We start from the raw sequence: 115,343 nt of genomic DNA on the forward strand, positions 1-115,343 counted from the left end.
CGTAGCGTGGCTCGTTCAGGCGCAGGTCGGTGGTGACGATGGCTGGCAGTTTCAGATCAACGGTCTGCAGACCGCCGTCGATTTCACGGGTGACCTTGACGCTCTCGCCTTCAACGTTGACGGCAGAAGCGAAGGTGCCCTGGGCATAGCCGCTCAGCGCAGCCAGCATCTGGCCGGTCTGGTTGTTGTCGGAGTCGATGGCCTGCTTGCCGAGGATGACCAGCTGGGGCTGTTCTTTATCGACTACCGCCTTGAGCAGCTTGGCGATGGCCAGGGAGTTCAGCTCATCAGCGGACTCGACCAGAATGGCACGGTCGGCGCCCAGTGCCAGGGCAGTACGCAGCTGCTCCTGGGCAGCGGTCGGGCCGACGGTGACGGCAACAATCTCAGTGGCGACACCTTTTTCCTTCAGGCGTACGGCTTCTTCCACGGCGATTTCGCAGAAGGGGTTCATGGACATCTTGACGTTGGCCAGATCGACGCCGGAGTTGTCCGCTTTGACGCGAACCTTGACGTTGTAGTCAACGACCCGCTTAACCGCTACTAGTACCTTCATGGTTACCTCATTCTTCTCGCGTGGTTGTCGCGTAACTGCAGGCAAAGCCTGTCTTGAAATGTGACCACGTATTAACTTATAGTCACAAAGAGACTAAATGCGGTCTTTCGTAAAGCCCCTTATCATGCCGAGGCTCTTTTGGTGGGTCAATAGCCATGCAGCAAAAGTAGTATTGAAAAGTGGCAACTTTACATCTTTACACTGGTTTGCAGAGGCGCGATTGATATAATGCGCGGCAATGTATTCACGGAAGATCTCAAAATAAAGCGATTTTCGATTCGGCCGAAGAGTTAGGAGATAAAAATAGTGGAACGCGAATTCATGGAGTTCGATGTTGTCATCGTGGGAGCGGGCCCTGCTGGTCTGTCTGCCGCCTGCCGCATCAAGCAACAAGCAGCCGACGCCGGTCAAGAGGTCAGCGTCTGCGTAGTTGAAAAAGGTTCTGAAGTCGGCGCCCACATCCTGTCCGGTGCCGTCTTCGAACCCCGCGCCCTGGAAGAGCTGTTTCCTGATTGGAAAGAGCTGGGTGCTCCGCTGAACACCCCGGTCAAGCGTGATGACATCTATATGCTGACCAGCGAGGAAAAATCCACCAAGCTGCCCGACCTCTTTGTGCCGAAAACCATGCACAACGAAGGCAACTACATCATTTCGCTGGGCAACCTGTGCCGCTGGCTGGCGGAACAGGCTGAAAACCTCGGTGTTGAAGTCTACCCGGGCTTTGCTGCCCAGGAAGCGCTGATCGATGAGAACGGCGTGGTTCACGGCATTCTGACCGGCGACCTGGGTGTTGACCGTGAAGGCAACCCGAAGGACGGCATGTACACCCCAGGCATGGAACTGCGCGCCAAGTACACACTGTTCGCCGAAGGCTGCCGCGGACATATCGGCAAGCAACTGATCAAGCGCTACAATCTGGCTTCCGACGCTGATGCCCAGCATTACGGTATCGGCATCAAGGAAATCTGGGACATCGACCCAAGCAAGCACGAACAGGGTCTGGTGGTTCATACCGCTGGTTGGCCGCTGGACATCACCGGCAGCGAAAATACCGGTGGCTCCTTCCTGTACCACATCGAGAACAACCAGGTGGTTGTTGGCCTGATCGTTGATCTGTCCTACAGCAACCCGCACCTGTCGCCCTTCGATGAATTCCAGCGCTACAAGCATCACCCGGTGATCAAGCAGTACCTGGAAGGCGGCAAGCGCGTTTCCTATGGTGCCCGCGCGATCTGCAAGGGTGGCCTGAACTCCCTGCCGAAGATGGTCTTCCCCGGCGGCGCGCTGATCGGTTGCGACCTGGGCACCCTGAACTTTGCCAAGATCAAGGGCAGCCACACCGCCATGAAATCGGGCATGCTGGCCGCGGACGCCGTGGTCGAGGCGTTGAAAGCCGGCAGCGAAGGTGGTGATGAGCTGACAGGTTACGTCGACAGCTTCAAGTCCAGCTGGCTGTATGACGAGCTGTTCCGTTCACGCAACTTCGGTCCGGCCATCCACAAGTTCGGTGTTCTGGCAGGTGGCGCGTTCAACTACATCGACCAGAACTGGTTCGGTGGCAAGATTCCGGTCACTCTGCGCGACACCACGCCGGATCACGAGCGACTGAAGAAAGCATCCGAAGCAAAGAAAATCGCCTATCCAAAGCCGGACGGCGTGCTCAGCTTCGACAAGCTGTCGTCGGTATTCATATCCAATACCAACCACGAAGAAGTGCAGCCGGTTCACCTGAAGCTGACTGATCCGAGCATTCCGATCGAGTACAACCTGCCAATGTATGATGAGCCAGCTCAGCGTTACTGCCCGGCTGGTGTGTATGAGGTTGTGAGCAACGATGATGGTAGCAAACGCTTCCAGATCAACGCGCAAAACTGTGTGCACTGCAAAACCTGCGACATCAAGGATCCAGCCCAGAACATCAATTGGGTTGCTCCTGAAGGTGGTGGCGGACCGAACTACCCGAATATGTAAGCTCAAACCGTCACTGCACTACCAAAAAGCCCCGGCAGAGTAATTTGCCGGGGCTTTTTATTGGAGGTCATCGAATCAGGCGGCTACCGGCGGCTCCTGCCCTGGCCCATGGGGATTGGACGGCAGCGGCGGCAGGCCGTGCAAGGCCCGGGCGCGCTGACAGTCAGGGCTGTCCTGACCACCTTCCCCGTGAAAGGGGAATTCGCGGCAGGTGCTTGATCGTTTTTCATAGATACTGCAGCGTACTCCATCCCCTACCTTGCCCATCAACGCGACACAGCGCGGCGATGGCTGATTGGTCCCCTGCATGCAGCTCAAATGGGGAGTCACCTGTTCGGTCAGTCGTTGCGGAACCAGTCCCCCGGGCACTTCATCACTTTCGCCCCAGTAGAAGGAAACCCTGAAAGTGGCACAACAAGCGCCACAATTCAGACAGGGTGAGTCGCTCATTTCATCGCAGTCCTCAGTCGTTTTGGAGTGCGATTTTTACGCCTGCTACTCCTGTTGCGCAAGTGCCTCGGAGAAAAAAGATTTCCCTGGCTATACCTATCCTGCCCTGCCCTTTGCAGACGTTTTCGCGATACTATCCAGTGACCTTTGCCCAGATTGCCATGGATACTCCGATGTCAGATTCTTCCCTTCTTGCCGGTATGGACCTGCACCGGCTCAGTCACATTGCCGACCATCTTGAAAACAACTACCTGAACCCCGGCAAACTGCCCTGCGCCGCCACCCTGGTGGCACGACGTGGCCAGATTGTCTGGCAGAAGGCCCAGGGTCTGATGGATGTCGAGCGTGCGATTCCAGCAACCAGTGATACCTTGTTCCGCATCTACTCGATGACCAAGCCCGTCACCTCTATCGCCCTGATGCAACTCTACGAACAGGGGCGCTTTCTGCTTGATGATCCAGTACACAAATACATTCCCTCCTGGCGCGACCTTCAGGTCTACCAGTCGGGTATCCATCCCAACTTCGTGACCAGGGCGCCGGTCCGTGCCATGACCATCCGGGATCTGCTTACCCATCAAGCCGGATTGAGCTATGGATTTTCCTGCCGTACCAATATCGACGCAGCCTATCGCCAGCTCAAGCTGGACGGCCACTCGGGACTGACCCTGGAAAGCCTGATCGACGAGCTGTCGCGTCTGCCTCTGGAGTTCTCGCCCGGCAGCGCCTGGAACTACTCCCTGGCAACCGACGTATGTGGTTACCTGGTGCAGGTGTTGTCCGGTATGCCGCTGGATGACTATTTTGCCAAGAATATCTTCCGGCCGCTGGGCATGCAGGACACCTTCTTCACCGTACCGACTGACAAGCTGCCGCGCTTCGCGGCCTGTTATCAATATCAGGCGGGTGACACCTTCAGTCTGCAGGATGATCCGCAATCGTCGCACTTCGCCAAACGTCATGGCTATTTGTCCGGGGGCGGCGGGTTGATTTCCACCATCGGCGATTATTATCGTTTTGCCCAGGCACTGGCCAATGGAGGTGAGCTGGACGGCGCACGCATTATCGGTCACAAGACTCTGGAGTTCATGCGCCTGAATCATTTGCCCAACGGCACCGACCTTCCCAGCGTGTCAGTCGGCGGTTTCAGTGAGACGCCCTACGATGGCTCCGGTTTCGGGTTGGGGTTTGCGGTGAAGACCGATATCGCCAAATCTCAGACCATCGGCTCCGTTGGCGAATACGGCTGGGGTGGCATGGCCGGCACCACTTTCTTCATTGATCCCGAGGAGGATCTACTGGTTATTTTCATGACCCAGCTGATCCCCTCCTCCAGTTATCTGATTCGCCAGGAATTGCGGGCTCTGGTGTATGCGGCGCTGGTCGACTGAAAAGCCCAAGGGGATTATAAATTGAAGCAAATCAGGGTATAAGGTCGCTATGAAAATACCCTCACGCATTCAGCCTCTGGTCGACGATGGATTGGTCGACGAAGTCATTCGGCCTTTGATGAGCGGCAAGGAAGCCGCTGTCTATGTCGTCCGCTGCGGTAATGAAATCCGCTGCGCCAAAGTCTACAAGGAAGCCGACAAGCGCAGCTTCAAGCAGGCCGTGCTGTATCAGGAGGGCCGCAAGGTGCGTAGCAGTCGCCGCGCCCGCGCCATGGAGAAGGGTTCGCGCTTCGGCCGCGAACAGCAGGAGAGCGCCTGGCAGAACGCCGAGGTCGATGCGCTCTACCGTCTGGCCGCCGCAGGTGTACGCGTACCCACACCCTATGGCTGTTTTGATGGCGTGTTGCTCATGGAGCTGGTCACCGACGACGAAGGTCTGGTCGCTCCCCGCCTGAATGATGTCTCGATGTCCGCCGAACAAGCCGAGGAAGACCACGCGGTGGTCATGGAATACGTCAAGCGCATGCTCTGCGTCGGTCTGGTGCATGGCGATCTATCAGAATTCAACGTTCTGGTGGATGCCTGGGGCCCGGTCATCATTGATCTGCCGCAGGCTGTCGATGCCGCGGCCAACAACAATGCCTTCAGCATGCTGCGCCGGGATGTGGGCAACATGACTGCCTACTATGGCCAGTATGCCCCGGCGCTGCTGAGCACTCGCTACGCTGAAGAAATGTGGTCTCTGTACGAGGCTGGCGAATTGGATGCGGATACCGCGCTTACCGGTGAGTTCGCCGAGGAGGAAGGTGAAGCGGATATTGATGCCGTGGTGGAAGAGATAAAAGCGGTCCAGGCCGAGGAACAGGCTCGGCGCGAACGTCTGCTGCAGGCCGAACAGGACGACTGAGCTGTCAGTCCTCCACCCGGCCGCGCAGTGACTTGGTCTTGCCGCGCTGAGTCTTGCTGTCCACACGGCGCTTTTGCGAAGCCTTGGTCGGCCTGGTTGGCCGCCGTGCTTTCTCCACCACTGTGGCCGCCTGAATCAACTGTACCAACCGCGTGATCGCGTCCTCCCGATTCTTTTCCTGGGTACGGTATTGCTGTGCCTTGATCACCACGACGCCGTCCTTGTTGATACGCGCATCGCGAAACTGCAGCAGCCGCTCCTTGTAGAAGTCCGGCAGACTTGAGGCCTGGATGTCAAAGCGCAGATGAATTGCGCTGGATACCTTGTTGACGTTCTGCCCACCCGCTCCCTGGGAGCGGATGGCACTGATATCCAATTCGTTTTCATCCAGTTCAACGGTATTCGACAGGTTGATCACCTTGCTCCTGCCTCCTGCAGGAAGCGAACAATCCATCGCATCATCAACAGACTGTCTGATTCAGCGCTGAGCGAAGCCATGCCGGCACGCAGGCGAGCCGGCGGCAGGGTCTGTTGGCGCATGATCATCAGATCTCGACAGTACCCCTCGCAGAACTCCGGGTGCCCCTGCACACTGAGGAAACAATTCCCGTATTGAACCAGGTAGTACGGACAGAAATCGCTGCTCGCCAGCACCTCGGCCTGGGGCGGCAGGATTGACACCTGGTCCTGATGGCTGACCAGCAGATCCAGATGGGGCTGGAAGGGTTCCATCCAGGGCTTGCGCTCGATCACCTGATTGAACGACATGCCGATGCCCCACCCCTTCTCCGACTTCTGTACCGCACCGCCCAGCGCCTTGGCTATCACTTGATGGCCGAAGCACACACCGATCAGCGGGGCATCGTGCTCCCAAAGTGTGCGCACGAATTCACATAGCGCTTCAATCCAGGGCAGATCATCATTGACGCCGAATTTGCTGCCGGTGATCAACCAGGCATCGCAAGCATCGATCGAGTCAGGCAACTCCCCGTCCAGAACCCGGAAAACCGGTAATTCACAGTCAGGAACCAGCTCCTGCAACAATACCGAAAACATCTCCGGATAATTGCCATAGCTGACCTGCAGACTGCTTTTCACATCATCACACTGAAGGATACCGATCTTCATGCTTCACCTCACTACAGTTGCACTTTCATAAAACTTCAATCCCAGCCCGGCACGCCCTGACGAATCAGCGCCGAGAAGGCCGGATCATCGGCGGCGTCGCGGGCGCGCTGGGTGATTTCCCCTCGGCGTTGCAGCTCCGGCAAGGACAGACCGGGCATCATGCCGCCCACCTCGTGGACATAGGATGGCAGATAACCGGTCAGCAATAATCGGTGATCCAGGGGCAGGCCATCGACTATCTTCTTCATCATGGAAAACACGATGGTCGTGCAGTTGCCAGTCACCGTGTGATAAAACCGCGGATGCTCGGCGAGCTCATTAGCCTGGATGACGAAGGAGCGAAACAGCTCGCGCGCATCCGCCGGACTGAGATTGATTCGGTACAGCTCAAGGTCTTCATGGCGCACATTACTGCGCACCTGCACCACATCACGCTCGTCGGACGCGATGATGCTCAGCTCGAACTGTTTGAAAAAACCACCCAGCTCGGAAAAGGTTTCATGCTTCTCCCGACGGATCTCCACTGAAAACGCCACATGCTCACCGCCCTCAAAACCAAAAGACACCAGCACATGAGAGATGGCAGGAAATCCCCAGTTGGAGGTGATCATGTCCACTGAGCGCAGCCGGGACAGGTCATATTCCCGACTTTCCCAACGCACATCGTAATCTTCCTGGCTACGCCAGTGGAAGTTGCGCACATGCTGCAGTGTGACACGTCGCGCCTCCACCGAGCCCGTGGTGATGTGGGTCAGATCATCAGCCCAGTCACGCTGGTTGCTCGGTTTTATGCTCCCCCACCACACTGCCAACACGGCAAACATAAAGATATATGCCAGGATGCTCTGCCACCAGGAGCCTCCCACCCATCCCCAATACAACAGGGCAAACAGACCGCACAACCACAGCATCGACAACCCATAACGGCCAAGCCCGCCTCCCGGAGCCTGAAACCACAGCGCCAGCAGAGCCCATACACTGCTGAGTAGCATGACGAGCGTGGTCAGAGAGAGCAGAAAGGTACGCAGCATGTCAGAGTTGTCCTTCGATCGGCAGCCAACCCAGCATCCACGCCGCAGCTCTGCGGAAGCGGCTGGCATGGGGCTCACTGGTCCAGGTCTTTTCGGCTGTCGTCCAGCGAATTTCGTCGTTGTCGCTGAGCTGTAATTCGAAGGCGAAGTCGTTGGAAGTCCAATGGATGAACAGGTTGGCGAGTTCGACCGCGAGTTCGGGCTGATGCACCAGCACGCCAGCCTCGGTATTGAGCACTATCGAGCGTGGATCGAGATTCACCGAGCCGACAAAGACTTTCTGGCGATCAAATACGAACGCCTTGGCGTGCAGGCTCGCCAGGGATTCCCCGAGAAAGGCACTGGTCCGCTCCTGCTGAGCAGCCTGGACACGCAGCTCCCATATACGTACACCGCCCTTGAGCAGCGGCTTGCGGTAACTGGCATAGCCACTGTGCACGGCGAGTACATCAGTGGTCGCCAATGAGTTGGTCAGAACGCCGACGTCCACCCCATGCTCGACCATATCGAGCAGGAATACCTGACCGCTGGAGCCGGGAATGAAATAAGCCGACATCAGCAGCAGCTCTTCCTCACTTTTACGTGCATGCATGGCCAGTTTGCGCGCGAGGATAGGCATCTGGTTGGTGGCATGCCCCGGGTCGGCCTTGGTGGGTGGGTCGGTCAACCATTCGGCGGTGCCCCAGTGCCAATTGATCCGGTCGTCATGCAGGGCCTGGGTGAACGGCGACTCGGCCACCGCCTGGAGGTAATCACTGCCGGCATGTCGCTCCCTGAGAGTCTCAAGCTGCGCGCGCAGGCGGGCACCGGCTTGTTTTCCCGTACGGCGGAACATGCTTTCCACAGGCACCGACTCATTGGCATTCCAGTAATCATCGAAACTGCGCACCACCTCCCGGGTGATCCGCCCCATCCCGAGAATATCGATATCCTGAAAGTCCATGGTGCTGAGGGAGAAATACTCATCACCGATATTGCGGCCGCCGGTAATGAACATCTGGCTATCCACCACCATCAGCTTGTTGTGCATGCGGTAGTTGATACGCCCGAACTCACCGATCTTGCTGAAATACTTCAGCACCTTGCCACGCAGCGTGACCGGGTTGAAGAGCTTCACCTGGATGCCTGGGTGGTGATTGAGCGTAGCGACGTCAAAGTCACGCAGGCCGCTGCCGATATCGTCCAGCAGCAGCCGAACGCGAACACCCCGGTCCGCAGCGTCAAGCAAGCGCTCGGCGATCAGGCCACCGGTGACATCACCACGATAGATGTAGTACTGCAGATCCAAACTGTGTTCGGCCCGGTCGATCATGGCCAGGCGTGCGGCAAGGGCATCGGTTCCCCTCTGCACCAAGGTGAAGCCGGACAGCTCGCTGCTATTCTCCGGTTGATGAGCCTGAACGTAGCGGCCGATTTCCGAATCGAGATTCGGCGCCTTGGCAAAGCTGGGCGGCAGGTTCTGCTGCGGCAACGAGATCGCACATCCGGCCAGCATCACCAGCGCACAGATCACCGCCCCCATCTTCCAGATAGCTGTCTTCACCCTGCTCCGCCATGTCTGACTTGAATAGCGGTCATTCTAGCAGCGGCTGGGTTGCAGCGTTAATCCGTCACAACCAGCTGATACTCGGTGGCTCGTCGACCGCGGGTATGCAGCACTATGTACCCTTGGTTGCCTGGCACCAGATTCTGCGCCTGGGCGGCGACATACAGTGCGCGCCAAGTGCCGGCAACGTCATTGCGCTCGCTGTCGAAAATGACACTCAGTACAGTGGCCGCAGGCTGGTTGAGCAGCGCGTATCCGCTTACGTACCCGCCATTGGCCGAGACCGGGAAACCGACGTTCAACCTCAACGAACTGGCCGAATTACCCGCCAGATCGGCAACATGCAGCGTCAGCGGCCCGGTCAGCTGCATGCCACCGCGTCGCACCGCCACGGTGCCGATCTTTATGGCCAACGAGCGCAGCTGCTTGTCGAGATCAGTGGGTCTGGTTTCCAGTGGCCGACTGAATAACATCGCCGCCGGACGCTCCTTGAGGCTGATGCGGTATTCCGCCCCATCGACTTGATGTTGCAGAACATCGCCCTGGCGTACATCAACCGGCTGCCGCTCAGCGGCTGGCAATGCAGCGTAGCCGCCGCACAGGCTATCGCGAAGGCGGTCCCGTTCGGTGGTGTCCAAGGTGTCGTTGCCCTGCATCGCCTGACACACCTGCCGGTCGTAGTCATCCCAAGCCAGGATCGTCGCACCGGCGGCGATCAGTTGCTCGATAACCCTCCGATCCGCTCTAGCGGCAGCCAACAGCAGAGCGGTCTGCCGGCCCTGTCCGGCCTCGCGCCGCTCCGGGCCGCCGACGCCCATGGTTGGGCGCAGCTGGGTTTGCCCATGCACATTGGCGCCATGGTCCAGCAACAGTCTCACGCTCTCGGCTTGGTTGTGCTCGGCAGCGCTCATGAGCGCGGTCTTGCCCGAGCGGTTGCGTTGATCGGCGTCGAAACCGGCAGTCAGCAACAACTGCAGATTATCCGGACGCAGAACCGCCGCCATTATCGCCGGCGAATCGTCGGGCCCGAGACCGCGGCGCAGGCCGAGGGTATTCGATTCGTAGCCGATGAAATCCCGCACCACTGGCGCCGGTGCGTTGTTCAGCAGCACGCTGTGCAGCGTGGCAAACTGGCGCCCGCGCTCAAGATCACCCGGAGCGGGCGCCATGGCGTAGCGCGGGTTATAGCTTGCATGGGCAGCCAGCGGCAGCGCCACCGGCTGGGTCGGTGGAGCAAGGCTCTCCATGGCACGGGCCAGAGTTTCATGCAACAGCAGATCCGCTGCAATGCGCGCCTGCGCTTCGCTCAGCCCCTGGCCGAGGAACATCTGCTGCAGCACCTGCCAGGCCGGCTGGATCATCGGCATCACCCGCCGATAGATCTGCTTGTTGGTCAGGTTGCGCTCGGACCAATCGAACAACGCCTCCAGCGCCTGGTCCTGGCGTTGGTGCAGCGCCGCTTCCCGGCCGTATCGCTGCAGGGCGTCGGTTCCCAGCAATGGCAGATTCAGCAGCGTCCACTGCACCTCCTTCCAAGCCTGAAAGGCGTCGCGGCGTTCATGCTGGGCCATGGCCGGTAGTGGATCGCCGGCGATGTCGTTGAGCTCGGCTTCCAGGCTGGAATAGGCTGCCAACCCGGCCATGGTATTGGTCCGCGGCGGCGTAAGATAGGTCTGGTACAGGCACAGCGGTTGCAGGGTAGCGCCATCGAGTCGATACAACCCGGCGTAGGCCGACTCACCCCGCGCTGCCGGCGAATAGAAGCCCCAGGTTTCGTTGACCAGCACGTAGGCCTGCCCGCCCCGGCGAAATACATCGATGGTCCCGTAATCGCCGGTCTGCGATGAGGCCGCATGAGCACGCCCTCCGTAGTTGGGCTGCTCGGCGATCCAGAACGGCAGAGTCGCATCGTCCAACAGCGGCTGGCCATCCACGCTGAGGCCGCGGGCGCGGGTCTGGTAGCCGGCGTAGAGCCCGGCGTTATAAAGCTCAACCCTGATCTGGTGCCCGTCGACACTCGCCTGCGGCACCTGAGCGTGGCTGCCGGCGATCAGCGTTACGTTATCCAGGCGCGCCGGTGACGGCAGGCCATGGCGGCGCAGATCCCGGTTCAGTTCGGCACCGGTCTGCTCGCACACGCCGGTGTCTCGATTGTCCACCAGACGGTATTCGGCGTAGCTGGCCAGGGCATGGGAGTCACTACCGGAAGTGGGGCTGGCCGGCGGCCAGCTATCCAGTGCGCGGCGCCGCTGCTGGTACAACCCGGTCAGACAATGGCGCAGTTGCTCGTTGGTCTCGGTATCCATTGTAACCGCGCATTGCTCGCCTCGGCTCAGCAGCCATTGTCGATGATTTGCCGCCAGCAGCAGGCTGCCTACCGGGTCCAGCTCATGTTGCAGACGGTGCTGCTTCTGGACCAACGCCTTGTCCATCTGGGCCAGAGCATCGTCGGCACAGATCTGCCGATGCACCGCCGGCAAGGCCCCGGTACAAGCAAAGCTGGCTCGGGTCTGCTGCACTGCCGGGCGGGCCTTGGGAGTGGTATCGATGGGTGGCTTCGGCGGCACTGGGGCGGCACAGCCTCCCAGCAACGCTGCGGCAATCAGGGTGCAAGAAAAACGGGTTGTTACCGGCATGTTCTCAGTCCTTCCCTGCAACGATGTTATTTGATGAAGATGGCGGTGCCATAGATGACATATTTCTCGGCTCCCTGATTGGGTGGCGGCGGAAACGGCCCCGCGCCGCGTACGGCCTGCTCGGCCGCAGCGTCGAGCAACTCATCACCACAGCGATCAATTTCGTAACTCAACATCCGGCCACTGGCGTCGACGGTAATTTCATAGGGGATATAACATTGGCGCTTAAAGTCATTGGGATCGCCCTTGTACCCCGGTGGCGGTTTGTATACCGATCCTTCCGGACGCTGGAGACGTGCGGTGACCCGCCCCTTGACCGTATCGGCATAGCCGGAGGGGACCGGCCGCCCTCGGGCCGCAACCAGGCTTTCCATGGGCGTGGGGGCCGGCGCTGCCCAGTCCTGGTTATCGCCGAAGGAATGCACTGGCGGCCCGCTGCGCTGCGGGGTTGCCGGCCGTGCCGGCGCCGGTTCTCGCGCTACAGCCTGGGGCTGAGGTTGGGGTGCTGGTTCCGGCTCAGCTATTGGCTCAGGCTCAGGCTCAGGCTCTGGTTCGGGTTCGGGCTCAGGGGCCGGTTCGGGCTTTACCGGAGATACCAGTTCGATAGCGACCACCTGCGACTGCGGCACTATCGGATGACTGAATCGGCTGCCCATCAACCAGACCACCAGGGCCGCATGCAGCCCAATGGATAGCCCGATTACCAGCAAGCGTATCGGCCAGGCCCGCTGCGGGTTTGCGCGGTGAGCCTGCATCAGGGCACCAGCTCTTCCATGGCCACCAGGCTGATGCGTGGGTAGCCGGATTTCTGCAACTGGTTCATTACCCGCATCAGGGTGCCGTAATCCACTGCCTGGTCGCCGCGCAGGAATAGCCGGGTATCCAGCCGTTGCCCCGTTGCACCATGGGTCGCAGCACCCAGCTCTTCGAATGCCACCAACCGTTCCTGCACGAACAGACGGCCATCGGCCTGGACGCTGATATAGACGGGATCGGTCGGCGGCACATTCGACGCTGCGTCATTGCTGGGCAGGTCCACCGGCACATCCACAGTAGCCAGCGGCGCCGCCACCATGAAGATGATCAGCAGCACCAGCATCACATCGACAAACGGGGTGATGTTCATCTCGGCGTTCTGCTGGTAGCTGTGGCGCTTCACCGTCGGTCCGGAATCAAGATGGATGGCCATGGTCAGCGAGCCTCATCCATCTGCCGGGACACCGTGGCCAGCAATTCGGCGCAGAAGTTGTCCAGCGTGCCAACGAAGCCGTTGATGTCGCGGGCAAACTTGTTGAAGATCATCACCGCCGGTATAGCGGCGAACAGGCCCAGTGCCGTTGCCAATAGCGCCTCGGCAATTCCCGGGGCGACCACCGCCAGGCTCGCGGTCTTCATGGTGGCGATACCCGCGAAACTGTTGAGAATCCCCCAGACCGTACCGAACAGACCAATGAAAGGCGCCGTCGCCCCGATGGTCGCCAACACGCCCATCATGGCCCCAAGCCGGGACAGGTCCCCTTCCTGCACCACGCTCGCGCTCAGCGACATGCGTTGCAGCAAGCGATTGATCTGATCAGCCGTGACGTTGCTGCCCCGGTGATGATCGAAATGCTTCAGCTCAGCCTGTGCTGCCTGCCAGATGCGACCGACCGCACTGCAGCTGGCCTGCTCGGTCAGCTGGGCGGTATCCCGGTGGCGGAAGGCATTAATGAATGCCCGGTTACGTCGTCTGGCGGTAGAGAAGGCCCAGAGCTTCTCGAACAGAATCGCCCAGGTCAGCAGCGAACAGAACACCAGAAATAGCATGACCGACTTCACGACCAGGTCGGCCTGAACGAACATCTCGCGCACACCAAAGCGCTCAACAACGGTCCCCGCGAAGGGCTCGGCGGCAGCGATGTCCGCAGGAGCGACACTATCGCCGGATTGTTGTACCGCTGGGTTGACGGTAGCGGCAGGTGTCTGGGCCAATGCCAGACCGCCGGTCAGGCCAGCTATACCCAGTAGCGTCAATAGACTCATCAGCCGCAGCCTTGCCTGCCAGCTACCCGCCCGCGATCGAAGTTTATTGATTTCCATGTGAACCTCGTTTGTTGTTATTGGTTGTTGTCGAAGCCAGAGGCATCCGGATTCAGGGGAGCGAGAATGGCCTGCAGCGCCATGACATAACGGCTGAAGGCAGTACGACCTTGGGCGCTGAGACATACCCGGGTGCGGGGCTTGCGGCCGGCGAAATCCTTTTTGACCAGCACGTAACCCGCATTCTCCAGCGTAGTGAGATGCGCGCCGAGGTTGCCATCGGTAGCCTCGACGATGGCGCGCAGCGCCACGAACTCGAGCCACTTCCCCGCATCCAGCGTGTTCAGCGCGGCCATGACCTTCAGCCGGACCGGCTGGTGAATGATTTCATCCGGTGTCTGCATCACAACGCCCTGAGCCAGAGGCCGGAGACGATCAGAGTGCCCCCGCAGGCGAGCGTCATCCAGGGCCAGAACACCGGGAGTAACAAGAGATAGCCACCCAGGCACAGGATGCCGAGCAGCAAACCGATGACCATATAGCGCGGCCGCAACTGGATACCGCGCAGAATGTACAGGGTCGCCAGCAACATGGGCGCAAGCATGGTGCCCTGCTCCGGCGTGAGGGGCCAGAAGATGATATTGAGGGCGAGGCAGAACAGCAGAAAGGTCCCGATGACGGCCAGATAACGCCAGGCGACGCGGGCTCCGTCGGCACCGGTACGGCTGGCCATCCAGGTGCCGACGCCTATGGTGACGAAAACGACCACTATCCAGATTGGGATCAGGTAATCGCGGAAGCAGGCGGTGAGGGCAAATCCGACGACATAGGCCAGCCCCCATAGTAGCAGTTGTCCGGATTCGGCCTGATAATCCTGGAAGCCGGCGGCGCGATGCCGGATCAAATCAATTTCACGCAGCGCCTGGGCGGCCTCTTCAACGGTAGTGGTCATACCGGATCTCTTTGTTGTTATTTTGTAAAGTACTCTATGCGACAGAGAGATCAAAATCAACAACTGTCTCGGAATGGATTAATTAAATATTGTGACCCACCTCACAACTACGCGCGATTTCTGTCAGCCAGGCGGCACTCTGGATATCGAACCGGAAGCCGGTGATACTCTCGGTTCCAAGCTCGTAAAGGGGCTGCCGCCTTTTCTCCGCTTCTGCTGCGTCTTGCTCAGCAGTACGGTGAGAATGGGGAAGTGATTAAACCTTGAACTCTGCCGCAGCCTGCTGCACCTGAACGGCGAGCTGTTGCTGGGTCTGGGCACTGGTGGTCAATTCGGTCATGGCTTCGGCGGTCTTCTGCGACTGCACATGGATACCCGCGAGCTTGTCGCCCATACGCTGCGCCCGGTGACTTTCTTCCATGATGGCAGTGTCGATCTCGCCACTGGCGCGGGTAATGTCCGCCACCTGATCGCGGATGGCTACCAGCAGGCACTCCGCCTGGGAGGCGCCCCGCAAGCATTGCGCGGCCGTATCCTGCTCCTGGGCCAGGCCCAACGCGGCTTCACTGACGGTGCTGCGAAGCCGGTCCAACATGGCCTGAATCTGCCCGGTGGCGTCCTGGGTGCTGCGCGACAGGCGCCGCACCTCATCGGCCACCACCGCGAACCCGCGTCCCTGGTCCCCTGCCCTGGCCGCCTCGATAGCGGCATTCAATGCCAGCAGGTTGGTCTGTTCGGCTACGCCTTCGATGGTATCCAGCACCGAAACAATATCGCCCGCGGCCTGCTGCAATTGCTCCATGCTGTCGCAGGAACTGGTCACCTCGCCGGCCAGTTGCTGAATCATGCGGCTGACTCCGGAGACCGAGTCGTAACCCTGCTCGGCGCTCTGATCGGCCTGCCGCGCCTTGCTTGCCGACTCGCCGACCAGCCGCGCCACATCACGAATGGACTCCTGCAGCGCGGTAGATTCGGCATCCAGTTCGGTCAGCGCCTTACGCTGCTGCAGCGCGACATCCCGACATTGCTGACTGGTGCTGACGTTGCGGGTGGCCGCGTCGGCAGTCTGCTGCGAGGTCGAACGGATGCGGGTGATCAGGCCAGCGAAGGTTTCGAACAGTTGATTCAGGGCCTGGGAGATGGCGCCGATCTCATCATTGCCGCGATCGGGCATGCGTCCAGTCATGTCGCGCTGATGCACGATGGCGGTGATCGAAGCCGACAGCCGGCCCAGCGGGTTGGCCACCATTCGCGTCAACAGCCAGGATGCTCCTGCGGCGATCAAGCCCATAACCAACACTGCCAGCAGGATACTCAGCATGATCTCGCTGCGCATGGCACCCACGGCTCCGTAACTTTCCTCCAGCGACTGCTCGGTGATCAGCGCGAAGGTGGTGTCGCCAACCTGCAGGGGCTGCCAGCTCATCAGCACGGTCGTGCCGAAGGGATTGGTCATCTGTCCCAGACCGGATTCGCCGGCAACGGCGCGCTGTACCGCCGGGCTGTCGAAGCGATAGCGGCCGCTCAGCGCCTGATGCCGCTGCATATCCGCCTGCATGTCGGGTTGCTGGGCGGAAAGGTCCAGCTTGCCGAGCGTCTGTTCGGGCTGGGTCAGCACCGGCCGCGGCTCGGTAATCAGACGCCCGTCCGGTGCAACCAGATAGGCATCGCCGGTGACACCCAGGCCGATATCCTGCCAGTTACCGTCGGCGGTCATCAGCGCCGTGAAGCGTTCGGCGGGCAGTTGCACCACCAGATAACCGAGGGGCTTGTCCGGACTGTAGACCGGATGCTGCACCGGCACCCCGAAAAACACGACCTGCTCGTCGAAATGGCCGGCAAACAAGGAAAAGCGCGACACGCTGAACTGATCAGGCCAGGGAGCAGCAGCCATCTCCGCAACCAGCTCACCCAGCGCAGTCTGGGCGAAAGGTCCGTCCTTCAGCGAGCTGGCGAATACCGGCCCCTTGTTGACGCTGTAGATCACGTCATGGCTGGCCGCGTCGACCAACATCAGATCGTGGTAACCATAGCGAGTGGCGATTTCCCGGAAGCTGGCCTGATAGCGCAGGTGCTGCTGGCCGTAGATGGTCGCGTCCTGCGGATCGATCATTTCACCCAACTGCTCGGCCCCGTTGGGATTGTTTGCCATATAGGCCTGCTGTAACAGCAATCCTTCCAGCCGGATGGCCGCCAGCCAATCAGCGACAGGTGCCGTTTCGCCCCGGGTCCGCTCGTGGTAGATCGGCTGGTAATGTTCCGAGTACCAGTCGCCCATGCTCTGCTGCAACTGCTCCAGCTTCGGCGAGGTGACCTCGTAGCGGTAGGAAACGAAAGGGCGAACGAAGCCGTAGATGGCTTCCTGGGTCATACGACTGTTGGCCACCGATAGAAGCAGATCATGATGGCTCTGCAGCTGACTGCTGACGCTGCCCTGGCGACCGGCCGCCACCGCCATGAACTGCTGCTCGACGGTGCGCCCTACCGCCTCGCTGCTGCGATCGAGCGCCAGCCATCCGGTAATGCCGGAAGAAACGACAACAGCCAGGATCGTCAACAAGGACGAGCCCAGCATCAAGCGGGTGGATATCTTCATGGGGGGCAACACACCAAGTACCGAATGTGCGTTGCATGCTAGGGAAAATGGGTTGCAATTTGATGACAAACCGGCAACTGGCCATCACGCCATTGCCGGTCTGCAGGGCGCTTCAGCGGGCCGACACCAGCATATTGCTGTCATCAGTGACCGGGCAATTGATGAACGACGAAGTGGCCAACCAATGATCATCCGGATACCAGGAAAACATGAACTGGCCGCCCTTCAGACTATCCACCACCATGCTCGCCACTTCCGGGCGTACCGCCGGGCAACCATGGCTGCGACCGATGCGGCCATGGCGCTCGATCCAGCTGGGATCAACATAATCGGCGGGATGAATGACGATCGCCCGCTGGCGGGCCAGGTCATTGATGCCCGGCTCCAGGCCATCCATGCGCAGGGAATAGCCGTGCTTGCCGAAGTAGCTTTCCTGGGTGCGGAACAGGCCGATGCTCGACTGATGGCTGCCCTCGATATTGGAGAAGTTGCTCGCCAGGTTATCGCCCGAGCCCTGGCCGTGGGCGACCAAATCCTGCAGCACCAACGTCCTGGCCTGCAGATCGAAGATCCACATGCGCTGCTCGGTAGACGGCAGAGAAAAATCGATGACAGCCAGACGCTTGGCAGGCTCGGCGCCGCTGTTGACAGCACACTGCATGGCCGAGACGGCCGTCAGCAGCACCTGCGGATTCAGCTCGGGTGCCTGGGTAGCCAGCGTGCTGGCCAGGGTGGTCTGCGTATAAGGTTGCGCAGGTGGATGGGTGATGGCGGTTTCCATGGCGGCACCGGGGCCGCCCACAAGTGCAAGACAGGCAGCAGTCAATACGCCAACGCGGCGTAGACAATCGAACATCAAATAACCCCTCGACTCAAAGAAACTGAGCCAACAAAAAAGCTGGAAAAACAGGTCGCTACCCGGCTTCTTTGAAAAACCACGCGTGGCGTTGCCTATACTGCATCAAGGCCGGATGAATGGAAGCGCCCCCCAAATTGTGAGTGGGAGATTACCTGTTGCTCAAAAAATGTACAGTGCTATTCGTCAGTTGCCTTTGCTGGACCGCGGTACCCGCCAAGGCAGAATTCACCGTCAAGGTTGCATTGACGCCCATCCAGGAGAGCTTGATGCACGGCACTGCCCTGCAGTGCGAAGGGTTGCCGGAACTGCGCAGCATGCCAACCGGCGAGGCCCTGGAGCAGCTCTACGAGGTCAATGGCTACATTTCCATCTGGCAACAAGAAGAGCGGTTGCAAAGCCTGCAAGAGGAGTTGCTCGAGCTGGCGACCGATGGGCTGAAGCCGCGGGAATATGCTCTTGCCTTTACCGACCCGCCCGAAGATGTCTGTGCAGAACTGCGGGTGACCGGCGCTTATCTGCAAGCATTGGAGCATCTGAGCCGCGGCCGTCTGGATCCCGAAGACCATGAACCCATGTGGCACCCGAAGGATTATCCGCCACCAGTGGAGCCGACCGTTGCAGAACTGGGCCGCTATGGGCTAGCAGATATCTCCCGCGCATTCGATCATGCTCGCCCCACTCTGCCCCAATACGTGGAACTACGCCGCGCCTACCGACAGATGGACCGCGAACCGGTGATCTTTACTGCCTTTCCCGAGGGCCCGTCGATCAAGCCGGGAGCGACTGATCAGCGTCTGCCCCAACTGGCCCAGCGGCTCATGCTGGAAGGTTTTCTGCCATGGGAAGACCCTTCTGCCGGCCCACTCACCGACCCGATCAGCTCGGTTGCTGAACCGGTACGCGCTCAGCCGCTGAGCTACGATAGTCCACTGCAACAAGCAGTCCGGGCATTCCAGGTCGCCCATGGTTTGCAAAGCGACGGCATTGTCGGTCGGCAGACGGTGGCAGCGCTGAACGTTACCCCCCAAGAGCGTCGGCTACAGGTACTCATCAACCTGGAACGCCTGCGCTGGTTGGAGGCCAGGCGGGATCAACATGTGTTGCTGGTCAACTCGGCCGGCAGCACCGCGGTCGTACTCCAGGGCAACGATGTTCGCTGGGTGTCCCGGGTGCAATCGGGCACCGCCGACCGAGCCACCCCGCTGATGGTATCGCGCATCAACCGGGTTACCCTCAATCCCAGCTGGACCATTCCGCCAACCATTTTCCGCAAGGATAAACTGCCACAGATCCGCAGCAATCCGGCCTACTTTGCCGAGCGCAATCTGCAGGTGCTGGATTACCAGGGCAACCGGTTGAATCCGGCGGATATCGACTGGTACAACCCCCAGGGTGTGCTGTTGCGTCAACCACCGGGGCCAGAGAACCCGCTCGGGGCCATGGTATTCCGCTTCGAAAATCCCTTTGCCGTATTCCTCCACGATACGCCCAGCCGGTCGCTGTTCGAACGGGCTGCGCGGAATGTCAGCTCCGGCTGTGTGCGGGTGGAGCAGGCAACGGAACTGGCGGATTATCTATTCGATAACCTGGACGCCAGCGAGCGGGAACGCATCCGCAAACTGCAAGCCACCGGAAAAACCCATGAGATCCGGGTCAGGAATGGCCCGCAGGTGATCCTCGGCTACTGGACCGTGCAGGTGATGGAGGACGGCAGCCTGCGCTATCTGCCTGACCCCTATCACATGGATGAGGCACTGGGGAAAGCCCTGAGCGCCGCCCTTCGGGAGGATTGAACTCAGAAGCCCAGCGCCGCCAGACGCTGGGCGATCGACTGCAGTATTTCCAGCCCCTGGACATCGGTTTCCAGCCAGGGCAAGCGCGGACGGGGCAGTTGGCTCAGTTCGGTATCAATGCGCTGCAGATACACTGCTTCCTGCTCGCGGCGGCGGCGCAGAAAGTCGCCATCGGCCTGCTCGGGAATGACCCGATTGACCAGTGTCGCAACGACGGGAATGCCCACTTCCGCGAGCGTAGCAACTGCCCGTACGGTTTCCAGAATGGGCAGCCGCTCGGGCGTCATTACGAACAAAAAACCACTGATCGCAGGATCTTCCAGCTTGCGCCGCGCCTGGTGAAACAGCCGACGACGGTTCATCAGGGTTCTGGCGACATCCCGTGATCGCCGGTCCACGGTACTCAGCGAATCCTGCTCCGGATCGTCAAAGGGCGTGGCGATATCGCGCCCCGCTTTTGGCGTCAGGTGCTGCAATACCTTGCCCAGCTCGGCAGATTTGCGATTGTGTGACAGCAGGCCATCGGTCCAAGCGGCCATGGCTTCGGGCAATGACAACAGGCGCAGTGTATGACCGATGGGCGCGGTGTCGAAAATGATCAGGTCATATGCGCTGTCCGGGTCATTGATCAACCGGGCAATGCGCTCCAGCAATGCCGCTTCCTGAGTACCCGGGGACTGCCGCGTTAATTGCATCTGCCGCTTGAGTTCGCCGAGCATTTCCGGGGCGGCAAAGCCCTTCATCTGCTCCATTACCCGCTTGAGGTGGCTATCGACCTCGGCATCCGGATCGATTTCCATGGCGTCCAGATTCGGCAGTATGCGGCGTGGCTTGTCGTCCAGTTCACGGGCGAAGACGTCACCGAGGCTGTGGGCCGGGTCGGTGGACACCACCAGGCAACGCCGACCGCGCTCGGCGGCGAGTACCGCCAGCGCAGCCGACACCGTGGTCTTGCCCACGCCACCCTTGCCGCCGACCCAGACCAGCCTACGGCTCAACAGATCAAACATGGGATTCTCTCAACAGCAACGAAAGTGATCCAGCGGCGAATGTTCCATGCCCATGCGCCGGTGCCAGTCGTGGAAGCGTTCCAGCAAGAATGGCTGCAGCTCCAGTGTGTAATAGGCGGCCGGGTTCGGCACACCCATCATCTCGGCAAAGACCAGCAGCATGAACAGGTCATCCTCATCGCGTCGAGCCCGGGCAATCGCGCCCCGATAGCGGCTGCTGTAGGCCTCCTCGAGGAAGAAGCGGGCCTGGTCAAGCCAGCCCCGCTGCTTCGGCTCCCGGCCTGTGGTCACGGCTGCTCCTGCGCCGCAATGGCGCGGTGCCGCTTGAGCGCCGAGACGCATTCCATGGCGACCAGGATCGACGCGACCAGCACCACCAGGTCCAGGGCCAGCAGGAAGTAGTTGCCCTGCTCGTAGAAGGTCCGCACCTGGAGCACCAGCGCGATGACCGTCATTACCAACACGAAGCACAGGGGCACCAGGGTATACCTGATCGGTCGACGCAGGTGGACCAGCATCACGGTGATGACTAACAGCGTCAGGCCCGCCAGTAACTGGTTGGTGGTGCCGAACAGGGGCCAGATCAGCATGCCGCCGGAGCCATCTGCGCCACCGGCGCCAAAGGCCAGCAACAGGCAGGAAGCAATCGCCAGGATGGTCGCCGGCAGCCCCTTCTTCATCCACTCGATATTGTAGATATCACCCCACTCCTGGAATATGTAGCGCTGCAGGCGCAGGCCAGTATCCATGGTAGTGCCGGCGAACAGCGCAGCCATCACTGTCAGCATGGTGGCCGCCAGCACATCGGATACCCCCATGGCGTTGGAGATAATATAGGCACCGCCCTGCACGAATGCAGTCACCCCGCCCTGGCCGAACGCGGAATACATGGCCTCCCAGTCTGCCAGCGAGGCAAATCCGGCCGAAGCCACCAGAATCGCCGCCAGGGCCAGCATGCCCTCGCCCACCGCACCGAAATAACCAACGAAACGAGCATCGGTCTCGCGGTTAAGCTGCTTGGAGGTAGTGCCTGACGAAACCAGACCGTGGAAGCCGGAGATGGCACCACAGGCAATGGTCACAAACAGCAGCGGAAGAATGGATGGCGTACCGGCCGGCACGTTGTCGTTGAACATCGGCGCGATCATGCTCGGGTTGAGCAGCACGATAGCGGCATACAGAATCAGCAGCCCGACGAACAGTTGCAGGCCGTTAATGTAGTCTCGGGGTTGCAGCAGCATCCACACTGGCAATACCGAGGCGACACCGGCATAGAGGAACAGCAGCAGGATCCAGACGGCGTTACCAGACATGCCAGCGACCTCAGCTGGCATCTGAACCGGCACTGACGGCCCGAGCAGAATCAGACCATACAAGGCCGCCACGCCGACGACCGATACCGTGATCAGACCAATCTTGCGCCGATAGATCAGTTGTCCGATAACCAGCGCCACGATAATCGCGCCCCACACCGGCACGACTGCCGAAGGGAAGGACATCATCAGGTTGGCGATCACCACGGCGAATACCGCGTTAACCATCAGCAGCAACAGGAAGATGACGATCATGAATATGCTGCGTGCCCGCTTGCCGACCACATCACCGGTCAGCGATCCGACGGAGCGGGCCTTGTTGCGGACACTCGCCCAGATGGCCCCGGCATCGTGCACGCCAGCGAAGAAGATGGTACCGAAGACCACCCAGAGAAACGCCGGCGCCCACCCCCAGATGACCGCGATGGCCGGCCCGACAATGGGCGCAGCCCCCGCCACCGAGGTGAAATGATGGCCCCAGAGAACGTACTTGTTGGTGGGCACAAAATCGACGCCGTCTTCCAGCTCATGAGCAGGCGTACGAAAGTTCGGATCCAGACGGAATATCTTCTCGGCGATGAATTTGGAATAGATGAAATATCCCAACGCCATCAGAATCAGTCCTACCGCCAATACCAATACTGCGCTCATCCCATGCTCCTTGTTTTTATTTGTTCATGGCCAATGCAATATAGCCCATGATTAGAAGCGAAGCTGCATATCAGGTGCAATCCTGAATCGGACGCTGGGGTCGCCTGGTGCAACTGTCTCGCGTCAGATCCAGCGTCGCCTGCGAAAGAATACCAGCAGACCGACAACGATCACCAGCATCAAGGCCATCACCGCTGGGTAGCCCCAACGCCAGCGTAATTCCGGCATTACATCGAAATTCATGCCGTATACCCCGACGATGAAGGTCAGTGGCATGAACAGGGTGGCGAAGATCGTCAGCACCTTCATGATTTCGTTCATGCGTTTGCTGATACTGGATAGATACAGATCGAGCATGCTGACCAGTAGTTCGCGAATGGTGTCGATGCTGTCCATAACATGGATGGCATGGTCATAGACATCGCGCAGGTAGAGCCGGGTTTCTTCGGAAATCAGCGTGCCTTCGTCTCTGCTCAACCGGCTGAGCACTTCGCGCAATGGCCAGATCGACTTGCGCAACAACAGCATCTCCCGTTTGTAGTGATGGATGCGCGCCAGGGTGTCGGGGCCGGGTGCGTCGATCAACTGGTCTTCCAGCGCCTCGACCTGCTCGCCGATGTATTCCAGCATTTCGAAATAATGATCCACCACTGCATCCAGCAGCGCGTAGGCGAGATAATCGGTGCGCATGAAACGGATACGCCGGCCGGCCCGCAGCCGTTCGCGCACTCCCTCGAATACATCGCCCGGGCGCTCCTGGAATGACAGAACAAAATTCGGCCCCAGCACCAGGCTCAGCTGCTCGGAATGAATCTGCTGCCGCCCCTGGTCGGACTGCAGCATGCGCAGCACGATATAGAGATAGCCCTGATAATCTTCCACCTTGGGCCGCTGGTCGGTATTGAGGATGTCTTCCATCACCAATGGATGCAGTTCGAACAGCGCCCCGAGCTTTTCCACTATTACGGCGTCGCTGACACCATCGACATTGAGCCAGAGGATGCGCTCGGCGTCTGTCTCCCTGGCATAGCTATCCAAATCCTCGATGACCGATTCGGACAGCTCGTCAGGGGTATAGCCGATCAGGCGGATGGCCGCGCTGTCCGGCTTGTGCTTGCCGATATGCACCAGTGTCCCGGGCGGTGCCCCGACCTTGGCCCCGCGCCTGACTACCAACTTGCGTGCCATATGCTCTCCGGATCAGCCTTGTTCTGGTGTGTCGAACCATTTCAACTTGTCGCGCAGACTCACCACCTCACCAACGATCAGCAGGGTCGGCGGCTTGATTTCAGTCTGCTCGACCAATGCCGGCATACTGGCCAGTGTACCGGTCAGCACCATCTGGCTGGATGTGGTGCCCTGCTGGATCAGTGCGATGGGCGTGGTTGGAGCCCGGCCATGCTGGATCAATTGCTCGCAGATCACCGGCAGCCCAACCAGCCCCATGTAGAACACCACCGTCTGCCCCGGTACCACCAGCTCCTGCCAGGGCAGATTGGTGCTGCCGTCCTTGAGGTGGCCGGTAACAAAGCGCACCGATTGGGCGTGGTCGCGGTGGGTCAGCGGTATACCGGCATAGGCGGAACAGCCGTTGGCGGCGGTGATACCCGGTACCACCTGAAAGGGAATGTCATTGGCGGCCAGCTCTTCTATCTCCTCGCCACCCCGGCCGAAGATGAAGGGATCGCCGCCCTTCAGCCGCAGCACCCGCTTGCCCTCCTTAGCCAACCTTACCAGTAACTGGTTGATCTGCTCCTGGGGTACCGCATGATCGGCGCGGGCCTTGCCCACATAGATACGGTCCGCGTCACGCCGGCACAGATCGATGATGGTATCCGGCACCAGCCGATCATGCAGCACCACATCGGCCTGCTGCATCAGACGCAGTGCGCGGAAGGTCAACAGGTCCGGATCACCCGGCCCGGCACCGACCAGATAGACCTCGCCCCGGTAGGATTGGCCCTTCTGCTCCTGCAGACGCTCGATCAGCAGTTGCTCGGCTTCGGCATCACGCCCAGCGAAGACCCGCTCGGCGATATCGCCCTGAAAGGCATCTTCCCAGAATACCCGGCGTTGATTGATGGTCGGGAAAGCGGCCTTGACCTGGGCCCGAAAACGTTGGGCCAACTGCGCCAGACGTCCCCAGGAATGGGGGAACAGCGTTTCGATACGCGCCCGGGTCAGACGCGCCAATACCGGTGCGTGACCGCCACTGGAGATTGCCACCACCAAGGGTGAGCGATCGACAATGGCAGGAAAGATGACAGTACAGTGTTCGGGGGCATCAACCGCATTCACCGGCAGGCTGCGCGCCTGGGCATCACGGGACACTTGAGCGTTGAGCGCGTCATCATCGGTGGCAGCGATGACCAGTTGTACGCCATCGAGGTACGCTGGCTGATAGCCCTGCAACACCCCTTCGCCGGCCTGCTGTTCGAGCAGCTCAAGCAGTTGCGGCTCGATCTCCGGTGCAACCACGCGCAACCGTGCGCCGGCTTCATTCAACAGTCGAGCCTTACGCAGTGCTATGTCACCCCCGCCGACCACCAGTACCAGGCGTCCACGCAGGTTATGAAACAGTGGCAGAAAATCCATATTTACCCCTCTGGGTAGCGACACGCGAGATTCTCGACGAACTACGAACACGCTCACATATTCTTCGGGAGCGGCCCGTGTGGAGAGGCCATAACCGCTCCCACAAAAACCATATCCGGCATCAGGCGGGTCAAAGGCTCTTGCAAAAGGCCGTTCTGCTACCGCCCTCAGCCGATCCGCTCAAGCCCACCCATATAGCCACGCAGCACTTCCGGCACGATCACGCTGCCGTCAGCCTGCTGGTAGTTTTCCAGCACGGCAACCAGTGTGCGGCCAACTGCCAGCCCGGAACCATTCAAGGTGTGTGCCAGTTCTGGCTTGCCGGTTTCCGGGTTGCGCCAACGGGTCTGCATGCGCCGCGCCTGGAAGTCGCCACAGCTGGAACAGGAGGAAATCTCGCGGTATTTGTTCTGGCTGGGAATCCATACTTCCAGGTCGTAGGTCTTCACTGCACCAAACCCCATATCCCCAGTGCACAATGCCAGTGCACGGTACGGCAGACCGAGACGTTGCAGCACGTCTTCAGCATGACCGGTAAGCTCTTCCAGAGCGCGCATGGAATCATCCGGACGCACGATCTGCACCATCTCTACCTTGTCGAACTGGTGCTGACGAATCATGCCGCGGGTGTCACGTCCGGCAGAGCCGGCTTCACTGCGAAAACACGGCGTATGCGCGGTCATCTTCACTGGCAGGCTGCTGGCATCGAGGATACTCTGACTGACGATATTGGTCAGTGACACTTCTGCAGTAGGAATCAGATAGAGATCGCGCTGGTCGCCGCCGCGCGGCACCTTGAACAGGTCTTCTTCGAACTTGGGTAGCTGACCGGTACCCAGCAGTGCGTCGGCCTGCACCAGGTAAGGTGTGTAGAACTCTTCATAACCATGTTCATTGATGTGCAGATCCAGCATGAACTGGGCTAACGCACGATGCAGTCGGGCGACAGGCCCGCGCATCAGCGCAAAACGCGCGCCGGACAACTTGGCAGCAGTCTCGAAATCCAGATACCCGTGCAGCTCACCGATGGCGACGTGGTCTTTGACCTCGAAGTCGAACTGTTGCGGCGTGCCCCATTTGCGCACCTCGACGTTATCCTCTTCGCTCAGACCGACCGGTACGCTGTCATCCGGCAGGTTGGGGATGTTCAGCAAGATGTTATCGAGTTCGGTCTGAATGCCGTCCAACTCCTGCTTGGCGGCGTTCAGTTCCTCGCCCATACGATCGACATCCGCCAGCAGCGGCTGGATATCCTCACCACGGGCCTTGGCCTGCCCGATCGACTTGGAGCGGCTGTTGCGTTCGGCCTGCAGACTTTCAGTGCGGGTCTGCACCGACTTGCGGCGTGCCTCCAGGGACTCGAGCAGACTCACGTCCAGTTCAAATCCGCGAGTGGCAAGACGTTCAGCAATCAGTTGGGGTTGGCTACGGACCAGTTTTGGATCAAGCATCGGGCATCATCTTATGGTTGCGGGTGGCAGCCTGGCGACTATCGAGTCAGCATCAGGCCGGCCCAGGTGGCGATCAGACAAAGACACACACTGAGCAGGACATATCCCAGAGCCAACAGGCTCTGGCCATTCTCCAGCAGACGCCAGGCGTCCAGAGAGAAGGTGGAAAAGGTGGTGAAAGCGCCAAGGAAGCCGATCATCAGACCTTGTTGCAACAGCGGCGACAGCTCCGGGCGGTTCAGCCACAGGCCATATAGTATACCTATCGCCAGGCATCCGAGCAGGTTGATGATGAAGGTCGCCAGCGGGAATGTGCCAGGCCACAGCAATTGCACGCCCGATGCCAGGCCAACTCGGGACAGTGCGCCCAGCGCACCACCCAGGGCAATGACCAGCACTGTCTGCATCATGGTTGCTTTCTGCGCTTGTTCGAGCTGGCGGCATCCAGCCCGCGCAGGTACTCCAGCTTCTGGCCGATCTTCAGTTCCAGCCCGCGCTTGACCGGCTGGTAATAGCGGCGCGGTTGCAGTTCTTCAGGGAAATAATCCTCGCCGGCGGCATACGCCTCTGGCTCATCGTGGGCATAACGGTAAGCCTGGCCGTAGCCCAGCTCCTTCATCAGTTTGGTCGGTGCGTTGCGCAGGTGCAGCGGCGGCTCCAGCGATGGCTGTCCTGCGACATCCTGCAGGGCCATCTTGAAGCCTTTGTAGACCGCATTACTCTTCGGCGCGCAGGCCAGGTAGGCAAGGGCCTGTGCAATCGCCAGTTCCCCTTCCGGACTGCCGAGGCGCTCCTGTACATCCCAGGCACTGAGACACAGTGTCAACGCACGGGGGTCGGCGTTGCCGATATCCTCACTGGCCATACGCACCACGCGCCGGGCGATATACAGCGGATCACAGCCGCCATCGATCATGCGCGCAAACCAGTACAGCGATGCATCCGGGTCAGACCCGCGTACGGACTTGTGCAAGGCCGACATCTGGTCGTAAAAGGCTTCTCCACCCTTGTCGAAACGCCGGCGGTTGTCATTCAGCAGGTCACCGACCAGCTCAATATCGATGGTTCCACCGTCCGCCACCAGGTCAGCGGCGATCTCCAGCAAGTTAAGCACTCGGCGCGCATCGCCATCGGCGGCGCCAATCAGCACGGTGCGCGCCTCCGGAGTGATATCGAGACGATGGGCTCCCAGACCGCGTTCGACATCCGTCAGCGCCCGGTCGAGCAAGGCGCCCAGCGCCTGTTCATCCAGCGATTTGAGCACGTAAACGCGTGCCCGGGACAACAGGGCGTTATTCAACTCGAAGGAAGGGTTCTCGGTGGTGGCGCCGATGAACAGCAAGGTGCCATCTTCGACGAACGGCAGGAAGGCATCCTGCTGCGCCTTATTGAAGCGGTGCACTTCGTCGACGAAGAGTATGGTCTGACGGCCGTTCTGCGCGGCATGTTGACGGGCCTGATCCACGGCCAGACGGATATCCTTGACCCCAGCCAGCACCGCCGAGATAGTCACGAAGTGCGCATCGGCAAGTGTTGCCAGCAGCTTCGCCAAGGTGGTCTTGCCCACGCCCGGCGGCCCCCAGAAAATCATCGAATGCAGTGCGCCCTGCTCCAGCGCAACCCGCAAAGGGCGGCCCTGACCAAGCAGATGTTGCTGGCCGGCATACTCATCGAGACTCGCAGGCCGCATGCGCGCCGCCAGCGGTTGATGGCGCGCGGGATTGGCAAACAGGTCCATATCACTCACTGATGACATCGACCCCGGACGGCACAACGAAGGTAAACTGCTTCTCATCCAGCGGTTGGTTCAGTTCGATATTGCGGAACAGGATGTTGGTGCGCTGACCGATAGGGTCATTCATCTGCATATCGTTGATCATGCCATCGGTGAAGGAGATCCGCAGGTGATCGAACATGGAATCAGGTTCTCTGGGTGTCAGAGTGAAATCCTGCACGTTGCCGCCCTCGGTCCATTCGATAGTGAAATTCTGCTGCAGCTGGCTGACGTCACCTGACAACAACAGCGCTGGGGTATGGCTGAGGCGCTTGTCCATCTTCTGGATGGTGACCTGCTCAAGGTCCGGGTCATACAGCCACATCTGCTCGCCATCGGAGATCAGCAGCTGCTCCAGCGGCGGGTCAGTATGCCAGCGAAACATGCCGGGGCGCTTGAGCGCCAGGGTACCGGTGGTTTCCTGCAAGTTGGCGCCGTTGGAACTGAGCGTCATCTGCGAGAAGCCACCGGTCATGGTACGGGTCTGGGACAGCAGTTCGTTCAGTCGTTCGGCCGCGCGAGCCTGGTCGTCCGCCATGACGGCCAGGGGCAGCGCAGCGAGGCATACGGCAGCCAGGGTGGAACGCAGTAGTTTGCTGATCATTTTCGAGCCATTACTCCACTAGTCACGTACGGGAGGCGGCGCGAGCACTTCGCGCGAGCCATTGGTATTCATCGATGTTACGACACCGGCCATTTCCATGGATTCAATCATGCGCGCTGCTCGGTTGTAACCAATCTTGAGCTTGCGCTGAACTGCCGAGATGGACGCACGACGACTTTCGGTGACGAATCGCACTGCCTCATCGTACAGTGCGTCTTCCTCTTCACCATCGCTACCCATGCTGCCACCGTCAAAGCTTCCCGCGCCGCCGTCATCGGCACCGTCAAGAATGTCCTGAATGTAATCCGGTTCACCACGCAGCTTCCATTCATCCACCAGACGGTGCACCTCTTCATCGGAAACGAAGGCGCCGTGCACCCGTACCGGCAAACTGGTGCCCGGCGGCATGTAGAGCATATCGCCATGACCAAGCAGCTGCTCGGCGCCGCCCTGGTCCAGAATGGTTCGCGAGTCGATTTTGCTGGATACCTGGAACGCCATACGCGTAGGAATGTTGGCCTTGATCAGACCGGTGATCACATCCACCGACGGGCGCTGAGTTGCCAGAATGAGGTGAATACCGGCGGCACGGGCTTTCTGTGCGATACGGGCAATCAGCTCTTCGACCTTCTTGCCGACGATCATCATCATGTCGGCGAACTCATCGATCACCACCACAATCACCGGCAGAGTCTGCAACTCTGGTGGTATGTCATCCATACTTTCACGCCGGAACAGCGGATCAGTCAGCGGCTCGCCGGCCTTCTGGGCGTCCTTGACCTTGCGATTGAAGCCGGCCAGGTTGCGCACGCCCATGGCCGCCATCAGCTTGTAGCGGCGCTCCATCTCGGCCACGCACCAGCGCAGCGAATTGGCAGCCTCCTTCATGTCGGTAACCACCGGACACAACAGATGCGGAATACCTTCGTAGATCGACAATTCCAACATCTTCGGGTCGATCATGATCAAGCGCACCTCTTCAGGGTGGGACTTGAACAGAATGCTCAACAGCATGGCGTTGACCCCAACCGACTTACCCGAGCCGGTAGTACCGGCCACCAGCAAATGCGGCATCTTGGCCAGGTCGGCGAGCACAGGCTTGCCGCCGATATCGTGCCCCAGCGCCAGAGTGACCGGCGATTGCGCCTCATCGAACTCGCGGGTCTGCAATACTTCCGACAACCGGACAATCTCGCGATCCTCGTTGGGGATCTCGATACCGACGGTGGTCTTGCCAGGGATGACCTCTACCACCCGTACGCTGATCACGGCCAGAGAACGCGCCAGATCCTTGGCCAGGTTGGAAATCTTGCTGACCTTGACCCCAGGCGCAGGCTGAATTTCGAAACGGGTAATGACCGGGCCCGGCTGAACCTTCTCCACTTCAGCCTCAACACCGAAATCCTTGAGCTTGATCTCCAGCAGACGGGACATCCCTTCCAGAGATTCAGGCGAGAAGCCCTTGCTGATCTTGCTCGGCGGGTCGAGCAGCGCGATGGGCGGCAACGAGCCAGGCACCACAGGCTCAAAGCTCAAGGGCGTCTGTCGCTCCTTCTGGGTGCGTACGCTGGCTTGTACCGGCTTGGTATCCAGCGGCTCTATTACCGGCGGCTGACGCTTCTCCTGAGCGGCGACATGTTTGGTCAGTGACTCCTGACGCCGGCTTCGCGAGGCCTCGGCCTGGCGCTTCTCTTCCGCAGCAACGCTCGGCTCACGCCGCGCCGCCGGCTCCGGGCGTAATGACGCAGAGCGATTTTCCGCTCTGCGCACGCGCCATCCAGCCCACGCCTGCCTGAACAGATCGAACAGATCCAGAGTGATGCGGCCCGCAAGGTCCATGACCCTGAACCAGGACAGATTGGTGAATACGGTCAGGCCGAACAGAAACAGCGTCAGGAACACCAACGTGCTGCCCTGCATGTTCAATACCGGATAGGCCATCTCGCGCAACAATTGACCCAGCGCCCCGCCCGCACCAGCCCCCTCCGGGAAACCCTCGGGGGCTGTCCCGTGCAGAGCAGCCAGTGCCGTGCCAGCCAGCAAGGTGAGTACAAAACCGATCAGTCGCCAGGAAAACAGCCAGCCATTCCAGACAAACGGCAAGTGTCGCCGACGGAACATCTGCCATACCTTGACGGCTACAATCAGGGGGAACAGATAGGCCAGGTAACCCAGCATGAACAGCAGCACGTCGGCGATCCAGGCGCCCATCCGCCCACCGGCATTCTCCACAGCCAGCTCACCGCTGCTGCGGGTCCAGCCGGGGTCGCCAACGTTGTGGGTAAACAGCGCCATGCACAGATACAGGCATAGCGCGATCATGCCCAGCAGCGCTCCTTCGCGCAGGCGCAGGCTGAGTTGCTCTTGCCAGGCAAAGTGCTGGCCTTTGTGAGATCGGGTATCCTTCAACGCTCTGGCTTCCGTCATGATTCAGCTGCCTATTGTACAGGTTCTGCAAAGTTCAGTTGAATTGACCTGTAAAGATGGGTTGCGTTCCTCCAATAACGGGAACTATCTTGATTAGAGACAATAACTTAACGCTTCTTCTTGATAAACCTTTTAACAGATCCATTGATCTGAAAATGAGAACCGCACAGGATTTGGAATGACCGAACTGATGTGGCTGGATCCGGACAGCCTGGATTTCCCCCCATCCAACGAAGCGCTCGCCAACCCCAATGGCTTGCTTGCCGTGGGCGGAGATCTGGCTCCCGCTCGACTGATGGCAGCCTACCGACAGGGTATCTTCCCCTGGTACGAAGAGGGACAGCCGTTGCTCTGGTGGTCTCCCGATCCGCGAACGGTGCTTCTCCCCTCCTCGCTGCATGTCTCGCGCAGCATGGGTAAGTTTTTGCGCAAGACCGATTACATCGTCACCTTCGACCGAGACTTTGCCGCCGTGATCCGCGCCTGCGCCGAACCACGCGATTACACCGATGCCACCTGGATCACCCCCGAGATGCAACATGCCTATATGCAATTACATCAATGGGATGTAGCCCACTCGGTAGAGGTATGGGATGGCGATGAACTGGTTGGCGGGCTGTATGGCGTTGCCCTCGGTAAGGTGTTTTTCGGCGAGTCCATGTTCAGCCGCCGCGACAATGCCTCGAAAACCGGCTTTATCGCCTTGGCTCGTCACCTTCAGGAACGCGGCTGCGAGTTGATTGACTGTCAGATGCCGACCGATCACCTTGAAAGCTTCGGCGCCCATGCAATTTCCCGAAATGACTTTGTCGCCGCATTGAGCGAGCTCTGCAATGAACAGGTTCCGACCTGCTGGCGGGCAATGCCCAGGCAGTCAGAGCATTGATGCTGCCGGCGCAGCTTCTATACTGGGGGGCGTACCTTCCAGAGCGATCCCCATGACTGATCTGGCGCACCTGAAATTCTATGCAACGCAGCCGCACCCCTGCAGCTACCTGCCCGGCGAACAGGCGGTGACACTGTTTCTCGACCCGCATCAGGCTATTGATATAGCCACCTACGGCAAGCTGTCCGAGCTGGGCTTTCGCCGCAGCGGGGAGCACCTGTACCGACCACACTGCGCCCAGTGCGGGGCCTGCATTCCTGCACGTATCCCGGTGGCTGTTTTCACGCCAAGCTCGCAGCAGAAACGCATTCTCAAGCGTAACCGGGATCTCCAGATGCGCACTACCCGGCCAGCAATAAGTGATGAAATCTACCAACTGTATGCCCGCTACATAACCGCCCGCCACAGTGACGGCGACATGTACCCGCCGAGCCGAGAACAGTTTCGTTCGTTCCTGGTGAGTGAGGATGCGTTCTGCGAGTTCAACGAATTCCGCCTGGACGGCCGTCTGCTGGCTGTCGCAGTCACCGACCGCATGCACAACGGGCTGTCCGCCGTGTACACCTTCTTTGATCCGGACGAAGCCCGTCGCAGCCTGGGTCGTTACGCTATTCTATGGCAGGTGGAACAGGCTCGGCAGGCGAATCTGCCGGCAGTCTATCTCGGGTACTGGATCAGAAACTGCCAGAAGATGAACTACAAAACCGAGTATCGTCCGCTGGAAATGTTGGTCAACCAGCGCTGGATCCCGGTTACGTAACCAGACCCAGGTAAAAATACCAGTCATAACTTGGCTGTTGCCGGCTTTTAAGGCACAATTGCTCACCTTTTTTGCGAGCCCTCATCCTGACGGCCCGCTTTGCAACAAATTGAGAGGCCTTTGCTTAATGGCGAAAGAAGACAGTATTGAAATGGAAGGCACCATCGTGGACACCCTGCCCAACACCATGTTCCGTGTTGAGTTGGAAAACGGCCACGTAGTGACTGCCCACATTTCAGGCAAGATGCGCAAAAACTACATCCGCATCCTGACCGGTGACAAGGTGCGCGTTGAATTGACGCCTTACGACCTGACCAAAGGCCGTATCACCTACCGCGCCCGTTAATCACGGACGCCCATCCGCAACGCCCCGACTTTCTTGTCAGGGGCGCCGGTTGACCCGGCAGAGCCTTCCAGCAGCCCCAGAACGCAAAAACCGTGTGCAAACACGGCAGCTTGCACACGGCTGTCTATGGAAGAGCGGCTGAATCAGCGCGCCATGTAACGACCCAGCTCAATCTTGCCGATCGATGCGCGGTGCACCTCATCCGGACCATCCGCCAGACGCAACGTTCTCTGCATGGCATACATGTGTGCCAACGGCGTATCCTCCGACACCCCAGCCCCTCCATGCATCTGGATCGCCCGATCGATTACTCGCAAAGCCACGTTAGGTGCCGCGACCTTGATCTGTGCGATTTCGCTCTTGGCGATCTTGTTACCCACGGTATCCATCATGTAGGCAGCGTTCAACGTCAGCAGACGCGCCTGGTTGATCTCGATGCGCGACTCGGCAATCAAATCGATATTACCGCCCAACTGAGCCAGGCGACGACCGAAGGCTTCACGCTCCACTGAACGCCGACACATCAGTTCCAGCGCACGCTCTGCCGCGCCAATCGAGCGCATGCAGTGGTGAATACGGCCCGGCCCAAGGCGCCCTTGAGCAATCTCGAACCCCCTGCCCTCACCCAGCAGTACATTGCTGTAAGGTACGCGGACATTCTCCAGCAGCACTTCGGCGTGGCCGTGGGGTGCGTCGTCATAACCGAAAACCGGCAGCGGGCGCAGGACTTTCAGGCCCGGCGCATCCATCGGCACCAGTATCATCGAGTGCTGCTGATGGCGCGGCGCGTCAGGATTGGTCAGCCCCATGAAAATCATGACCTTGCATCGCGGATCACAGGCGCCGGAGGTCCACCATTTACGCCCATTGATGACCCACTCATCCCCTTCTCGGCGTGCATTGGCCTGCATATTGGTCGCATCAGAAGACGCCACGCCCGGCTCGGTCATACCGAAACACGAGCGAATTTCACCGGCCAGCAGTGGCTCCAGCCATTCCTTCTTGTGTTCTTCACTGCCGTACCGCACCAGCACTTCCATATTGCCAGTATCCGGCGCGCTGCAGTTGAATGCCTCCGATGCCAGGCCAGAGCGGCCCATCAGCTCGGCCAGCGGTGCGTACTCCAGATTGGTCAATCCAGCACCCAACTCGGACTCGGGTAAAAAGAGATTCCACAAATCGGCGGCTCGTGCCTTTTCCTTGAGCTCTTCGACAATCGCGGTGGGCTGCCAGCGGTCACCCTCATTGACCTGCTGGTGGAATGTCGCTTCCGCCGGAAATACATGCTCCTGCATGAACGCATCAACCCGCTCACGCAACTGTTTGACCTTGGGGGAGTATCCGAAATCCATATTTATGCGCCTTTTCTGATTTTGTTGTGCGTATGTATCTGGGGTACAAAAAAGGTAGATGAGACAGGCAGATTTATCTAATCTATTTTCCGCGTGTATAAAGATTCATAAGTTATATATACTCGACCGCGCCTATAAGAGCCTATAAACGAGCCAAATGAAGGATGATGCTGCGATGAACCTCAGTAAAGTAGACCTGAACCTGTTCATTGTGTTTGACGCTATCTATACCGAAGCGAACCTGACCCGAGCCGGACAGATCGTCGGTATTACCCAGCCAGCAGTGAGCAATGCGTTGGCCAGACTGCGCGATACCTTCAATGACCCGCTGTTCGTCCGTACCGCCCAGGGCATGGTGCCCACACCGATGGCCCAGAACATCATCACGCCAGTGCGGCATGCCTTGCAGCTGCTGCGCGTTTCCGTGCAGGAAAGCCGTAGCTTCAACCCCGACCAGGCCAACAAGACCTACCGGATCAGCATGACTGACCTCACCGAGGCCGTGATCCTGCCACACCTTGCTGCTCGTATCCGGCGTCTGGCGCCGAGCATCACCATCGACAGTTTTCTCACTCGTCGCCGGGAAACCACCAAGGAACTGGCCGCGGGCCGGCTGGACTTTGCCATAGACGCCCCCCTGAATACCGACACCCAGGTGCGCCACGTCAAACTGTTCGAAGACCGTTATGTATGCATCATGCGTAAAGGGCACCCGCTGGCTGGAAAAGACAAAATTACCCTGGATGACTATCTGGCGCAGTCACACATTCACATCTCCAGCCGCCGCAACGGTTTGGGACATGTGGATCTGGCACTGGGCAAGATGGGTATTCAGCGCCGCGTGGTGCTGCGCTCGCAGCATTATCAGATGGCCCCGCTGGTTCTGGAATCAACGGACATGGTAATGACCGTCAGCGAACGCTTCGCTCTGCGCCACAATCTTCATTGGGTGAAATTGCCGATTGACGATATTCCGCCGATCCAGACTCACCTGTTCTGGCACGAGAGCACCGACCAAGACCCTGCCAACCGCTGGATGCGCGAGCAGATCATTGAGCTGTCACAACAGCTCGAACGGAAAATGAACAAGGAAAGGGAAGCCTCGGCTCAGGCTGAAGGCTGATTCAGCCCGCCTTACTCCAGCGCAGGCTCTTCCTGCGCTATCGGAGCGAATTGCTCGCGCCAGATTTCGCGGTATTTCTCCAGCAGCCTGCGTGGCTCGCCCTGCCTGACCATCCGATGCATACCTTGCGCCAGCGCCGCGCGCAGGGCGGGAGAGTTGCAGGCCGAGTTATGGGATACGGTGTAATGCAGCGGCTCGTTGATCAACGAGCCTTCAAGCACATCCAGCTGTTCAAGAATATTCATCTGCGCCGCCAGAGCCAGACCCTGATGCCGCTCATAGACAACGTAATCGGCACGATCGCGCAGCAGCAGCTCAAAGGATTGCTCGATTGAAGGGACAGCACTGATCTCAAGGTGATCTGCGGCATAGGTATCAAAGGCCGCGCCGAAGCTGTTGTTGACCAGTGAACTGCCGCGCTTGCCGCGCAGATCACCCCAGCCGCTGTAAGGAAATGCCTTGCCACGCTTGACGAAGATGACGCTCGGCACCTCCATGTAGGGCGGATAGATATAATCCATCTCGGCCAGACGACCCGGCGTCAGAAAGGCGCCGGCGAGCATATCAACCCGACCACTGCGCACTTCTTCCTGCGCGCGCGCCCAAGGGCCGACATTCAATACATCAACGTGAATACCGCTACCTTCGAGGGCATTTTCCAGCAACTCCACTGCGGCGCCGATCAGCCGCTTGGAATCATCGGGGTCGGCCCAGAGCACCGGGGGATACTGGGCATTGCCGGTAACGACGATGCGCTCACAAGCCCCGCCGGCCGCCAGGCTCGGACTACTGACGCCCAGCAGTGCCAGCACAAGCGTTGCCGACAGACACAACCCGCTGTTGAATCCCCTACGCACTGCCATGGATCACCTCCGCCAATTCATCTGCCCGCAGTATAGCGACAGATCAGGCGGCCGAATCAATGGCACCGCTGTGAAAGCGGAATTCCGTGTCGTTTTCAATGATGGCCTGGGATTCCACCTCGGCAAAAAACGCAACCCGTTCATCTATCGACTCATCTGCATAGTCGCGGGCGAGCTTGAGGTAATCCTGATAATGACGAGCCTCGGACTTGAGCAGTGATCGATAGAAATCGCCCAGCTCGGCATCCAGATGCGGTGCCAGCTTGGCAAAGCGCTCGCAGGAACGCGCCTCAATGAAGGCGCCGACGATCAGCGTATCCACCAACCGCCCCGGCTCCACCGTGCGCACATGCTGGCGCAGCCGTTGAGCGTAATGGCTGGCGGACAGGCCTCGATAGGCTATTCCGCGCTTACCCATCAGCGCAATAACCTGCTCAAAGTGACGCAGCTCCTCGCGCGCCAGGCGCGACATCTTCCGCAGCAGATCCGGCTTGTCGATATAACGAAACATGAGATTCAGCGCCGTGGAGGCCGCCTTCTTTTCACAGTTGGCATGGTCGATCAGCAGCTCTTCAGGATGCTGCAGCGCCTGTTGCACCCAGGCATCGGGAGTAGCGCGCCGCAGGAAGGCGAGCAATTCGTCGGGGAGTGTCATGTCTTCACGCAGTCAGATTGGTCAACCGGTGATTATACGGATATCCACCTGCGCCTGTCAGATCTGCGCAAAGGATGTTGACCCACGTCAACGGCATAACAAAAAAAACCGTCTACATTGATAGGTGTACGGCAACACGATGCTTTGTTTATCAAGGGAGAAGGCCATGCAAGCCATCAAAAGAATGCTGGTTGTGATTGACCCGACCAGGGAAGACAACGTGGCGCTGGTCCGATCAAGGCTGATTGCTGCCTTTATTGGCGCCGAGCTGCACCTGCTGGTCTGCGAGAACCGTCAAGACTACAAGCCAGTGCTGGCAGAATTATGTGCCGGGCTGGAGGCGGCTGGCATCAAGGCCGATTACACCCAGGCATGGCACTCCAACCTGACCGATACCATTGTTCGGACACTGGTGGCGGAAGGCTGCGGCCTGGTTATCAAGCAGCACCTGCCGGACAACCCCCTGAAGAAAGCCTTGCTGACACCGGACGACTGGAAGCTGTTGCGGCATTGCCCGGCCCCGGTGCTGCTGGTCAAGAATAGCGCCTCCTGGATGCATGGCAGCGTGTTGGCTGCGGTTGACCTGGGCAACCACGACGATCAGCACCATGTATTGCATGACACTATCGTCAGCCATGCAGCGGACATCGCCGACATGATCAATGGTCAGATGCACCTGATCAGCGCGCACCCTGCCCCCATGCTCTCGGCCGCCAACCCGGTTTACCAACTTCGCGAGAATATCGTCAAGATCTACGTCGACAAGGCCGCACGCTACCGCGATGAATACAACATCAGCGAAGCCAATCTGCACATTGACGAGGGCCCAGCTGACACCCTGATTCCCAAAGTGGCCCATGAAGTTGGTGCCAGCGTCACGGTTATCGGTACCGTCGCCCGAACGGGCATTTCCGGTGCCCTGATCGGCAATACCGCCGAGGTTGTGCTGGATCAGTTGAGCGGGGATGTTCTGGTGCTCAAGCCCGACGACATGATTGCCCATCTGGAGGAGTTGCTGGAAAAATGACAGGAAGTGGCCTGCCGACTTATGGCAGGCCACCAATCACCTCGACTATTGGCTGTCAAACCAGCCAAGACCCGGCTTGAAACATCGCTCACCTTAACTTTACCCGCCTCTTGCTGTAGAATCCGGACCGCCGTAAGAGCTGTGTCCAGGCGTTTGCCCGCAACCCGTATTCTGTTACCCCAGTACACCAGGTTGCCCCCACCAGATCGGGCCTGCGCTTGCACCCTGCGCTATTGTCGGCATCCCAGGTCCGTGAGGATGACCGTTCCGTCACAAACGGAACAGACTGATGAGGGTAATTATTGTGCTTGAAGCCTATCGCAAACACGTTGAAGAACGCGCCGCACAAGGCGTCGTGCCTCAGCCGCTTAATGCCGAACAAACCGCTGGTCTGGTTGATCTTCTGAAAAACCCGCCGGCCGGTGAAGAAGAATTCCTGCTTGATCTGCTCACCAACCGCATTCCAGCGGGAGTGGATGAAGCCGCTTACGTCAAAGCCGCATTCCTGTCTGCAGTCGCCAAAGGTGAAGCCACCTCCCCGCTGCTGAGCAAAGTCCGCGCCGTCGAACTGCTGGGCACCATGCAGGGTGGTTACAACATCGCCACTCTGGTGGAACTGCTGGATAACGAGGAGCTGGCAGCAACCGCCGCCGAGCAACTCAAGCACACCTTGCTGATGTTCGACGCCTTCCACGACGTTGCCGAGCGCGCAAAAAATGGCAACCCGCACGCCAAAGCCGTTCTGCAGTCCTGGGCCGATGGCGAGTGGTTCACCAACCGCCCTGCTGTAGAAAAAAAGATCAGCCTGACCGTATTCAAGGTTCCTGGCGAAACCAACACTGACGATCTGTCCCCTGCTCCGGATGCCTGGTCGCGCCCCGACATCCCTCTGCACGCCCTGGCCATGCTGAAAATGGCTCGCGACGGGATCGAGCCGGTCGAGCCTGGCGTTACCGGTCCGCTGCAGCAGATCGAAGCCATGAAGGCCAAAGGTCTGCCCGTTGCCTATGTTGGTGACGTGGTCGGTACCGGTTCTTCGCGCAAATCCGCCACCAACTCGGTGCTGTGGTTCTTCGGTGACGACATCCCCAACGTGCCGAACAAGCGCGCCGGTGGTTTCTGCTTCGGTACCAAGATCGCCCCGATCTTCTACAACACCATGGAAGACGCTGGCGCCCTGCCGATCGAGTTCGACTGCAACGACCTGAACATGGGTGACGCCATCGACGTCTACCCGTACGAAGGCAAAGTCTGCAAGCACGGCACTGACGAAGTCATCACCACCTTCGAACTGAAGACTCAGGTTCTGCTCGACGAAGTACGCGCCGGTGGCCGTATTCCGCTGATCATCGGCCGCGGTCTGACCGAGAAGGCTCGTATTGAGCTGGGCCTGAGCGGTTCCGACCTGTTCCGCAAGCCCGACGTTCCGGCTGCGAGCAGCAAAGGTTTCACCCTGGCACAGAAGATGGTTGGTAAAGCCTGTGGCGTCGAGGGCGTTCGTCCCGGCACCTACTGCGAACCCAAGATGACCACCGTCGGTTCACAGGACACCACCGGCCCGATGACCCGTGACGAGCTGAAAGACCTGGCTTGCCTTGGCTTCTCCGCCGACCTGGTAATGCAGTCGTTCTGCCACACTGCGGCCTATCCGAAGCCGATCGACGTCAACACCCACCACACCCTGCCCGACTTCATCCACAACCGTGGTGGTGTTGCGCTGCGTCCGGGTGACGGCATCATCCACAGCTGGCTGAACCGCATGCTGCTGCCCGACACTGTCGGCACCGGTGGTGACTCGCACACCCGCTTCCCGATGGGTATTTCCTTCCCGGCTGGTTCAGGCCTGGTTGCTTTTGCCGCAGCCACTGGCGTCATGCCGCTGGATATGCCGGAATCGGTACTGGTGCGCTTCAAGGGCAAAATGCAGCCTGGCATCACCCTGCGTGATCTGGTGCATGCGATCCCTTACTACGCTATTCAGAAAGGCCTGCTGACCGTCGAGAAAAAAGGCAAGAAGAACATCTTCTCCGGCCGCATTCTCGAAATCGAAGGTCTGAACGACCTGACTGTTGAACAGGCTTTCGAACTATCCGACGCCTCTGCTGAGCGCTCCGCCGCTGGCTGTACCATCAAGCTGCCGGAAGACGTCATCGCTGAGTACCTGAAGTCCAACATCACCCTGCTGCGCTGGATGATCGCTGAAGGCTACGATGACGCCCGCACCCTGGAGCGCCGTGCTCAGGCCATGGAAGCCTGGCTGGCCAACCCGGAGCTGATGCAAGCTGACGCCGATGCCGAGTACTCGGAAGTCATCGAGATCGACCTGGCGGACATCAATGAGCCGATCCTGTGTGCGCCGAACGATCCTGACGACGCTCGTTTGCTGTCCGACGTTGTCGGCCGCAAGATCGACGAAGTCTTCATCGGTTCGTGCATGACCAACATCGGTCACTTCCGTGCCGCCGGCAAACTGCTGGAGAAGAACAAGGACGCTCTGCCGACCCGTCTGTGGCTGGCTCCGCCGACCAAGATGGATCAGTGGATGCTCACTGAAGAAGGCTACTACGGCATCTACGGCAAGGCCGGTGCTCGCCTGGAAATGCCCGGCTGCTCGCTGTGCATGGGTAACCAGGCACGTATCGCCGCCAAGTCGACTGCCGTCTCCACCTCCACACGGAACTTCCCGAACCGTCTGGGTGATGGCGCCGACGTCTTCCTGGCCTCTGCTGAACTGGCCTCGGTTGCGGCCATCCTTGGCCGCCTGCCGAGCGTTGAGGAGTACATGGACTACGCAGCGGATCTCAACAGCATGTCTGCCGAGGTCTACCGCTACATGAACTTCAACGAAATCGAGTCCTACCAGAAAGCAGCGGCAAGCATTCCGGTGACCGAAATCTGATTATCCGTAATCAGTGAAGAAACCCCGCCTTGTGCGGGGTTTCTTATAGAATGTCGGCATCAATGAAACTCTCCTTCACCTCAACAGGACCCCACACTATGAGCAAGGTCTTTATCATTGGAGCGGCCGGTAAGATCGGTCGGCATCTGATCTCGAAGCTGGCGGAACGAGGACACCAGCCCATGGCCCTGCACCGTAACCCGGAACAGGCCGCCGACCTGAATGATCTGGGTGGTACGTCCGTCATCGGCGATCTGCTTGAGCTTGATGCCGCGGCACTGGCTCGCCTGATGGCAGACAGCGATGCGGTGGTATTCTCGGCAGGAGCAGGCGGCAAGGGTGGGATGGAGATGACCAACGCCATCGATGGTCGCGGGCTGGAACTGGCTGTCGCAGCCGCCAAACAGGCAGGCATTCGGCGTTTCCTGCTGGTATCCGCCTTTCCCGAGGCAGGCCGGGACAAGCAAATGCCTGAACGCTTCGAGAACTATATGAAAGTGAAAAAACTCGCCGATGTACATCTGGCCGAGTCTGATCTGAATTGGATCATCTTGCGCCCCGGCACTCTGGTGGACGAGGCTGGCGCTGGTAACGTGCGCGTCGGTGCTGCAATTCCTTATGGTGACGTGGCGCGCAGTGATGTGGCAGCCGTCCTCACCGAGCTGATCGATACGCCGCAGGTCAACCGCATCATCATCGAACTGACCCAGGGTGAAACGCCTGTTCCAGCAGCGGTGCAGCGACTGATGCAAGGTTAATTTGAAGGAGCACCCGTGAATTCCACACCCGTGCTGATCGACCGCACCGTCATCGTCAAATCCCCAACACGGAAACCTTGTGAAATAAGGCTCACACCTAATCCTCGCATCATTTGTGCAGCGCTCCAGCTAACTGGAGCGGCACGGATACCCCTCAATCCTATCTGATCTCGACGCCCATGACTGCGTCCTGTTGCAAGCTATCCCCCGTTGCCCATTCATGGTCAACGGAACAATGCAGCGTAAGCGAATGAAGGGCCGATCTGGATGTTTTCTTGTACCTTCTCAAGCGCGATGGTGCCATGACGCCGCTGGGCGCGCCGCCCCCCCCGCTGATATTCGTCATTTCCTATACCCTCAGAAATCAAGCGGAACCGGCCTGTCAGAATTCTTGTCACAATTTCTGTACCTGCTGATAAATGACGCAAACAAGAGGATTACGACATGAAAAACTGGTTAATTGCCGTGTTTTGCATCACCGGCATGTTTGCTTTGGCCGGCTGCTCCAACGATCACCTTATCCGTACCAGCGATGGGCAGATCATCGAGGCAGACGAGAAACCGGAAATCGATGATGATACTGGCATGATTGAATATGAAGATCACAGTGGGCGCGACAATCAGATTCAACAGGAAGACGTGCGGGAGATCAAGGAGCGTTAAGAGTGCCACACCCTGCGGGCAGCTCCCGCAGGGTACACTTCAAGCCCCCGCCCCCTCGGGTAACCATTCATCATTGGCAACAAGGCAAAAGCAACATGGCAAGAGTACGACGCTCTCGAATGCGTCAGAAATCTCGTAGAAGACGCGCACGACGGCGCACCTATCTCCTGTTCTTGGAACGTCAGATTGCCGAATGGCGAGACCGCGGTGTACTGCTGGATCGTTTACGGCGCAAGAGAAAGTAGTTGGAGGAATATGACCATGAACAGCACCTACACAGATCAAGAACCACCCCGCGCAGAAGTTGACACACTTCAAGGTCCTACGTTGATCGAATTCGGTACCGATTGGTGTGGCCACTGCAAAGCTGCGCAACCGCATATTGCATCAGCTTTCGCTGGGCATCCTGACCTGCGGCATCTGAAAATAGAAGATGGTCCCGGTCGTCCCCTGGGCCGATCCTTTCGGGTAAAGCTCTGGCCAACGCTGATATTCATGCGTGATGGTGAAGAAGTCGAACGCTTGGTGCGCCCCACGGATACAGACTCGATAAGTCAGGCCATGGCCAGAGTCGATTCCTGATTAAAGGAATTCACGTCCCTTATTGATCCTTTTGCAGCATGGCAAGCCTCAGAGAATGAGGGCACAATACCGCTTCGATTATTCAATAAAAACAAGGCTCCCCATGACTGCTACTGCTCTGCAAGACCTTCTCTCACCCCATGGCGTATGTTACGGATGCGGGGGCAGCAATCCCCATGGACTGCAGATAAAAAGCTTCTGGGATGCGGACGATACCCATGTCATCGCCCGGCATCGGCCGGAAGCAAAATACTGCGGCTGGCCGGATCTGGTGTATGGCGGCCTGCTGGCCATGCTGGTGGACTGTCACTCCAACTGGACGGCGATGGCCTATCATCTGCGCGCCGAACAGGCCGAGGACAAGGCGCCGACGGAAATCAATTGCGTCACCGGAGAGCTGGGTATCAAGTACATCAAGCCAACCCCGATGGGCGTAGAGCTAACGCTGCGTGCTCGGGTAGAGGGGCCGCTGGGTCGCAAGAGCCGTATCATCTGTGAGATCTACGCTGGCGATGTGCTGACTGCCATAGGTGACTCGACCTTTGTACGGGTGGATGCCAGCAAACTTGCTGCCCAAGCCCACGCACGCGAAGTCTGACAGGATACCGCGGCGGGGCTTCACCCCGCCGCCGGCAACCACCAGATCAACAGCAAGGGTATAAACAGGAAAGACAACAGGGTCGAGCAAATGACCAGGCTGGCGACGGTTTCCGGTGAACGGTTGGCTTTCACCGCGAACAGATAGTTGAATACCGCGACTGGCATCGCCGACTGCAGTACCAGCACCCCTTGAGCCAAAGGCGGCAGATCCAGCGCCAGAGCAATGCCCCAACCGATCGCAGCGCCGCACAGAATGCGGAAGCCGCCGAGCAACATGCCCTTCCCCACCTGCTTCGGCCGAATGCTGGCCAAAGACACCCCCAAGGTCAGCAGCATCATCGGAATACTCATACTGCCAAGCAGATCGACGGTGTTGGCAATCCAGCGCGGCAACTGAAGATCCAGCATCAATACCGCCAGCGCCACGCCCAGGCTGATGATCACCGGATTGAGTAGCAACCGTCGCCAGGACTGCGCCGCACCGGACAGAATCATGCCGACGGTGAAATGCCCCACCGACAACACCACAAAGAAGGCCACCGCCAGCGCCAGCCCCGGCTCACCGAAGGCGTACAGGCTGATCGGCAAGCCCATATTACCGGTATTGGGAAACATGTAGGCTGGCACCAGAACCTTGGGATCAGAGTTGATCGCCCGGCTCAGCACCCAGCCGATCAAGGCCATGATGGCGCAGATCACCACACAGGCCAGCGCCATCTGCCCGAACACCTGCAGATCGACCTCAGCGCGACTCAGTGTCGAAAGCACCAGACAAGGGGTGCTGACATTGAGGACCAGACGGGTGACAAACTCGGTAGGATAAGGCTGACCTGAGCGCGCCCAACCAAAGCCGATACCCGCAACAATCAATACCGGCGCCATTACTGCGAACAGCTCGATGAGCATTCTGGATCCTTATATCAGCGCATCGAACGTGCGCGCATGCATTCGTAACCACAGCGGGTCAGTAACAACAGATGCCGGGTACTGGTATAAATCAGTCCCGATGCTCTGAGGCTGTCAATCAACTCAGAATACTCATCGGCCGACAGGTGAAAGTAATCCACCCCTTCGCTCAATTCAGCTTCACATGCCTTGAACCAGCGAAAACTGGTGCCTTTGGATAGCCCATTCAACTCATCGAGTTGGCGCAGGCTGAAAGTATCAGAGCCGGCGAAATGAATCGGATCGATAGAATTCATACAGGATTTCCGTGTAAACCAGGCGACAAAAGAGGCTGGCAACCATAGCAGAATAACGCCCGTTCGGGGGAGCTTGGCCGCCCGATCCCTGAGCCGTCAGCCCCGGATTCCTTGCCGTCGGTATTCACCCGAGCTGCTATCTTTATTGGCAGAGGCACAAGAGCTTGCGCCGTATGACACATATCTAATGTCCCGGGAGGCCCGCCCTGTTGAGCTCCACTCTCTTGCGCATCATCAAATGGTTGTTGTTTCTGGCAATCATCGCGGCTGTGGCGTTGACCAAGCCCTGGGAACATATCCCCCCCGAGTGGCATCCCCTGAAGACGCTCGCTATTGAACACCCCATGACGCTGGTAACCAAATGGAAACTGGGACGACTCCAGGATGATCCACAGCAGTGCCTGGCCGTGCTGGATACAGCGCCGGCGGGAGCAATCGACTATCTGGCGCTGGAGGATTACACACCCGTCGCCGGCTGCCCGTTGACCGATGTTGTGCGCGTCAGCAATACCGGTGTGCGCTTCAGCTCCACATTCATCATCACCTGTCCACTGGCGGTAGCCTGGGTGATGTTTGAACGTCAGCAACTGCAGCCGCTGGCGCAACAACATCTCGGCAGCGCGCTGGTACAGGTCGATCACTTCGGCAGTTTTGCCTGCCGCAATATCTATCATCGTGAAGGCGCCCGCCGCAGTCAGCATGCCACCGCAGATGCCTTCGATGTCGCAGCTTTTCGCTTCGAGAACGGTCAACAAGCGTCGGTTCTGAGTCATTGGGCGGATGACGATGCGCCAGCCAAGTCTACCTTTCTCAAGGCAACCCATGAAGCAGCCTGCGAATACTTCGGTACCGTGCTCGGCCCGGACTACAATCAGCCACACGAAAATCACTTCCACTTCGATACCCGTGGTTTCGGCTTCTGTCGCTGATATTGTACCGATACACTCAGAGCCTGATGACTTGACCTTCCCATGATGGGAAGGTTTAGCCTGTATCTGTATTGAGTCCATTCAAGCTAGGAGGCAAACCATGAGCGCGTCAATCACAGGCGACCTCGCCGCCACAGAGGCGATCAGCCTCCCTATCGAAGGCATGAGCTGCGCTTCCTGCGTCGGTCGCGTGGAAGCCGCCCTTGGCAAGGTCGAGGGCGTCAGCGCGGTCGCGGTCAATCTTGCTACGGAACGCGCCGATGTCAGACTCACCCGCCCGGTTGATCGCACTGCGCTGGTGCAGGCAGTCGAAAAAGCCGGTTACAGCGTGCCTGAAAGCACCATCGCACTGACCACCGAAGGCATGACCTGTGGCTCCTGCGTCGCCCGTGTCGAACGTGCACTCAAAGCCGTACCGGGTGTGTCCGAGGCAAAGGTCAACCTGGCGACAGAGCGTGTCACCGTGCATGGCACCGCCGCTGCCGATGCCCTGGTCACCGCCATCAAGAACGCTGGCTACTCGGCGCAGATTATCGAATCACAGGCAGGTGATGCCGGCGAAGAAGCTAACGCAAAAAAGGACGCAGAGCGCACCGCGCTCAAGCGCGATTTCGTCATCGCCGCCCTGCTGGCATTGCCGGTTTTCATGATTGAAATGGGCTCGCACATGGTGCCGGGGGTGCATGACCTGATCATGCGCACCATCGGTCTGCAGTGGAGTTGGTATCTGCAGTTCATACTGACCACACTGGTACTGGTGGGGCCCGGCCGACGCTTTTACCGCGCTGGTTTCCCGGCCCTGCTGCGCCTGGCGCCAGATATGAACTCCCTGGTCGCGCTGGGCACCACGGCCGCCTATGCCTACTCTGTGATTGCTACCTTTGCCGCCGACCTGCTGCCTGCCGGCACGGTGAACGTCTACTACGAGGCCGCAGCGGTCATTGTGGCGCTGATTCTGCTCGGGCGCTTTCTCGAAGCCCGGGCCAAGGGCCGAACATCCGAGGCCATCCAGCGGCTCGTCGGCCTGCAGGCCAGAACCGCACGGGTGCGGCGCGACGGAGGTACGCTGGATATAGCGATCGGCGAAGTGGCCTCGGGTGACCTGGTCGAAGTGCGGCCCGGCGAGCGTGTGCCGGTCGATGGCGAGGTGGTCGAGGGTCAGAGCTATGTTGATGAATCGATGATTACCGGCGAACCCGTACCCGTCAGCAAGTCGACAGGCAGTCCAGTGGTCGGTGGCACCATTAACCAGACCGGCGCCTTTGCTCTGCGCGCGACCGCCGTGGGCAACCATACCGTGCTGGCACAGATCATTCGTCTGGTCGAGCAGGCTCAGGGCTCCAAGCTGCCGATCCAGGGGCTGGTGGACAAGGTGACCATGTGGTTCGTGCCCGCGGTCATGCTGGCGGCGGCAATGACCTTTCTCATTTGGCTGATTGTCGGCCCGTCTCCTGCATTGACCTTCGCTCTGGTCAATGCGGTGGCCGTACTCATCATTGCCTGCCCGTGCGCCATGGGGTTGGCCACACCCACCTCGATCATGGTCGGCACCGGGCGCGGTGCGGAGCTTGGGGTACTGTTCCGCAAGGGAGAGGCCTTGCAGCTGTTAAAGGATGCCAAGGTCGTGGCAGTGGACAAGACCGGCACCTTGACCGAAGGCCGCCCAGCCCTGACCGACCTGGAAACCTCGGCCGGCTTTGAACGCGCCCAGGTACTGGCACAGATCGCAGCCGTCGAAAGCCGCTCGGAACACCCGATCGCACGCGCGCTGGTGGATGCTGCCGAACAGGAAGGCCTGAGCCTGCCAGCGTTGAGCAACTTCGAATCGGTCACCGGCTTCGGTGTACGTGCCCAGGTCGACGGCGCACGGGTGGAGATTGGTGCCGATCGTTACATGCGTGAGTTGGGATTGAGCGTGGAGGGCTTTGCACACACTGCGGAGCGTCTCGGTGACGAGGGTAAATCTCCCTTGTATGCCGCCATTGACGGACGCCTCGCCGCCATCGTGGCGGTCGCCGATCCAATCAAGAAAAGCACTCCCGGCGCCATTGCCTCGTTGCACGCTCTGGGGTTGAAGGTTGTCATGATCACCGGCGACAACAAACGCACCGCGCAGGCCATTGCCCGCAAGCTGGGTATCGACGAGGTGATTGCTGAAGTGTTGCCCGAAGGTAAGGTCGATGCTCTGCGGCGTCTAAAGGCCGAACATGGCTGTCTGGCATTTGTTGGCGACGGCATCAATGACGCGCCCGCATTGGCCGAAGCCGATGTGGGGCTCGCGATCGGGACGGGTACCGATGTGGCGATGGAAGCCGCGGATGTAGTGTTGATGTCCGGCAACCTGAACGGTGTGCCTAACGCCATTGCCCTGTCCAAGGCCACGATTGGTAACATCAGGCAGAACCTGTTCTGGGCCTTCGCCTATAACACGGCGTTGATTCCGGTTGCTGCCGGGGTGCTATATCCGGTCTATGGCCTGCTGCTGTCACCGATCTTCGCCGCTGGAGCGATGGCGCTGTCGAGTGTCTTCGTGCTCGGCAATGCGCTGCGACTGCGACGCTTCCAGGCCCCGATAACTGCAGCAGAAGCCGCAGCCTGACCAACCAGCAGATAACAGCAAGGCCGACCTCACCTGCAGGTCGGCCTTGCTGTTCAGGTCATTCCATCAGTACGGGCAGTTGCCGCGGTATTCGGAGATGTTGCGGTCGGATTCATGGTTCGGACCACACAGAAACTGGCTGTAGCGCGTATCGTTATCCAGGAAACGTTTCATCCAGGAAACGCCCATGCGGCTGAGTACATCATTGTTGAACCCGCCGCCATTGGCGCAATAGTGCGAACCGCCGTCGATCTCGACATAGGCCTTGTCGATGTCATTCGGCAGCTGGTTATAGAACGGCGAAGCATGACTGCGCACCGGCGCGATAAGGTCGGACTCGCAAGCGAAGATCAGTGTCGGAGCCTGTACAGCACTGGCGCGTGCGGTATCCCATGGCGCCAGCGGAATGGCTGCCTTGATACGGCCCTGGCTGGCTACGCGCAAGGTGCCGCCGCCACCCATGGACCAGCCGATCACCCCCAGCCGATCGGTATCGATCATGCCATTCACCGGACTGAGGCGGCGGGAGTTCTGGTCAACCAGATAATCCAGCGCATTGTTGATCTGGCGGGCACGGCTCGGCGGCTGATCAAAACCCGTATTGGTATCGATGGTCATCACCACGAAGCCGTGGGAAGCCAGCTTTGGTCCCCACCAGTCAATGGAAGACTCGGCAGATACGAAGCCGGGAATCACCACAATGGCAGCCATGGTTCCGGAAGTGCCCGCGGGATAGTGAATGGTGCCGCCCCCGAAACCACTGGTGAGACTCGACACATTGCTGGTGCGAACGCTGTACGGCCCGCTTGAGGCTTCAAGGAATGACACCGTCGGGTCCGGACCTCGTTCGTAAGCTCCACCTGGATCGCTTGGATCGTCGACCGGCGGGTTGGTTGCAAAGACAGAAGTGGACAGCATAAGGGCGCCCGCCGCCAGCATGGAAAGCAGCGATTGGGGTAGATTTTTATTGATCATTATTACTCCAGGGAAACTATATTCAAATTATTATTAATGACATATGACGCACGACGTTGATGTCCCGGATGAGAACTTCCATCAACTGCGCTGAAGTATTTGAGTTGCCTCATAGTGCGTCAACGGCAAACCGGCAAGTTCACCCGCATGGGTTAAGCGGGAAATGGTGTTTGCTATAAGGCCAGCAACCTTGAATTGATATCCGATATAAGATGACCATGTGCGATCATTGAAAATCACTCTTCCGGGTGAATAGCTAATACATGGCCATAGCATGTCAATCGACCATCAGAGCTTGAGTATTTACGCAGCATTCATCCGGGCGCTTCCCCACCGACGATTGACGCCGAACCGGCGACAGCAGATCATCTCCGCCTGACCGAAATAGGATGAGATACATGTTTGAGAATGTGGATTGGCTGCCTGATAACTTTGTCATCTCTGATGCTGTGCTGAGCCTGCTGGCCAGCTCTGCGATCCTGATAGTGACTGTCATCATTCTGCGGGCGCTGACGACGCGCTTCATCCAGCGCACAGTGAGTTCGCCGGAGTTGCGTGGCAAATGGCTGGTCAATTCGCGCAACGGTTTTCTGTTGCTGTTGATGCTCGGGCTGGTGATGATCTGGGGCGAGGAGCTGCGTACGCTGGCGCTGTCCATCGTCGCTATCGCCGTGGCTTTCGTGGTGGCGACCAAGGAACTGATACTCTGTTTCACCGGCTCGATTCTCAAAAGCGGCTCGCGCTCATTTGTACTGGGCGACCGTATCCAGATAAAAGATCTGCGCGGCGACGTCATCGACCAGAGCCTGTTGGCAACAACTATTCTTGAAGTAGGTCCCGGCAAGCATCTACATCAACGCACCGGCCGCCGTATTGTCATACCCAACGCGCTGTTTGTATCCGAGCCGGTGATCAATGAAAGTTTCACTACACATTACGACTTTCATGTCTTCACTGTCCCCTTCAAACGCGAAGACAACTGGCAGGCCGCGCAGTTAGCACTGCAGACTGCCGCCGACCATCACTGCGGGCCTTATCTGGAACTGGTGCGCCGCTACATGAGCAAGATCGGCAGCCAGCGCGGCCTGGTGATGCCGTCGGTTGACCCGCGGGTTACCATCCAGGTACCGGTCGCTGGGGAGATCCATCTCACGGTTCGGATTCCGGCCAAGGCCGGCGAGCGCAACTTTATCGAACAGGCGATCCTTACCGAGGTGTTTTCTGAAAACGATTTTTCAGCCCCGCGCGCGGGACGAACCGAGGATAAGACAGCGTCGTCCTCCGATGAGACGTTGCGAACACCGGATCGCTGAGTGCCATCGTTTTCACAGGTGCTGTAAAGCTTAAAAGGAGCTGTCATGTACAAGTATGTTCTGGTGCTGCACATTCTCTGCGCAACAATCTGGACTGGTGGGCATCTGATTCTTGCTCTGGCCTTGCTACCGAAGATTCTGCGTGAGCGGTCGGTTGCCGACCTGCTTGCCTTCGAGTCGGCTTACGAAAAATGGGGCATGTCGGCCCTGGTGATTCAGGTCCTATCAGGGCTTTGGCTGGCGCATACCTTGATACCGGATCTCTCCACGTGGTTTGCTGCAGATAACTTCATCACCCGACTCATCCTGTTGAAACTGACCCTGCTGGCACTCACGCTCGCCGTGGCGATGGATGCCCGACTGCGGGTGATACCCAAGCTGTCTGCCGACACCCTGCCGACCATGGCATTGCGCATCCGTTTGATCACCCTGCTCAGCGTCGCCTTCGTCATTGTCGGAGCCACGTTCAGGACCGGACCATGGATGTAGCCATTTCATAGTCAACTCGGTATCACTGCGATAGAGAGGCCTTCGAGCTCATACAGACCCGGCTGACGCTGATGAGCGGGAGTGGGCGGCATGAATAGTGCCTCTTCAGTCGGCGATAAGTGGGTACAGCTCGGCTTCGATATTCCCCGCCTGAATTTTGCCCTGCGCACTGCGTTCGCCTCCGGCCTGGCTATGGCGCTGGCCTGGATGCTCGGACTGTAACACCCGCAGTGGTCGGCGATGACCGTCTGGGCTGTGTCCCAACCGGTGCGCGGCATGTTGCTGGAGCAGGCAGCACTGGAGCAAGCGGCACGGACCCTGCAACAATTGTCCAGCCACTTGTGGTGTATCAACCACCCGGCAGCCTGGGAGGTCGAAAACGCCGCGCAGCCTGCAGGCAAACAGTGAGTTCTTCCGCAGGGGCTAGCGCCCCAGCACCTGTCCTCTGCTCATCCGAATGAGTAACCGACGTCATTCAGATAAAGCATATGGCCGTCGTCTGCATGGACTGCGTGACTATCGTGATCATGGTGCCGTCCCGTCTATGCTCGTATGATGACTCTTCAGGAGGAAATGAATATATGAAAGAGAGGCTGGCGAATGCGCTGCGGGTATTACTGAGTTCCTACGTCACCACGGGGATATCGGCCGGTTTCGGGCTTATGCTTATTTCCGGCACAGCTTATCTTCTGCTCGGCCAGTTCGCCGCATCGGTGATGGCCGTCGGCGCCATTGTCTGCGTCCCACCCGATCACGCCCTGCCCCGCCGCGGCAAGTTCGCCAGCCTGTTGCCGGCAGCGATTCTCGGGCTGCCTCTCTTCGCTGGTGTGCAGATACTGCAGGATCAGCCACTGTATCTCGGGCTGCTGTTGGTACCGGCTACCTTCTTTGCTTTTCTCGCCGGCGCCTGGGGACAACGCGGCCTGCCGATCATTATTTCAATCATGTTCGCCATGACTTTCTCCATGGCGGTATCGCAGCAGCTGAACGAAGGCAGCTTGCTGACTACCTGTCTGTACTTTGTTTCCGGGGCGCTGTGTTATGTGGTGTATGCCACCGCCACCAACGCCCTGCTCAATAGCCGTTACCGTGCGCAGTTGCTGGCTCAGTCGATGTTGGCGCTGAGCCGTCTCATGCGCGTTCAGGCTGATCGTTTTGACCCAACTACGGACACACCCCAGGCCGCCACTTTGATGCAACAACAGGCGCTGCTGGCTGAGCAATTACAGGCTGCTCGTGATTTGTTGCTGGAATCACCACGTACAGCCCGCCGGCAGCAACGGGCAGCAATACTGATCAATATCCTCGAGATACGTGACCACCTGCTGGCCAGTGAGCTGGATCTTGATCTGGTCAAATCCCGCCCGGAGGCGGCTTCGGTATTAACTGAGATGCGCAAACTCATTGATCAGATGGCCGATGAGTTTGATCGGCATGCCGACGCTCTGCTGCTGGGCAGGCAACCGGCTCCGCTGACCGATTGGCGCCCGGCACTGGCGGCGCTGAATCGCATGCCTCAGACGATGGCCCGTGAGGAGCTCGGCCATACGCCGTCATTGGTCATCCTGTTACGCGGGCTGACCAATCGGGTAGGCAATATCAATGACGAGATTCTGCGGGTCAACCGACTGGCCAGAGGCAAGGTTGAGCCGGACCTGACCGCAGTACGCACGGCGTGGAAGCTGTTTGTCAGCCCCACCAGCTGGTCGCTGCGCCCGGCGATGGTATTGTGGCGCTGGGATGCTCCCCCACTACGCCATGCGATACGCGCTGCACTGGCGGTCGGTGTCGGTTACTTTCTGTCGCTGGCAATGCCCTGGAGTACCCACGGCTACTGGATCCTGGTCACCATAGTGGTGGTGCTGCGCGGGAGCCTGTCACACACCTTGGAACGACGTAACAGCCGTGTTGCGGGGACTATTCTGGGCTGCTTGCTGGCCGGGGCCATATTGTCTACTCAGGCGCCGCCCTTGGTGCTGTTGGTCATAGTGCCGCTCGCCCAGGCGGTATCGCATTCTTTCGCCATCAAGCGCTACATCATCACCGCCGTAGCTGCCACCGTATTGAGCCTGGTTCAGGCGCACCTGATCAGTGCCGTGGATGCGCCCATGTTCAACGTATTGGAACGTATCGCCGATACCCTTATCGGTGTCGGCATCGCCTGGGCTTTCAGTTATGTACTGCCCTCCTGGGAGCGCAGCCAGATTCCCTCGCTGGTCAACCGCACCTTGCAAGCGCAGGCCCGTCATGCACAGATCGCCCTGAACCTGCGCCAGTTCACAGCAGTGGACGATGAACCTGAACTGGAATGGCGACTGGCGCGCAAGGAAGCCTATGACAGCCTGTCAGCCCTGGTGCAGGCCACCCGGCGCTCACTGGCCGAACCCCGTGCCGTGCGCCCGGCATTGGAGCCACTGGAAAGCCTGCTCAACCATGGTTACCAATTACTGGCTCAACTGACCACAGTGAAAACCATGCTGTTGATGCGTCGGGACGAGGATCAGAGCGATATCCAGCCGACCCTGCTAGCAGCGGCAGATGAGATCAAAAGAACACTGCAAGACGGGGCGATAGCTGCGGAAACGCCGGCATTTACGCGATTGAACTGGGGGGGACAGGAGGAGTTCAGTGACCCCTTTGTGTATAACCTGGAGCCGTGGATTCTACGGCGGTTACAATTAGCTCAGGATCTGGCGGAAAGCATGCGGCAGGATGCCAGTACAGCACTGCAACCCGCAGGGGAGCCGGACGGCTCCCCCGAAACGGGCTGAGGTCAGACCAGCTCGGTATTGTTGTCCCTGGCTTCACGAAGGTCGCGCAGCACGGCATGCACAATCATGCCAAGCATACCCAGAGTAATGACAGGCCACATCAGGATATAAGTACCGTAGATTAGAGTTTGCATCAGATTCTCCTTTATCAAAGTGCAGGCCCGCATTCAACACGAGCCTGCATATGCCCCTCAGGGGGCAGTCAGGTTTTGACCCAGCTCGTCTGCCGGCTTGTTGTAGTCGCCGACACGCTGCTGGATAGTGTCAAAATCAAAGCGCTGATTGCTGCACAGACTGATGGCGACACACACCAGAGTGCTGACGCCATAGGCAGTCAATGAGGACAGCAACACTGTGTATTCACGCAGGCTACCCAGACCAATCCAGGCGATCACCGCCGTTGCGATGAAGAAAACAATCACACCCATACGCTTACCAAAGAAGCCAAAGGTCATCAGGCCACCCACTACACCAGCGCCAATAGCCGCCATCAACTCCATCAATAGCGCTGTCACACCGGTCATTGGTATCAGCTCAAAGCGCACCACGCTGAATACCAGCAAGGCCACAATCACTGCCCAGGTGAAGGCAGCGTTGGTAACTCGATTCCAGAAGCAACTGGCGATAACCGGGAACACAATGGCGCCCCAGAGCGCACCCACAAAGACCAGCATCACCAGAATATCGAACGCGAGACTGGCGAGCGTCATGCCAATTACCGTGGCGACAACCATGGTTGCGCGCCCGACGATCAGCATCTTTTTGGGATCCGCCTTGTTCTTGGCAATGTTCTTGCCGTAAACATCCGCCATCATGATCGCGGACAACGCCGACAGGTCAGAGTCAGCAGTAGAAGACAGTGAGCCGATCACCAGAATGAAGAACAGGCCGATAAAGAACGGCGGCAGATAGCTGGAAACCATCTGCGGGATCAGGTTGTTCATGTTGCCATCCAGCGGCTGCACACCCATGGTCAGCGCCATCAGACCAATCATGCCCAGGCCTATAACGATCGCTCCATAACTGACGGTCGCGGTAATGAAGGTCGGCTTGATATGCGACTCATCCACCGCAAACAGACGTTGGGAAATGGTCTGGTTACCAATGGCATACGCGAGCACGGCGACGAAGTACGGCGCGCCCTGATGCAGGAAGGCTTCTTTGGAGAACAGGCTGGCCTGCTCGCCGGTGAGATTGGACAGGTTAGCCACCATCACCGAAGGCCCACCCATGGCGAACAATACCGCCGGGATGATCACCACGGCAATTGCCATCATCGCCACCAGCTGCCCGAAGTCGGTAAATACCGAGGCGCGGAAACCGGAGTAGAAGGTGTAACTGAGTACACCTACCCCAGCAATCACGATACCTGCCTGGAACGACAACGGCGACAACACCGACACAAGTGCGCCAGCCGCAGTCAGGTTGACCATCAGACTGATGATGCTGCCCAGCAGGTTGGAGAAGGCCAGAATCAATTGGCTCGACGCACCATGACGAGCGTGGATCACCTCGCCCAGGGTGGCGGCGTTGGGCGCCAGCTCGCGGAAGCGGCGACCAAAGGGGTAGATGAACAGAATCATCAACGCACCCCAGAAACCGTAATGCAACGGACCAGACACACCGTAGGTGAAACCGGAGGTTGCCGCGGCGTAGAAGGACGCAGCCCAGATCCAGGTCGCCGTCATACTGGCAGCGCCCATACCAAAACCGATACGGTGGTTGGAAACCATGAAACCGTCAGCATCATCGGCGTCCTGCTTGATTCTTCTGGACAGCAGATAAGTGCCGCCATAGAAGGCAAACAGCAACAACAACACTGTTGCGGTGGAGAACTGAAAAAATTCGGAATTCACTGCATAACCTCGTGACATTCTGCGGAATAATCAACACACCCGATCACGGGTGCAGCCAAACCGCAAAAAACAAAACAGATGTGCCTCTACGCGCATAAAATGCGGGTATACGACAATCAACTACGGGAGACGTAGGAGGAAACAGCGAACTTGCTAATGATAGCCTTTGTAGGCGGAGTGATTGCGAGTTACAGCTTTCAAACAGGGGGCTGATCTAAAGCCTTTATTGAGCTGGGTGAACATGTACATTAATTATTCTCCGACGGGCACTGCTGTCCATTTGGCTGGCTGACTGTGCAGACATCTCCTGAAATAATGCAAAAACAATCGAACAAGCTTACAGCTCTAATGGATTTTTTTCAACCTCGAAGCCAACCCCGAGTCTGGGCATCATGATCACATCGCCGCCAAAGGGCCGCCAAATGGACAAAGATAGGCGCAAACGCTATGATTCTGGCCCTTTAGATCAACCTCTCACCGCCTTGGTGAGCCGTAGACCTGTTTAGAGGTGAGACCATGAGCGCACTGCCTAATTGCCCTTCCTGCAGTTCTGAATATACCTATGAAGATGGGCCTATGTATGTTTGTCCGGAATGTGCCCATGAGTGGTCGAAAGAGGGTGAAACGGCTACCGCTTCGGATGAACGCATCATCAAGGATGCCCACGGCAACGTTCTTCAGGACGGCGACTCCATCACTGTCGTCAAGGACCTTAAGATCAAAGGCTCTTCATCGGTAGTTAAGGTGGGAACCAAGGTCAAGAATATCCGCCTGGTTGATGGCGATCATGATATTGATTGCCGAATTGACGGTATCGGCGCAATGAAACTCAAGTCCGAGTTCGTCAAGAAGAGTTGATTGCCTGACAACTCAGTAATTCTTTACCAGAGTGGCCCCCCAGGCCACTATCATCGATCCGATTATCACCAGACTGATGGGTTTGCGCAGGACTGTATACCAAGCCGGCGCCAGCCCGTTTCTGACCGCCCAGTTATCCGCAAAATACAAGGTGGCAAAGGCGAAGAAGAACACCGGAATGGCAAAATCGATCGGTAGACTCAGGGCAAACCAACCCAGCAGCGGCGGAATCACCGACAGTCCCAATTGCATCGGCGCATTGTGGCTGGACTCATCGGCCCGCATCGCCAGCCCCCAGTGAATGGCGCCCATAAAGGCCAATATAACCGCCGCGAAGGACAGCAGCTCCTCCATGACCCATACACGCCAGGCTTCGGGAGTTACCCAAAGACCCAGCGCCCCGGTGACAAAGGGCACCAACCCCACCATGGCCAGCCCAACGGCGAGCTTGGGTGGACGTGAGGCATTGAAAGGGTGCATTGCAGCTCCTGAACAGTGTTGTTAGACGAACTAGCTCACATTACAACTGCCGCCCCTTGCCAGGCAAGCCGAGCACTGTTATCGGCCGGCGTGGGCGTCTGCGAGGCAAGACGCGAATCAAATTGCGCAACGCAGCATACAATTGTGCGGCGGACGGATCGGCGGCCCCCGGTGCAGCGGCCCCCGGTACGGCTGTATAGCTCAAACGGATATATTCATCAAAGAATCCGGCCAGTTCTGCCTGTTGTCCCGGCAGAGACTGCATAAGCCGTTGTTGCCATGTACGTGGTCCTTCGCCGGTTTTCGCCTGCAACTGCAGACGAGTCAGGCGCTTGTTCAATTTCAGCCAGGCACGCTGCCGGGGATCTTTCGATCGACGTTCAGGACGCAGAATCCACAATGCCATCGGCAGCATGATCAACGTCAGCACCCCAAGCGACATCAGGCCAATTCGCTGCCAGTCAGCAGTGCCCAGCCAGCGGCGAAAGAACGCCATCTGTCGCTCGCTTTCATAACCGAGCACGCGCAATTGCCATTGGTAATTGAGATCATCCCAGAACAGCCGCACATCGTTGAACCAACCAATGTTGCGGTAACGCGCTACAGCAAGCGGCGAATCCTCAAGAAAACTGCCTTCCCGCTCCAACGCCTCCTGCAGCCCCTGCTCGATACGCTCCGGCGCCACCTGAAAGGTCGGATCAACCGATACCCAGCCCTGTTCCGGCAACCAGACTTCGACCCAGGCATGGGCTTCAAATTGATGTACCAATACATAGTTTCCGCGCGGGTTGATTTCGCCGCCCTGGTAACCTGCAACCACCCTCGCGGGTATACCCGCAGCCCGCAGAACGAAGGTCATGGCACCGGAAAAATGGGCACAGAAACCGCGGCGACTATCAAACAGAAATTCATCGTTGCTGTGTTGACCAAGCCGGTCCGGACGCAGCGTGTAATGGAAGGGGGCCTGGTTGAAGTGAGCCAGCAATGCCTGTACCAGGTCGGCATCGTGTCTATGGGTCTGGCGCAATTCGGCGGCGAAGGCGCGCGTACGTGGATCAAAGCCTTCCGGCAGATGCAGATTGATTCTTCGCTGCAATGGCTCCAGCCCGTGAGGCTCCAGCAGACTGTCCAGGTGCGAGGTGGCAGTGTAGGACATGGTCTGCCCCAGCGGTCGACGTGCCTGCAGAATGAAATCCCGGGTGAGCATCAGCCTCTCATCATCCGAACTCGCTCCGCGCAGGCTGAATACCCAGGGCTGATGGCTGGCAGCGGCTATCACCCGATAGCGGGTAGGCTCGCCCTGCGGCTGCCAGTTCTGCGACGTGCCTCGGGCACTGAAGCGCGAACTGCTCCAGGTGCGACCATCGAAGCGGTTCAATGTCATTGCACGCCAGTACAATTGCGATTGTGGAGGTATCACCCCGTCAAAAGCTGCCCGAAAAACCAGCTCACCGGATCGAGCCAGGTCGGCGATATCCGCGGGTGTCATGCTTTCCGCCAGTCCGGTACGGGCTTGCTGTCCGGGTGCATTGACCGACCAGAGTGGCCCCATGCGTGGAAACAGCACGAACAACACCACCATCAAGGGCACCGCCTGCAACAGCAGCATGCCACCCGTTCGCAGCGCCCGCGCGGGATCATTGCGCCCCGGCGTCTGCTGCAGGCCAACCAGCGCCGCCACCAATACCAGCACAGAGAAGCACTGGAATAGCGCCAGCGGTATGCTCTGATCAAACAGAAAGGCCGTAGCCACGATGAAAAACCCGAGGTAGATCACCACCAGCGCATCACGCGGCTTGCGCATCTCCAGCAACTTGAGCATGAACAGCACCAGCAGCAACATCACAGCAGCGTCGAGCCCGATCAGCGTGCCCTGTGCCACGAACACACCCACCGTTACCAGCCCCAAAGCCAATGCCCGCACCACCAACCCCGGGTAGGGCCAGCGCATACGTTGAATCTGTATCCGCCACAGTGCACAGCCCAGCCACAGGGCAACGACCCACAACGGCAGCCGTGGCAGGTGCGGCAGCAATGCTACTATCTGCGCGGTAAGCAGCCAGACCAGGCTGTTGCGCGGGATCAAGGCGTTAGCGTTCATGCCTCAGCCCCATACAGTGCCAGTACGCGCAGGCAGGCGTCCCTATGGATCTCGCCCAATGCTGGCCCCATGCGGCTCCCCGCCAGCTCAAGACCATAGGGTCGGCGCAGGGTCTCCAACCGCAATACCCAGCCAGTCAGGCAGCTGAGCTGCTGTTCAAGAGACTGCCCCGGAGCCTGTGCCAGTGTCAGCCATAGACTCTCCTGCTGCGGCTCGGCGAATACTTTGCTGTGAAGTCCGTGTCCACGAGACCAGGCGCCCCAATCGAGACGTTTTTTTGAATCGCCCGGCTGATAGGCACGCAGCCCCTGGAAATCATCAACACCTTCGACCTGTAACTGATCTCCCTCTCCCTCATTGCCAGCGCGCATACCTGGCAGCGGCAGACTCAGCGGTTGCGGATAGACCAGCACTCGCCAGTCCAGATCCACCAGACTCCAGGCAACGAACCAGCCAAGCGGATAGCGTGTTTCCACACGCAGGCGACCCGGCTTGAGCCAGCCGCGCCTGGAGGTCGGATAATACAATGACAGCGTCGCGCCCAGATCAGGCTGCACATCCACCTGCTGTGGCAAACTGCTCGGCCAGAATAGTGCAATCGCCTGATATTCTCGCCGCGTTGCGAGCAATGTCACCGTCAATGGCGCCTCCTCACCGGCGAACACCGGCAAACTGCCATTGGCGTGTAACTCCAGACCAGCAAGATTGCGATAAGTATGGTGCAGGCCGATCCAGAACAGGCTGCCAAGCAGAAATACCACGGCATACACCAGGCTGTTCTGGTAGTTGATCGCGCCAATCAGCATGATCAGCAACAACAACAGCAACCCCATCCCGGCCCGGGTAGGCATGATGAAAATGCGCCGGTGATTCAGCCGTATCTGGCTGGCGGCAGGGATGCGTTTTTTAAGCCAGCGCTGGAACACCCCGCTGGCCTGACCACCCAGCCGGCCAATCAAACCGCCGGCACTTCATTCAGCAACCGCTGGGCCAGACTGCCGCCGCCATGCCCAGCCGGGTCATCACTGGCGCGCAAGCGGTGGCTGACCACCGCCGGCAGCACTGCCTGCACATCCTCGGGAATCACATAGGCACGATTCTCCAGCATTGCCCAGGCGCGAGCCGATGCCAGCAGCCCCAGACTGGCGCGGGGCGATAGCCCCCAGGCGCAGAGATGGCTCTCACGCGTGCGGGTGACCAGCCGCAAGATGTAGTCGACGATGGCTTCACTGGCGGTCACCTGGGGCACGGCCGCCTGTAGTGCGAGCAACTGCGCGCGACTCAACACCGGGGTGACGCTGTCCAATCGCGCCCGACCGGTACCACCCAGCAGCAAAGCCTTCTCGGCTGCCGGCGCGGGATAACCCAGTGACAGGCGCATCAGAAACCGATCAAGCTGGGATTCGGGCAGCGTAAAGGTCCCGCCCTGGGAAGCAGGGTTCTGGGTGGCAATAACAAAGAAAGGATCAGGCAAGGGGCGCGTCGCGCCATCCACTGTCACCTGCCCTTCTTCCATGGCCTCCAGCAACGCACTCTGACTCTTGGGCGTGGCGCGATTAATCTCGTCAGCCAACACCAGCTCAGCGAAGATCGGTCCAGGATGAAAGATGAAGGCACCCGTATTGCGATCGAATACCGAGGTTCCAAGAATGTCGCCGGGCAGCAGGTCACTGGTGAACTGGATGCGCTGATAACTCAGGCCCATCACCCGCGCCAGCGCTTGGGACAGCGTCGTCTTGCCCATGCCCGGCAGGTCTTCGATCAGCAGATGCCCCTTGGCCAGAATGCAGGCCACCGCCAACTTCACGGCGTGCTGCTTGCCCAACAGTATTCGGTTGATTGCGTCCGTTGCGTTACTCAACACATCCTTCATGTTCACCTCTTGTCGGTCCAGACCAGCAATACATCTTATGACCCCGCCCGAATAGTTGAAAGCCCACCGCAATGAGCTGTCACATACCTCTGCGTCCCCCTTAGGCTCATGTCATTCTGAATTGCCACTCTGCATCTGCCGCAGCCGGCTGATCATGTAGCCGACATGCAGATGCAGACTGTACAGTTCATGGGCGTAGGACAAAGGCACATCTACCCGGGTCAGCTCATCCTCAAGCTTGACCAGGTTGTCTATTTCCCGCCCCAGTACCTGTTTTATGCCACCGTTGTGAATCAGCTTGTCCACCCGCCGCAAGTCAGCGTACCAGCGGTAGACGCGTGCCCGCATACGCCAGGTATAGAGTGGGCCCATGCTCTTCAACAACGGTAGCATGATGACGATGAAGGGAATCAACAGCACCACATAACGGTCTGCTATGGAGGCTATCCAGAACGGCAGGTAGCGCTGCAGGATCGGCACGCCGTGCTCGTGGTAATACGCGGCTTCGCCGCTCAGCTCCAATTCCATGGGCATGGCAGCCGGGAAAGCGCCCGGTGGGTCCAGCAGACTGCCGTGGCGTAATACGTCGGCGGTGGCCTGCAACACCAGCGATGCCAGTGCCGGGTGAAAGGCTTCGTTGATGACCAGCGTCGCCACCGGTGATAGCAACGCCGTGCGCTGCGCAGGAATATTACGCGGCAGGTCGAGCAGTCCTTCCGGGATACTCAGGGTATCGAGGAAAGGCAGTCTCGCGGCCAGCGCCTCGGTCTGAGCCAGATCAACCAACTCCAGGTCAGGGTCGGCCAATAGCTGGCGCACCGTCGCGTTGCCCACCGGCAACACAAAAAAAGCAGCATCCAATTCGCCGGCATGCAGTGCGTCTGCCGAAGCGCGAGCGGAAAGCCGCTGCCAGTTGCCCGCCGCTATATCCTCTTCGCCCGCATGTTCGCCCAGTTGGCTGAACACACTGCGAACCACAGCCCAGGTACCGCTGCCCAGACTCCCAACCGACACTCTGCGCCCCTGCAGATCCAACAGCCGGGAGAGGTCTGCACCACGGCGCTGGAGCAGCCATAGAGGCTCATGATAGATAGCTGCCAGCCCTTCCAGCTGGGTCAGTTGATGCGCATCGAGCAGATCAGTGGTGCCACTCTGGATCAACCCCAGTTGAACCTCACCGGAGCCATCCGTCAGACGCTTCAGATTCTCCACCGAGCCACTGCTGGTTCGCAGCTCCAGGGTCAAGCCATCCTCATTCAACCGCTCTTTCAATGCCAGTGCGAAGCCATGATAACCACCGCTCTCACCCCCAGTAGTCATGACCAGCGTACGTGGCGGCGCTGGATCGAGAAAATGGAACAGCCCCCATGCCAGCAGCAGCGCCAGCGGTACAATCCACAGATTGGTGCGAACGAACAAGGCGACCTGTTTCACCACGCGCATATAACCCTCTCCCTCTAAAGAATGACACGGCAAAACCACACAAGCGCCAAAACCGGTGAGGAGCTTGCAAGAAGTTGCCATTCTGGTACTGTCTATCTATGTCGACGTCCTGTCGGCTTCTTTACCTGTTTCCCAAATATTGTTTTTTATTGTCCTCAACAAGGAGTAATGCTGTTCGCCATGAGCAAATCACCTTCTATCGTGCTCACCCGTCTGGATGTCCAACGCCTGGATGAGGTGTTGAATACCCTGGACGCGCCGATCGACCTCCTGGATGCGCTCGAGAACGAGATGCTGCGGGCCAAGGTTGTGAGTCACACGCGCGTTGCTCCAGACGTGGTCACCATGAACTCCACGGTGCGCTTCGCGGATGAAACCAGTGGCCGCGAAATGGTCCTGACCTTGGTGTACCCCGACAAAGCAGGCCCCGAAGGCACCATTTCGGTACTGGCTCCTGTCGGCATTGCGCTGCTGGGCTTGAAGAAAAACCAAAGCATCGACTGGGTTGGCCCCAATGGCCGTCCGCTCAAGCTCAAGATCATCGACATCGAATACCAGCCCGAAGCCAGCGGCGACTTCCATCTGTAAGGCCCGGCGCCCTGCCGGGTCTCGTTCTTCCCTCTCGAATATCATCAAAGCGTATCTGCTGACGCATCGTGCCCGAGTTCAAGCTCGGCACGATCAGTCCAGTGTTCGCCCAACTCGCCTTTTACCGAGACACCCAGTTCCTTGAAGTCCTGGACCTGCTTGACCAGGTTGCCGCGACCATTGATCAGCTGATCCCGTGCTCTGCGGTAGGCTTCACCCGCTCGATCAAGCCCCTTCTCGATCTGATCCATGCTGCCGAGAAAGGTACGCAGCTTGTCATGGATGCGAGCAGCGCGCTCGGCCAGTTCGGCGGTGTGACGGTTCTGGTCTTCGAAACGCCAGAGCTGGCGGACGATATTCAAGCTGGTCAACAGGGTGGTCGGCGTGGCGACCAGCACATTCTGCTCGATAGCCTTCTGAAACAATGTCTCATCCGCCTTGAGTGCTTCCACAAAAGCAGACTCGATGGGCACAAACATGAATACCATCTCCGGTGCGTTGAGTCCCGGCAGGTCGAAATAATTGCGCTCGGAAAGCTCGCGGATACGCTGGCCGAAAGCATGAACATGTTCAGCCAGCGCCACTCGCCGCTCGGTTTCATCCTCGCTGTTGATATAGCGGGTATAGGCATTCAGCGAGACCTTGGCATCGATGATCAGATGCTTGTCCTGGGGCAGGTACACCAGCGCGTCGGGGCGCTGACGCTGGCCATCCGCCGTGCTCATGCTCACTTCACGCTGAAAATCGATCCCGGCACGCAGGCCGGAGCGTTCCAGTACGTTTTCCAGGATCAGCTCGCCCCAGTTGCCCTGGGTCTTCTTCTGGCCCCGCAGAGCGGTACTCAGCTCATGCGCCTCCTGAGTAATCTGCTGGTTGAGCTGTTTCAGATGTTGCAGCTCCTGCGCCAGGGCCGCCTGCTGCTGAGTATCCTTGTGGTGGATGTCCTCGACCTTGCTGCGAAACTGATCGATCTGTTCGCGGAAGGGTTTGAGCAAAGCGTCCAGAGATTGCTGACTGGTCTGGGTGAACGTCTGCCCCTTGGCTTCGAAGATGCGCCCAGCCAGCTGTTCAAACTCCAGCTTGAGCTGCTCGCGGCTGTCCTTGAGCAACTGTTGCTGCTCATCGAAATGTTGCTGACGCTGACTCAAGGTGGTCTGCAAGGTGGAATGTTCCACTCGCAACTGCTCATGGGCCTGTTGCAGTTGTTGCAAGCGCTGTTCCAGCGTCTGACGTTCGCCATGCAATTGCTCACGTTGCCGCTGTTGTTCCTGGACCTGGGTCTGGAAGCGCTCGGCGCTACGTTGCCACTCGTTGCCCTGCCCCTCGGCCTCGGTCAGCCGTGTCGCCAGCCGATCACGCTCAGTCCTGAGGCGAGCCACGGATTCCTGCAGGTGTTCGAGGCGAGTCTCCAAACTCAGTTGACTACCCAGTTGCTGGTGTAGCTCCAGCTGTTGACGGTAGCTTTCCTCCTGTAGCTCGTCGACCCTTTGTTGCAGCAGCCGTTCCCGGCGCAGCAGTACCCAGCCGGTGAGAAGCCACCCGCCCAATAGGGCCAGGCTGAGCAAGGGCAATAAAAATCGCATTTCATTCAAGGGCATGGGGCATCTCCTTAGACTGCCAGTATTATCCCTGCGTATGACTGAATATGTAACCGTGACCGGCTGAAGACGGGGTATGACTTCGGCTGTATGAGTTATCCGCCTGTTGCAGTCTCGCGGCCATCTGCTATGTTCAGACGACACCTCTGCCCCAATAACAATGTCATCGTACGAAGGATCGTCATGCTGGACGTGGCCACTGCTTCACCCCACCGGTTATTGATGGTGGACCCCTGCAACGCCTGCCTGGCGCTGCAGAAACGCCTGAGTGATGCCGGGTGGAACGTTATTACGGCACCGCTGGACCGACTTGGACAGCCAGAATACGCGCTGGGTATGCTCCGACTGCAAGCTGCGCATGTCGCCAATCTTGGCAGACTCAAGATACTTCTCAGCCAGACCGGCATTCAATGGGTGGTGGTGGTCTCTCCGGAACTGCTGGAACAACCTGGCGTTGCACAATTTGTTGCCGAGTGGTTCCTCGACTATCACACCCTGCCCTTCGATGATTCTCGTATCCATATCGCCTTGGGTCGCGCTTGTGGCATGGCCCGCCTGCGGCGTCGCTACCAACAACAGGCCTGGCCGAGCGAAGAGCTCTTTCTCGGCAACAGCGATGAGGCGCTCGCCCTGCGCAATCTGGTGATGCGCGTAGCGCCGACCGACTCGCCAGTGATGATCCGCGGCGAAAGCGGCTCGGGCAAGGAGCTGGTTGCCCATGGTCTGCATGCCGGCTCGCGGCGCAAGGACGCCGCCTTTGTCGCGGTGAACTGCGGCGCCATACCGGAGCACCTAATCCAGTCGGAGTTGTTCGGCCATGAAAAAGGCGCCTTCACCGGCGCCCATCAACGCAAGATAGGACGAATCGAATCGGCCGATGGCGGCACCCTGTTTCTTGATGAAATCGGCGATTTGCCGCTGGAAATGCAGGCAAATCTGCTGCGCTTTCTGCAGGAAATGCAGATCGCGCGTGTGGGTGGTACCCAGTCGATCAGCGTCGATGTGCGGGTGTTGGCGGCCACGCATGTGGACCTGGAAAAGGCGATCAGTGAAGGACGTTTTCGCGAAGATCTGTATTACCGGCTGAATGTGCTGGAAGTGCGCACCGCCCCGCTCCGCGAGCGCCAGGCTGACATCGTGCCCATGGCCACGCACTTTGCCCAGCTATATACCGCAGAAACTGGCTACCGACCCCGCAACTTCAGTAGCGACGCAATCAGCGCAATGCTGCGCCATCCTTGGCCGGGCAATGCCCGAGAGCTGGCCAACCGAGTGCGCCGAGGCATGGTCCTGGCCGAGAGCAGAGAAATAGAGCCAGTAGACCTGGGGCTGACCTGCGCTGCCGAGCTGGAGGTCGAAAGCTTACAGACCTGGATATGGCGCGCGGAACGTCAGGCGCTGCATGCCGCCATCAGCCACTTTCCCAACAATATGGTGCAGGTAGCACGACAGCTGGAGATCTCCCGCCCGACGCTGTACCGGTTATTGCACAAACATCAGATCCGTTGAAGTCAGCATGCCCCGCCTGCAGTCGGTCAGAAGTAGTAGGGAAACTTCAGGCTCAAGCTGAAATCCGGTGCGTCCGGGGTCAGCCCCATCGACAGGTTGGGCACCACAGTCAACCGATCACTTGCCGCCAGGGTCATGCCGATATTGAAATAGGCGGCATTGGCATCACTGCCATTGACCGTCTGCCAGCCACCGCCCTGGTATTTGATGCGGCTGCTGCGACTGATCAGCTCGGAGAAGGAGATCGACAGGCTCATACGCTCGTTCAAAGCGAAAGCCATGCCCAGTCCGAACTGGAAGTAGTCACCCAACTTGACGCTGCCGGGTACTTTCACGCCTCGCTGGGCGCTGATGTCATCAAACTCCTCGTCGAAGTTGTGGGTATACGCCAGGTTGCCAAACAGCACCGCCGGATCCAGGGTCTTGACCAGCGAAATGCCTGCCGTGGCTGACCAAACGCCGTTACCCGTGGGCAGCGACTCCGGCACCGTGAGGTTGTCGTTGCCGGGTACCTGATCCAGTTTGATGCCATAGGGATGGTCGCCAGTGGGCGTCTTGACCCGGAGGCTGAGTACCGCATCAGGTCGGCCGGGTTGCTCATCAAGAAACTTGTAGGCCACCCCGAAGCTGATATCGCCCAGTTTGGGTCCACCGTCCACCACCTGCTCACTGTAAGTCGAACTGGCTCCGCCAGCACCGGCCGAACGGTAGGTGGTTTCGCGGTAGATATAGGGCACGTTGATATCGAACTGCCAACGCTGGCGCCAGTTGTAACGGGCAGTCAGATCGAAGGTGAAGGTATCGGCGTTGATTTCATCGACGCCGATATTGCCGAGAAAGATTGCATCCAAGGCGAGAAAACCGTTGAGAAACAGTTGTCGCGTATCGTAGTGACTATAAGTCAGGCCCGGTTCGAGGCTGAAGCTGCCCCCACCGAAAAACCCGCTGGCTTCCTGATAAAGCGCCTCCACACTGGGCGCTGGATCGGAGTTGTCGCGCAGTGACTGGCCATATCCTGAGGCGCTGCTGCCCTGCCCCGGGTTGGCCGCTGCGACACGGGTTGGTGCGGCGCGGGTAGCCGGCGCTGCGACGCTCGAGGCACCTTCGAGCTGGCGCAAACGCTGCTCCAGAATCATCAAGGCATTCTGTTGCGCCTCGTAGCGCTGGCGCAGCACATCCAGCTCTTGGCGCAACGCCCCCTCTTCACCGGTCTGCGCCATCAAATTACCGGCCACTGCCAACAGCAGGACGCCACCAGCCATTCTCCGCATGATGCTCTTCCTTGTTCTCATTGTGTGTATTCAATAACCGCCAGGGCGCAGCGCGCGAAGCTGTTCCAGACTACAGTTGGCCATATCCTGACCCAACGGCAGATCGCGCAGAGCGACGCTCAGAGTGGCCAGGTTTCGAGCGCTGTTCAGATTGCCGCTGAAGTTGGCCTGCTGGGTGATATTGCCACCACCGATCTGCTGCAGTGCATTCCCCTGAGTCCCAGCATCCAGTTGGATCTGCAAACCACCATTGCGGGTGCTGACCAGCACGTCGCCGGCAGCGCCGGTATAGGCAGTCGAGCCGTTCCAGGGCACGGCGTTGGTGTCCTGCGTCTGGGCGCTGTTCCCCCTGGTAACGACGATCTCCAGATTGTTCAGCCCCTCGTTGTAATCACCGGCACTGCGCACACTTTGGGAAATCCCTTGCACGCCGGTCAGCCCGGCGCCACCCACGACCTGACCACTGCCGGGAATGACTGCAGTTCCGTTGCCCTGATCCTCGGTGTGTGATGTCAATTGGGTGATATGGAGGCTAGGCTGCGCCTGATCATCGACCTGAAAGGTGATCCCGGCGCCAATGGTCTGGCCGGCGCTGTTCTCCCAGATGCTGCTCATGGTCACGCCAAAATGAATAATGCGCCCTGGCATGACATAGCGACCACGCAATTGCGCCAGCTCGTCATCATGCAGCTCCGCCGCTTGAAAAGGGTTACCGGCACTGGCCGGCAAACTCAATGCAACCAGACTGCCTGCCAGCCATGCCAGAGTCTGATGCCGTTTACTACACCAGCTGCGTAGTGATTTCATGCTCTCTCTCCTTACCCAGCGTCACCCACCCCATAGAGCATCGTCGGTCTACTCAGAAAAAATCGCTCTGCAAAAAACCGAACTCCATCAACTCGGCATCCTTCACCGGAGCAAACTTATCCAGCCGATGGCGCGCTGTCAGAGGCTCAGGCGGCGTCAGCAATGCGTTCTGGCGGTCATAGCTGGGACCAATCAAGGCGAATACGATGCCGTTCCAGCCCTGTGCAAACTCATCAAGTGTCATTTTCTTGTGCCCGAGTACCGGGTCACCGATATATACCCAGCCGTCATTACTGGTTTGCATGACCACGAAGTGTCGGTAACCACGGATATCCATCAGCACGATCGAAGGCACCTTCACTTCCATCAGTTGTGGCGGCTGCAATCGGTAGCCGCGTGCGCGCAATCCTTGCTCCTGGGCATAGCGTTTCATGTCCAGCATGGAGAATCCCATGGTCCGTACCTGCTGCGGATCAGCGCCGGCCAGCATGCCCTGGATGACATCTTCCTCACTGAGATTCCGGCCGTAGGCCTCGTTCAGCAAGGTCGCCATGGCAGCGGCGCCACAGCTGAAATCGGTTTTTTGTTGCACCAGATTGGCAAAGCGCCGTTCACGCAGACTCATCACCGGCTTGAAGACCAGACCGCCGCCAGGCAAGGCGGCAAAGGGCTTCTCCGTTGCCTGTCCGGGAATCCAGCACAGGGACAACAACAGACCGGCCATTAACAGTGCGAGCGGAGGTTTCATCGGCGCTTGTCCAGAATAGGGGAAAGGACCCGGGAGACCCGGGTCCGATATCGCTTACAGGCAGGCGTAGCAGCCGGCAGCGATGGACAGCGAGTTGCTCTGCTGGTTGGTACCACCAGCAGCAACGTTCACGCCGACGTTACCCGACACGTTGTTGAGCGATCCGAGCAGGTTGGCGTTGTTCTGAACATTCTGGTTGGTGGTGGGCTGTTGGTTGCCTGGGTGACCTCCGCCCCAGTTCCCGCCATAACCCGAGGCGATCGTATTAAGGCTGGAGTCACCGGCTTCAACTCCGTTGTAGGTGGCACTGGAAACCGCGAGCTGCATGACTTCGATTGATGCTTCTGCGTTCTGCGCTGCTTCGGAAGAGGCGATGGTCACATCGTTCTTCTGCTGGTTGAAGCCACCAGCAGCCACGTTCAACCCGAGGTTACCCGAGTAGTTGTTGGCCGTGTTGTTCACCTTCGCGTTGTTGGTGACGTCCAGGTTCGCCAGGGTGTTACCGGCATTGACCTGACCAATAGCGATAGTGGAGGTAGCAGTATTGCCGAAGACGAAATCAGCATCTGCCGTGGAGATCGCAGCTGCGTTGGCCTGCTGGTTGGTATCACCGGCGGCGACGTTGACCCCAGCGTTACCGGAGGAATTATGCAGAGCATCCTGCACCAGGGCATTGTTTTCAGTACCGTCATTATCCACGCGATTACCCAGGCTGACCTGAACATCTAGGATCGATGCTGCAGACATGGACGGTTCGCCTTCCGGTTGGTTGTTACCATTTCCAGGCCCGTTATGGTTTCCGCCACCTCCAGCCATGGCGCCAAACGACAGAGTTGCGGCGATAGCGAACGCGAGAGGTGCAAGCTTGCTTGTTGTTTTCATGATCTATTCCTTGTGTGGCTATCAATTCAGTTTCAGTAGGAACTGCCTATACAACTACTCCACCATTCGAATGCCGAGATTGTTGACCATACGGTTGCCAACCCCCGCACCCTGATTCAGCTGAACCACCCCGCGGCTGCCGGAAAAAGCCTGATCATCGATTTCGACCAGACGCTCCCCTGCCCCGAATGGCTCCGCAGCTGAATTGAAAAACGACCCTGCTGCACTCTGCGCCAGCACTTGGTCGTCGAGGCTTTCGGGCCGGGCTGCTGCGCCGAGCCGAAAGCCATTGATCTGCTGGTTACCCGCTCCAGCGCCCTGGTTCACCCCCAACACACCGCTGCCGCCACTGAAGGAGGCGCCGCGAATGTGCGCCCCCAGATCGACCGCCGCATCAGTGCTCAGCACACCGTCGCGGTGCTGCTCCACATCAAGCGTGGGGAAGGCACCAGCCGAAACGGCCCGGGCGTTGACCTGTTGTTGCAGGTTGCCGCTGGCCTGATTGACCATCAGCACCCCCTGATAACCCGCGGCACTGCTATCGATGGTTGCCGTATTCTCGGCGGCGTGAGCACCGGCGGCCAACAGCAAACCGAGGCCGACTATCATGTGCAAGGCCATGCTCACTTCCCCCCCAGCATCTGCAACGGCCGTAACCCTTGCTGAATGCTGCGACTGACCTGCCCACCGGCGTTTCCTGCTACACCGCCACCATGACCTGCTGGATTGAGCCCTGCTGCGCCCCCGCCGGTGGGCACCGGATTGGCCGGGCCTGCGCCGAACGGCAAATTACTGAAAGCATTGGAAAAACGGCTGCCGCTGCTGATCCCGGCAAAGTCACGGTCGGACATTTCAGTGGGTGCCAGCCCAGCATCCAGCGCTTGATTGAGCATGGCGTCACGTCGCGGATTCACTACCAGGGGGTTGGGGTCCGGCACCAGTTCCTGACGCGCCGCCGCACGGGGCTGCACTTGTCTGGAGATGATGATGTCGCCATCCGCGCCGTAGACTGGCAACTGCGTCGCTATACACAGCGCCAACCCGGCCAGGCAGAGCAGTACCTGAATCATCAGTGAGGAGAGCGAAGGGTTCATGGCAGACATCTCTTTTTTATAAGTCGGCACTCGCCGTTCATGTCATGAGAAGAGCAAGCTCCATGCCTGAAACAAAATAACCTTAATATTCAAAAAGTTGAGATGCTTTTATAAAACTGAAATGCAGTATCTGTATCAGAACTGAAACACCCTCAGGGGCGTACTGCGAACCCAGTCCCGGCAAAGCCACAGACGACGCGCTCTGGTGCGGTTCGAGGAGAGTCTCAGAATTGAAACACTCGGCCGGCAGCAACCGAATTGCTGGCCTGGAGAGCAATTCGGTGTATCAGTTATGAGCGAAGCGGAGGGAAACAACGATGCTGACGAACGCCAGCCGGGCAAAAAGAGGATAAGCAGGAACCTGCGCCGGTGGTGCCGGCGCAGGGGAATACTCAGTACATCAGCCGCACTTGCTGTCACCACAGGCCAGGCAAGTCAGACAACCGTCCATCTGCACGGCCGCCTTGGTGTGACACTTGCCGCACATCTGCGCGCCGGAGGGATAGGTTTCGGCGCTGTCATCGCAATCGGCCGCTGCCTGCGCCGGTGCGCTGGCACTGAGGAACTCAGCGCGCTTCTGGTCCAGATAGGCGCGCTGATGCTCGTCCATTTCGTCCTCGAGCATGCCGATACGCTTGAGGTGGCATTCCAGCACATCGCCGATTTCCGCGACCAGTGACGGCATCCAGCGACCGCCGCGCTTCATGTAACCGCCCTTGGGATCGAAGACGCTGTTAAGTTCCTCGACCAGGAAGGTGCAATCGCCGCCTTTGCGGAATACCGCGGAAATGATCAGCGTCAGCGCCGAAATCCACTGGTAGTGCTCCATGTTCTTCGAGTTGATGAATATCTCGAAAGGGCGGCGGGTCTCGTGGTCGCTGCCAGGGTTGAGCACCACGTCATTGATGGTGACGTAGATCGCATGCTCGGAGGTCGGTGTCTTGATCTTGTAGGTCGAACCCTCAAGAAACTCGGGCCGTTTGAGCTTCTCGTGCATTTCGACATAGGTAGGCGCTGCCGGTTCCGGCGCCTTGGCCGGCTCGTCCGGCTTGACCACTGCATAGTCGACAATCTTGCTGGTTATCTTGAGTGCCATGTCCATCTTCCTCGCCCTGCGCCGCGGCAGGGCTGTATTTGTAGTTACCAAGTCATCAATTGGGCGCCAGCGGCTCAGAATTTGCCGTAATAGCCTTCCTTGAGCGCATCATACAGGTTGGCTGCCGAGTGCATCTCGCCGTCGTATTCGATTTCTTCTCCACCTTTGGCCTCGATGATGCTGCCGTCTTCCAGTTTGAAGCGGTAGGTGGTGTTGGCCAGATCCTGCTCCTTCACCAACACGCCCTGGAAGGCTTCGGGGTTGAAACGGAAGGTGGTGCAGCCTTTCAGCCCCTTGTGGTAGGCGTACAGGTAGATGTCCTTGAAATCCTCGTAGGGATAATCGGTCGGTACGTTGGCAGTTTTGGAGATCGAGGAATCGATCCACTTCTGCGCCGCGGCCTGCACATCCACATGCTCGGTGGGCTTCACGTCATCGGCGGCGATGAAGTAGTCTGGCAGGTTACGCGAGGCCGCTTCCATGTCCGGCAGCGCCTGGGGATCGATGAACTCGCGGTAGGCCAGCAGCTCGAAGCTGAACACGTCGACCTTTTCCTTGGACTTCTTGCCCTCACGGATCACGTTACGGAAGTAGTGATGGGCGAAGCTCGGCTCGATACCATTGGAGGCGTTGTTGGCCAACGACAGGGAAATGGTACCGGTCGGCGCAATCGAGCTGTGGTGAGTGAAACGCGAGCCGTGCTCGGCCAAGGCCTCGACCAATGCCGCGTCCTCGCCCGCTACCTGCTGCATGTAACGGCTGTACTTGGCCCACAGCACCTTGCCCTTGACCTTCTGGCCGACCTTGAAACCGTCCCTCTTCATTTCCGGACGCTTGGCCAGCATGGCTCCGGTCACAGTGAACTCTTCTTCCATGATCGGCGCCGGGCCTTTCTCTTCGCTCAGCTTCAAACCGGTGCGCCAGCCTTGCAGGGCCATTTCCCTGGAGACCTCTTCGGTGAACTCCAGCGATGCAGCATCGCCATAGCGCATGCGCAGCATGGTCATGGTCGAGCCCAGGCCCAAGAAGCCCATGCCATGGCGGCGTTTACGGAAGATTTCGTTGCGCTGCTCTTCCAGCGGCAGACCATTGATTTCGACCACGTTGTCCAGCATGCGGGTGAAGATGTCGACTACCTTGCGATACTCATCCCAATCGAACCGCGCCTTGTCGGTGAAGGGGTCACGAACAAACAGGGTCAGGTTGATCGAGCCGAGCAGGCAGGCACCATAGGGCGGCAGCGGCTGCTCGCCACAGGGGTTGGTGGCGCGGATCTCTTCGCAGAACCAGTTATTATTCATCTGGTTGACGCGGTCAATCAGGATGAAACCCGGCTCGGCGAAGTCGTAGGTGGAGGTCATGATCATGTCCCAGATGCGCCGCGCCTTCATGGTGCGGAACACCCGGCAAGCGATCAGGCCATCTTCACGGGTAACGTAACGCTCGTTGCTCGGCCATTCGCGCCAGATCACCTGTTCGGGATCATTGATATCCACACCATCGGCCTCGGCCTCCCCTTCGCTCAGCGGAAAAGCCAGCTTCCACTCACTGTCGGATTCCACCGCCTCCATGAACTCCTCGGTGATCAGCAGCGACAGGTTGAACTGGCGCAGTCGACCGCCCTCACGCTTGGCGCGAATGAAATCCGCCACATCCGGATGACCTACATCGAATGTCGCCATCTGTGCGCCACGACGGCCGCCAGCCGACGATACGGTGAAGCACATCTTGTCGTAGATATCCATGAACGACAGCGGTCCGGAGGTATAAGCGCCAGCGCCGGACACATAGGCGCCACGCGGGCGCAGCGTGGAGAATTCATAACCGATGCCGCAACCGGCCTTCAACGTCAGACCGGCCTCGTGCAGCTTGGAAAGTATGTCGTCCATGGAGTCGCCGATGGTCGCCGACACAGTGCAGTTGATGGTCGAGGTGGCGGGTTTGTGCGCCAGCGCACCGGCATTGGAGGTGATACGGCCAGCAGGGATGGCGCCATGGCGCAGTGCCCAGAGAAACTTGTCGTGCCACTCCTCACGCAGCTCCGGTGCTTCGACCTCGGCCAGGGCGCGGGCAACACGCTGATAGGTCTCATCGACAGTCTGGTCGATGGCGACACCGTCCTTGGTCTTGAGCCGATATTTGGTGTCCCAGATATCTTCCGAGGCCGGCTGCATGGGGAGGCTGGTTACGACATTATGCAGACGTTGAACCCTGGCTGTTTGACTCATCATATTCTCCTGGAATCAGTGCTTTACGGGCTTGACAAACGCGCATGCCTTCTCATCCTTGCGCCCGAAAACCACTACTGGTTGTGCGTAAGTGCGAATCCTAGTCCCAGATATGGTAAATATCAACAGCAAAGGAAGAGTGATTTTCTTCTTCAGGGTCTTGACTTGTGCCGATGCCGCAACGGCTCAGGCGGAGACCGCCGAGCCATCTATCGGAAAGAAGCTGCCGTCACTCCAGACACCGATGCGCGCCTGATCGTCGACCGTTTCTTCGACCGCCAGGTCAGCCAACTCATAGAATACATTGCGATGAATCAGCGCCTGCAGGTTACTGCGCAGCAGCACGTAGGGTGACGGCTCATGGGTATTGATATCGACCCGGACGGTGATCGGATGCTCTTCGCCAGCCACCACGCTGTGCCTCAGACTGGTAAAGAAGGTCAGGCGTTGCTCCTTGCCCTGCCCCGCTACCTCCAGTCGTACTGCAACGAAAGGCACGTCATCAACCTTGATCGCCCAACGCTCTACCGGCGTGACCAGGTAGTAGCGGCCATCCTCATCCAGCCGCAGGATGCCGGAGAACAGCTGCGCCAGGGATTTTCGGCTGATGGGCCCACCTTCGTGATACCAGGTGCCGTCGCGGGTGATATGCATATCCAGTTCGCCACTGAATTCCGGATGCCACAGATGCACCGGTGCCGGCTCACGGGCATCGGCGGTGGTCGATTCGGGCAGGCTGTCGAGTAGCGATTGGGGTGGTGGTTGTCGATTGTCCATGAGTACCTCGATATCTGATTGCTCAGGCCATTCAGCGGCTGCCCAGCAGTTGACGTGTGTAATCTTCCATCGGTTCCCGCAGCAGGTCTTCCGGGCGGGATTTGTAGAAAGCCAGAAAGCCTGTGCGACTGTTGATGGTGGTAAAGTCGATGACCCGTTCGGTGCTGGCTTCCAGCAACATCAGCTGCAGCACCACCTGATCACGTCCCACATCGCCGTCGTTGGCCTGCTCTGGTGTCGGCTGCGCACCGGCGCTGCTCTGGGCGCTGGCGAAGCGGGTGTACAGCAGATAATCGAGCCCCTGCTGACGGGTCCGCGCCAGCGCTTCATTCAGCCCCAGCGGCTGCTCGGCGCGGCGCACCATGGGGAATACCTGCACCGCGGCGGCAAAGCCTTCCTCGGCGAGAATGTTCGGCCGCGCATAGGCATGGCCGACCGGCACGAAATGACTCTGCGCGATGTACAGTCGCGAGTCCGCCTGCAAGCGGAAGTTGCCGCTGCGGCTGATCTGGTAGCGATCCAGCAACCCGGCATCGCTGAGATAAAAGCGCCCTTTTTCTGTCATCTGCGAGGGCGTACAACCCGCTGCCAGCACTGCCAGCGTCAGCAGGGTGGTGATGTGGGACAGCCATAGGGGCAATTTCATAGTCCACGCATCCGTTCCGGGCGCAGCCCGGCCTGTTCCGGTTGTTCGATCGCCTGACGCACCTGAGCCTGCAGGCGCGGCTTGTCGGCGCCCAGCACGCCCTTCAATACCAGATAGTTGGAGGCGTGATCACTACGAAAGACCGTATCGGTCAATTCCAGCACATTCAGGAATTGTTCGATCTCGCTAAACAGACCAGCCTGATCCAGCGGCTGAAAGTCCGGAAACTGCCCCTGGTAACGGGCCAGCCCGTTCGGAAAGCTGACCACCAGGGTGGACAGAAAGTCTGGCTGGGTGAGGTTCATCAGCCGCGCCGAATTCAGCGCGTGCTGCTCACTCAGGCTGCGCCCACCCAGACCATTGAGAATCATCACCGATGTATTCAGCCCGGCCTCTTTGGCCTTCAGCAGGGCATCGGCGGTGGAATCGAAGGTCTCGCCCTTGTTAACCCGCTGGAGCACTTCATCATCACCAGACTCGGCGCCGACATAGAGCATCTGCAAGCCGGCCTCGCGCAGCTGCCTGAGTTCCTCCACGGATTTGCGGCGCAGATTGCGCGGCAGGCAGTACGAAGTGACCCGCTGCACCTCGGGCAGATGCTCGCGGATCGCCTGCAGAATGCGCAGCAGACGGTGCGTCGGCAGCACCATGGCGTCGCCGTCGGCGAGAAACACCCGCTGTACAATCAACTGTTCGCCACTGCGGCGGATCTCATCCAGCACCTGCTGCTCGTCACGGGCGCGAAATTTCTTCTGCGGCGCGGTGTACATATCGCAGAAGGTGCACTGGTTCCATGAGCAACCATTGGTCACCGGCAGGATCAGCGAATGCGCCTCGCTCGGCGGACGGAATACCGGTTCGATGTAGTCGATGGGAAAACGGGCCTGACCAGACATGGGGCACTCCATAGCAAAGTTCGCCGTGCAGTTTACAGGATAGTCCGCCGAACTCCTTCCCCTACGTGTCTGAAGCGATCACCCGTATGGGTTTAGCGTGCAACCGCTGATTCTTTTACAGTTTCCATGCAACAGAAGGCGTTTTGCCAGGGTCCTCGGCTGAATAATCAAACGGATAAAAATAATGCTTAAGAAAACCTGTACCACACCATCTCGCTTCCTCCTGTCCTCTCTGTCCGCCATGGTTCTGGCTGCAAGTCTGAGCGGCTGCCTGTCTGGGGGCGGCGGTGGATCGAGCAGTGACGGAGGCTCTTCCGCGAACCCGCTGAAAGTCACCACTGAGCAGGGTGACTATGTCGGCATCGAGCATGACGGCATGCGTGTATACCGCGGCATCCTCTATGGCGTCGCTGAGCGTTTTGCCGCCCCCGCCCTCCCGCCGGCTCACTCTGATGCCATCCAGTTGAACGAGACCTTCGGCAGCAACTGTCCGCAGGCTGACAGCGCTTTCGGCGAAGCCAGCCTGGATGAGAACTGCCTGTTTCTCAACGTCTATACGCCCGAGGAGCCCGGTGACTATCCGGTGATGGTATGGGTTCACGGTGGCGCCTTCATTTACGGCTCCGGCGGTGCCAGTTACGACCCGGTGCGACTGGTGGACCAGGGTGTGGTCGTGGTGACGCTCAACTACCGTCTGGGCGCACTGGGCTTTCTGCCCCATGCCGCACTGGGCGACGCCAACTTCGGGCTGCAGGACCAGCAGCTGGCACTTGAGTGGGTCCAGGCCAATATCGAACAGTTCGATGGCGATGCAGGTAATGTCACCCTCTTCGGTGAGTCTGCCGGTGGCCACAGTGTGCTGAGCCAGTTGGCCTCGCCAAGCGCGGCTGGCTTGTTCCACAAGGCCATCGTGCAGAGTGGGGCCTATAACGGCGCACAGGTTCCATTGACTGACACATCCTATGGCCCAGTAATCATTCCAGGGGGGCAGACACTTTTTGGCGATCCCACTGTGGCACAAACTGATTGCGCAGATGCGACGGATGCTCAACTGACGGCCTGTTTGAAAGGGCTTTCGGTGGCTGAGATTCTGGCGGCCCAGCCCGGCAATATCCTCCCCGTCACCGGAACCGAGACCTTACCCCTATCCATCAACCAGGCACTGGCCAGCGGCAACTTCAACAAGGTACCGGTGATGATGGGCAGCAACCTGGATGAGGGCGCGTTGTTCAGCCTGCTGGCCGCGCTGGAAGGGGCCGACTTCACCACCCCGGCTGGCTATCAGGCGGCCGTTGCGAAACTGCTTCAAGAAGATCCGACCCTGGATGCCGCCAGTATCGGTCAGCACTATCTGAGCCAGAGCGTCGCCGCAGGCAGTACCTCACCCTTTATGGATGCCCATTCCGCCATCGGCACCGATTGGCGGTTCAACTGCCCCAACAATGCCCAGTGGGGTCTGCTACAAGGCGAGGTGAACACCTGGGGCTACTGGTTCACCGACCGCAATGCGCCGAGCATTCTCGGACCGCTGCCCTTCCCCCTCGGCGCGGCGCATTCCTTCGAGATTCAGTACGTGCTGAGTTCAGAGGACACGTTGAAGGAGCGCGGCGCTGGCGAAAACCAACTGGCTCTGGCGCGGGAGATGGCTGGTTATTGGGTCAACTTTGCCAAATACGGTGATGATCCGAACATCGGCCCCAACGCCACCGATGGTGCCGCAGAGGCGGTCGAATGGCCTCGGCTGAACGGCGACGGCAATATCCTCCGTCTCGATGCACCGACGCCAGCGGTGGTTGCCATAGACGACTTCCGCGATACCCATCAGTGCGCTTATTGGGCCAACCCACCTACAATACAAGCGAACTGATCCCTACCTGGCGGCTGCTGCTTCGGCAGTCGCCTTCCCTTCCGATTCATCGCGTTTGGCGGCCGGCAAGATCGCCAGAAAATTACTCCCTGCCACCTTATGCGCCACCGCCTCGGGCAAGGCGTCGAGAAAGACGCCGAACCCGCTCATGTATTCCCCCATACTGCCGAACTTGCCCACCACATCCGAGCCGATCATGAAGCGATCCGGGAAACGTTCCACCAGCTGCAGCCAGCGTGGATCCGGCTCACCATCACTGTCGAGCAGGTACGGCTCCAGCATGGTCCAGGACAGGTCGATATAAAGGTTCGGATACAGCCCGAGCAGCCGCTCCACCTCGTCGAACAGAAATTTCAATTTCTCCTGGTGACGATGGATCTCCTTGCTGGTACCGGCATGGGCCCAGATGAAGCGCACCTGTGGATGGTCGCGCAGAGACTCTTCCAGCTCCGGCAGGTACAGCGGATTGCGTTCCCGTTTGGAGGTGATATTGCTGTGAATCATCACCGGCAGATCGTATTCTGCGGCCAGGTAGTAGATCCGATCCATCGCCTCGCTGTTGGCCCGGGGCGTCTCGCTGTTGGTCAGCGCGGTCAGGTCGTCGTGACGGGTGAAGACTTCGCCGATGCCTTGCCACATGCCCGGATAGGTTTCCAGCAGGCGGCGTACATGCTCATCGGCGTTCTTGTCGTTGGGGTTGAAACCGGAGAGAAACGGATGAAAACGCGCCCGCTGTTTTTCATCCAGTTCTTCAAGCGCATGCGCGACGATGTAATCCGTTGCGCTGAACCAATAGGCTCCGGCGTCATCCCCAGCGTAATAGCGCGGTCGACGTGGTTCATCCTCATGCCATTTCTTGGCTACCGGAATACCGCTGATCATGACGTGGCGGATATTGTGCTCATCCATCTGCTGCAACAGCTCGGCCATGCCGTCGGTTTCCTGAAAGAAATCGACATAGTGCAGATGAGCGTCGGTGTAACTGTAATCACGCGCCTCGACAGGCAGCGTCAACAAGGCGGCAATCAGACACAGAGCAGAACGTAAGGATGGCAAGCGGGCATTCCTGTTGAAATAGGTTGCCCGGTAGACCTGCCGCTTCGCATCAAGTTCACCAACCGCCCTCAGGCAGGCTCGCCATCCTTCCTGCGCTTGGAGCGGTTACCCATGCGCACGCCGATATCCATCAGGAACTGCATATAGCCTTCCTTGTCTTCGATCACATCCTGCCAGAACGGCGAGTGATACATGGACATGGCGCCGTGCACCATCGCCCAGGCTGCGCAATAGTGAAAGTACGCCGGGACGTTCTCCAGCTTGCCTTCATCTATCCGCTCCTGAATCACGCCGGTCAGATGGTTGAAGTTGGATGCGCGGATGCGGTGCAGCTCTTCGACCAGCTCCGGCATCTGATTGGCCTTGACCACCTTTTCCTCAAGACGATCAAACAGTCGATAGCGCTCGGGATCACTCATGCGAAAGGCAAAATATTCGCGCGACAGCGCTTCCCGATCTGCTTCGATGTTCTCGGAGTGCAGCAGCTCGGCCAGATCGCGCTCATAATCGAGCATCAACCGCAGGTAGATTTCGGCCTTGGATTTGAAGTGTTTGTAGATGGTGCCCTTGCCGATCCCCACGTCATCGGCGATCATTTCGACCGTGACGCTGTCTTCTCCCTGCTCCAGGAACAGACGCAAGGCCGAAGCCAGGATCTCCTGTTCGCGACGCTGAAATTCCCGAACCTTGCGTGATTCTTTCTGCATGTGCTTACCTGCCTGCATGAGCGTGACGATGAGAATGCATTATGCCAATTTCATGACCGGTTGCACACTTCTGGTATTTATATGACCAGAAATTCACCCCTCAACGATATTGCGTTCCGTTTATTGCCAGTCACGCTATCATCAAACTCAATGCAACCTGGACAGGACCTGACCATGCTCCACGATTCACAGTGGGACGATGAGTTCCCTCAAGACCCGAACCTCTGCTATCTGAACCATGCCGCCGTGGCACCCTGGCCGAAGCGTGCGGCTGATGCAGTCACCGCATTCGCCCAAGAGAATACCACCCAGGGAGCACAGGATTACCCCCGCTGGATCCAATTGGAACATCGCCTTCGCGGCCAGCTCAAGACCTTGCTCAACGCGTCGAGCAAAGGAGATATTGCCTTGGTGAAGAACACCTCCGAGGCTCTTTCGCTGGTAGCCATGGGGCTGGACTGGTCGGCTGGTGACGAGGTGCTGATCAGCGATCAGGAGTTTCCATCCAACCGGATTCCCTGGCAGGCTCTGGAAGGCCGCGGCGTAACCGTGCGCCAGATTGGCCTCGATGACGACGACCCCGAAGCTGCTCTGATAGCGGCGATGGGGCCGGCAACTCGGCTGCTGAGCATCAGCTCGGTGCAATATGCCAGCGGCCTGCGCATGGATCTTGCGCGTCTCGGTCGCGCCTGCCGCGAGCGCAATATTCTGTTCTGCGTCGACGCCATTCAGTCACTCGGCGCGCTGCCCTTCGATGTGCAGGCTATCGATTGCGACTTCGCCATGGCTGATGGGCATAAATGGTTGCTCGGCCCAGAGGGTCTGGGGGTGTTCTATTGTCGCCGTGAAGCTCGCGATCGGCTCAAGCTGACCCAGTTCGGTTGGCACATGGTCGAAGCCATGGGGGATTATGATCGTGACGATTGGGTGCCGGCGAGCACCGCGCGGCGTTTCGAGCCGGGCAGTCCCAATACGCTGGCCCAACATGCGCTGTCAGCGAGCCTGGAGTTGCTGCTTGAAGTCGGTGAAAAACGGATCCAGGAAGCATTACAGCAACGCACCGCTTACCTGCTGCAATCCCTCGGCACCCTTCCCGGCATGCGCGTCCTCAGTCCGAACGCACCGGAGCGCCGCGCGGGCATCGTCACCTTTACCATTAGCGGGTACGACAACAGTTGGCTGTACCAGAAACTGAAAGAGGCTGGCGTTGTCTGCGCTGAGCGTGGCGGTGGTATTCGCTGGTCACCGCACTTCTATACACCGCAACCGGTGTTGGACAAGGCCTTGGACATTCTCAAGCGGACGCTGAAACAAGCCAGGGAGTGACTCGGTCACGATAAGCCCGCCACCCTTATTTCGAATAGGTTTAATGAAGAGGGCATTTCGAGTGGAAATGCCGTAAAAGTCGGCAATACTTAACACATCAGGCGCCGTACCTCCCCCAAGTGCTGCGTCTGACAGAAAAGGACCTGTCCCTTTCTGTATCACTCCTAATGGTCTTGACCCGAATTTCTCCCCCGGAATTCGGGTTCTTTTTTTCAGTAGCCTTGCCGCACCAAATCAATCTAAATATCCGATCATAAAGTCGCGATAATTGCGCTTTTAACTGTTAATAAATAGATAGATCATGACTCCATCAGGTCGAAGCGTGTATCGACCTCAACAAAACAGGAGGTATGCAATGATCGAACTGCGCCCTTATCAGGAGCTCGGCGGCGCTCAGCATGGGTGGCTGGATACTCGCCATCATTTTTCCTTTGCTGAGTATCATGATCCCAAGCGTATGCACTGGGGGCATTTACGGGTATGGAACGATGACATCATCGCGCCCCACTCCGGATTTCCCGGGCACCCGCACCGCGATATGGAGATCATCACCTACGTACGCTCCGGCGCCATCACCCACCGTGATCACCTCGGCAATGAGGGCCGTACCGTAGCCGGCGATGTACAGGTAATGAGCGCCGGTACCGGCATCGCTCACAGTGAATTCAACCTGGAAGATGAGGAAACGCGAATCTTCCAGATCTGGATTCTGCCCAATAAAAAGGGATTGCCGCCCAGCTGGGGTACCCGGCAGTTTCCACGGGATGAGCGCAGCGGAGACTTCGTCACCCTGGCCAGCGGTGTGCAAGAGGATATGGACGCACTGCCTATCCGCGCTGATGCGCGGGTGGTCGCCGCTACACTGAAGGCTGGCCAGACAGCCGAATATCAGATTGAGCCGGGGCGCAAAGTGTATCTGGTACCCGCCAGCGGGCGGGTAGATATCAATGGCGTGATGGCCGCGGCGGGAGATGGCGTAGCCATCCACGACGAGACACTGCTGCGGTTCACCGCTGAAGACGAGAGCGAAATCGTGCTGGTGGATGTCGCATGAGGGACTGCATCTCTCTGTACAGGGCTGTAAAGGAGTGGCTCCAATGGGCTTGATCAGCAATTTCATTGCCCGCGCCATGGGCTACAGTGATAACACACCGAAAGAGGAAGCAAAGATGACCAAGGTATTAGTGCTCTACCATTCCATGTACGGCCATATCGAAACCATGGCCAGCGCCATTGCCGAAGGTGCGCGCGGTGTCGACGGAGTCGAGGTGACCGTCAAGCGCGTACCGGAAACCATGAATGCCGACGCCTTTGCCGCTGCGGGCGGCAAGACCGATCAGCAAGCTCCGGAAGCCAGTCCGGCCGAGCTGGCTGACTATGATGCGATCATCGTCGGCACGCCGACCCGTTTCGGTAACATGACCGGCCAGATGCGCAATTTCTTTGACCAGACCGGCGGCCTATGGGCCAAGGGCGCCTTGGCAGGCAAGGTAGCCAGTGTATTCACCTCCACCGGTACCGGCGGCGGTGAAGAAATGACCATCACCTCCACCTGGACCACCCTGGCGCACCACGGCATGATCATAGTGCCTATCGGCTACACCACCCCGGAGCTGTTCGACGTGTCGCAGGTCGGCGGTGGCACACCTTATGGCGCCTCCACCATTGCCGGTGGTGATGGTTCACGCCAGCCGGATGACCGAGAACTGGCAATTGCACGCCATCAGGGTAAGCATGTGGCGCAGATCGCCAGCAAGCTGAACAGCTGACTCAGGTTGCAGTAAGGGGGAACAACCGATGGAAGTTTGCCGTGGTGTTCTCCCAAAGCCGCTCCAGCGGCTCGTCACGCAGCTCAGCGAGAAAGGCCGCCACTTCACAGACGAACTGCGGCTCGTTGGGCTTGCCGCGGTGAGGTACAGGCGCCAGGTAGGGTGAGTCCGTCTCGACCAGCAACCGGTCGGCAGGTATACGCCGCGCCACATCCCGCAGCGCCTCGGCATTGCGGAAGGTGACGATACCCGACAGGGAAATGTAATACCCCATATCCAGTGCCGCGCGCGCCATGTCCCAGTCTTCAGTGAAACAATGCAGTACCCCGGCATCCGCCAGATCCGCGTCACGCAGCATGTCCAGCGTATCCTCCCGCGCTTCGCGGGTATGAATGATCACAGGCTTGCCGGTAGTGCTGGCAGCTTGCAGATGGCAGCGGAAGGAGTCCTGCTGCGCCTGAGCCATATCCGGCTGATAGTGGTAGTCCAGCCCAGTCTCACCGATGGCAGCGACACGCGGATGGTTCAGTGCCTCCAGCAACCAGGCCAGATCGGTCGGATCGTTGCGCGCCAGATCCAGCGGATGAATCCCCACACTGCACCATACATCCTCGTATTGTTCGGCCAGTTGTTTGACCACGGGGGCATTGGCCGCATCCACACCGATGCAAAGAAACTTGCCGACGCCGCGTTCGCGGGCGGCATTCAAAGCGTTGTCGAGGGAGCCGTCGTGGGCAGTCAGGTCGAGTCGGTCGAGATGGCAGTGGGAATCTATCAGCATGGTCACATGGTATGGGTCGGGCGGTCGGACTTGAGCGCACCGGCCAGGTAGGTTTCAATTTTGCTGCGGGCAGTATTGTCCTGATCACTGAACTGCACACCTATACCGGCCGCACGGTTACCCTGTGCGCCCCGCGGTGTAATCCAGATCACCTTACCCGCCACCGGGATCTTTTCCGGCTCTTCCATCAGGCTGAGCAACATGAACACCTCATCGCCCAACTGATAGGATTTGTTGGTGGGAATGAACATCCCGCCATGTTTTACAAAGGGCATATAGGCGGCATACAGCACCGACTTATCCTTGATCGTCAGCGAAAGAATGCCGTTGCGAGGTCCTGACGCAGCCATATTCATATCCATATCCTTTTTTAATACTTCGGCACAGGCAGGTTACCGCCTTTCCATCAATTGTTTCCACTGGATCAACAGGGTTTCGATGAACAGCACCCGATTGAGGTTGGCCTTACCCATGATCATGCCGCGATGTTCCAGCAGCCAGCTTTGCCATGTCAGCAAGGCGGGCATCGACATATGGCGGGCCATATAGGGAAGCACCTTGGCCATATCGGTGTTGATTGGCTCTTCAATCGCCCCGGTCTTCAGTCGCAGCAGGTCCAGTGTCCAGTCGCAGAACCAGTCCGCCAGCAGCTCCAATGGCAGAGTCGGCCAGCGCTCCGCGAGCCGGGATGCCGACTGCTGATTCTTCAGCAGTTCCTTCACCCCCTCCACTACCTGCTGACGCAGACTGGTGGCGTCCATTTCATGCAGCGTAACGGCGCGCAAGGGGGCGCCCCCAGCCATCAACAACAAGGCGGCATGCTGCTCGGCATCCAGATCCGGCAGACTCTGACTCAGCCAGGCCATGGCATCAGTGTGGCTGGGCGTGATCAGCGATTGCACTCGGCAACGGCTGCGAATGGTCGGCAGCAACCGGCTGGGTTGATCACTGACCAACAAGAGATAGGTTTCCGCTGAAGGTTCTTCCAATGACTTGAGCAGCGCATTGGCCGCGTTCAGGTTCATTGCTTCGGCCGGGTGCAGAATCACAACCTTGCGCCCGCCTTGCTGCGCCGTCTGACCCATGAAATCCGCCAGCTGGCGAATCACATCGATACGGATGGCCTTACCCTGCTCTTCCGGTTCCACCACCAGCCGATCCGGGTGGCTGCCGGCTTGGCGTAACTGGCAGCTGCGGCATTGCCCGCAGGCTCGACTGGACTCCGGTTTGAGGCACAACAGATAGGCAGCGAACGCCTCGGCGAATACGCGTTTGCCCACACCGGGTAAACCTGCAAACAGGAACGCATGGGCATGACGGCTACCGGCGGTCAGGGAGTTCCAGACCGGCAGATGCCAGGGGCAGGGCATGATTGCCTGATCAGGCATTGCAGCGCTCCAGCACTTCTTCGATCAACGGCTGCATGGCATCACGTACCGAAGCCAGATCACCGCTGGCATCGATTACTCGATATCGCTGCGGATCAGCTGCCGCACGCTGCAGATAGGTATTTCTGACGTTTTCAAAGAAAGCCTGTTGCTCGCGCTCGAACCGATCCAGCTCACTGCGTGCCCTGGCCCGGGCCATACCCAGCTCAACCGGCACATCGAAGATGATCACCAGGTCCGGACGCAGCTCGCCCTGAACCCACTCTTCCAGCGCAGCGATACGCTGCGGGTCGATCCCGCGACCGCCGCCCTGATAGGCGTAGGTTGCGTCAGTGAAGCGATCACTGATGACCACCCTGCCTTCGGCCAACGCCGGACGAATCAGGCTATTGAGGTGCTGGGCACGGGCGGCGAACATCAGCAGCAGCTCGGTATCGGCGTGCATCGGTTCCTCATGCAGGCTGAGCAACACCTCGCGAATCCGTTCGGCCACTGGCGTGCCGCCTGGCTCACGGCTCAGCAACGGCGTACAGCCGCGCTCGGCCAGGGCCTGAGCAAACACCTTGAGGTTGGTCGATTTGCCGGCCCCCTCCGGGCCTTCAAAAGTAATGAACAAGCCGCTCATTGCGCCGCCCCGTTGTTTGTTGAGCCCGCCGGTGATGGGCTGGAACGATAGTTGGGTGCCCGCCGCAGAATCTGATAGTGACGGACAGCCTTGTTATGCTGCTGCAGCGTTTCGGAAAAAACGTGGGAGCCGTCGCCACGGGCAACGAAGAACAGACTCTTGCCGGGCAAAGGATTGACGGCGGCCAGTAGCGCCTCTTTGCCTGGCATGGCAATCGGCGTTGGCGGCAAGCCGTCGATAGTGTAGGTGTTGTAAGGCGTAGCCCGGCGCAAATCGCTGCGGCGAATATTACCTTGCCAGTTTTCACCCATACCGTAGATGACGGTCGGATCGGTCTGCAGGCGCATGCCCTTTTGCAGGCGACGGGTAAACACACCGGCGATCTCGCCTCTCTCGTGCGGCACGCCTGTCTCCTTCTCGATAATCGAAGCCAGAATAAGAGCCTCGTAGGGACTGTCGATCGGCAGCCCTTCCACCCGCTGCTCCCACGTCTCCTCCAACACCCGCTGCATGCGCTGATAGGCGCGAAGCAGGATGTCACGGTCGCTCATACCTAGGGTGTACAGGTAGGTGTCCGGGAAGAACAGCCCTTCGGGATGAGACTCTGGAAGATCAAGCTCTGCCATCACCTGTTCATTGTTCCAGTCACGCGGTAACGTCTGATCCAGCCGCTCAGCCTGCGCCAATACATCGCGGAACTGATTGAAATTCCAGCCTTCAACCAAGGTGATGCTGCGCTGAACCACCTCGCCACGCTGCAATACGGCCAACAGCTGCTGTACGGTCATTCCCGGCGCAAGGCGGTATTCGCCTACCTGCAGTACCGTTTCCGGCATCTGCCACTGCCAATAGCGGCGCACCCAACTGGAACGCTCAATCACGCCGCGCTGCTCCAATCCGGCAAAAACCCGCGCGGGCGTGCTGCCGGGAGGTACTTCAAGGGTGTCGGCCACCTCGATCTGCAGCGTCTGATCCAGAGTTGATTGCAGAGTGAAATAGCCCCACCCGCCAATACAGGCCATCAAAATCACTGCTAAAACAATGAGTTTAGCAATAAACCTTATAAACAACTTCAACTTAAAACCTGCTTTGCCAAGGTTTGGATAACCCGTGTATGCGGCCCTGCGGGCCATTGCTTGCCCTCCAGCGCGACCACCGGCCAGACACCGAACACACTGTTACAACAGAAGACTTCCGTGCTGCTCAGCAGCTCGTCATGGCTGATTGTCCGCTGTACCACCGCCTCTCCCTGATCATCCAGATGATCAATCAGGAAATCCCGCATGACCCCTTGCACCCCGCATTGGTCGAGCACCGGAGTCACCCAGCGATCATTCAGGCGAATAAAGAGATTGCTCATGGTGCCTTCGACCGGGTTGCCTTCAAGATCACAGACCAGCCCCTCGGCACAGGCTGCATCCTGCCACTCACTCCGCGCCAGGACCTGCTCCAACCGATTGAGGTGTTTGATCCCCGCCAGCAATGGCTGATTGCCCAGGCGCGTCGCGCAGGAATAAAGGCGGATGCCCTGCTCGGCATGCCGGGATGGGTAAGCTGGCAGTGGTGAGGATTGCAGGATGCGCGTCAGTTGGGGCGGCTGAGGCATGGCATAACCCCGCTGAGACTCACCCCGGGTGACAATCAGCTTGATGAGGCCATCGCCGACCTGTTTTCCCAGCTGTTCGACTTCGCTGCGAATCAGCGCCTGGTCCAGGGGCAAGCGCAGAATCTGTGCACCTCTGGCCAGACGCCGAAAATGATAGTCCACCAGTGTGGGACTGCCACGCCGGACGAGAATGGTTTCAAACAGTCCATCACCATAGGCCAGGCCTCGGTCCCGCACCGAAACAAGGCTGGTCGGTACACCATTGACCAGACAATCTGTTGCGGCGGGTGCGGCCATCCCGGTGATGTCCATCAGAGACGGCGGAACACCAGGCTACCGTTGGTGCCACCGAAGCCGAACGAGTTGGAAACCACTACATCCAGCTGGCGAGCCTGGGCCTCGTGGGCCACGTAATCGAGATCGCAGCCCTCGCCCGGGTTATCCAGGTTGATGGTCGGCGGGGCCGCCTGATCGCGCAGCGCCAGAATACTGAAGATGGCTTCAACTGCGCCGGCAGCACCCAGCAGGTGACCGGTCATGGATTTGGTCGAGCTCATGGCCAGCGCATGGGCATGATCGCCAAAGACACTGGCCACCGCACGGGTTTCGGCCAGATCGCCAGCCAGGGTCGAGGTACCGTGGGCATTGATATAACCCACCTGCTCAAGCTGTACACCGGCATCACGCAGAGCGTTGTTCATGCACATGGCAGCACCGCGGCCGTCTTCCGGAGGAGCCGTCATATGGTAGCCGTCACCACTCATGCCAAAACCGATCAGCTCGGCATGGATATGCGCACCACGCGCCTTGGCATGCTCATACTCTTCGAGTACTACGGCACCGGAGCCGTCAGACAGCACAAAACCGTCACGCTCAGCATCCCAGGGACGACTGGCCTTGGTCGGCTCATCATTACGGGTCGACAGCGCCCGCGCTGCGCTGAAGCCGCCCAGGCCCAGACCGCTGGTTGCCATCTCCGAGCCACCGGCAATCATCACGTCGGCTTCGCCATAGGCGATGTTGCGTGCCGCCATGCCGATACTGTGGGTGCCTGTGGTGCAAGCGGTGGTCAACGCGTAGTTGGGACCGCGCAGGCCATACTGGATAGACAGATAGCCGGCAACCATATTGACGATCGAGCCAGGCACGAAGAATGGCGAGATACGTCGCGGGCCACTGTTCAGCAGCAATTCATGGTTGCGCTCGATATTGGTCAGACCGCCGATACCGGAGCCCATGGACACACCAATACGATCACGATTGTCATCGGTGATCTCCAGTCCTGCATCATTCAATGCCTGAATGCAGGCCGCGATGCCGTACTGGATGAACAGATCCAGCTTGCGCGCCTCCTTGGCGGACATATAGGGCTCGATATCGAAATCGCGAATCGAACCACCAAAACGGGTGCCAAACGCACTCACGTCCATATGCTCGATGGGAGCGATACCACTTCTGCCCGCCAAAGCCGCTTGCCAGCTGCTTTCAACCGTATTCCCCAGCGGGGTCAACATGCCCAGGCCGGTTACCACGACGCGTCTACGCGACAAGGGAGACTCCTTAATTCAACAATCGACAGCGGGCTATTGTCCGCATAAAGGGCCGACGCGGCAACTGAATGATGACCGCCCGCCCGACACCAGTTATTACAGAAGTATTCAGAGCCTGTTGACTCTGCAAAGCGAGCACAAACAAAAAGACCGCAGCTCTGATACCAGGACTGCGGCCTTTTTGAACTGCAAACAGACTGCGTGATTACTTCTGAGCGGAGTTCACGTAGTTGATTGCTTCCTGCACGGTGGTGATCTTCTCGGCTTCTTCATCCGGAATTTCAGTCTCGAATTCTTCTTCGAGGGCCATCACCAGCTCAACGGTGTCAAGGGAGTCAGCGCCAAGATCTTCAACAAAGGAAGCACTGTTGGTTACTTCATCTTCTTTGACGCCGAGCTGCTCGGCAACGATTTTCTTGACGCGCTCTTCGATGGTACTCATACCTTGTTCTCACTCCTGATTTTGCAGTTCCGATAAGCCGGACTGCGGGTAGTTTATAGAAAGAATTCCCGAGATTTCAAGCTGGAAATGCTTCTGTGTCAAAATGGCCTGGTCCGAACGCTCTGCGCCGGCCCAGATTTCCACCAGATAGATCCATCATCCACCCGCAGGCGGACGGTGGTTTACCCCATGAACATACCGCCATTGACCGGAATAGTTGCTCCGGTAATGTATCCAGCCGGCTCACCGGCAAGAAACGCCACCACTGCAGCAATTTCCTCGGCCTGGCCGAGACGCCCCAGTGGAATCTGCTCAAGCATGACTGAACGCTGACTGTCGTTCAGAGCACGCGTCATATCTGTATCGATGAATCCAGGCGCCACCGCATTCACGGTGATACCCCGCGAACCGACCTCACGGGCCAGTGCACGAGCAAAGCCTTCCATGCCGGCTTTGGCTGCAGCATAGTTGGATTGTCCCCCATTGCCCATACCGGCGACAACGGAACTGATGCAGATGATACGCCCCCAACGGGCTTTGGTCATGCCGCGCAACACTGCCTTGGACAAACGGTAAACCGAGCCCAGGTTAGTGCTGATCACATCATCCCACTCATCATCTTTCATCCGCATAAGCAGATTATCAGCGGTGATCCCAGCGTTATTGACCAAGATCGCCGGAGCAGAATACTCGCTGGCAATACGCTCAAGCAACTCGGAAACCGATGCCGGATCACGCACATCCAGCTTCATGCCCGCACCTTGATAACCCGCCGCGGCCAGCTTCTCGGCAATCGATTGAGCACCCGACTCACTGGTAGCGGTGCCAACGACGATGGCACCCTGGGCTGCCAGAGCATGGGCAATCGCCTGACCGATACCACGACTGGCGCCGGTAACCAGCGCCACTTTTCCTTCCAGACTCATATCAAACTCCTTCAGCAAACCGGCCAGCAGCGGCGGCAAAACCATCCACGCTATCCAGATTGTGGGTGGCGACGCCTTTGGCGCAGCGCTTGTTCAGACCCGACAACACCTTGCCAGGTCCACATTCGACCAGGTCGGTTACGCCCTGGGCAGCGATGTATTCAATACTTTCCACCCAACGTACCGGACTGTACAACTGCTCAACCAGCTGCTGGCGCAGCGCGTCGAGATCGGTCGCAGGCCGAGCTGTTACGTTCTGTACCAGAGTGATAGCCGGTTGTTGCCAATTCAACTGGGAGAAATCCTGCGCCAATTGTTCGGCTGCCGGCCTCATCAACGCGCAATGCGACGGTACGCTGACCGGCAGCGCAATCGCGCGCTTGGCCCCTGCACTCTTACAGGCGTCGATGGCGCGCTGCACGGCTGCGGCCTGACCTGCAATGACCACCTGCCCCGGCGCATTGAAGTTGACGGCGCTGACCACCTCGCCCTGAGCCGCCTCGGCGCACAGCTGGATGACCTGCTCATCGGCCAGACCGAGAATCGCCGCCATGCCGCCCTCACCTTCCGCTACCGCCTGCTGCATCAACTGACCACGACGCTCGACCAGACGCAACGCATCAGCAAAGCCAATGACACCAGCGGCTACCAATGCGGAATACTCACCCAGGCTGTGCCCGGCAACATAGGCCGGACGCACCTCAGCCTTGGCCAGCCATAGACGCCATAACGCAATGGAGGCAGCCAGAATCGCCGGCTGAGTACGATCAGTCCGATTCAGGTCGGCTTCCGGACCGTTCTGACAAAGCTGCCACAGATCGTAGCCCAGTGCGTCAGAGGCTTCGACAAAAGTGTCGCCAATCAGGCTATTCTGCTCCGCCAGACCGGCCAGCATGCCAACCGCTTGCGAGCCTTGTCCGGGAAATACGAAAGCGAGGGTTTGAGTCATGCAACCTTCCTCATTTATTTATTGATGAAAACAATTCGACTTAGGATGACCAGCCGGTCACACAGGTCACAACAAGTCACCGCGACAGCGCTCTAACCGCTCCGCAATACGCCGTGGCATGTCTGACTCGCATGCGCGCACCGCCTGCGCAATGGCCATCTCCAGCGCATACTGATCCGCATTGCCGTGACTCTTGACCACCACGCCCTGCAGACCGAGCAGAACAGCCCCATTGTAGCGGCTGGGGTCAAGACGCTCGCCCATGGGCTGCAGTGCTCGTCGCAACAACGGACCCATCAGGCGCAATATGATACTTCCCGACAATGCCTGTGCCAGCTCGGCCTGCATATAACCTGCAAGCCCTTCACTGGTCTTGAGCAATACGTTGCCCACGAACCCATCGCACACCACCACATCGGCGCGATCCTGAAACAGCTCATGACCTTCTACATGACCAACATAATTCAGTGCCCGGCTATCACGCAGCAGTTCGGAAACCTCGCGTACGCGCAACGATCCCTTGTTGATTTCGCTGCCGATATTCAGCAATCCGACCCGCGGCTGCGGAATATCGGTCAGCTCAGCCACCGCTTCCGAGCCCATCACCGCAAACTCGAACAACTGCCGCGCGGAGCAGTCCACATTCGCCCCCACATCCAGCACATGACAGGATTTTCCGGCTACCGGCAAAGCCGCCATGATCGCCGGACGCTGAATACCTTCCACCGTACCCAGCAAGGTTTTCGCCAGCACCATCAGTGCACCGGTATTGCCGGCACTCAGACAGCCGTCCGCCATGCCATCACGCACCTGTTCGATTGCCACACGCATGGACGCATCGCGCTTGTTGCGCAGCACACTGGCAGGCAGATCATTCGCGAGGATGGTTTCGGAAGTATGTACGAAGCTGACACGGTCGCCAGGCAGGCGGTGCTTCTGGGAGAGACTAGTCATGGGTTCGGGCGAACCAACCAGAACGACGTTCAACCCGGGGATTTGCTGAAGGCAACGGGCAACGGCGGGAATAATGCAACGGGGACCGAAGTCCCCGCCCATCACATCAATCGCTAAACGGACTGACGTGGACAAGACTTATTCGTCGTTGTCCTTGTTGACCACCTGACGACCACGATAGAAGCCGTCCGGGGACACGTGGTGACGAAGATGAGTCTCGCCAGTAGTTTGATCTACGGACAGAGCCGCCGTGGTCAGTGCGTCGTGCGAACGACGCATACCACGTGCGGAACGAGACTTTTTGTTCTGCTGTACAGCCATGACTTTAAGCTCCTAAGCTTCAGGTATCACGTTTCAACTTGGCCAACACACTGAAGGGGTTGGGCTTTTCAGCTTCTTCCTCAGGCTCCGCGGTTTCAGGCTGATAGCCTTGCGGGTGCTGACATGTTTCCATCGGATGCATTGGCACTACCGGCAATGCCAGCAGCAGTTCGTCTTCGATCAGCGCGTGCAGATCGAGCGCCTCGTCATCCACAATAACCGGTTCATAATGACGGGGCAGATTTTTCGCCGCCTCGTCACTCCTTACAAACCCCACATCACACTCGGTATCCAGAGCCAGTACGACCCGGTCAAGGCAACGCTGACAAATCTGCGCAACATCGACCTGGTAATGTCCGTGCATGGCACTGATCCCCTGCTCGTCCCGCACGAATGCGAGCTCCACCTGAACATCTCCGGCAGGAGCGTCAAGCAAGGCGCTGAGACGGGGCATGTTGGCGGTGGGCACCGTCCCTTTCAGGACGATTTCACGGTCAACGAGCCGACGTGGTTCTATGTGTGTGGGTATGGGGTCAGACATAAGCGCGCAATTCTAGGCACCACGGGGGCTGCTGTCAAAACTATTTGATGAAAAACAGCAACTCCGGCGCTCCCCTCGCCAATCAGACTAAAATTCACCACAACCTTCCATATAAGGACGACCAAATGCCCCGTCTGGCCCTCGCTTCCGGCTCACCCTATCGACGCATGCTGCTTGAGCGTCTCGGCATCCCCTTCGAGTACGCCGCGCCCGATGTGGACGAGACACCCGCACCCAACGAAACATCTGAACAGCTCACTCTGCGCCTGGCCCTGGACAAGGCACGTGCGCTGACACAGCGCTTTCCCGACCATCTCATCATCGGCTCGGACCAGGTCCTGCTACTGGATGGACAGGCAGTCAGCAAGCCCGGCAACCACGCAGCAGCACATGACCAGCTCAGACGTTGCAGCGGCCACACCGTCCAGTTCACCACATCACTGTGCCTGCTCAATAGCCGCACCGGGAGGCACCAGCTGACCAACGACGCCTTCAAGGTCAGCTTCCGCGAACTGGATGACGAGAGCATTGAGCGCTATCTACAGCACGAGCAACCCTATGATTGTGCCGGCAGCTTCAAGGCAGAGGGGTTAGGTATATCACTGTTCACCGCCCTGCAAGGCGACGACCCGAACAGCCTGATCGGGTTACCCCTGATCAAGCTGTGCGAGATGCTGCGCCAGGAAGGCTTGCAGCTGCCGTAGGCGTCTTTCTTACTGCAGCGCCGGCGCCGCCAACCCCAGATGGGTAGCCAGCGAATTGCCGATACTGGTGCCCAACTGGCGCGAGAAGCGCTGGAATGGCGACTCACGATGGGTAAAGTCGACCAACTCTTCAGTGCCGACAAGATCCCGAGCCACTGCCGAGGCGCTGGACAACCCGTCAATCAAGCCCAGCTCCAGAGCCTGCTCACCTGACCAGACCAGACCACTGAACAGATCCGGGTGCTCCCGCAGCCGATCACCCCGCCCCTTTCTGACCTGATCGATGAACTGCTGGTGAGTGGTTTGCAATACCGTCTGCCAGAAATCGCGCTCATCCTGGCGCTCTGGCTGGAATGGGTCGAGAAAGGCCTTGTGCTCACCGGCAGTGTAGGTGCGCCGCTCAACGCCCAGTTTGTCCAGCGTCTCGACAAACCCGAAACCAGCTGCCGTGACACCAATGGAACCGACCAGACTGGCCTTGTCAGCGTAAATCTCATCTGCGGCTGCAGCTATATAATAGGCACCCGAGGCACCAATATCAGCGATCACCGCGTAGACCTTGATGTCCGGATGCAGTGCACGCAATCGCTGAATTTCGTCGTAGACATAACCTGACTGCACCGGACTTCCGCCCGGACTGTTGATGCGCAGCACTACGCCGCGCGTTTGCTCATCCTTGAAGGCCCGACGCAAACTGGTGACCAGATTGTCTGCACTGGCCTCCTGCTGATCGGCAATGGTCCCGCGCACTTCAATAAGCGCCGTGTGCGGCTTGCCGGTAGCTGCGCCGCTGTCGAGACCCGCAAAAGGCGAAAACATGAACAGCATGCCGAGCAGGTAAAGAAAAGTCAGGCTTTTGAAAAAGATCCCCCACCGCCGCGAACGCCGCTGCTCCTGCACCGACGCCAGCAAGGTTTTCTCCAGCAATTCCCAGGCCTTTCTGTCTTCTTTTTGCGTCTTGATCTCACTGCGCTCAACCATGGGCGCTTCAGTCCATTTATCCTGCTGCATCCATTACACTCCCGCTAATTGACTGGACCTGAACTGGGGCAAAGCCCAGCCATGGAATTCATCGAATGAATCAACACAATGTACTGGCCGACTACGCAATAGCTGCTCATGTGTCATGGCCCCGTAGGTAACGGCTACCGAACAAACCCCCGCATTGTGCCCCATGAGAATGTCAAACTCGCTGTCGCCCACCATACAGGCGTCGCTTGGCGTCACATCCAGCTCAGCCAGAATTTCCTCGATCATCCGCGGATGCGGCTTGCCGGCAGTCTCATCAGCACAGCGCGTCACATCAAAGTAGTCTTCCAGGCCATGGGTGCCGAGCATGCGATCCAGGCCGCGCCGACCTTTACCGGTCGCCACCGCCAGATTGAAACCACATCCACGCAGCGCGTCCAGCGCACTGCGCACGCCACCAAACAGCGGCGATGGGTTCTGCTCCAATGCAAGATAGTTGTCCGCATAAGCCTGAATCAGCCGCTCTGCAAGAATCGGATCGCCCAGCCCGGGATAGAGCACCGCTACCGCATCCGGGAGCGCCAGTCCGATAATGTCGCGCACTTCACGCACCGAACGCACTGGCAACTCGACATCCACCGCCGCACGCTGCATGGCAATGACGATATTGTCGATGGAGTTGGCCAAGGTGCCATCCCAGTCGAAGATCAAGGTATTCATGTCACTCCTTACTCAATTGGCGCAACGTGCGATCCCACATCTCACCCGGCTCGGCAGAGACCTGCAGCCGCCCCCCTTCAGGCAGAGAGCTATCAAGGGATATCGCATGCAAAAACAAACGTTTACCGCCTTTATCTCGAATTATTCTGGAAAACTCATCATCCCCGTACTTGGGATCACCGGCAATCGGGTGCCCTGCATGTCGGGCATGGACGCGAATCTGATGGGTCCGCCCGGTGATCGGCCGCGCCTCTACCAGCGTGGCAAAGTCACCAAAACGCTCCACCACCCGAAACTCGGTCAGCGACTCCTTGCCTTCCGGGTTGACCTCGACCATGCGTTCGCCGGATCGCAGATTGTTCTTCAATAAAGGAGCGTGCACTTTTTTTACGGTTGCCGGCCAGCGCCCACGCACCAATGCCAGGTAACACTTGGTGACACCCTTGCCCGCCCCGTCACCACGCAGCTCGGCATGCAGGTGGCGCAGCATGCTGCGCTTCTTGGCGATCATCAGACATCCGGAGGTATCTCGATCCAGCCGGTGCACCAGCTCCAGCTGCTGGGAATCAGGCCGCAACTGGCGCATCGCCTCGATGACCCCGAAATTCAGCCCGCTGCCGCCATGCACGGCCAGACCAGCCGGCTTGTTGACCACAATCAAACCCTTGTCTTCATAAAGAATGCTGTTTTCCAGCGCATTGAGAATACCCTGCCCCACCAGCGCCGGCTCATCGGGCTGCGGCAGGCGCACGGGCGGAATACGAATACTGTCGCCCGCCTGCAGCCGGTACTCCGGCTTGATGCGCCCCTTGTTCACGCGCACCTCACCTTTACGCAGAATGCGATAGATCAGCGTTCGCGGTGCACCCTTGAGCCGGGTCAGCAGATAGTTGTCGATTCGCTGACCGGCCTGGTCTTCTGTGATCAGGTCAGTCTGCACGGCAGCGGAGATAATGCTTTGTTCGATTTTCATCGGCGCATGATACATTTTTTCATGCAATTGAAGCACTTGATTAATGCTGCTATAGTCCGACGAGCTGCGCAAAAGGCAGCTGGAAGACAGAAGCAGTCGAAGCGATTGCCAGGATTCCCAGAAACACTGATGTAGAGCCTTCGCCAGGCAGGAAAAGCACCGCCGGCGGAGCTCGATAAAACACGCTGCAGGCCACAGGCCGGCAGAATATCAACCCGCTCCCCGAATACGACGAGCGGCACCGATTCAGATGGGCAAGTGATTAGGTGGAGATGCACAGCTTCAGGATGATGTGACGAGCGCTGACACTTGCAACGATGTGTGTCCCCGTCCCCAGTCCGGCTGATTCCTCCCTAAAAGTTAAGTTTCTCTGTACTCGCCATAACAGACTGAACTGCTGTTGCCCAACGGCACGGCAATTTTGAATTCTGAACAAGGGCAAGGTTGGCCCAAGCAGAAACACGCCTGACACCTAAACGGAAGAATCAGGTGCCGTACTCGTGTTCCGGAAAGCATTGGAAACACAACGGTACTTCATGAAAAGAATGCTGATCAACGCAACTCAGCCAGAAGAGTTGCGCGTTGCGCTGGTAGACGGCCAGAAGCTGTACGACCTGGATATCGAGTCCGGCGCACGCGAACAGAAGAAGTCAAATATCTATAAAGGGCGCATCACCCGCGTCGAGCCCAGCCTTGAGGCCGCTTTCGTCGACTTCGGCTCCGAGCGTCACGGCTTTTTGCCGTTGAAGGAAATCTCCCGCGAGTACTTCACCAAACAGCCCGAAGGCCGCGTCAATATCAAGGAAGTGCTCAAGGAAGGCCAGGAAGTCATCGTCCAGGTCGATAAGGAAGAGCGCGGCAACAAGGGCGCGGCACTGACCACTTTCATCAGCCTGGCTGGTCGTTACCTGGTATTGATGCCCAACAACCCCCGAGCCGGTGGCATTTCCCGTCGTATCGAAGGTGAAGAGCGCAATGAGTTGCGCGAAGCCCTCAACAGCCTCAACGTTCCCGCCGACATGGGCATGATTGTCCGGACCGCTGGTCTCGGCCGCAGCGCAGAGGAAATGCAAGGGGACCTGGATTACCTGCTGCAACTCTGGGAAGCGATCAAGACCGCGTCCAGCGAGCGCAGCGGCACCTTCCTGATCTATCAGGAAAGCAACGTCATCATCCGCGCCATCCGCGACTATCTGCGCCAGGACATCGGCGAAGTGCTGATCGACAGCGAAACCGTCAAGGAAGAAGCACTCAACTTCATCAGCCAGGTCATGCCGCAGTACGCGAGCAAGGTCAAACTCTACGAAGACAGCGTACCGCTGTTCAATCGCTTCCAGATCGAAAGCCAGATCGAGACCGCGTTCGATCGCGAAGTGAAGCTGCCCTCCGGCGGCTCCATCGTCATCGATCACACCGAAGCTCTGGTATCCATCGACATCAACTCGGCGCGCGCTACCAAAGGCGGTGATATCGAGGAAACCGCACTGCACACCAACCTGGAAGCGGCCGAAGAAATCGCCCGTCAGCTGCGTCTGCGTGATATCGGTGGCCTGATCGTCATCGATTTCATCGACATGACCCCGGCCAAGAACCAGCGCGCCGTGGAAGAACGGGTACGCGAAAGCCTCGAAGCCGACCGTGCCCGTGTACAGGTCGGGCGCATCTCCCGTTTCGGCCTGCTGGAAATGTCCCGTCAGCGTCTGCGCCCCTCCCTTGGCGAAACCAGCGGCATCGTCTGCCCACGTTGTAATGGCCGCGGCACCATTCGTGACGTTGAATCCCTGTCCCTCTCGGTGCTGCGCCTGATCGAAGAAGAAGCACTGAAGGACCGTACTGCAGAAGTACGTGCTCACGTTCCGGTTTCCATCGCCACCTTCCTGCTCAACGAGAAGCGCGACGTTCTGGCAAAAACCGAAGCCCGCACCAAAGTGCGTCTGCTGGTCCTGCCGAACGCTCACATGGACACCCCGCATTTCGAAGTCCAGCGTCTGCGTGACGATCAGGAAGCGGTACTCAACAGCGAATCCAGCTACAGCATGAGCAGTACCGAAGCTGAGCAGGAAGAGCCCGTGCAAGTCAGCCAGACCCGCGCCATTGTGCGTCAGGAAGCCGCTGTCAAAACGCCTACGCATTCGCGCCCTGCCGCTGCCTCGACCCCGGCACCCGCGCCGGTCGCTGCCGCGAACAAGGCAATTCAGGAATCCCAGCCGGGCTTGATCAAGAGCTTGATCAAATCTCTGGTCGGCATCTTTGCCAGTGACAGCCGTCAGGCCGGCGAAGCCGAACAGCCGCCCGCAGTCCAGGCCAACCGCAAACCCGCTGGCGATGACAGCCGCAGTAACGAGCGCCGCAGCAACCGGAACCGCCGGCCACGGACTGACCGCGACGGACGCAGCGATGCTCGTACCGGCGGCCGCAACACCCCACGCAATGGCGAGTCCACGGCTGAACGTAACGACAAGCCGCAACGTGCCGAACGCAAGACCAGCGAAGCGGTAGCAGCTACCGAAACGCCAGCAGCGACTGCCAGCAAACCGACGGAGGGTACCACCAGCCGTCGTCGCCGCCGCAGCCCCAGCGCCAATACTGCTGCCAGCGCCGAGAGCAACGAGCAACGCGCCACCACAACCGAGCAGGGGCACAGCCGCGAAGAGCGTCGTCCCCAACCTCAGGCCGAACGGGCTGCAGTGAAGGATGAAGAACTGCCTGTCGACCAGGCAAGCGAGCAGGTCGATAGCGAGACCACAGCTGAAGGTGATCGTCCGAAGCGCCGCTCGCGCAATAGCCAGCGTCGTCGCAACAACCGTCGCAGCCGTTCCGCTCAGGACGATAACAGCGCTGACAATGCCACCACCTCCGAGGCGTCCAGCAATGACACTGCTGCTGCCTCAACCGGCGACGAGCAGAATGTTGCTACAAATGCCGAGGTTGTCGTACCGGTTGCTGCCGCGATTGCCGTCACCGAGGCCGTTGCAGCCAGCGAAGGTCATGAGCCAGCAGAAATGATCAACGAGCCTGCTGTCGAAGCCGCTGCCCCGGCAGTTGCCGAGACACCTGTCGAGACCCCGAAAGACATCAGTCAGCCCGTTGAGGCAGGCCTGACTCAGGCAGTCTCCGACATCGAGCAGTCGATCGAACACGCCGTGGAAGCCTTCACCCAGTCCCAGCGCGATGAGGCGAGCAGTCAGGTTCAGGCCGAGCCTGAATCTGCAGCCGTCGAGCCGACGCCGGAACCGGAGCCGAAGCCGGAACCACAGGTGGTTGAACAGACAGCTGCACCTGTAGCCGTCGAACCGGAGCCAGCTGCAGTAATCGAAGCAGCAACCGAAGAGGCCACTCCGGCCCCTGAAGCGGTTGCTGTCGAGACTCCGAAAGCTGAACCAGCACCCGCTGCACCATCAACTCCGGTCGAAGCTCAGGAGCAAGAGCAGAAACAGCAGGAAGCCGCTCCGGCAGTGCAACAGGAAGCCAAGCAGCAGATTCCGGCGCTCACTGAAAGTGGTCGCGCGTTCAACGACCCACGTGAGATCCGCAAGCGTCGCCTGGAAGCCAAGCGCCTGGCCGAGCAGCAAGCTGAAGCCGACGCCAAAAGCGAAGCGCCAGCAGCCGCTGCTGAAACCAGCGCCGAGCCTGTGGCCGAAGCCCCAGCGCAGCAGCCCGCCGAGCCGGTGAGCGAAGCCATGGCCGAAGCTCAGGAAGTCATTGAGCATATCGAGGAAGCCAAACCCGATACGCCAGATGAGACTGCAGCTAACACCGCGATCCCCAGCACCGACGTAGCTGAGGTACCGGAGCATCCGGCCACCAACGCCCCGGAGCAACAGGAAGCGCCTGAGAAAGATGACAACCGCTCTGAAACACCCAAGAGCTGATTTTCATCACAGCAACAAAAAAGGGGATGCCATTGGCATCCCCTTTTTCATTCATGTCAGTTATGGCGCTTCAAGCCTGCTGATTTCAGCCAGTTTCATCCACCGCTCATCCGCCTATAAGCTGCGGCTCCATTTCGAGCTCCACACCAAACCTGGCCAGCACGTCCCGCTGAATATCACCTGCCAGCGCCATGACGTCTGCGCCCCGGGCACCACCATAATTGACCAGCACCAAAGCTTGCTGTCGATGCACCCCGACATTGCCTCGACAATACCCCTTCCACCCTGCCTGCTCTATGAGCCAGCCAGCAGCCAGCTTTACACTGCCATCAGGTTGAGGGTAATGCGGCAGGTCTGACCAGCGCCCCAGCAGCGCTGCAGCATGCTCAGCGGCCACCAGCGGATTCTTGAAAAAACTCCCAGCATTACCCAACTCTGCCGGGTCAGGCAGTTTCGAGCGGCGCACCTGGCAGACCAGTTGGCTGATTACCCGACTGTCCGGCTGCTGCAATCCCGTGTTTCTCCAAGCGGCGGCCAAGGGAGCGTAATCCAGTGTAGGTATCGGCTGTGTACTCAACCGCAGGCGCACCCGCAATATAACGAAGCGGCCCGGCTGCTGCTTGAATACACTGTCGCGATAGGCAAACCGGCAGGCCTGACGATCGAACTGCTTGATCTCTCCCGTAGTGCGGTCCAGCGCATCGAGGCTATCGAATACATCGCACAGCTCAACACCGTAAGCCCCGATATTCTGTACCGGAGCGGCGCCCAGAGTACCGGGAATCAGCGACAGGTTTTCCAGACCATGAAAGCCATGGTCCAGACTCCAGCAGACCCACTGATGCCAGTTCTCACCGGCTTCACCTTCGACAATCACGCTGCTCGAATGACGGGCAGTCACCCGTCGCCCACGACTGCGCATGCCGATTACCAGGCCCGATAGCGGGCCCGCCAGCACCATGTTGCTCCCACCACCCAACAGGGTTACAGGCCAGTCATGCTGCTTTGCAACCGCCAGCGCCTGACACAGCTGAACTTCGTTCTCTACCAGTATCAGGCGCTCGGCCTGCTCGCTGATACCAAAGGTATTGAGGGCACGCAAATCCGCTGAGGAGATAATTGCCGGCAGCATCAGTTCGCAGCCAGTAACTGGCGCACCCGCTGCAGATCCTCAACGGTATCCACGCCAGCCGGAGGCACTTCGCAGGCGTCAGCAACATGAATCCGACAGCCGAACCACAATGCACGCAGCTGCTCCAGCGATTCCGCTGTCTCCAGCGGGCTGGCCGGCCAGCGCACATAATCATGCAGAAAGCCCACTTTGTAAGCATACAGACCAATATGACGGCGAAAGGGAGTTCCCGGCGGCAGCGCCGCCGGGCGGCCATCGGCAAAATCATCGCGGCACCAGGGCATGGGCGCGCGACTGAAATACAGTGCAAAGCCTTGATGATCGGTAACCACCTTGACCGCGTTGGCATTGAACAGCGTCTCAACGTCCTCCAATGGCTCGGCCAGGGTAGCGATGCTTGCCGCCGGGAAGGCCCGCAGATTGCCCGCGACCTGGTCGATGAGCGCGGGAGGGATCAGCGGCTCATCACCCTGGACATTCACCACATGGGCATCGGCTTCCAGACCCAACTGAGTTACCACCTCCTGCAGCCGATCGGTGCCGGAGGGGTGATCGGTACGGGTCAGAACAACATCCGCCCCGAACTCGCGGCAAACCTCAACGATACGCGGATCATCCGTCGCCACCGTCACGGAAGCTGCCGAGCTCTTGCCGGCCTGCTCCCAGACATGACGGATCATCGGCTTGCCGGCGATATCCTGCAGCGGTTTTCCGGGCAGGCGGGTGGAGGCGTAACGGGCAGGTATGATGACGTGAAACATGATCAGTGATCCAGCCTCTCGTCCGCATCCAGCGCGCGCGCCTCGGTCTCCAGCATCACGGGGATACCATCACGCACCGGGTAGGCCAACCCATCGGCACGGCACCACAGTTCGGTTTTATCCTGATTCTGTACCAGCGGGCCCTTGCATAGCGGGCAAGCCAGGATATCGAGCAATTTGGGATCCATCGTCAGACTCCGGTCAGAGGGTAATATTCCGGCAGGACGGCAAATGGCTGTCCAGCCGTTCATGCAATGCCGCAACGAAGGCGGCACTCAATTGAGCATCGACACGCAGATACCACCAGTGCTCACGCGCAAAACCCATGCATTTTACCGCGTCCTTTTCGGTCATGATCAGGGGCTCGCCACGATCGAACTCGGCAAAGCTGTCCGTATTGTAGCGGGCGTGATCGGCGAAAGCGTGTAATGTCGGTATGAAGGCCAGGCTCTCCAGCGTTTTGCAGAAGCGCTGGGGATTGCCGATCCCGGCCACGGCCTGAACTCTGGGGCGAGCCTTCCACTCGGCCGGCTTGAGTCTTTGTCCGGTTTTCAGGTTAACCAGTTCCGTCGCCTGCAGCTGCATGGCAAAAGCGCCATCACCATCCGCTTCCGCGCCATTGCGCACGATCAGGTCCACCGAGTTCAGACGGGAGGCAGGCTCGCGCAGCGGTCCCTCCGGCAGGCAGCGGGCATTGCCCAACCCACGTGCGTGGTCAAGCATGACCATTTCCAGCGTGCGGCCCATGCGATAGTGCTGCAGGCCATCATCACTGATGATCACATCAACCCCGGCGTGCTCCAGCAAGTGCTGCCCTGCCCTCGCACGATCCGGGTCGATCACCACCGGCACCTGGCAGCGGCCAGCAATCAGCAGCGGCTCGTCACCAACCTGTTCCGGTCCGTCCTCAGCAGGCTGAATACGCCACGGCAGCGATGGCGGTTGCGCACCATAGCCACGGCTGATGACGCCTACTCGCAAGCCGCGGGCACTCAAGTGCTCCACCAGCCAGATCACCATGGGCGTTTTGCCTGTGCCACCGAGGGTGATATTACCCACCACGATCAGCGGCACCGGTGGTTGCCAACTGGCTTCGGGGCTGTTCAGGTAGCGCTGTCGACGACTCAGCACAACCCGCTGGTACAGCAGCGAAAGGGGTCGCAGCAGTAGCAGCCAGCCGCGCTTCCCGTACCAGGAGCGCAGCATGAAGCTTTCCAGCGAGAAACGCTTCACTGCCCCTGCGCTTCCAGCTCGTTGGTGGTCAGGCGCAGACGACTGAAGCCCTGTTGGCCGGCGGCATCCATGACCGTGATAACTGACTGGTGCGGCGTCTTGGCATCGGCGGTAATCACCACTGGCAGGCCTGTGTCGCCCCCAGACTCACGCTGGAGTGCAGTTTGCAGGGTATCGAGTCCGGGGTTGATCAGCGCCTTGCCGTTGATCATGACCTCTCCCGCAGCCGAGATAAGTACCTCGATCTGCTCCAGATTGCGATTTTCCACCGGATCACCCGAGGCGGATTCCGGCAGATCGAGTTTTAGCTGGGTTTCCCGGGTAAAGGTGGTGGAGACCATGAAGAAGATCAGTAACAGAAACACCACGTCGATCAGCGGCGTCAGGTTGACGCTGACCTCCTCCCGATGAGTACGTCGAAAGTTCATGACTCAGTTTCCTTTGGCCGTGCTGGCAGGCCGCTGGGTTGCCGCACGCACTGCAGAACCGTTGCCATTTGGCTCAGCGTCCCGATTGCCCTGAACGGCCTCTACCAGTTTGGTAGCTTCCTGCTCCATGGCGACGACCAGCTCATCAACCCGACGAACAAAGAAACGATGGAAGAACAGTGCCGGAATGGCAACGGTCAAGCCGGCAGCGGTGGTGATCAGCGCCTTGGAGATACCGCCGGCGAGAACCGCCGTGTTACCGGTACCTTGCACCATCACGGCGGTGAACACGTCGATCATGCCGATCACCGTACCCAGCAGGCCGAGCAGCGGGGTGATGGCAGCAATGGTGCCCAGAGTATTGAGATAACGCTCAAGCTCATGGATGACCTTGGTCGCGGCTTCCTGGATGCTTTCTTTCATGATCTCTCGACCATGCCGGGTATTCGACAGACCGGCAGCGAGGATCTCGCCCAGCGGTGAGTCGGCGCGCAGCGACTTAAGTCGGGTCGCATCGAGCTGTCCTTCCTTGACCCAGCGCCAAGCCTGTCCCAACAGATTGGCCGGGGCAACGCGACTGCTGCGCAGCGCCCACAGGCGTTCAAAAACGATGGCTACAGCTACAACGGATGACAATACGATCGGCAACATCAGCCAACCACCAGCACTGATCAGTTCCCACACAGGCGTTCCCTCCAAGATTTATCTACTCTAGCATCTGCCCCGATGCCTGTTCAGCGATCTGAGGGCACAGCTTGATCTTCATGCCAGAAGCGTCGTGCACGCTCTCGCCAGGACCATTCCCGGCGGATCTTCCCTGTGTCGTCCAGGACAAAGCGTATCGCTCCGGCGGTGGCAGTATAAACCGGTTCGGCCTCCAATTCGCGGTATCGTTCCACAACAAGTGGATGGGGATGCCCATACTGGCTGTGCCGTCCCGCGCTGAATACCACCCAGCGCGGGTTCACCGCACGGATGAAGGCATAGGATGACGAACTCCGACTGCCATGATGAGGCGCCAGCAATAGCTCGGCAGCCAGTGGTCTGTCGAGCATCTGATACTCGCCGCGAATACCCAGGTCGCCAGGCAGCAGCACCGCGCTGTTGCCATTAATCACCCGCAGTACGCAGGATTGTTCATTGGGCGGCGCGGGTGGTGGCGGGCTGTACAATATTTCGAAACGAACGCCGTCCCACTGCCAGTTGTCGCCGGGTATGCAGGGCTGCGCCTGCAGCACCGGATCGATATCGGCATGCTGGCCCGCAAGGGTCTGTGCCACCGGCAAACGGGCAGCCACAAAAGGTGCGCCGCCGGCGTGATCGTTATCAGCATGACTGAGCAGCAGAGTGTCCAGTTTGCGCACACCCAATGCCAGCAGTGCCGGATGCACCACCGCCTCACCCAGGTCGAAGCCACTGCTGAAACGGGCTCCGGTGTCATACAGCAGATCATGCTGATGCGTTTGCAATAGCACCGACAAACCCTGCCCCACATCCAGCACTGTGACCCAGAGCTGACCGGGTGGCGGACGTTGCTGCGGCGGCAGCAACAATGCCAGAAGACACAGGATGGCGGGCAACCAGAGGATGCGTGCTATCGGGCTCAACAGCGCGGCAATACCCACCAGGCCGAGTAGGAAGCCCAGCCAGTCGGGAGCAGCGAGCCGTTCGGGATCGCGCAATTGCGCTACCCAGCCGAGACTATCAAACAACCAGTTCAGCGCAGTCGCCGCCGCTTTCAACAACCAGGGAAAATCGAAGAGCAGTTCCAGTAGCGTCCCCAACAATGCGGCCGGAACCACCAGCAGGCTAACCCAGGGGATTGCCACCACGTTGGCCAATGGTGCTGTCAGGCTTGCGGGCATGCTCCAGAGCATCAACCAGGGCCACAGGCCGACGAACACCACCCACTGCGCCCGCCCCCATCGCCACCAGAGCGAGGTTGCCGCCAGCCGGGCGCCCATGCCATACAGCAACCAGCCGACTGCGACAAAGGACAACCAGAACCCGGCCCGCAAGGGCGCAGCAGGGTTGAGCGCCACCACGACAGAAAAGGCCACCAGCCAGAAGGTCCACAACCGGGGCTGGCGGTACAGCAGACGGATCAACAACGCCAACACTATCATCAACAACGCGCGCTGCACCGGCACACCGAACCCCGCCAGCACGGCATACAATGCAGCGATCGGAATCACCAGCAGCACCACCAGCCATAATCGTGGCCACGGCCAGACCAACAACCCGAATCGGCCCAGCAGCGTCACCAGTCCAAATACCGCCGCCGCCAGCATGCCGACATGCAGGCCGGAGATGACCATCAGATGGCTGGTACCCGTGGCCTGCAATACAAGCCAGTCTTCCCGAGCGAGCACACTCTTGTCACCCACCACCAGCGCAATCAACCTAGCGCCGCCCGGCTGCTCTTCCAGTACGGCGGAAAGTCGCGTTCGAATCTCGCTGCGCAGCGCCGCAAAACCGGAATAACGCGGCGCCTCGCTGATCCGTTCGCCGCTGCGAACACTACCCAAAGCACCGATACCCTGGGCATATAGCCAAGCCTCATAATCAAAACCGCCAGGGTTGGCCATACCGGCTGGGCGACGCATGGTGATCTCGAATCGCCAGAGCTCACCTGGACTGACCGGCAAGCCATCAAACCAATGCACTCGAATCGGCGGCAAGGATTCATCATTTTCAATCAGACGCACATTATCCAGGGCAAACCGCCAACCGGTTTCAGTCGCCTCCGGCAAGCCGTCGATCTGTGCCACTACGGTTACTCGGACGCCATCCAGTGCCGGCGGCAGGCGCTGTGCCAGCAGGTGATGATGGAACAGGCAGGACCAGAAAAGACCAGCACACAAGACGACCAACCAACGCAAGCGGGGGCCGCGACACAGCAGCAGTGCCAGGCACAAGAAAAGCGCAGGCAGCCAGAGCGGCGGCAAGGCAGTGAGCCCCAGAGGCAACAGCATGCCAGCTATCAGTGCTGTCAGCAGCAGCGGCACATCCATGCGCAGAAATATCCTGTCGTTGTGATTTGCGACGACGGTGGTGGTCGGCCACCTGTATTAGGGGCATAATTACCGCTTATCCTTCCCGCGATCAGTCTGTAATGCCGCGCCAGCTACTCAAACGCTACATGCCCAGCCCGGAACGGATCAAACGCAGTAAATCACTGCGCTTCATGGGGACTATTCTTCATGATCCGAATCTCTGGCACATTACCCGCCACAGCGTTGCGCGGGCGATGGCCATCGGCTTGTTTGTTGCCATGCTACCGATCCCCATGCAGATGCTGGTATCCGCATTTATCGCCGTGATCACCCGTGCGAACCTGCCGATATCGGTCGGCCTGGTCTGGCTGACCAACCCGATCACCATGCCGCCCGTATTCTTCATGCAGTACAAGATCGGCACCTTGCTGCTGGGTACCTCTGAGCGCAGCATGCCCGTTGAGTTGTCACTCACCTGGCTGACATCGGAATTGCAGCACATATGGCAGCCCCTGTTACTGGGCTCACTGCTATCCGGTATCGTACTGGCCGGCATCGGCTATGCCGGTACTCTGTTGTATTGGCGTTTCTGGGTTGCACGCAACTGGCAACGTCGCAAAATGCGACGCCGTCGTCAGTCTTAGGGTCTGGCGCTGCCTGTCAGGCTGGCTGCTGCACCAGACATCCTTCATTGAGCGTCAACACCCGGTCCATCTGCCCCGCCAGAGCCAGATCATGGGTCACTACCAGAAATGCCGTGTTCAACCGCTGACTGAGCTCCAGCATCAGCTGTTGTACGCTGCGCGCCGTATGTTGATCCAGGTTCCCGGTAGGCTCGTCGAGCAGGACGCAGGCAGGCTCGTTGATCAACGCCCGGGCAATGGCCACCCGCTGACGTTCACCGCCGGACAGCTCTGCCGGCTTATGCCCGGCTCGGGGTGACAAGCCGACCCGCTCGAGCATGGCCAGACCCCGCTCACGCGCCTCACTTATCGGCGTGGAGCCGATAAGTAATGGCATACAGACATTTTCCAGCGCGGTGAATTCGGCCAATAGGTGATGAAACTGATAGACGAACCCCAAACCGGTATTACGCAATTGACCGCGATCCGCCTCACTGAGTGCTGACATCTGCTGCCCTGCCAACCACACTTCGCCGGTACTCGGCGTATCCAACCCCCCCAGCATGTTAAGCAGCGTGGTCTTGCCTGACCCAGAGCTGCCGACAATGGCAATGCGCTCACCGGCATGCAGAACAAGATCAATCTCATCCAACACCTGCAGCTGTTGTGGGCCCACCGCGTAATGTTTGCTCAGCTTCCGGCATTCCAGGACTACTTCAGTCATAACGCAAGGCCTCCGCCGGTTCGGTACGGGATGCACGCCATGCCGGATACAGGGTGGCCAGAAAGCTCATGCCCAGCGCCGCAGTGCAAATGGTCACAACATCCGTCCAGATCAACTGGGACGGCAGATAACTGATGAAATACACATCAGAGCTGAGGAACTGGGTACCCAGCAGGCGCTCCATGCCAGCGACCAGCGCCGACACATTGAGCGCCGCAAGCACACCCAGGATGCCACCGGTCAGTGTGCCGACCACGCCGATGACCGATCCCTGGACCATGAAGATACCCATGATGGTTCCGGGCGACGCCCCCAGGGTGCGCAGAATGGCGATATCGGCTTTCTTGTCAGTCACCACCATGACCAGCGTGGAAATGATATTGAAGGCCGCCACCGCCACGATCAGCAGCAGCAACAAGCCGATCATGGTCTTTTCCATGCGAATGGCGGCAAACAGGTTGCCATGACTGCGCGTCCAGTCCTGGGCGTAATAAGCCCCTGGCAGTTGGGCCACCAGATCCCAGGCTACCTGCGGTGCACGGAAAAGATCGTCCAGGCGCAAGCGTACGCCCTGCATCTGACCCGGCTCCCAGCGGCTCAATCGCGCCGCGTCACCCGCATGGATCATGGCCATAGAGCCGTCCAGCTCAGCGCCGACCTTGAATACCCCCGTGACATGAAAACGTTTCAAACGAGGGAAGACGCCTGCCGGCGTAACCGAGGCTTCCGGCATAACGAAGGTCAGCTTGTCACCCACACCCACATTGAAGCGTTTGGCAATCAGCTCACCAATGATGATGCCGAACTCGCCATCCGCCAGATCACTCAGCGCGCCGGCCTGCATGTGCTGATCAATGATGGACACTTCAGCTTCCGCCTCGGGAATTACCCCACTGACCAATACCGGCGCAACGCTGCCGTTGTGTGTCAGCATTCCCTGCAGCTGGATGAAGGGTGCCGCTGCAGCCACCTCCGGGTGAGTTTCCAGTTCGGTCACCAATGAACGCCAATCGTCGATCGGCTGATAGCCATTGATGCTGGCATGCGGCACCATGCCGAGGATGCGGGTGCGCAGCTCTCGGTCGAAACCGTTCATCACCGACAGCACCAAAATCATCACCAATACACCGAGCGTCAGGCCCAGCATGGAGATCAGAGAAATAAAGGATATAAAGTGGTTACGACGTTTGGCGCGCGTGTAGCGCAACCCGATAAAAAACGGCAAGGGTCTGAACATGGAATACCAATTATTACCTAGTGGGAAAAGCCCTGGTGAATGGCAGTTCGGGCTGCCATGTTACACTGAATCCCGTTTTGGTAAACGGGGCTGATCATGCAAGACGACACTCTCTCCGATGTGCATGCAGGTTACTTCCAGATTCATGATTACCTGGCTCTGGATTATCGATCGACCGATGTGCCGGCCGATGGCCAGACATCTCAGCCCGAACAGTCGCCCCTATTCGGGCTGCTCGGCGAATTGCATCTGTTGGACCACGAATCCCAGCACCTGTTGCGTCAGGTCGGCGAACGCGACCGCAATCTTGCCGCCTACCTGAAGATCCTCGGCAAACGGGTCGATCTGATCGGCCGTGCATTGGCGCTGCAGATGACCGAAGACATGGGCGCACCAGTGGCTGTTACGCTGAGCGAAGCCGGCTTGAGTTTTTCGACCGATGAGGCAATGGACGTGGGCAGCTGGATCAATCTGCGTCTGCTGCTACCGACACCGATTGGTCTGAGCGCACCTGTCAAAGTGGTCAACTGCGCACGTGACAGCTCTTCCGGCTGGTATTTGATACAGGTAAGCTTCGAACAGTTCAATGATGCCCAGCGCCAACTGCTGTCCCGGCACATTGTGCAGAAACAGGCACAGGAAATCCGTGCCGCGAAAAATAACGAAAGGACCTCGACATGAATTATCTTCTGCCCCTGGCATTCGCTTCCATTTTGCTCGCAGCGGCGTCCGTACAAGCCGGCACCCTGACCATCCCGGTAGGCCAGCAGGCTTCCAGCCAGCAGATCAGTTTGCCGCAGCGCGGCGCCAGTATCAGCGCAGTCAACCAGCAACATGGCGAACCGGTTACCCGTCACGCCGCCATTGGCGAGCCGCCGATCAGCCGCTGGGATTACGCCGAATTCAGTGTGTATTTCGAGCACGACAAGGTCGTGCATAGCGTGCGCCAGCACCGGACGCCAACAGGTAACTGAAGGTCAACATGCTCATATACGGTCATCGAGGCGCCCGCGGTGAAGCCCCGGAAAACACCCTGCCCAGCTTTCGCAAGGCACTGGATGCCGGGGTCAATCGGGTAGAACTGGATCTGCACCTGTCATCCGATCATCAGCTGATGGTCATCCATGACCCCACGCTCAAGCGCACCACCGGCATTAAAGGCAAGGTCGCTGCCCATACCGCTGCCGAACTCATGCGTCTCGATGCCCGTCACGGTCTTGCCGGCTGGCAAACGCCCTGCCCCATTCCCACCTTGGAGCAGCTGTTTCGCAGCTGTCCCGAGTTCGAACACTACCAACTCGAAGTCAAAAGCGGGTCGACCGGGCAATCGCGCCGGGTCATCGAGGCGCTCACTACGCTGGTCAATGATTACGGCCTGCAGGACAAGGTGGTGATCACCTCATCCAGCCGTACCCTGCTCCGCTATGCACAGCAAAGCGGTTGCACACTGCCCACTGGGCTGGTCGAGGAATACGGCTTTCTGGATCCGGTTAAAAGTGCCCTGAGATATGGCTGCCACTTTCTGGTGTTGAACTGGAAACTGTGCAATCCGGCCAGAATTGCCCACGCGCAACGCCATGGTCTGCATGTCTCGGTGTGGACAGTGAATGATCCGCAGATGATGTTGAAGCTCAAGGAGATGGGTGTGGACAGTCTGATCACTGATGTGCCGCAGTTGGCAACAAGGGTACTGACAGAAATGCCCGGCGCGATCAGCCGACCATAGGCTAGCCGCTTCAGGCTTTCCAGCTGCAGGCTCTGTAGAGTCGGAGCGACCCCGGTCCTGCGGTTTCGGCCAGCACGCTGTGCCGAGGTGGAATCGACACAGCGTTGCGCGCCTGAGCGTCAGAACAGGCGGCCGAGTCCGTCCAGTGCCGCTACCCGATAGGCTTCAGCCATGGTCGGATAGTTGAAGGTAGTGTTGACGAAATACTTGATGGTATTGGCCTCCCCTTCCTGGCTCATGATCGCCTGACCAATATGCACGATCTCGGATGCCTGGTCACCAAAGCAGTGAATACCCAACACCTGCAGTGTTTCACGATGAAACAGAACCTTCAGCATGCCTACCGGCTCGCTGCTGATCTGCGCTCGAGCCATGCTCTTGAAAAACGCCTGACCGACTTCGTAGGGCACCTTCTCACTGGTCAACTCACTTTCAGTTTTACCCAATGAGCTGATTTCCGGGATGGTGTAGATACCGGTTGGCACATCATTGACGAAACGCCAGCTGTCATTCTCGACGATATTACCGGCAGCCGAGCGCCCCTGGTCGAAGGCCGCACTGGCCAGACTCGGCCAGCCGATGACATCCCCGGCCGCGTAGATATTAGGCACGCTGGTGCGGTAATTTTCATCCACCAATACCTGACCGCGGCTGTTAACCTGCAGTCCAACGTTTTCCAGACCCAAGCCGGCAGTGTTGCCAGAGCGACCATTACACCAGAGCAGCGCATCAGCCTTGATCTTCTTGCCTGACTTCAGGTGCAGCACAACCCCACTGCCATCCAGACCTTCGATTTTCTCGTATTCTTCATTGTGGCGAATAAGCACGGTGTTATTGCGCAGGTGATAACTCAGTGCGTCCGAGATCTCGTCATCCAAAAAGCTCAGCAGGCGGTCGCGGTTATTGATCAGATCCACCTTCACGCCGAGCCCACAGAAGATCGACGCATATTCGCAGCCAATCACGCCCGCCCCGTAAATGATCAGGTTACGCGGGGTGTGATTGAGCTTGAGAATGGTATCGCTGTCATAGATACGCGGATGGTTGAAGTTGATATCCGCCGGGCGATAAGGGCTGGAGCCGGTCGCTATGATGACTTCCTGCGCTATCAGGCGATCAACCGCACCCTCTGAGTTAACCAGTTCAATGGTGTGCTCGTCGGAAAAGCTGCCCTTGCCGAAGAACAGATCAATACGATTGCGAGCGTAGTAACTGTTACGCGACGTGACCTGCCGGGTGATGACCTTCTCGGCACTCTTGAGGACGTCAGGAAAAGAGAACGCCCGCGGCTCACCAATCACGCGGAACATCGGATTGGTGTTGAAATGAATGATCTGCTTGACCGAATAGCGTAATGCCTTGGAAGGGATAGTTCCCAAATGGGTACAGTTACCCCCTACCATCTTGCGCTCTTCGACTACCGCCACCCGACGTCCGTGTTTGGCCGCATTGACCGCAGCCCCTTCGCCTGCTGGGCCGGAACCCAGCACCACCACATCATAGTTATAAACAGCCATTCAATTTCGGTCCTGTAACAATACTGAATATGTCTCGCCACGCCTCACTTACGTTCTGATTTGCTCTGTGTTGCGTCGTAAGCGAGTGCCGCTGCGCCAGTCGAACCGGTGTCCTGCCGAGAGTCATCGCATTTTTTGGGGTTACCGCCACAGATGCCGCAGCTACTGTCCACCCCAGCCGCACCGATCCCACCGCAGGAACCCGCGATCGGCGGGCGTCCCATCATGACACCAACAGCCATACCGGCGACGCATAACAGCATCACCGCAAAAGCCAGTACCCAAACCATGATTTACTCCTTGCTCTGTTGCAGAGCGATGAACTGGGGCGTACTTCTGGAAACGAAGCCATCCCCTTTACGAATAACGAACAACGCCGGAAGCTCGTGTCTGACAGCATACTCCCACCCGACCTCCGATCCCATGACCAGCAGGACCGTGGACAAGCCATCCGCCCAGGCAGCAGAGGGATGCAGAACCGTCACCGCCGCCAGGTCATGCATCACCGGCTTACCGTTGATCGGGTCGAAGGTGTGCGAGTAACGACGACCTTCGTGTTCGAAATAATTCCGATAGTCACCGGAAGTGGATACCCCGAAGCCACGTAGTGGCAATATCACCTGAGCCACCCGGCTGTCGTCGCGTGGCTCTTCCACGGCGATACGCCAAGGCCTGCCACCCGGTTTACTGCCATCGGCCTTCAGCTCGCCGGTAATCTCCACCATATAATCTTTGATACCCATGTCCGCCAGGTGTTCCACCACCTGATCGATCATGTAGCCAGCGGCAATACCGCTGATATCAAGCTGCAACGCAGTGTCCTTGCACAGCTGCCCGTCGCGGATGTGCAGATGCTCATGACCAGTGCGCGCCACGGCCTCGGCCAACTGCTGATCATCCGGTACGTATTGGGCATCACCGCCATGGAACCCCCATAGCTGCAGCAAAGGAGCGAGCGTCAGATCGAAACTCCCTCCGCTCTGCTGATGCAGCCTCTCAGCCAAGACCACAATATCCAGTATCATCTGGGGCATGACCTGGCAGGTGCCGGCAGGTGCTGCGTTGAAACGGGACAGCTCGGAGGTCGGTCGCCAGGTGGACGCGAGGCTTTCGAATTCCTCAAGCAGCGCATCGACCGAGGCCATGACCTCAGCCGGTTCAGGGCTACGATCCGAGCCAACCCATTTTATCGAATAGCTGCTGCCCATGGTTGAGCCGTATATTTCGGAAACCGACTCGGCAGAATTGAAACAGCCCGTCAGGGCCGCTGCCAAAGCAGCAACACCGACGGGCCGGACTACGCGACGCCACATGCTAGCCGCCAAAATCATCAAGCAGGATATTCTCGGGTTCAACCCCCATATCCTCAAGCAGCTGGATCACCGACGCGTTCATCATCGGCGGCCCGCACATATAGAACTCGCAATCCTCTGGTGCTGGATGGTCCTTGAGATAGTTCTCGAACAGCACGTTGTGGATAAAGCCGGTAGGTCCGGTCCAGTTGTCTTCCGGCAGCGCGTCAGACAATGCCAGGTGCCACTCGAAGTTGTCATGCTCTTCGGCCAGCTTGTCGTATTCCTCGACGTAGAAAGCCTCGCGCACCGAGCGTGCGCCATACCAGAACGATATCTTGCGCTTGGTCTTGATGCGCAGTAGCTGATCCATGATGTGCGAACGCATTGGCGCCATACCGGCCCCGCCGCCGACGAACACCATT

The 115,343-nt window shown here is 58.8% G+C and carries 113 protein-coding genes and 3 pseudogenes (1 of these 116 running past the window's edge); 34 read left to right on the forward strand and 82 right to left on the reverse strand.

The window, feature by feature from the left end:
- On the reverse strand, positions 1-556 hold a 556-nt coding region (locus INT39_RS16355), incomplete at its 3' end, for an electron transfer flavoprotein subunit beta/FixA family protein (RefSeq protein ID WP_193075075.1).
- Positions 557-862: 306 nt separating this feature from the next.
- On the opposite strand from INT39_RS16355, the gene INT39_RS16360 reads away from it, so the two are divergent.
- Positions 863-2,527: an electron transfer flavoprotein-ubiquinone oxidoreductase gene (locus INT39_RS16360; protein WP_193075076.1), complete on the forward strand. Its 1,665-nt coding sequence runs from the start codon at positions 863-865 to the stop codon at positions 2,525-2,527.
- Positions 2,528-2,602: 75 nt separating this feature from the next.
- Here the strand turns inward: INT39_RS16360 and INT39_RS16365 are convergent, their stop codons facing one another.
- A complete protein-coding gene (locus INT39_RS16365) occupies positions 2,603-2,977 on the reverse strand; it encodes a YkgJ family cysteine cluster protein (RefSeq protein WP_193075077.1) in 375 nt (124 codons plus the stop codon).
- 173 nt (positions 2,978-3,150) lie between these two features.
- Here INT39_RS16365 and INT39_RS16370 point away from each other — a divergent pair, with 173 nt between their 5' ends.
- Together INT39_RS16370 and INT39_RS16375 are read left to right on the forward strand one after the other, a co-directional pair.
- Positions 3,151-4,368, forward strand: a complete 1,218-nt coding sequence (locus INT39_RS16370; protein WP_193075078.1) for a serine hydrolase domain-containing protein — start codon at positions 3,151-3,153, stop codon at positions 4,366-4,368.
- A gap of 49 nt (positions 4,369-4,417) precedes the next feature.
- Positions 4,418-5,275 (forward strand): PA4780 family RIO1-like protein kinase, encoded by an 858-nt coding sequence (locus tag INT39_RS16375; RefSeq protein WP_193075079.1) that lies wholly within the window; start codon positions 4,418-4,420, stop codon positions 5,273-5,275.
- Between the two features lie 4 nt (positions 5,276-5,279).
- On the opposite strand, the gene arfB is transcribed toward INT39_RS16375, so the two are convergent.
- From arfB to INT39_RS16435, 13 genes and pseudogenes are all read right to left on the reverse strand, one after another.
- On the reverse strand, positions 5,280-5,693 hold the full coding sequence (arfB, locus tag INT39_RS16380; RefSeq protein ID WP_193075080.1) for an alternative ribosome rescue aminoacyl-tRNA hydrolase ArfB: 414 nt from the start codon (positions 5,691-5,693) through the stop codon (positions 5,280-5,282).
- A complete protein-coding gene (locus tag INT39_RS16385) occupies positions 5,690-6,403 on the reverse strand; it encodes a glutamine amidotransferase-related protein (RefSeq protein WP_193075081.1) in 714 nt (237 codons plus the stop codon). The genes arfB and INT39_RS16385 overlap by 4 nt, the downstream gene beginning before the upstream one ends.
- Before the next feature lie 35 nt (positions 6,404-6,438).
- Positions 6,439-7,434, reverse strand: coding sequence for a DUF4105 domain-containing protein (locus INT39_RS16390; RefSeq protein WP_193075082.1), 996 nt, complete (start codon positions 7,432-7,434; stop codon positions 6,439-6,441).
- Between the two features lies 1 nt (position 7,435).
- Positions 7,436-8,977 (reverse strand): phospholipase D family protein, encoded by a 1,542-nt coding sequence (locus INT39_RS16395; protein ID WP_193075083.1) that lies wholly within the window; start codon positions 8,975-8,977, stop codon positions 7,436-7,438.
- A 59-nt stretch (positions 8,978-9,036) separates the two neighbouring features.
- Positions 9,037-11,616, reverse strand: coding sequence for an ankyrin repeat domain-containing protein (locus INT39_RS16400; RefSeq protein WP_193075084.1), 2,580 nt, complete (start codon positions 11,614-11,616; stop codon positions 9,037-9,039).
- 26 nt (positions 11,617-11,642) lie between these two features.
- Entirely contained in the window at positions 11,643-12,371 is a 729-nt protein-coding gene (locus tag INT39_RS16405; protein ID WP_193075085.1) for a TonB family protein, read from the reverse strand.
- Entirely contained in the window at positions 12,371-12,805 is a 435-nt protein-coding gene (locus tag INT39_RS16410; RefSeq protein ID WP_193075086.1) for a biopolymer transporter ExbD, read from the reverse strand. The genes INT39_RS16405 and INT39_RS16410 overlap by 1 nt, the downstream gene beginning before the upstream one ends.
- 2 nt (positions 12,806-12,807) lie before the next feature.
- On the reverse strand, positions 12,808-13,695 hold the full coding sequence (locus INT39_RS22850) for a MotA/TolQ/ExbB proton channel family protein (protein WP_319021376.1): 888 nt from the start codon (positions 13,693-13,695) through the stop codon (positions 12,808-12,810).
- A 17-nt stretch (positions 13,696-13,712) separates the two neighbouring features.
- Complete coding sequence (locus INT39_RS16420) at positions 13,713-14,039, reverse strand: winged helix-turn-helix domain-containing protein (protein WP_193075087.1); 327 nt, start codon at positions 14,037-14,039, stop codon at positions 13,713-13,715.
- Positions 14,039-14,587: a hypothetical protein gene (locus INT39_RS16425; RefSeq protein WP_193075088.1), complete on the reverse strand. Its 549-nt coding sequence runs from the start codon at positions 14,585-14,587 to the stop codon at positions 14,039-14,041. Before INT39_RS16425 ends, INT39_RS16420 begins: the two co-directional genes overlap by 1 nt.
- 256 nt (positions 14,588-14,843) lie before the next feature.
- A pseudogene (locus INT39_RS23030) lies at positions 14,844-15,371 on the reverse strand (methyl-accepting chemotaxis protein); the annotation flags it as partial.
- 339 nt (positions 15,372-15,710) lie between these two features.
- A pseudogene (locus INT39_RS23035) lies at positions 15,711-17,183 on the reverse strand (HAMP domain-containing protein); the annotation flags it as partial.
- A gap of 112 nt (positions 17,184-17,295) precedes the next feature.
- Entirely contained in the window at positions 17,296-18,039 is a 744-nt protein-coding gene (locus tag INT39_RS16435; RefSeq protein ID WP_193075090.1) for a murein L,D-transpeptidase catalytic domain family protein, read from the reverse strand.
- A 158-nt stretch (positions 18,040-18,197) separates the two neighbouring features.
- Between INT39_RS16435 and INT39_RS16440 the strand changes: the two genes are divergently transcribed.
- Positions 18,198-19,835: a L,D-transpeptidase family protein gene (locus INT39_RS16440; protein WP_193075091.1), complete on the forward strand. Its 1,638-nt coding sequence runs from the start codon at positions 18,198-18,200 to the stop codon at positions 19,833-19,835.
- Positions 19,836-19,837: 2 nt separating this feature from the next.
- Here the strand turns inward: INT39_RS16440 and INT39_RS16445 are convergent, their stop codons facing one another.
- The 10 genes from INT39_RS16445 to INT39_RS16490 form a co-directional block, all read right to left on the reverse strand.
- A complete protein-coding gene (locus tag INT39_RS16445; RefSeq protein ID WP_193075092.1) occupies positions 19,838-20,845 on the reverse strand; it encodes an ArsA family ATPase in 1,008 nt (335 codons plus the stop codon).
- Positions 20,846-20,854: 9 nt separating this feature from the next.
- Entirely contained in the window at positions 20,855-21,136 is a 282-nt protein-coding gene (locus INT39_RS16450; protein ID WP_193075093.1) for a cory-CC-star protein, read from the reverse strand.
- Complete coding sequence (locus tag INT39_RS16455) at positions 21,133-22,809, reverse strand: carbon starvation protein A (protein ID WP_193075094.1); 1,677 nt, start codon at positions 22,807-22,809, stop codon at positions 21,133-21,135. The genes INT39_RS16450 and INT39_RS16455 overlap by 4 nt, the downstream gene beginning before the upstream one ends.
- 123 nt (positions 22,810-22,932) lie before the next feature.
- Complete coding sequence (gene corA / locus INT39_RS16460; protein WP_193075095.1) at positions 22,933-23,997, reverse strand: magnesium/cobalt transporter CorA; 1,065 nt, start codon at positions 23,995-23,997, stop codon at positions 22,933-22,935.
- A gap of 12 nt (positions 23,998-24,009) precedes the next feature.
- Positions 24,010-25,404: a siroheme synthase CysG gene (gene cysG, locus INT39_RS16465; protein ID WP_193075096.1), complete on the reverse strand. Its 1,395-nt coding sequence runs from the start codon at positions 25,402-25,404 to the stop codon at positions 24,010-24,012.
- 167 nt (positions 25,405-25,571) lie between these two features.
- Entirely contained in the window at positions 25,572-26,855 is a 1,284-nt protein-coding gene (serS, locus tag INT39_RS16470; protein WP_193075097.1) for a serine--tRNA ligase, read from the reverse strand.
- A gap of 38 nt (positions 26,856-26,893) precedes the next feature.
- Positions 26,894-27,265 (reverse strand): fluoride efflux transporter CrcB, encoded by a 372-nt coding sequence (crcB, locus tag INT39_RS16475; RefSeq protein WP_193075098.1) that lies wholly within the window; start codon positions 27,263-27,265, stop codon positions 26,894-26,896.
- A complete protein-coding gene (locus INT39_RS16480; protein ID WP_193075216.1) occupies positions 27,262-28,593 on the reverse strand; it encodes a replication-associated recombination protein A in 1,332 nt (443 codons plus the stop codon). The genes crcB and INT39_RS16480 overlap by 4 nt, the downstream gene beginning before the upstream one ends.
- 1 nt (position 28,594) lies before the next feature.
- Entirely contained in the window at positions 28,595-29,233 is a 639-nt protein-coding gene (lolA, locus tag INT39_RS16485) for an outer membrane lipoprotein chaperone LolA (RefSeq protein ID WP_193075099.1), read from the reverse strand.
- A gap of 18 nt (positions 29,234-29,251) precedes the next feature.
- Entirely contained in the window at positions 29,252-31,660 is a 2,409-nt protein-coding gene (locus tag INT39_RS16490) for a DNA translocase FtsK (RefSeq protein WP_193075100.1), read from the reverse strand.
- Between the two features lie 178 nt (positions 31,661-31,838).
- Here INT39_RS16490 and aat point away from each other — a divergent pair, with 178 nt between their 5' ends.
- The 3 genes from aat (at position 31,839) to infA (ending at position 33,652) form a co-directional block, all read left to right on the forward strand.
- On the forward strand, positions 31,839-32,546 hold the full coding sequence (gene aat, locus INT39_RS16495; protein WP_193075101.1) for a leucyl/phenylalanyl-tRNA--protein transferase: 708 nt from the start codon (positions 31,839-31,841) through the stop codon (positions 32,544-32,546).
- A 52-nt stretch (positions 32,547-32,598) separates the two neighbouring features.
- Complete coding sequence (locus INT39_RS16500) at positions 32,599-33,306, forward strand: arginyltransferase (RefSeq protein WP_193075217.1); 708 nt, start codon at positions 32,599-32,601, stop codon at positions 33,304-33,306.
- A gap of 127 nt (positions 33,307-33,433) precedes the next feature.
- Positions 33,434-33,652: a translation initiation factor IF-1 gene (gene infA / locus INT39_RS16505; protein WP_036989719.1), complete on the forward strand. Its 219-nt coding sequence runs from the start codon at positions 33,434-33,436 to the stop codon at positions 33,650-33,652.
- A gap of 143 nt (positions 33,653-33,795) precedes the next feature.
- On the opposite strand, the gene INT39_RS16510 is transcribed toward infA, so the two are convergent.
- A complete protein-coding gene (locus tag INT39_RS16510; RefSeq protein ID WP_193075102.1) occupies positions 33,796-35,004 on the reverse strand; it encodes an acyl-CoA dehydrogenase in 1,209 nt (402 codons plus the stop codon).
- A gap of 175 nt (positions 35,005-35,179) precedes the next feature.
- Here INT39_RS16510 and INT39_RS16515 point away from each other — a divergent pair, with 175 nt between their 5' ends.
- A complete protein-coding gene (locus tag INT39_RS16515; RefSeq protein WP_193075103.1) occupies positions 35,180-36,127 on the forward strand; it encodes a LysR family transcriptional regulator in 948 nt (315 codons plus the stop codon).
- Between the two features lie 11 nt (positions 36,128-36,138).
- On the opposite strand, the gene INT39_RS16520 is transcribed toward INT39_RS16515, so the two are convergent.
- Positions 36,139-36,990 carry a substrate-binding periplasmic protein gene (locus INT39_RS16520; RefSeq protein WP_193075104.1) on the reverse strand — a complete coding sequence of 284 codons (852 nt, stop codon included), beginning with the start codon at positions 36,988-36,990 and terminating at the stop codon, positions 36,139-36,141.
- A 43-nt stretch (positions 36,991-37,033) separates the two neighbouring features.
- Entirely contained in the window at positions 37,034-37,645 is a 612-nt protein-coding gene (locus tag INT39_RS16525) for a tRNA-(ms[2]io[6]A)-hydroxylase (RefSeq protein ID WP_193075105.1), read from the reverse strand.
- Positions 37,646-37,811: 166 nt separating this feature from the next.
- On the opposite strand from INT39_RS16525, the gene INT39_RS16530 reads away from it, so the two are divergent.
- The 6 genes from INT39_RS16530 to INT39_RS16560 all read left to right on the forward strand — a co-directional run bounded on the left by INT39_RS16530 (position 37,812) and on the right by INT39_RS16560 (position 44,172).
- Positions 37,812-38,672, forward strand: coding sequence for a universal stress protein (locus INT39_RS16530; protein WP_193075106.1), 861 nt, complete (start codon positions 37,812-37,814; stop codon positions 38,670-38,672).
- Positions 38,673-38,976: 304 nt separating this feature from the next.
- Positions 38,977-41,571 (forward strand): bifunctional aconitate hydratase 2/2-methylisocitrate dehydratase, encoded by a 2,595-nt coding sequence (acnB, locus tag INT39_RS16535; RefSeq protein WP_193075218.1) that lies wholly within the window; start codon positions 38,977-38,979, stop codon positions 41,569-41,571.
- A gap of 98 nt (positions 41,572-41,669) precedes the next feature.
- Positions 41,670-42,329, forward strand: coding sequence for an SDR family oxidoreductase (locus INT39_RS16540; RefSeq protein ID WP_193075107.1), 660 nt, complete (start codon positions 41,670-41,672; stop codon positions 42,327-42,329).
- A 444-nt stretch (positions 42,330-42,773) separates the two neighbouring features.
- The gene (locus tag INT39_RS16545) at positions 42,774-42,992 is read left to right on the forward strand and encodes a YgdI/YgdR family lipoprotein (protein ID WP_193075108.1); all 219 of its coding nucleotides are present in this window, start codon (positions 42,774-42,776) and stop codon (positions 42,990-42,992) included.
- A gap of 255 nt (positions 42,993-43,247) precedes the next feature.
- Complete coding sequence (locus INT39_RS22580; RefSeq protein WP_193075109.1) at positions 43,248-43,574, forward strand: thioredoxin family protein; 327 nt, start codon at positions 43,248-43,250, stop codon at positions 43,572-43,574.
- Positions 43,575-43,677: 103 nt separating this feature from the next.
- Entirely contained in the window at positions 43,678-44,172 is a 495-nt protein-coding gene (locus tag INT39_RS16560) for a PaaI family thioesterase (RefSeq protein WP_193075110.1), read from the forward strand.
- Positions 44,173-44,192: 20 nt separating this feature from the next.
- Here the strand turns inward: INT39_RS16560 and INT39_RS16565 are convergent, their stop codons facing one another.
- Together INT39_RS16565 and INT39_RS16570 are read right to left on the reverse strand one after the other, a co-directional pair.
- Entirely contained in the window at positions 44,193-45,080 is an 888-nt protein-coding gene (locus INT39_RS16565) for an AEC family transporter (RefSeq protein ID WP_193075111.1), read from the reverse strand.
- Between the two features lie 14 nt (positions 45,081-45,094).
- Positions 45,095-45,376 (reverse strand): ORF6N domain-containing protein, encoded by a 282-nt coding sequence (locus INT39_RS16570; RefSeq protein ID WP_193075112.1) that lies wholly within the window; start codon positions 45,374-45,376, stop codon positions 45,095-45,097.
- A gap of 209 nt (positions 45,377-45,585) precedes the next feature.
- Between INT39_RS16570 and INT39_RS16575 the strand changes: the two genes are divergently transcribed.
- Both INT39_RS16575 and INT39_RS16580 read left to right on the forward strand, forming a co-directional pair.
- On the forward strand, positions 45,586-46,305 hold the full coding sequence (locus tag INT39_RS16575) for an extensin family protein (protein ID WP_226944851.1): 720 nt from the start codon (positions 45,586-45,588) through the stop codon (positions 46,303-46,305).
- A 100-nt stretch (positions 46,306-46,405) separates the two neighbouring features.
- Positions 46,406-48,904, forward strand: coding sequence for a heavy metal translocating P-type ATPase (locus tag INT39_RS16580; RefSeq protein WP_193075113.1), 2,499 nt, complete (start codon positions 46,406-46,408; stop codon positions 48,902-48,904).
- 66 nt (positions 48,905-48,970) lie between these two features.
- Here the strand turns inward: INT39_RS16580 and INT39_RS16585 are convergent, their stop codons facing one another.
- Entirely contained in the window at positions 48,971-49,879 is a 909-nt protein-coding gene (locus INT39_RS16585; RefSeq protein WP_193075114.1) for an alpha/beta hydrolase family protein, read from the reverse strand.
- Positions 49,880-50,277: 398 nt separating this feature from the next.
- Between INT39_RS16585 and INT39_RS16590 the strand changes: the two genes are divergently transcribed.
- The 5 genes from INT39_RS16590 (at position 50,278) to INT39_RS16605 (ending at position 54,452) form a co-directional block, all read left to right on the forward strand.
- Positions 50,278-51,192, forward strand: coding sequence for a mechanosensitive ion channel domain-containing protein (locus INT39_RS16590; RefSeq protein WP_193075115.1), 915 nt, complete (start codon positions 50,278-50,280; stop codon positions 51,190-51,192).
- Positions 51,193-51,237: 45 nt separating this feature from the next.
- On the forward strand, positions 51,238-51,681 hold the full coding sequence (locus INT39_RS16595; protein ID WP_193075116.1) for a CopD family protein: 444 nt from the start codon (positions 51,238-51,240) through the stop codon (positions 51,679-51,681).
- 90 nt (positions 51,682-51,771) lie between these two features.
- Complete coding sequence (locus INT39_RS22700; RefSeq protein WP_264299111.1) at positions 51,772-51,903, forward strand: hypothetical protein; 132 nt, start codon at positions 51,772-51,774, stop codon at positions 51,901-51,903.
- Between the two features lie 18 nt (positions 51,904-51,921).
- Positions 51,922-52,089 carry a hypothetical protein gene (locus INT39_RS16600; RefSeq protein ID WP_193075117.1) on the forward strand — a complete coding sequence of 56 codons (168 nt, stop codon included), beginning with the start codon at positions 51,922-51,924 and terminating at the stop codon, positions 52,087-52,089.
- A 173-nt stretch (positions 52,090-52,262) separates the two neighbouring features.
- Complete coding sequence (locus tag INT39_RS16605; RefSeq protein WP_193075118.1) at positions 52,263-54,452, forward strand: FUSC family protein; 2,190 nt, start codon at positions 52,263-52,265, stop codon at positions 54,450-54,452.
- A 2-nt stretch (positions 54,453-54,454) separates the two neighbouring features.
- On the opposite strand, the gene INT39_RS22585 is transcribed toward INT39_RS16605, so the two are convergent.
- Entirely contained in the window at positions 54,455-54,586 is a 132-nt protein-coding gene (locus INT39_RS22585; RefSeq protein ID WP_226944852.1) for a putative transporter small subunit, read from the reverse strand.
- A gap of 57 nt (positions 54,587-54,643) precedes the next feature.
- Positions 54,644-56,308 carry a sodium:solute symporter family protein gene (locus INT39_RS16610; RefSeq protein ID WP_193075119.1) on the reverse strand — a complete coding sequence of 555 codons (1,665 nt, stop codon included), beginning with the start codon at positions 56,306-56,308 and terminating at the stop codon, positions 54,644-54,646.
- A 516-nt stretch (positions 56,309-56,824) separates the two neighbouring features.
- Here INT39_RS16610 and INT39_RS16615 point away from each other — a divergent pair.
- On the forward strand, positions 56,825-57,166 hold the full coding sequence (locus tag INT39_RS16615; protein ID WP_193075120.1) for a zinc ribbon domain-containing protein YjdM: 342 nt from the start codon (positions 56,825-56,827) through the stop codon (positions 57,164-57,166).
- Between the two features lie 12 nt (positions 57,167-57,178).
- Here the strand turns inward: INT39_RS16615 and INT39_RS16620 are convergent, their stop codons facing one another.
- From INT39_RS16620 to INT39_RS16640, 5 genes are all read right to left on the reverse strand, one after another.
- Positions 57,179-57,646 (reverse strand): DUF3429 domain-containing protein, encoded by a 468-nt coding sequence (locus INT39_RS16620; RefSeq protein ID WP_193075121.1) that lies wholly within the window; start codon positions 57,644-57,646, stop codon positions 57,179-57,181.
- 40 nt (positions 57,647-57,686) lie between these two features.
- Positions 57,687-59,747 carry a transglutaminaseTgpA domain-containing protein gene (locus INT39_RS16625; protein WP_193075122.1) on the reverse strand — a complete coding sequence of 687 codons (2,061 nt, stop codon included), beginning with the start codon at positions 59,745-59,747 and terminating at the stop codon, positions 57,687-57,689.
- The gene (locus INT39_RS16630; protein ID WP_226944854.1) at positions 59,744-60,706 is read right to left on the reverse strand and encodes a DUF58 domain-containing protein; all 963 of its coding nucleotides are present in this window, start codon (positions 60,704-60,706) and stop codon (positions 59,744-59,746) included. The genes INT39_RS16625 and INT39_RS16630 overlap by 4 nt, the downstream gene beginning before the upstream one ends.
- A complete protein-coding gene (locus INT39_RS16635) occupies positions 60,703-61,620 on the reverse strand; it encodes an AAA family ATPase (protein ID WP_193075123.1) in 918 nt (305 codons plus the stop codon). Before INT39_RS16635 ends, INT39_RS16630 begins: the two co-directional genes overlap by 4 nt.
- A 111-nt stretch (positions 61,621-61,731) precedes the next feature.
- Positions 61,732-63,063, reverse strand: coding sequence for a TAXI family TRAP transporter solute-binding subunit (locus INT39_RS16640; RefSeq protein WP_193075124.1), 1,332 nt, complete (start codon positions 63,061-63,063; stop codon positions 61,732-61,734).
- A 180-nt stretch (positions 63,064-63,243) separates the two neighbouring features.
- Here INT39_RS16640 and rnk point away from each other — a divergent pair, with 180 nt between their 5' ends.
- Positions 63,244-63,651 carry a nucleoside diphosphate kinase regulator gene (gene rnk / locus INT39_RS16645; protein WP_193075125.1) on the forward strand — a complete coding sequence of 136 codons (408 nt, stop codon included), beginning with the start codon at positions 63,244-63,246 and terminating at the stop codon, positions 63,649-63,651.
- Between the two features lie 44 nt (positions 63,652-63,695).
- On the opposite strand, the gene rmuC is transcribed toward rnk, so the two are convergent.
- Positions 63,696-65,249 (reverse strand): DNA recombination protein RmuC, encoded by a 1,554-nt coding sequence (gene rmuC, locus INT39_RS16650; RefSeq protein ID WP_193075126.1) that lies wholly within the window; start codon positions 65,247-65,249, stop codon positions 63,696-63,698.
- A 183-nt stretch (positions 65,250-65,432) separates the two neighbouring features.
- Here rmuC and INT39_RS16655 point away from each other — a divergent pair, with 183 nt between their 5' ends.
- Positions 65,433-66,758, forward strand: coding sequence for a sigma-54 dependent transcriptional regulator (locus INT39_RS16655; protein ID WP_193075221.1), 1,326 nt, complete (start codon positions 65,433-65,435; stop codon positions 66,756-66,758).
- 26 nt (positions 66,759-66,784) lie between these two features.
- On the opposite strand, the pseudogene INT39_RS16660 reads toward INT39_RS16655, so the two are convergent.
- The 11 genes and pseudogenes from INT39_RS16660 to INT39_RS16710 all read right to left on the reverse strand — a co-directional run.
- Positions 66,785-67,954: pseudogene (locus tag INT39_RS16660) on the reverse strand (hypothetical protein); the annotation flags it as partial.
- A 105-nt stretch (positions 67,955-68,059) separates the two neighbouring features.
- Positions 68,060-68,836 (reverse strand): hypothetical protein, encoded by a 777-nt coding sequence (locus INT39_RS16665; protein ID WP_193075127.1) that lies wholly within the window; start codon positions 68,834-68,836, stop codon positions 68,060-68,062.
- A gap of 52 nt (positions 68,837-68,888) precedes the next feature.
- Entirely contained in the window at positions 68,889-69,584 is a 696-nt protein-coding gene (locus tag INT39_RS16670; RefSeq protein ID WP_413468936.1) for a C39 family peptidase, read from the reverse strand.
- A 54-nt stretch (positions 69,585-69,638) separates the two neighbouring features.
- Positions 69,639-70,466 carry a heme utilization protein gene (locus tag INT39_RS16675; RefSeq protein ID WP_193075128.1) on the reverse strand — a complete coding sequence of 276 codons (828 nt, stop codon included), beginning with the start codon at positions 70,464-70,466 and terminating at the stop codon, positions 69,639-69,641.
- Positions 70,467-70,520: 54 nt separating this feature from the next.
- Positions 70,521-71,087 (reverse strand): adhesin, encoded by a 567-nt coding sequence (locus INT39_RS16680; RefSeq protein WP_193075129.1) that lies wholly within the window; start codon positions 71,085-71,087, stop codon positions 70,521-70,523.
- A 2-nt stretch (positions 71,088-71,089) separates the two neighbouring features.
- A complete protein-coding gene (locus INT39_RS16685; RefSeq protein ID WP_226944855.1) occupies positions 71,090-71,560 on the reverse strand; it encodes a hypothetical protein in 471 nt (156 codons plus the stop codon).
- Between the two features lie 400 nt (positions 71,561-71,960).
- Complete coding sequence (locus INT39_RS16690; protein WP_193075130.1) at positions 71,961-72,656, reverse strand: NrdJb; 696 nt, start codon at positions 72,654-72,656, stop codon at positions 71,961-71,963.
- Positions 72,657-72,730: 74 nt separating this feature from the next.
- A complete protein-coding gene (locus INT39_RS16695; protein ID WP_413468937.1) occupies positions 72,731-74,887 on the reverse strand; it encodes an adenosylcobalamin-dependent ribonucleoside-diphosphate reductase in 2,157 nt (718 codons plus the stop codon).
- Positions 74,888-75,070: 183 nt separating this feature from the next.
- Positions 75,071-75,661 carry a DUF1285 domain-containing protein gene (locus INT39_RS16700; RefSeq protein ID WP_193075132.1) on the reverse strand — a complete coding sequence of 197 codons (591 nt, stop codon included), beginning with the start codon at positions 75,659-75,661 and terminating at the stop codon, positions 75,071-75,073.
- Between the two features lie 31 nt (positions 75,662-75,692).
- Positions 75,693-76,307: a DUF4823 domain-containing protein gene (locus INT39_RS16705; protein ID WP_193075133.1), complete on the reverse strand. Its 615-nt coding sequence runs from the start codon at positions 76,305-76,307 to the stop codon at positions 75,693-75,695.
- On the reverse strand, positions 76,304-77,203 hold the full coding sequence (locus tag INT39_RS16710; protein WP_193075134.1) for a radical SAM protein: 900 nt from the start codon (positions 77,201-77,203) through the stop codon (positions 76,304-76,306). The genes INT39_RS16705 and INT39_RS16710 overlap by 4 nt, the downstream gene beginning before the upstream one ends.
- A 184-nt stretch (positions 77,204-77,387) precedes the next feature.
- Between INT39_RS16710 and INT39_RS16715 the strand changes: the two genes are divergently transcribed.
- Positions 77,388-79,070 carry a carboxylesterase/lipase family protein gene (locus INT39_RS16715; RefSeq protein WP_193075135.1) on the forward strand — a complete coding sequence of 561 codons (1,683 nt, stop codon included), beginning with the start codon at positions 77,388-77,390 and terminating at the stop codon, positions 79,068-79,070.
- A 3-nt stretch (positions 79,071-79,073) separates the two neighbouring features.
- Here INT39_RS16715 and INT39_RS16720 read toward each other — a convergent pair whose 3' ends face one another.
- Both INT39_RS16720 and INT39_RS16725 read right to left on the reverse strand, forming a co-directional pair.
- A complete protein-coding gene (locus INT39_RS16720; protein WP_226944856.1) occupies positions 79,074-80,126 on the reverse strand; it encodes an amidohydrolase family protein in 1,053 nt (350 codons plus the stop codon).
- Between the two features lie 68 nt (positions 80,127-80,194).
- Positions 80,195-80,833, reverse strand: a complete 639-nt coding sequence (locus tag INT39_RS16725; RefSeq protein WP_193075136.1) for a TetR/AcrR family transcriptional regulator — start codon at positions 80,831-80,833, stop codon at positions 80,195-80,197.
- 174 nt (positions 80,834-81,007) lie between these two features.
- On the opposite strand from INT39_RS16725, the gene INT39_RS16730 reads away from it, so the two are divergent.
- The 3 genes from INT39_RS16730 to wrbA all read left to right on the forward strand — a co-directional run bounded on the left by INT39_RS16730 (position 81,008) and on the right by wrbA (position 83,928).
- Positions 81,008-82,159 (forward strand): aminotransferase class V-fold PLP-dependent enzyme, encoded by a 1,152-nt coding sequence (locus tag INT39_RS16730; protein ID WP_193075137.1) that lies wholly within the window; start codon positions 81,008-81,010, stop codon positions 82,157-82,159.
- A 355-nt stretch (positions 82,160-82,514) separates the two neighbouring features.
- A complete protein-coding gene (locus INT39_RS16735) occupies positions 82,515-83,213 on the forward strand; it encodes a pirin family protein (RefSeq protein WP_193075138.1) in 699 nt (232 codons plus the stop codon).
- Positions 83,214-83,328: 115 nt separating this feature from the next.
- Positions 83,329-83,928: an NAD(P)H:quinone oxidoreductase gene (gene wrbA / locus INT39_RS16740; RefSeq protein ID WP_193075226.1), complete on the forward strand. Its 600-nt coding sequence runs from the start codon at positions 83,329-83,331 to the stop codon at positions 83,926-83,928.
- A gap of 1 nt (position 83,929) precedes the next feature.
- On the opposite strand, the gene INT39_RS16745 is transcribed toward wrbA, so the two are convergent.
- From INT39_RS16745 to INT39_RS16805, 14 genes are all read right to left on the reverse strand, one after another.
- Positions 83,930-84,709, reverse strand: coding sequence for a TatD family hydrolase (locus INT39_RS16745; protein WP_193075139.1), 780 nt, complete (start codon positions 84,707-84,709; stop codon positions 83,930-83,932).
- 2 nt (positions 84,710-84,711) lie between these two features.
- Positions 84,712-85,065 carry a PilZ domain-containing protein gene (locus tag INT39_RS16750; RefSeq protein WP_193075140.1) on the reverse strand — a complete coding sequence of 118 codons (354 nt, stop codon included), beginning with the start codon at positions 85,063-85,065 and terminating at the stop codon, positions 84,712-84,714.
- A gap of 36 nt (positions 85,066-85,101) precedes the next feature.
- Positions 85,102-86,097 (reverse strand): DNA polymerase III subunit delta', encoded by a 996-nt coding sequence (locus tag INT39_RS16755; RefSeq protein ID WP_413468938.1) that lies wholly within the window; start codon positions 86,095-86,097, stop codon positions 85,102-85,104.
- Positions 86,090-86,722, reverse strand: a complete 633-nt coding sequence (tmk, locus tag INT39_RS16760; RefSeq protein WP_193075141.1) for a dTMP kinase — start codon at positions 86,720-86,722, stop codon at positions 86,090-86,092. The genes INT39_RS16755 and tmk overlap by 8 nt, the downstream gene beginning before the upstream one ends.
- Entirely contained in the window at positions 86,719-87,777 is a 1,059-nt protein-coding gene (gene mltG, locus INT39_RS16765; protein WP_413468941.1) for an endolytic transglycosylase MltG, read from the reverse strand. Before mltG ends, tmk begins: the two co-directional genes overlap by 4 nt.
- A 17-nt stretch (positions 87,778-87,794) precedes the next feature.
- Positions 87,795-88,625, reverse strand: a complete 831-nt coding sequence (pabC, locus tag INT39_RS16770) for an aminodeoxychorismate lyase (RefSeq protein ID WP_193075143.1) — start codon at positions 88,623-88,625, stop codon at positions 87,795-87,797.
- Between the two features lie 14 nt (positions 88,626-88,639).
- Positions 88,640-89,878 (reverse strand): beta-ketoacyl-ACP synthase II, encoded by a 1,239-nt coding sequence (gene fabF / locus INT39_RS16775; protein ID WP_193075144.1) that lies wholly within the window; start codon positions 89,876-89,878, stop codon positions 88,640-88,642.
- A 205-nt stretch (positions 89,879-90,083) separates the two neighbouring features.
- Entirely contained in the window at positions 90,084-90,320 is a 237-nt protein-coding gene (gene acpP, locus INT39_RS16780; RefSeq protein ID WP_090273001.1) for an acyl carrier protein, read from the reverse strand.
- 9 nt (positions 90,321-90,329) lie between these two features.
- Positions 90,330-90,464, reverse strand: a complete 135-nt coding sequence (locus INT39_RS22705) for a hypothetical protein (protein ID WP_264299112.1) — start codon at positions 90,462-90,464, stop codon at positions 90,330-90,332.
- Between the two features lie 38 nt (positions 90,465-90,502).
- Positions 90,503-91,246 carry a 3-oxoacyl-ACP reductase FabG gene (gene fabG, locus INT39_RS16785; RefSeq protein ID WP_193075145.1) on the reverse strand — a complete coding sequence of 248 codons (744 nt, stop codon included), beginning with the start codon at positions 91,244-91,246 and terminating at the stop codon, positions 90,503-90,505.
- Position 91,247: 1 nt separating this feature from the next.
- Positions 91,248-92,195: an ACP S-malonyltransferase gene (fabD, locus tag INT39_RS16790; protein ID WP_193075146.1), complete on the reverse strand. Its 948-nt coding sequence runs from the start codon at positions 92,193-92,195 to the stop codon at positions 91,248-91,250.
- Between the two features lie 66 nt (positions 92,196-92,261).
- On the reverse strand, positions 92,262-93,284 hold the full coding sequence (gene plsX / locus INT39_RS16795; protein WP_226944857.1) for a phosphate acyltransferase PlsX: 1,023 nt from the start codon (positions 93,282-93,284) through the stop codon (positions 92,262-92,264).
- Between the two features lie 3 nt (positions 93,285-93,287).
- Complete coding sequence (rpmF, locus tag INT39_RS16800; protein ID WP_193075147.1) at positions 93,288-93,470, reverse strand: 50S ribosomal protein L32; 183 nt, start codon at positions 93,468-93,470, stop codon at positions 93,288-93,290.
- Positions 93,471-93,489: 19 nt separating this feature from the next.
- Positions 93,490-94,011: a YceD family protein gene (locus tag INT39_RS16805; protein WP_193075148.1), complete on the reverse strand. Its 522-nt coding sequence runs from the start codon at positions 94,009-94,011 to the stop codon at positions 93,490-93,492.
- 125 nt (positions 94,012-94,136) lie between these two features.
- Between INT39_RS16805 and INT39_RS16810 the strand changes: the two genes are divergently transcribed.
- Positions 94,137-94,715: a Maf family protein gene (locus INT39_RS16810; RefSeq protein WP_193075149.1), complete on the forward strand. Its 579-nt coding sequence runs from the start codon at positions 94,137-94,139 to the stop codon at positions 94,713-94,715.
- Positions 94,716-94,724: 9 nt separating this feature from the next.
- Here the strand turns inward: INT39_RS16810 and sppA are convergent, their stop codons facing one another.
- The 3 genes from sppA to rluC are packed head-to-tail and all read right to left on the reverse strand — an operon-like array spanning position 94,725 to position 97,377.
- Positions 94,725-95,726: a signal peptide peptidase SppA gene (gene sppA / locus INT39_RS16815; RefSeq protein WP_413468939.1), complete on the reverse strand. Its 1,002-nt coding sequence runs from the start codon at positions 95,724-95,726 to the stop codon at positions 94,725-94,727.
- Positions 95,727-95,729: 3 nt separating this feature from the next.
- A complete protein-coding gene (locus INT39_RS16820) occupies positions 95,730-96,404 on the reverse strand; it encodes an HAD-IA family hydrolase (protein ID WP_193075150.1) in 675 nt (224 codons plus the stop codon).
- Position 96,405: 1 nt separating this feature from the next.
- The gene (gene rluC, locus INT39_RS16825; protein ID WP_193075151.1) at positions 96,406-97,377 is read right to left on the reverse strand and encodes a 23S rRNA pseudouridine(955/2504/2580) synthase RluC; all 972 of its coding nucleotides are present in this window, start codon (positions 97,375-97,377) and stop codon (positions 96,406-96,408) included.
- 536 nt (positions 97,378-97,913) lie between these two features.
- Between rluC and rne the strand changes: the two genes are divergently transcribed.
- Complete coding sequence (gene rne, locus INT39_RS16830; RefSeq protein WP_193075152.1) at positions 97,914-101,249, forward strand: ribonuclease E; 3,336 nt, start codon at positions 97,914-97,916, stop codon at positions 101,247-101,249.
- A 106-nt stretch (positions 101,250-101,355) separates the two neighbouring features.
- Here rne and murB read toward each other — a convergent pair whose 3' ends face one another.
- The 7 genes from murB to INT39_RS16865 are packed head-to-tail and all read right to left on the reverse strand — an operon-like array spanning position 101,356 to position 107,817.
- Positions 101,356-102,381: a UDP-N-acetylmuramate dehydrogenase gene (murB, locus tag INT39_RS16835; RefSeq protein ID WP_193075153.1), complete on the reverse strand. Its 1,026-nt coding sequence runs from the start codon at positions 102,379-102,381 to the stop codon at positions 101,356-101,358.
- The gene (gene kdsB, locus INT39_RS16840; RefSeq protein ID WP_193075154.1) at positions 102,381-103,142 is read right to left on the reverse strand and encodes a 3-deoxy-manno-octulosonate cytidylyltransferase; all 762 of its coding nucleotides are present in this window, start codon (positions 103,140-103,142) and stop codon (positions 102,381-102,383) included. The genes murB and kdsB overlap by 1 nt, the downstream gene beginning before the upstream one ends.
- A 2-nt stretch (positions 103,143-103,144) precedes the next feature.
- The gene (locus INT39_RS16845; protein ID WP_193075155.1) at positions 103,145-103,330 is read right to left on the reverse strand and encodes a Trm112 family protein; all 186 of its coding nucleotides are present in this window, start codon (positions 103,328-103,330) and stop codon (positions 103,145-103,147) included.
- 13 nt (positions 103,331-103,343) lie between these two features.
- Positions 103,344-104,348 (reverse strand): tetraacyldisaccharide 4'-kinase, encoded by a 1,005-nt coding sequence (gene lpxK, locus INT39_RS16850; protein WP_193075230.1) that lies wholly within the window; start codon positions 104,346-104,348, stop codon positions 103,344-103,346.
- 23 nt (positions 104,349-104,371) lie between these two features.
- A complete protein-coding gene (locus tag INT39_RS16855) occupies positions 104,372-104,803 on the reverse strand; it encodes an ExbD/TolR family protein (protein ID WP_193075156.1) in 432 nt (143 codons plus the stop codon).
- 3 nt (positions 104,804-104,806) lie between these two features.
- Complete coding sequence (locus INT39_RS16860) at positions 104,807-105,487, reverse strand: MotA/TolQ/ExbB proton channel family protein (RefSeq protein WP_193075157.1); 681 nt, start codon at positions 105,485-105,487, stop codon at positions 104,807-104,809.
- A gap of 50 nt (positions 105,488-105,537) precedes the next feature.
- Positions 105,538-107,817 carry a DNA internalization-related competence protein ComEC/Rec2 gene (locus tag INT39_RS16865; RefSeq protein WP_193075158.1) on the reverse strand — a complete coding sequence of 760 codons (2,280 nt, stop codon included), beginning with the start codon at positions 107,815-107,817 and terminating at the stop codon, positions 105,538-105,540.
- A gap of 101 nt (positions 107,818-107,918) precedes the next feature.
- Between INT39_RS16865 and INT39_RS16870 the strand changes: the two genes are divergently transcribed.
- Positions 107,919-108,443: a DUF2062 domain-containing protein gene (locus INT39_RS16870; RefSeq protein ID WP_193075159.1), complete on the forward strand. Its 525-nt coding sequence runs from the start codon at positions 107,919-107,921 to the stop codon at positions 108,441-108,443.
- A 16-nt stretch (positions 108,444-108,459) separates the two neighbouring features.
- Here the strand turns inward: INT39_RS16870 and lolD are convergent, their stop codons facing one another.
- On the reverse strand, positions 108,460-109,146 hold the full coding sequence (gene lolD / locus INT39_RS16875; RefSeq protein ID WP_193075160.1) for a lipoprotein-releasing ABC transporter ATP-binding protein LolD: 687 nt from the start codon (positions 109,144-109,146) through the stop codon (positions 108,460-108,462).
- Entirely contained in the window at positions 109,139-110,383 is a 1,245-nt protein-coding gene (locus tag INT39_RS16880; protein WP_193075161.1) for a lipoprotein-releasing ABC transporter permease subunit, read from the reverse strand. The genes lolD and INT39_RS16880 overlap by 8 nt, the downstream gene beginning before the upstream one ends.
- A 96-nt stretch (positions 110,384-110,479) precedes the next feature.
- Here INT39_RS16880 and INT39_RS16885 point away from each other — a divergent pair, with 96 nt between their 5' ends.
- The 3 genes from INT39_RS16885 to INT39_RS16895 are packed head-to-tail and all read left to right on the forward strand — an operon-like array spanning position 110,480 to position 112,109.
- Entirely contained in the window at positions 110,480-111,064 is a 585-nt protein-coding gene (locus INT39_RS16885) for a PilZ domain-containing protein (protein WP_193075162.1), read from the forward strand.
- Positions 111,061-111,357, forward strand: a complete 297-nt coding sequence (locus tag INT39_RS16890; RefSeq protein WP_193075163.1) for a phosphodiesterase — start codon at positions 111,061-111,063, stop codon at positions 111,355-111,357. The genes INT39_RS16885 and INT39_RS16890 overlap by 4 nt, the downstream gene beginning before the upstream one ends.
- Positions 111,358-111,365: 8 nt before the next feature.
- The gene (locus INT39_RS16895) at positions 111,366-112,109 is read left to right on the forward strand and encodes a glycerophosphodiester phosphodiesterase (protein WP_193075164.1); all 744 of its coding nucleotides are present in this window, start codon (positions 111,366-111,368) and stop codon (positions 112,107-112,109) included.
- Between the two features lie 119 nt (positions 112,110-112,228).
- On the opposite strand, the gene sthA is transcribed toward INT39_RS16895, so the two are convergent.
- The 4 genes in view from sthA to nqrF are tightly spaced (at most 44 nt apart) and all read right to left on the reverse strand, a layout consistent with a single transcriptional unit that may run on beyond the window.
- Positions 112,229-113,626 (reverse strand): Si-specific NAD(P)(+) transhydrogenase, encoded by a 1,398-nt coding sequence (gene sthA / locus INT39_RS16900; RefSeq protein ID WP_193075165.1) that lies wholly within the window; start codon positions 113,624-113,626, stop codon positions 112,229-112,231.
- A 44-nt stretch (positions 113,627-113,670) separates the two neighbouring features.
- Positions 113,671-113,916 carry a (Na+)-NQR maturation NqrM gene (gene nqrM / locus INT39_RS16905; protein ID WP_193075166.1) on the reverse strand — a complete coding sequence of 82 codons (246 nt, stop codon included), beginning with the start codon at positions 113,914-113,916 and terminating at the stop codon, positions 113,671-113,673.
- A 3-nt stretch (positions 113,917-113,919) separates the two neighbouring features.
- Complete coding sequence (locus INT39_RS16910; protein WP_193075167.1) at positions 113,920-114,939, reverse strand: FAD:protein FMN transferase; 1,020 nt, start codon at positions 114,937-114,939, stop codon at positions 113,920-113,922.
- Between the two features lies 1 nt (position 114,940).
- A protein-coding gene (gene nqrF / locus INT39_RS16915) for an NADH:ubiquinone reductase (Na(+)-transporting) subunit F (protein WP_193075168.1) crosses the window boundary here: on the reverse strand, positions 114,941-115,343 show its final stretch. Its footprint extends 821 nt past the window's final position; the window shows 403 of its 1,224 coding nt (coding positions 822-1,224); its start codon lies beyond the right edge, outside the window; it ends in the stop codon at positions 114,941-114,943.

The sequence above is a fragment of the Pseudomonas sp. FME51 genome, assembly GCF_014897305.1.

Bases quoted from the DNA above. Each gene is read 5' to 3' on its own strand.
- INT39_RS16365 (WP_193075077.1), bottom strand. From the start codon at position 2,977: ATGAGCGACTCACCCTGTCTGAATTGTGGCGCTTGTTGTGCCACTTTC.
- INT39_RS16370 (WP_193075078.1), top strand. From the start codon at position 3,151: ATGTCAGATTCTTCCCTTCTTGCCGGTATGGACCTGCACCGGCTCAGT.
- INT39_RS16375 (WP_193075079.1), top strand. From the start codon at position 4,418: ATGAAAATACCCTCACGCATTCAGCCTCTGGTCGACGATGGATTGGTC.
- INT39_RS16385 (WP_193075081.1), bottom strand. From the start codon at position 6,403: ATGAAGATCGGTATCCTTCAGTGTGATGATGTGAAAAGCAGTCTGCAG.
- INT39_RS16390 (WP_193075082.1), bottom strand. From the start codon at position 7,434: ATGCTGCGTACCTTTCTGCTCTCTCTGACCACGCTCGTCATGCTACTC.
- INT39_RS16400 (WP_193075084.1), bottom strand. From the start codon at position 11,616: ATGCCGGTAACAACCCGTTTTTCTTGCACCCTGATTGCCGCAGCGTTG.
- INT39_RS16405 (WP_193075085.1), bottom strand. From the start codon at position 12,371: ATGCAGGCTCACCGCGCAAACCCGCAGCGGGCCTGGCCGATACGCTTG.
- INT39_RS16410 (WP_193075086.1), bottom strand. From the start codon at position 12,805: ATGGCCATCCATCTTGATTCCGGACCGACGGTGAAGCGCCACAGCTAC.
- INT39_RS22850 (WP_319021376.1), bottom strand. From the start codon at position 13,695: ATGGAAATCAATAAACTTCGATCGCGGGCGGGTAGCTGGCAGGCAAGG.
- INT39_RS16420 (WP_193075087.1), bottom strand. From the start codon at position 14,039: ATGCAGACACCGGATGAAATCATTCACCAGCCGGTCCGGCTGAAGGTC.
- INT39_RS16425 (WP_193075088.1), bottom strand. From the start codon at position 14,587: ATGACCACTACCGTTGAAGAGGCCGCCCAGGCGCTGCGTGAAATTGAT.
- INT39_RS16435 (WP_193075090.1), bottom strand. From the start codon at position 18,039: ATGTTCGATTGTCTACGCCGCGTTGGCGTATTGACTGCTGCCTGTCTT.
- INT39_RS16445 (WP_193075092.1), bottom strand. From the start codon at position 20,845: ATGTTTGATCTGTTGAGCCGTAGGCTGGTCTGGGTCGGCGGCAAGGGT.
- INT39_RS16455 (WP_193075094.1), bottom strand. From the start codon at position 22,809: ATGAGCGCAGTATTGGTATTGGCGGTAGGACTGATTCTGATGGCGTTG.
- corA (WP_193075095.1), bottom strand. From the start codon at position 23,997: ATGGCACGCAAGTTGGTAGTCAGGCGCGGGGCCAAGGTCGGGGCACCG.
- cysG (WP_193075096.1), bottom strand. From the start codon at position 25,404: ATGGATTTTCTGCCACTGTTTCATAACCTGCGTGGACGCCTGGTACTG.
- serS (WP_193075097.1), bottom strand. From the start codon at position 26,855: ATGCTTGATCCAAAACTGGTCCGTAGCCAACCCCAACTGATTGCTGAA.
- crcB (WP_193075098.1), bottom strand. From the start codon at position 27,265: ATGATGCAGACAGTGCTGGTCATTGCCCTGGGTGGTGCGCTGGGCGCA.
- INT39_RS16480 (WP_193075216.1), bottom strand. From the start codon at position 28,593: ATGGACCTGTTTGCCAATCCCGCGCGCCATCAACCGCTGGCGGCGCGC.
- lolA (WP_193075099.1), bottom strand. From the start codon at position 29,233: ATGATCAGCAAACTACTGCGTTCCACCCTGGCTGCCGTATGCCTCGCT.
- INT39_RS16490 (WP_193075100.1), bottom strand. From the start codon at position 31,660: ATGACGGAAGCCAGAGCGTTGAAGGATACCCGATCTCACAAAGGCCAG.
- aat (WP_193075101.1), top strand. From the start codon at position 31,839: ATGACCGAACTGATGTGGCTGGATCCGGACAGCCTGGATTTCCCCCCA.
- INT39_RS16500 (WP_193075217.1), top strand. From the start codon at position 32,599: ATGACTGATCTGGCGCACCTGAAATTCTATGCAACGCAGCCGCACCCC.
- infA (WP_036989719.1), top strand. From the start codon at position 33,434: ATGGCGAAAGAAGACAGTATTGAAATGGAAGGCACCATCGTGGACACC.
- INT39_RS16510 (WP_193075102.1), bottom strand. From the start codon at position 35,004: ATGGATTTCGGATACTCCCCCAAGGTCAAACAGTTGCGTGAGCGGGTT.
- INT39_RS16515 (WP_193075103.1), top strand. From the start codon at position 35,180: ATGAACCTCAGTAAAGTAGACCTGAACCTGTTCATTGTGTTTGACGCT.
- INT39_RS16520 (WP_193075104.1), bottom strand. From the start codon at position 36,990: ATGGCAGTGCGTAGGGGATTCAACAGCGGGTTGTGTCTGTCGGCAACG.
- INT39_RS16525 (WP_193075105.1), bottom strand. From the start codon at position 37,645: ATGACACTCCCCGACGAATTGCTCGCCTTCCTGCGGCGCGCTACTCCC.
- INT39_RS16530 (WP_193075106.1), top strand. From the start codon at position 37,812: ATGCAAGCCATCAAAAGAATGCTGGTTGTGATTGACCCGACCAGGGAA.
- INT39_RS16540 (WP_193075107.1), top strand. From the start codon at position 41,670: ATGAGCAAGGTCTTTATCATTGGAGCGGCCGGTAAGATCGGTCGGCAT.
- INT39_RS16545 (WP_193075108.1), top strand. From the start codon at position 42,774: ATGAAAAACTGGTTAATTGCCGTGTTTTGCATCACCGGCATGTTTGCT.
- INT39_RS22580 (WP_193075109.1), top strand. From the start codon at position 43,248: ATGACCATGAACAGCACCTACACAGATCAAGAACCACCCCGCGCAGAA.
- INT39_RS16560 (WP_193075110.1), top strand. From the start codon at position 43,678: ATGACTGCTACTGCTCTGCAAGACCTTCTCTCACCCCATGGCGTATGT.
- INT39_RS16565 (WP_193075111.1), bottom strand. From the start codon at position 45,080: ATGCTCATCGAGCTGTTCGCAGTAATGGCGCCGGTATTGATTGTTGCG.
- INT39_RS16570 (WP_193075112.1), bottom strand. From the start codon at position 45,376: ATGAATTCTATCGATCCGATTCATTTCGCCGGCTCTGATACTTTCAGC.
- INT39_RS16580 (WP_193075113.1), top strand. From the start codon at position 46,406: ATGAGCGCGTCAATCACAGGCGACCTCGCCGCCACAGAGGCGATCAGC.
- INT39_RS16585 (WP_193075114.1), bottom strand. From the start codon at position 49,879: ATGATCAATAAAAATCTACCCCAATCGCTGCTTTCCATGCTGGCGGCG.
- INT39_RS16590 (WP_193075115.1), top strand. From the start codon at position 50,278: ATGTTTGAGAATGTGGATTGGCTGCCTGATAACTTTGTCATCTCTGAT.
- INT39_RS16595 (WP_193075116.1), top strand. From the start codon at position 51,238: ATGTACAAGTATGTTCTGGTGCTGCACATTCTCTGCGCAACAATCTGG.
- INT39_RS22700 (WP_264299111.1), top strand. From the start codon at position 51,772: ATGAATAGTGCCTCTTCAGTCGGCGATAAGTGGGTACAGCTCGGCTTC.
- INT39_RS16600 (WP_193075117.1), top strand. From the start codon at position 51,922: ATGACCGTCTGGGCTGTGTCCCAACCGGTGCGCGGCATGTTGCTGGAG.
- INT39_RS16605 (WP_193075118.1), top strand. From the start codon at position 52,263: ATGAAAGAGAGGCTGGCGAATGCGCTGCGGGTATTACTGAGTTCCTAC.
- INT39_RS22585 (WP_226944852.1), bottom strand. From the start codon at position 54,586: ATGCAAACTCTAATCTACGGTACTTATATCCTGATGTGGCCTGTCATT.
- INT39_RS16615 (WP_193075120.1), top strand. From the start codon at position 56,825: ATGAGCGCACTGCCTAATTGCCCTTCCTGCAGTTCTGAATATACCTAT.
- INT39_RS16620 (WP_193075121.1), bottom strand. From the start codon at position 57,646: ATGCACCCTTTCAATGCCTCACGTCCACCCAAGCTCGCCGTTGGGCTG.
- INT39_RS16625 (WP_193075122.1), bottom strand. From the start codon at position 59,747: ATGAACGCTAACGCCTTGATCCCGCGCAACAGCCTGGTCTGGCTGCTT.
- INT39_RS16635 (WP_193075123.1), bottom strand. From the start codon at position 61,620: ATGAAGGATGTGTTGAGTAACGCAACGGACGCAATCAACCGAATACTG.
- INT39_RS16640 (WP_193075124.1), bottom strand. From the start codon at position 63,063: ATGCGCGTGGTGAAACAGGTCGCCTTGTTCGTTCGCACCAATCTGTGG.
- rnk (WP_193075125.1), top strand. From the start codon at position 63,244: ATGAGCAAATCACCTTCTATCGTGCTCACCCGTCTGGATGTCCAACGC.
- rmuC (WP_193075126.1), bottom strand. From the start codon at position 65,249: ATGCCCTTGAATGAAATGCGATTTTTATTGCCCTTGCTCAGCCTGGCC.
- INT39_RS16655 (WP_193075221.1), top strand. From the start codon at position 65,433: ATGCTGGACGTGGCCACTGCTTCACCCCACCGGTTATTGATGGTGGAC.
- INT39_RS16665 (WP_193075127.1), bottom strand. From the start codon at position 68,836: ATGAAATCACTACGCAGCTGGTGTAGTAAACGGCATCAGACTCTGGCA.
- INT39_RS16670 (WP_413468936.1), bottom strand. From the start codon at position 69,584: ATGAAACCTCCGCTCGCACTGTTAATGGCCGGTCTGTTGTTGTCCCTG.
- INT39_RS16675 (WP_193075128.1), bottom strand. From the start codon at position 70,466: ATGAAAACAACAAGCAAGCTTGCACCTCTCGCGTTCGCTATCGCCGCA.
- INT39_RS16680 (WP_193075129.1), bottom strand. From the start codon at position 71,087: ATGGCCTTGCACATGATAGTCGGCCTCGGTTTGCTGTTGGCCGCCGGT.
- INT39_RS16685 (WP_226944855.1), bottom strand. From the start codon at position 71,560: ATGAACCCTTCGCTCTCCTCACTGATGATTCAGGTACTGCTCTGCCTG.
- INT39_RS16690 (WP_193075130.1), bottom strand. From the start codon at position 72,656: ATGGCACTCAAGATAACCAGCAAGATTGTCGACTATGCAGTGGTCAAG.
- INT39_RS16695 (WP_413468937.1), bottom strand. From the start codon at position 74,887: ATGATGAGTCAAACAGCCAGGGTTCAACGTCTGCATAATGTCGTAACC.
- INT39_RS16700 (WP_193075132.1), bottom strand. From the start codon at position 75,661: ATGGACAATCGACAACCACCACCCCAATCGCTACTCGACAGCCTGCCC.
- INT39_RS16705 (WP_193075133.1), bottom strand. From the start codon at position 76,307: ATGAAATTGCCCCTATGGCTGTCCCACATCACCACCCTGCTGACGCTG.
- INT39_RS16710 (WP_193075134.1), bottom strand. From the start codon at position 77,203: ATGTCTGGTCAGGCCCGTTTTCCCATCGACTACATCGAACCGGTATTC.
- INT39_RS16715 (WP_193075135.1), top strand. From the start codon at position 77,388: ATGCTTAAGAAAACCTGTACCACACCATCTCGCTTCCTCCTGTCCTCT.
- INT39_RS16725 (WP_193075136.1), bottom strand. From the start codon at position 80,833: ATGCAGAAAGAATCACGCAAGGTTCGGGAATTTCAGCGTCGCGAACAG.
- INT39_RS16730 (WP_193075137.1), top strand. From the start codon at position 81,008: ATGCTCCACGATTCACAGTGGGACGATGAGTTCCCTCAAGACCCGAAC.
- INT39_RS16735 (WP_193075138.1), top strand. From the start codon at position 82,515: ATGATCGAACTGCGCCCTTATCAGGAGCTCGGCGGCGCTCAGCATGGG.
- wrbA (WP_193075226.1), top strand. From the start codon at position 83,329: ATGACCAAGGTATTAGTGCTCTACCATTCCATGTACGGCCATATCGAA.
- INT39_RS16745 (WP_193075139.1), bottom strand. From the start codon at position 84,709: ATGCTGATAGATTCCCACTGCCATCTCGACCGACTCGACCTGACTGCC.
- INT39_RS16750 (WP_193075140.1), bottom strand. From the start codon at position 85,065: ATGAATATGGCTGCGTCAGGACCTCGCAACGGCATTCTTTCGCTGACG.
- INT39_RS16755 (WP_413468938.1), bottom strand. From the start codon at position 86,097: ATGCCTGATCAGGCAATCATGCCCTGCCCCTGGCATCTGCCGGTCTGG.
- tmk (WP_193075141.1), bottom strand. From the start codon at position 86,722: ATGAGCGGCTTGTTCATTACTTTTGAAGGCCCGGAGGGGGCCGGCAAA.
- pabC (WP_193075143.1), bottom strand. From the start codon at position 88,625: ATGGCCGCACCCGCCGCAACAGATTGTCTGGTCAATGGTGTACCGACC.
- acpP (WP_090273001.1), bottom strand. From the start codon at position 90,320: ATGAGTACCATCGAAGAGCGCGTCAAGAAAATCGTTGCCGAGCAGCTC.
- fabG (WP_193075145.1), bottom strand. From the start codon at position 91,246: ATGAGTCTGGAAGGAAAAGTGGCGCTGGTTACCGGCGCCAGTCGTGGT.
- fabD (WP_193075146.1), bottom strand. From the start codon at position 92,195: ATGACTCAAACCCTCGCTTTCGTATTTCCCGGACAAGGCTCGCAAGCG.
- rpmF (WP_193075147.1), bottom strand. From the start codon at position 93,470: ATGGCTGTACAGCAGAACAAAAAGTCTCGTTCCGCACGTGGTATGCGT.
- INT39_RS16805 (WP_193075148.1), bottom strand. From the start codon at position 94,011: ATGTCTGACCCCATACCCACACACATAGAACCACGTCGGCTCGTTGAC.
- INT39_RS16810 (WP_193075149.1), top strand. From the start codon at position 94,137: ATGCCCCGTCTGGCCCTCGCTTCCGGCTCACCCTATCGACGCATGCTG.
- sppA (WP_413468939.1), bottom strand. From the start codon at position 95,726: ATGCAGCAGGATAAATGGACTGAAGCGCCCATGGTTGAGCGCAGTGAG.
- INT39_RS16820 (WP_193075150.1), bottom strand. From the start codon at position 96,404: ATGAATACCTTGATCTTCGACTGGGATGGCACCTTGGCCAACTCCATC.
- rluC (WP_193075151.1), bottom strand. From the start codon at position 97,377: ATGAAAATCGAACAAAGCATTATCTCCGCTGCCGTGCAGACTGACCTG.
- rne (WP_193075152.1), top strand. From the start codon at position 97,914: ATGAAAAGAATGCTGATCAACGCAACTCAGCCAGAAGAGTTGCGCGTT.
- murB (WP_193075153.1), bottom strand. From the start codon at position 102,381: ATGCTGCCGGCAATTATCTCCTCAGCGGATTTGCGTGCCCTCAATACC.
- kdsB (WP_193075154.1), bottom strand. From the start codon at position 103,142: ATGTTTCACGTCATCATACCTGCCCGTTACGCCTCCACCCGCCTGCCC.
- INT39_RS16845 (WP_193075155.1), bottom strand. From the start codon at position 103,330: ATGGATCCCAAATTGCTCGATATCCTGGCTTGCCCGCTATGCAAGGGC.
- lpxK (WP_193075230.1), bottom strand. From the start codon at position 104,348: ATGCTGCGCTCCTGGTACGGGAAGCGCGGCTGGCTGCTACTGCTGCGA.
- INT39_RS16855 (WP_193075156.1), bottom strand. From the start codon at position 104,803: ATGAACTTTCGACGTACTCATCGGGAGGAGGTCAGCGTCAACCTGACG.
- INT39_RS16865 (WP_193075158.1), bottom strand. From the start codon at position 107,817: ATGGATGTGCCGCTGCTGCTGACAGCACTGATAGCTGGCATGCTGTTG.
- INT39_RS16870 (WP_193075159.1), top strand. From the start codon at position 107,919: ATGCCGCGCCAGCTACTCAAACGCTACATGCCCAGCCCGGAACGGATC.
- lolD (WP_193075160.1), bottom strand. From the start codon at position 109,146: ATGACTGAAGTAGTCCTGGAATGCCGGAAGCTGAGCAAACATTACGCG.
- INT39_RS16880 (WP_193075161.1), bottom strand. From the start codon at position 110,383: ATGTTCAGACCCTTGCCGTTTTTTATCGGGTTGCGCTACACGCGCGCC.
- INT39_RS16885 (WP_193075162.1), top strand. From the start codon at position 110,480: ATGCAAGACGACACTCTCTCCGATGTGCATGCAGGTTACTTCCAGATT.
- INT39_RS16890 (WP_193075163.1), top strand. From the start codon at position 111,061: ATGAATTATCTTCTGCCCCTGGCATTCGCTTCCATTTTGCTCGCAGCG.
- INT39_RS16895 (WP_193075164.1), top strand. From the start codon at position 111,366: ATGCTCATATACGGTCATCGAGGCGCCCGCGGTGAAGCCCCGGAAAAC.
- sthA (WP_193075165.1), bottom strand. From the start codon at position 113,626: ATGGCTGTTTATAACTATGATGTGGTGGTGCTGGGTTCCGGCCCAGCA.
- nqrM (WP_193075166.1), bottom strand. From the start codon at position 113,916: ATGGTTTGGGTACTGGCTTTTGCGGTGATGCTGTTATGCGTCGCCGGT.
- INT39_RS16910 (WP_193075167.1), bottom strand. From the start codon at position 114,939: ATGTGGCGTCGCGTAGTCCGGCCCGTCGGTGTTGCTGCTTTGGCAGCG.